Genomic DNA, 106,384 nt, shown 5'->3' on the forward strand with positions numbered 1-106,384 from the left:
CGCCTGCGTCGCTTCGCTCCGACTGCCCCGGCCGAATGGCCGTGGAACGGGTGGCCGAATGCCGGTGGAGTCGCCGGCCGGATAGTGGTGGAACAGGTGGCCGAATGGCGTGGAATGCGCAACCATTGGTTCCAATTCGGAAAAACCCCCCTTCCTGGCCCCGAACGACCTGAAACAGGCCGCTTCTCGGATTTATTGCAAATTGCAATAAATGTGGCGACGTCGCCCCGTGACTGTCACGTCACTGTGACGCAAAGCCGTTACGTTCCGACGTCGGAACACTTAACCGCCGGCGGTTAGGTCCGCACCGTCACAACTTCCCGCCGGCGGGAAGTTTCAACTGCGCGACGTCGCGCACCCTCCCAAGCTGACCGCAGCATCTGCAGTTAGCTCTTGACCGTGACTAACGTTAGTCACGGCCGCAACCTCCTTCAGGTTCGGATCTTGAGGAAAAACGAAAGCGCTTCCGAAATTCCTCAAGCCTGATGCAAAACGAAACCGCTTCCGTTTTGCATCAGGCTGCCTTCAGGTTCTGATCCGATTCCGACGTCGGAATCGGCCGCCGACCCGTGACCCTCCGCGGGTAAGTCTGCGGGTAACCACCGGGCGCCCCGGAGCGTTAAGCATTCCACATCAAGACGATGCGGACCCCGTTGGACACCTGTCGAGGAGATCGACCGCGGCATCGGCTGCGAAGGGGTTTGAGGCGTGCGAAGGAGTCCGCGAAGGGGTTGAACAGGCGTGGCGAATGAGTGCGAAGGAGTCGAAGGGGTTTGCGCTAACTTTAGTTTAAGCGCGAACAGCCAAAATGGCGCCCGTAGGCATAGATAGACTACGCGAAGCCGATTCGGCCGGATTCGCGCACAGTCCGAAAGGCGTCCGTAGGCATAGATAGACTACGCGAAGCCGATTCGGCCGGATCTTGCGTGGTCAAAAACGAAAGACTTCCGAAATTGACCAAGACCCGCCGACCAACCGCGCCTGATCCTGACGCGCCGTGAGCTGTGGCAAAGATGTAGCAAGACGAAAAACGGCTTAGATGATGCGTCAATTAAACCGTTGATTTTCTTGGTCTCAGCGAGAAGATTAGAGCCTCAGACTACCTGAGCACCAATCAGCTTCCAAAAACTCTCACGGAGCCACGGAGACACGGAGGGCCCGCAGGAAAGATCGCTGATTCTCCATGCTCTCCGGGTCTCCGTGAGAGGCATCTCGATGCTGGATCCAAGGTGCCAGCATCACCTGATCGGCGGCAAGGTCCATGGAAACGCCCGCATTGCGCTTCGGCCGACGCGAACCATCGCGTGCGAGCGACCGGCGCTCGATCCGCGATTCCGGTAAGATCCCCGCCGTCGGCATCGACACGATGTTGCCTTGATCGAATAGGGTTTTTTCCCTCGACCACGACGGAGAACGCAGCAGTGACATCCACGACACAAGCGCACGACGCCCCGAGGATCCTGATCGTCGGCGGTGTGGCGGGCGGCGCATCGGCGGCCGCGCGGGCTCGCCGTGTCAACGAGCATGCCCGGATCATTCTGTTCGAGCGCGACCCCTATGTGTCCTTCGCGAACTGCGGTCTGCCCTATTTCATCGGCGGCGAAATCGCCGATCGCGCCCAGCTTCTGGTGGCGACGCCGGAGCTGTTTCGCGATCGGTTCCTGATCGACGCACGCATCCGCCATGAGGTGATCGCGATTCATCGCGGGACCAAGCGGGTGCTGGTCAAGAATCTCGACACCGGCGAGCAATACGGGGAGGGCTACGACAAGCTCATCCTCTCGCCCGGTGCCGCGCCGATCGTGCCGCCCATCCCGGGTGCGACGGCGCAAGGTGTCTTCAGCCTGCGCAATCTCGGAGACATGGACCGGATCGTCGCCGGAATGGCGCACGCGAAAGAGGCCGTCGTGGTCGGTGCAGGCTACATCGGACTCGAAGTGGCGGAGCAGTTCGTCCGTCGGGGTCTGAAGGTCACGGTCGTGGAGCTGCAGAACCAGGTCATGCCCTTCTTCGATCGCGAGATCGCCGAGCCGCTCCACCGCGAGAGCGAGCGCCACGGGGTGCGACTCGAGCTCGGCCGTGGTGTCGCCGCGATCGAGCAGACCGACGGGGCCGTGACCGGCGTGACCCTCGCCGACGGGACCCGCCTGACGGCGGACCTGGTGCTGATGAGTATCGGCGTGCGTCCGAACGTGGCGCTCGCGTTGGATGCCGGGCTGACCATCGGGGCCAGCGGCGGCATCGCCACCGACGCCTACATGCGCACCTCTGACCCGGACATCTATGCGGTCGGGGATGCCGCCGAATACGGCTTCGGTCCGACCGGGGAGCGCATGCGGGTCCCGCTCGCCGGCATCGCCAATCGCACCGGTCGGCTGGCCGGCGAGCATGCCGTGACGGGTGCCTCGCGCCCGGCTCCCGCGGCCTGGAGCACCTCGGTCGTGCGCGTCTTCGGCTACGCCGCCGGGATCGCGGGTCTGTCGCTGCGCGCGGCACGGCAGGCCGGATTCGATGCGCGCGCGGTGCATATCGTCTCCTACCATCACGCGAGCTACTATCCGGGGGCGGCGCCGATCGCCATCAAGCTAGTCTACGAGACGGGCACGGGACGCGTGCTCGGCGCACAGGTCGTCGGAGCGGCCGGCGTGGACAAGCGTCTCGACGTCGTCGCGACCCTGATCCACTTCAAGGGGACGATCGAGGATCTCGGGGCGCTGGATCTCGCCTACGCACCGCCCTTCGGCTCGGCCAAGGACCCGCTGCACATGGCCGCCTTCGTCGCGCAAAACGATCTCGACGGACTCTCGCCGCTGATCCAGCCGGACGCGGATCTCTCCGAATTCCAGGTCGTGGATGTCCGCGAGGCGGCGGAGCTCGACGAGCTTCCGCTGTGCGACGCACCCCACGCGAAGCACATCCGGCTCGACGATCTGCGCGACCGCCTCGGGGAGCTCGATCCAGCCCTGCCCACGGTGGTTTCGTGCCGCGGCGGGCAGCGTGCTTATGCCGCCGTGCGCATCCTCGCGCAGTATGGTTTCAAGGATGTCTACAACCTCTCCGGCGCGGCCGCCATGCGGGACTTTGCACTGAACCGACGCTCCGGTGCGGAGCCCGCAACGCACGTCGACCTGCCGCGCCCCGAGCACCTCGTCGACGATGCCTGACCGGGCACCCTTACAGCGCCCCTCTTTTCGATCCAAAAGCCTGGGCCAACTGGACCGGCGTCGCACCAGGCGCTGACCACATCACCATCGGAGACACCACGCATGCTTTATCTCGATCTTCCCGCCGCCGACGAGCTCGCCGACCTGGCGGCCCAGCGTCACGACATCGCGGTGTCCATCATCCTGCCCACCACGCCCATCAGCACCGAAACGGACGCGGATCGCATCCTGCTCAAAAATCTGACCAAAGAGGCGTTGACTCAGTTGGAGGCGGCCGGGTCGGACAAGCGGCGCGTCAACGACCTGATCGAGGAGTTGGACGATCTCGTCGAGGACAACGAATTTTGGCGTTTTCAGGCCCACGGCCTGGTGGTCTTCGCCACCCCTGACAATCTGCGCACCTTCCGCGTCCCGAATGCACTGGAACCCCTGGTCAAGGTCTCCGACCGCTTTCACATGAAACCGCTGCTGCGCTCGGTCAATTTCTGCAATAGCGGCTACGTCCTGGCCCTGGCCGACGGGGGCGTACGGCTGATCGAGGTCTCGGCGGACCTGCCGGCGAGCGAGGTCAAGGTCGCGGGGATGCCGACGGACGCGGCCTCGTCGGTCGGCGAGGCGAGCATCGCCACCCGCTCCTACAGCGGTCGCATCGGTGGATCGGAGGGTAAGAAGGTCCGCCTGCGGCAATATGCGCGCAAGGTCGACGGTGCCCTGCGTGGACTCTTAGCCGGCAACTCGGCCCCTTTGATCCTGGCCTCGGTCGAGAGCCTCGGCGCTATCTATCGCTCGGTCAACACCTATCCGCACCTGGTCGCCGACGGGATCGAGGGCAATCCGGAGCGCCTGTCCGAGACCGAGCTGGCCGCCGCCGCGCGCCCCCTGCTCGACGGGCTCTATCAATCACAAATCGCCGACTGGAACGCGCTCTTCCAGCAACGTCTCAACGAGGATCGGGCCACCACCGACATCGCCCGCACCGCACGCGCGGCAACCTTCGGCGCCGTGCAGAGCCTGCTGGTCGACATGGATCAGGTGGTGAACGGCACGGTTGATGACGCGGACGGCACCGTCACCTTCGCCGACGCCGCGAGCGCCGACACCTACGGGGTCATCGACGAGATCGCTCGGCGGGTGCTCCTATCCGGCGGAGAGGTGCTGAGCGTGCGAGCGCAGGACATCCCCGAAGGCAGAGCGCTGGCGGCGATCCTGCGGTACGCCGTCTGAGAGCAACAGCCTCCAGCTCGGTCAATTGGAATCCGGGAGCCGGGGGCTCCCAAGACAGCTGGCAGAGACGATCGAGAGCGAAGTCCACCGAGCCCTGCGCCGGCGCTGGTGGACTTCGCTGCGCTTGTCCCTGCCGTCCCGATCAGCACTCTAACGGGGTACACGGGCAAGGCCGCCCAGGTCGATTCGGATGACGGGGAGATGTGGCACCGCCAACACTCCTCACTCCTCACTCCTCACTCCTCACTCGCCCTCAGCTCACCACCGTGACCGGACGATGCGCCGTACGGATGACCGCATCCGAGACGCTGCCGATGATCAATTTCTGCATCTTCCCGAGACCCCGGCGGCCCATCACGATCATGGCGTCGGCGGCCTCCGCCGCGGCAACGATCTCCTCGCGCGGCTCACCCCAGACACTCTTCTCTTCGATCGTCAGATCATCCGCTTTGCCGATCGCCTCCCGTGCCTTGGTGAAGGCGTTGTTGGCCGCTTCGTGACTGATCGAGTCGATCTGTGTGCGCGGGAGATGCGCCATGCCCATCAACTCGTTGCTGGTCGGGGAGAACACGTGCAGAAGCTGGATCGGAGAGCCGGTGGCACGCGCCAAATCGGCGGCGAACAAGGCAGCGCGCGCCGCGCCTTCCGAGCCGTCCACCGGGACGATGATCATGTTGTAGTGAGAAACCATGCGGTCAAAACCTCGTTTGCACTGAAAATCGAGCTGGGCTGCAAGGTCCGGATCGGACATGCGTACTTGTAATCGTCATGGGCCGACAGGCCGGACCGGCGCATGCTTTCACGGCGGCTCCGGACCGGCCGTTACCGCGATCCGATGCCTCCACCGGTTTGAGCACGGCCTACCGAGCCAAGTGCCATTATAGGAGATCATGCATGGCGAACGACCGGAATGCACCCGTCACGCAGCACCCCTTGTTCGGCGATTTGAGTTGTAGCTGGAGATGAATTCTCGCATTCGGTATCCTCTCCGTCTTCGTTTCGCTTGCCGCGCGTCGTGCAGGCCAGCTCGCCCGCTAACCCGTAGGTTGTGCTGACGGTAGTAAGCACAACTTCCGCCGATGGTCGTTTGTGCCTCGCACGGCTCGGCGTCCTCGTTCTCCGCGGAGAGAGCGCCACCCGACGGCGACTCCGCGCCCTGCCCCTCCGCCGCCACAGCGACGCTCATGAGAACCTCGAACGGTCATCCTGCGGGGCTCGACGGCCGGTCTCGGGGGAGCCCACGGCGGCGACGGAAACGCGCCCGGCGCCGATCCCGAGCCCGGCAGGCGACACCTCAGCGCATCCAACCCTGCGGCGGCGGATAGCCGATCGCCGGCGCCTCGGGGCGAACGTACGGGGTCGGCGGATAGGCTTGATAGGGGCCGGGAGCGAACCAGACCGGTGCGCCGGGTGCCTGCCGAGTCGCCTCGGGCGGCGCCTTATACTGCGGATAGACCGGGGCGTAACCCGGTGCGGGCATCGGCACGAAGCCCGGCGGAACCGGTGGGTAGGTCGGCGCCGGACTCGGCCGCTCGACCCTTACCGCGGGTCCGGTCGTCCCAGGCTCCCCGGACAGAACCGACGGCTCGGCTTCGGCCGCGACCATCCCATCCGCCTCGGTCGATGCGGACGGTGCCTCGATCGGATCCGCGGAAACAGCGGCCGGCCCTTCGGCCTGATCCGTCAAGAGCTCGGGTGGGAGCTTGGGCGGGAACTCGGGCAAGCGTTCGGGCGGCGCATCCAACGCCGCGGGCACATCGGTTGACCCCGCGTCGATCGACCCCGCATCGGATGCAGACGCTTCGGCGACGCCGCCCTCGGCGGACGATTCGGCCGGCACTGCCTCGACAGGCGGCGCGTCGGTCGCAGCGAGCGCGGTCTCTGCCGCGGGCACGGCAACAACAGGCTCGGCGAGGGTCACCCGTCCGATCGGCGCGACGCGGTCAGCGACCAGAGGATCAGCCGCGACAGCCTGATCCGGCGAGCCCGCAAAATAGAAGTCTACGAGGTACACATAGAGCGACCCCGTCAGTGTTGCAACCACGACCGAGGCGACGAAAATCCGCTCGTAATTCACCCGCCCCAATCTCTCAAACAGTGCTTCAAGCCGCCCAACGATCGCTTGCATCGACAACGTCCTCAATCGCGATTCTTGATGCCCCGCCACACTCGAGGCGGACGGAGACCGACCAGGCGCGGAGGATAACCGAAAGCCCCGCCCGGTTGGCGATCCATCCTGCCCTTAGCGTCATGTGAGGGTATGATGACTGGCTTGTTAGTCCTTGAGCCCTGGTCATTCGCCCCATGAGCCATGCCCTCCGATCCGGCGCTGCCATCTTCTTCGATGTCCTGACTGACCTTGGGGTCGCGTATCTGTTCGGCCATACCGGAGGTGCGGTCATCCCCTTGCATGTCGAGTTGAATCGGCGGATGCGCCGACGCGATCCGGCGCCCAAATTCATCCTCTGCCGTCAGGAGGGCGGCGCCGGACATGCCGCGGAAGGCTATGCGCGGACGAGCGGACGTGTCGGCGTAGCGATCGCCACCTCCGGGCCGGGCGCGACCAATCTGGCCACACCGATCGCAGACGCCTATAAGGACTCGATCCCGACGCTCTTCATCACCGGTCAGGTGCCGAGTGCGGCGATCGGCACCGATGCCTTCCAGGAGGTCGACACGGTCGGTTTTACGCGGCCGATCTCCAAGCACAACTATCTGATCAAGGACGTCCGCGATCTGGAGTGGGTGCTGCGCGAGGCCTATGCGCTGGCGACCCGCGGACGGCCCGGTCCGGTCGTGGTCGACATCTGCAAGGACGTGCAACTGGCCCAAACCAGCCGAGATCCGAGCGGGCAGAACCCCCCCCGCATCCGTCATCGCGAGCCGATCGCCTTCGACCCGGTGCGGGCCGACGCCATCCTCGCCGCACTGGCCGCCGCCGAGCGCCCGGTCGTGAAGGCCGGCGGCGGGGTCATCCATGCCAACGCGGCACCGGCTCTGCGGGCCTTCGCCGAGCGCTTTGCCGTCCCGGTCACCACCACCTTCAACGCGCTCGGCGCCCTGCCCTTCGAGCTGCCGCACAACCTCGGCATGCCGGGCATGCACGGCACCATCCCGGCCAACTATGCCCTGCGCGACGCGGACCTGATCCTCTCACTGGGCGGGCGGTTCGACGATCGAGTCGCGGTCAAGGGTTTCGCCACGGGCAAGCGCATTGCGCATGTCGACATCGACCCCTCGGAGATCGACAAGACCATTGCGACCGACCTACATCTGGTCGCGGAGCTCGGCGCCTTCTTCGAGCATGCCTTGAGCACCGGACAGGCCGCCGACCATGCCGACTGGCTCGCCACGATCGCGCAATGGCGCGAGCAGATGCCCAAGCCCTACGGGCATTCCGAGTACATCAAGCCGCAGGCTGTCGTCGAGCTCATCTCCGAGATGACTGCGGGCGACGCGACCCTGGTCACGGGTGTCGGCCAGCATCAGATGTGGTCTGCGCAGTATTATCGCTTCCGCCGGCCGCGCCAGTGGATCAGCTCGGGCGGGCTCGGAACCATGGGCTTCGGCCTGCCCGCGGCCATCGGCGCCTGGTTTGCCGACCCGATCCACCCGCTCGTCCTGATCGACGGCGACGGCAGCTTTCAGATGAACATCCAGGAGCTCGGCACCCTGGTCGCCAACCGGATCCCGCTCAAGATCTTCGTCCTGAACAACAGCTTTCTCGGGATGGTCCGCCAGTGGGAAGACATGATGGACGAGGGCCATCATTACGAGACCTGTCTCGCCCGCGACGCGAGCTGCGACCCGGACTGCATGGACCTGGACCAGACCTGTCGGCGTCAGATCCCGAACCTGACCGGCCTCAAGTATGTCTATCCGCGCCTCAAGACCCAGCGCATCAAGCATCCCAAGGATCTGCGCGAGGGTGTCGCCCAAGCGTTGGCCCAGCCCGGCCCAGTTCTGGTCGATGTCTGGGTCGACAAGGCCGAGAACGTCATCCCCATGGTGCGCCCAGGCCATCGCCTCGACCAGATGATCGAGTCCTGAGCCGGCGTCACTCAAGCCCTTAAACCGCGTCCAGAGTGAAATGCGTCATTTTCATGTTGTGTCGGGCTCGAGGATGTTTCCGAGCTTTATGGAGACGCGGTTTAGAATTTATTATTTTTAATACTTTAAACCGCGCCCATCCACCAAATACCGCATACCGCATACCGCATCGGGCGCGGTTTAAAATCCATTCGCATCAGTCAGAAGGAGACCGCGATGCCTACCCCACACTGGCGCTCCGTGCCGCGCACGGCCGCAACCGACACCATTTACGGACTCGCTCTGAGCCCCAACGGCCAGCGCCTGGCCACCGCGAGTTGGGACAGCCTGGTCAAGATCTGGGACGTCGCCGCGGGGCGTGTCGAGCATGCAATGCAGGGGCACGACGGGCGCGTCTACACGGTGCGCTTCCACCCCGGCGGCCACTGGGTCGCCTCGGGCGGCACCGATACCACCGTGCGGCTCTGGGACGTCGCCACCGGCACGGCTCTCTGGAGCCAAAGCGGTCACAGCAGCCTGGTCTACAGCGTCGACTTCCAGCCCGGCGGCGAGCTGCTGGCCTCCGGGAGCGAAGACGGCACCATCTGCATCTGGACCTCGGCCGACGGCGCCCTGGTGCGCACCATCGAGGGACATCCGCAATATGTGCAGGGCGTGGTCTTCTCGATCGACGGCACGCGCCTGGTCTCGGGCAGCCGCGACTGCACCATGGCGGTCTGGGATGTCGACTCGGGGGATGAGCTGCTGCGCCTCGACGTCATCAACAACGGCATCAACAGCACCCAGTTCAGCCCGGACGGCAGCCGGCTCCTGCTCAGCAACGTCGACGGCTCGATCGGGCTGTGGGACCTCGAGAAGGGCGGACTCATCATGGAGATGGAGGAGCACACCTATCCGGTGTGGAGTGCCGTCTTCAGCCCGGACGGCAAGACCATCGCCTCGGGTAGCGCGGACAAGACGATCGTGCTGTGGGACGCCGTTTCCGGCGCCGAGATGACGCGTCTGACCGGCCACGAAAAGGACGTCTACTGCGTCGCCTTCAGCCCCGACGGCAAGTGGCTCTACTCGGGCAGCGTCGACAAGCACATCCGTGCCTGGAGCTTGGACAGCAGCGACCCGCGCTGGGAGACGCTCAGCACCGCCTGGCAGACCGCAGAGGCCGAGGATGCGAAAGCCGCCGCCGAGGCCGCGCAAGCGCTGGCCGAGGCAGCTCCCGCAAAGGCACCGGCATCGGGACTCTTCGGACGGCTCTTCGGCGGCAAGCGCTGATGAGCAACGCCGGCACTCTGAATCCCGGAAAACAGCAATCCGGTGGAGATTATCGCCATGACCGAAAACATCGAGCACCTCATTCTCGAACAGTTCCGTGCTCTTCGGAACCAGATCACGGCGCTGCAGACCGAGATGCGCAATGAATTCAACGACGTCAAGCATCGCATCAATCGGGTCGAATCCGCGATCGCCGGGATTCGCCGCGACGAGGCCGGAACCGCCGAGGATATCGCTCGCCAGCAGGCAACCATAGACCGGCTCAAAGATCGTTTGGACCGAATCGAACGCCGCTTGGAGCTGGTCGACGACCGCTAAGTAAAAAAAGGGTCAGGTTCGTATGGCACTAAGGTAAGCGCAAGCGATTGAAAAAGACTGAGGAAGGCTGGCCAGGATGATACGGTGAAATCGCCAGATCACGCCGGCCACCTGAGGAGCCAGCCTTCATGCATGCTTAGGTGATTTCCGGGGTCTAAAAAGGGGTCTGGTTCAATTGATCCTGGTGGTCGCCTTTCGCGGCTCGCAGTCGCCGACAAGCCTCGACGGCGTCAACGCCCATTTGATCCCCAACTACCAAGCGCGTTTGCGCAGCTGAATCGCGTTTCAATCCGGGTCGATCTTGCGATCCACATCCTCTGGCGCATAGGCCCGCAACAGCACCTCTACCCCGCACTCGACCCGGCGGCGCAGCTCCTCGGCCTCCGGGCGCGGACAGCCGCCGCTCAAGAGCCCCGTGGTCTGGATGCCCTGCCACATGCCGAGCAGCTGCTCGGCGGCCAGGCGGCTGTCGTGCGCGCGGAGGTCGCCGCGGGCCGACGCCTCGGCCAGGCGTGCGGCGAGGCGATCGCGTGTCGCCTCCGCGCCGTCGCGGTAGACGAGCGCCCCGAGCCAGGTCTCCTGTCCGGCCAGGGTGGCGAGCATGCGTTGCAGGGCGACATAGTCGTCGCTGCTCAGGAATCCCATCAGCGCGCATCCCAGATCGATCAGCGCCTGTTTCAGCCCGCGCTGACCTGACGGCAGGTCGTCGAGTGCGGCCGTCATCTCGCTGCGCTGCAGCAGCACGACCGCGCGGATCAGACCCTGTAAATCACCGAAATGGCTGTAGACCGTGACCTTTGAAACCCCGGATGCGCGGGCAACGGCCTCCATATTGAGCGCCTGGATCGAGCCCGAGAAGAAGAGCCTCCGAGCGGCCGCGAGGATGGCCGCGTGCTTGGCGGGGTCCGGCGGTCGGCCGCGCCCGGCGGCTCGCGGCGGCCCCGGTGCCCCGGATGCCCCAGCGTCGGATGTCGGCATGACTGTTTCCTCCGTCATCGTCTGCCCCCCTATCAGTCTACGCAGGCGCCCTGATTCCAGCTCGAAACGCCTCCGTGAGAGATTTCAGAACCTGATCTCTGGCGGGCCATGATCATCATGGTCATTTACTAAACGCTATCGTACAGTAATAATGGTGCGGTCAATCACCAACCAACGCCGGCGCTTGCGGTGCAGGAGTGACCCTTGTCGACCAGGATAAACAAGATCGGAGCGCTGTTCATCGCAGCGCTCTTCGGCTCGGGATGCGGGCCGAGTCACGACGAGTCGACCGCGCCCGATGCGCTGCCCGATCGTGAATCGGTGCCTTGGGTGTTGTCGGCCGGGGTGGAGCCCGCACCGAACAGCGTCTGGACGCTCACGGGCACGGTGCGTGCCCGCCATGAGATCCCGCTGTCCTTCCGCATCGGCGGCGAGATTCAGGCGCGTCTGGTCGATGCCGGGGCACAGGTGGCGGCCGGGGACGTCCTGTTCCGGCTCGATCCGCGCGACGTGACGCAGCAACGTCTGGCGGCCGAGGCAACGGTGGCGAGCGCCCGGGCGGAGCATGAGAACGCCGAGCGCGAGCGCGAGCGCCTTGGCGATCTTCTGACCAAGCGGCTCGCGAGCGAGCAGGACCATGACCGGGCCGTGACCTCTGCGCGCGCCGCCGAGCAACGCTTGCTGGCCGCCGAGGCGAGCCTGGAGCAGGCGCGCAACGCCATCCTCTATGCCGATCTGGTCGCGCCCGCGACGGGTGTGATCCTGGATGTGGAGGGACAGGTCGGACAGGTCGTCTCGCCGAGTCAGGCGGTTGCGCGGCTGGCCGAGGACGGGCCGCGCGAGATCGAGGTCCAGGTGCCGGAATCACGGCGTGTCGGCCTGCCGGCAGAGGCGACGGCACGGCTCGAGAACGGCCCTGCGAGTGGCCCGGCGTCCGCCCGTACGTCCGCTCAGGTGACCCTGCGCGAGATCGCCGGCAGCGCGGATCCGCTCAGCCGGACCTGGCGTGCCCGCTATCGTCTGCCCGAGCTGCCGAGCGGGCCCGGGCTCGGCACGACCGTGACCCTGACCTTCGAGACGGTACGCGAGACGTCCAGGCCGATCGCCCGGGTGCCGCTCGGTGCCATCCTGGAGCGCGGCGAAGGACCCCTGATCTGGCGGATCGAGGAGGGGCGGGTCGAGCCCGAGCCGGTCGAGCTGATCGGCATCGTCGGCGAGCAGGCCGAGATCCGAACCGATCTGGCACCGGGGACGCCGGTGGTGGCACTGGGCGCGCATCTCTTGCTGCCAGGTCAGGTTGTGCGGGTGCTCGAGCGATGAGCCCGTCGGACGACAGGCCACCGGGCGGGCGCCTCAACCTCTCCGCGCTCGCCGTGCGCGAGCGCTCGGTGACGCTCTTCCTGATCCTGGTGACCGTGATCGCCGGTCTGACGGCCTTCCTGCAGCTCGGCCGCGCGGAAGACCCGGCCTTTACCGTGCGCGTGATGGTGGTCTCGGCGCTCTGGCCTGGCGCGAGCGCGCAACAGATGCAGGATCTGGTCGCCGATCCGCTGGAGAAACGCATCGGCGAGGTCGAGCTCTTCTACAGGCTCGAGACCACGGCCCGCCCCGGACGGGTCGACATGCTGATCGAGTTTCAGGACTACACGCCGTCCGAGCAGGTTCCCGAGCTCTTCTACCAAGTGCGCAAACGCATGTCGGATGCGGCGGCGAGTCTGCCGGCCGGGGTGCTCGGGCCCTTCGTCAACGACGACTTCTCGGATGTCTATTTCGCGCTCTATGCGCTGTCGGCACCGGACTTGCCGAACCGCCTGCTGGTGCGCGAGGCCGAGCGGATCCGCGATCGTCTCGCCCGCGTCGAGGGGGTTCAGAAGGCACGCATCCTCGGCGAGCGGCCGCAACGCTTCTTCGTGGAGCTCGATCAGGCGCGTCTCGCCAATCTCGGGGTGTCGCCCGCTGCAGTGCGCGAGGCCCTGGATGCCCAAAATCGGCTTGCCCCGGCGGGGCTGGTCGAGACCGACGGGCCGCGGCTCTATCTGCGTCCGGATGCCGAATTGCGCGAGCTTGAGGATATCCGCCATGTCCCGTTGCGCGTCGGCGAGCATCTCATCACGCTGGGCGAGATTGCCGAGGTCCGTCGAGGCTACGAGGATCCGCCTGAGTTTCTGATCCGCGCCGGCGGCGAGGATGCGGTCCTGCTCGGCGTGGTGATGCAACGCGGCGAGAACGGGTTGGCGCTCGGCGAGCGTCTGATCGCGCTGCAGGATGGGTTGGAGGCCAGTCTGCCGTTGGGCGTCGGCTTTACGCAGCTCACCAATCAGGCCGACGCCATCACGCATGCCGTCGATCTCTTTCAGATCAAGTTCCTGGTCGCGGTCGCGGTGGTCATGCTGGTCAGCTTCGTTGCGATCGGCTGGCGTGCCGGGCTGGTCGTCGGCATCACCATCCCGCTGACCCTGGGTCTGACCTTCCTGCTGATGCTGATCAAGGGCATCAACCTGGATCGCGTCAGTCTGGGTGCGCTCATCATCGCCCTGGGGCTGTTGGTCGACGACGCCATCATCGCCATCGAGATGATGCTGGTGAAGATGGCAGCGGGTTGGGACCGGCTGCGTGCCGCGGCGCATGCCTGGACGGTCACCGCAGCGCCCATGCTCAGCGGCACACTGGTGACCGTGATCGGCTTCGTGCCCATTGGCTTTGCGCGCTCGGGTGTGGGCGAGTATGCGGGCAACATCTTCTGGGTACTGGCGTTCGCGCTGCTCGCCTCCTGGGTGGTGGCGGTGACCTTTACGCCCTATCTGGGCACCTTGCTGCTGAAGGCGCCGCCTCCCGGTGGCGCGCACGGCTCGGAGAGCGCCTACTCGACGCCGCTCTACCGGAGGCTGCGCGGGCTGATCCGCGGCTGTGTCCGCTACAAGATCTGGATCGTGGCCGCGACCTTCGGGCTCTTGGTCCTATCGATCGTCGGGCTGGCCGGCAGCGTGCAGAAACAGTTCTTCCCGACCTCGGATCGCCCGGAGGTCCTGATCGACATCCGGCTCCCCGAGGGCAGCGCGATCCGCGCGACGGCGGTCGTGGTCGAGCGGGTCGAGGCGATCCTGGCGGACGCCACCGGCGTGCGTTCGAGTGCGGCCTATCTCGGCGCCGGGGCACCGCGATTCTTCCTGGCCCTGAATCCCGAGTTTCCGAATCCGGCCTTTGCCAAGCTCATCGTGGTGGCGGAAGGCGCGGCCCAGCGCGATGCGCTGATCGCGCAGATCCAATCGCATGTGGATGCCGGCGAGTTTCCCGAGGCGCGGGTGCGCGTGCACAAGCTGCTCTACGGGCCGCCGGTCATCTGGCCCGTGACCTTTCGTGTGCTGGGACCCGACCCGCTGGTGCTACGGCGCATCGCCGAGCAGGTGCGGGACGTGGTCGCGGCCAATCCGAATACGCTCGATCCGCATCTGGACTGGGGCGAGCGCGTCCCCGTGGTGCGGCTTGTACTCGACCCGGAGCGGTTGCGTCTGATCGGGCTCACCCCGCGGGAGCTTGCGGGTCAGCTGGAGTATCAGCTCTCCGGGTTGCCGGCGACCGAGATCCGCGAGGACATCCGCAATGTGCAGCTGATCCTTCGGGGCCTTGCCGACGATGGTCCAGCGAGCGCAGACGGCGCCGTGGCCGGATCCGGATCCGGATCCGGAGCAGGCGGCAGCGGCGCGGCGATCACGCCGACCAGCCTCGCCGGCATCAATCTCAAGACGCTCGACGGTCGGACCATCCCGCTCGAGCAGGCCGGCGAGCTGCTGATCGCCTTCGAGGATCCGGTGCTCAAGCGGTACAACCGCGAGCCCTTCATCGCGGTGCAATCCGAGGTCCGGGGCGCGCAGCCGCCGAGCGTGACGCAGGCCATTTGGGTCGAGCTGCAGGGGCTGATCTCGGAGCTGCCGCCCGAGTATCGGATCGACATCGGCGGTGCAGTGGAGCAATCGGGCAAGGCCGACGCATCGATTCAACGCGTCCAGCCGATCATGCTGGTCCTGATGCTGATCGTCATCATGCTGCAGATGCGCAGCTTCTCGGGCACCCTCATGGTGGTGGCGACGGCGCCGCTCGGCGTGATCGGGGCCACGCTGGCCTTGCTGATCGCCGATCGTCCGTTCGGTTTCGTCGCGTTGCTCGGGCTGATCGGGCTGGCCGGCATCCTGATGCGCAACACCCTGATCCTGGCCAAACAGATCGAGGACAATCTGCACCAGGGTCTGGAGCGCTCTGCCGCGGTCGTTGAGGCCACGGTGCAGCGCGCGCGTCCGGTAGTGCTGACCGCGGCGGCGGCGGTCTTCGCCTTCATTCCGTTGACCACGGATACCTTCTGGGGGCCGCTCGCCTTCGTGCTCATCGGCGGGGTCTTGGTCGGTACCCTGATCACGTTGCTGTTTCTGCCGGCGCTCTATGCACTGTGGTTTCGGGTGAGCCTGAGCTCGGCGGACCTGTCCTCGGCCCAGCGTGCCGTCCAGAATTCGGCCGGCTCGGGTCTGCCGTAGTAATAGCCCTGCAGGAGGTCGCAGCCGTGGGCTCGCAGGAAACGGCTCTGACCCTCCGTCTCGATGCCCTCGGCCACGACCCGCAGGCCGAGCTCATGGGCGAGTGCGAGGGTTGCGGCGCTGATCGCGGCATCGTTCTCGTCGGTTTCGATATCGCGCACGAACTCGCGGTCGAGCTTCAGCGTCTGGATCGGCAGACGCTTGAGGTAGGCGAGCGAGGAATGACCGGTCCCGAAGTCGTCGATCGCCAGTGCAACGCCGAGACCGCGCAGTGCCTGCAGCGTCTCGACCGCGCGCCCGGGATCGCGCATCGCAACCGTCTCGGTGACCTCGAGCTCCAGCTCGTTGTCCTTCATGCCGTAGCGTCGCAGCACGGCGGAGACGGTGTCGAGAAGGGCGGGATTGCGCAGTTGGTGGGCAGAGAGGTTGACGGCGATGCGCCTCGGTCCCATGTCCGCGAGCTTCCATTCGCTGAAACGGCGACAGGCCTCTTTCAAGACCCAGTCCCCGATCACGTGGATGAGTCCGGATTCCTCCGCGATCGGAATAAAATGGCCTGCCTCGAGCAAGCCGCGCCCTGGATGTTGCCAACGCACCAGAGCCTCCATGGCGTAGGGGCGAGCGAGCGGGTCCGCATCGGCCTCGAGCTGGGGCTGATAGTGCACGGCGAGCTGGCCCTCCTCGATCGCCACGCGCAGCTCGCGCTCGACCGTCAGGCGTTCGCCTGCCGCCACGTTGAGCGCTTCGGTGAAGTACTGGATGTTGTTTCGACCCTGCTCCTTGGCGTGATACATCGCCGTGTCGGCGTTCCTCATCAGGGTGTCGGGGTCCAGGCCGTCATCGGGATAAATGCTGATGCCGATGCTGGGGCTGGTGTGCAGCCGTTCGCCGTCGATGGCGTACGGCTCGCCGAGTGCGCTCAGGATCTTCGCGGCCACCGTCGCGGCCTCTTCGGCGCGCTGCAAGGCCGTGAGGACGACAACGAACTCGTCTCCGCCCTGACGCGCGACGATGTCGTTCTCGCGCACGTCCCGGCACAGCCGGCGTGCCACCTCGACCAACAGCCGGTCGCCGATATGATGGCCGAGCGTATCGTTGATGACCTTGAAGCGGTCAAGATCGATGAAGAGGACCGCGAGCCATCGCCCTTCCCGATGTGCCGAGTGCAGCGCCTGCCGCAACAGGATCTCGAGGTTGTGGCGATTCACGAGCCCGGTGAGGCCGTCGTGATGGGCGAGGTGCTCGATGCGTTCGTCCGCGTCCCTGCGCGCGGTGATGTCTTTGAGCACCGCGAGGATCTCGCCGCCCTCGAGACGGATCACGTCGCTCTCGAGCCACAGACGGGTCGAGCCCTTGTCGTACACCGCGGGGCTGATCGTTTCACGCCCGCCATGGCGATGAACGCGGCGAAAGGCGGCGTAGATGCCTGCAGCCTCCAAACCCGGGAAGGCGATCCGAGACGGCAGTCCCAGCACATCCTTGCGTGTCGCAACCCCGGCGATCCGTTGGGCGGCCGGATTGATGTCGATCAGGACGAACTCGCTCCCGTCCGGTCGCGGGCGGTACAGGGCAACGCCGTCGTTCATGCTGCCGAGCATGGCGCGGTAGCGGGCCTGTTGGGCGGCGATGGTGGTCTCGTCCCTGACCAAGCGGCGACCGAGCACCAGTGCCGCGCTGGCCGAGGCGAGCAGAAAGAGCGTGAACGTCCATGCTGTGGTCCGCTGCATCGCGTGCAGTGGTGCCATGGCCTCGGCGGCATCGATCTTCACCACCATGCCCCAACCCAGCGCCGGCAGATAACGCCAGCCCGCTGCGACCTCGATGCCGCTGTAGTCACTCACCAGGCCACGGCCCTGACTTCCGGCCAGCGCAAGACGCATCGGCTCTGCCGTGTGTACGAGCGGAACCCGATTGGTGAAGGGTGCTCCCGGCATGCGTTCGAGTGCGATGGTGTAGCGTGCGGCCTGCCCGTCCTGAACGGCGAGCACGGTTTCGCCGGTGGCCCCGAGCCCGGTGCGGTCGCTGACCACCGGCATCAGGGTGTCGAGGTTGACCTGAAGCGCCAGCGCGCCGATCGTATGCTGTCCCTTGAGAATCGGCGCGACGACAAAGGCTGCGATCGCGTTTCCGGATGGCCGATAGGGCGCGAAACGGGTCAGGTCGATATGCATGAAGGTCATGGCCTGGCGGAAGCCCGCAGCCAACTCGGTATCGCGGAACGGGCCCTGCAGCAGGTTGGTGCCCAGGTCGGCCTCCTCGCGAAGCGAAAAGACGACATCGCCTCCTTGGTCGATCAAGATGACGTCGTGGTAATCGGCGCGCTCGCCGAGCTTGGCGATCTCCGTGCGTTCGGTTGGGCTCGGATTCGGAATCGCGGCGCGGTTTGCGCGTTGATCGGTGGTGCCGATGAGCGCCGACAACGCCTCCCGAACTTGGGCCTGGCTCGCGAAGGAGCGGGCGTCGGCCAGCCGTTCGTTGATGTAGTCGTCGATCTGGTCGGCTTTCTTGTCGGCGATCGAGTTCATGTTCTGCAGAACGGTGGCGGTGAGTGCGCGCTCGAAGCTGTGCAGATAGAACCAGGCCAGACCTGCCAAGGGCAGCAGCGCGATGATCAGGAATCCGACCGCCAAACGCAGGACGAGGCGGCTTGGTTTTACTGCGCCCACTGTTGTGAATCCTCCGGCGGGCGCCGATCCGATTCGTCCGACAGCAGATCGACCAGCGCGCGCCACTGCGCGCGGCTGCGGTGGGCGGGAAACGGCGCCGGGCGGACCGGTGCTTCGGAGATCTCGACCGCATCGAATTGCCCGTCCGCGCGGGCATGACCCACGTAGACCCTGCGCCAAAGGTGTCGCGTGGCCGCATCCAGGGTGACGATCCCGGACGGCCCGTGCAGGCTCGCGCGTCCGATGGAGCGATTCACCTGTGCCGGATCGTCGGTGCCGGCCTCGCGAACCGCCTCGGCCCACAACTTGATGCCGTTGTAGCTCGAGACGATCGGGTCGCTGACGACGCGATCGGCGCCGAAGCGCTGCCGGAACGCGGCGACGAAGCGACGGTTGACGGCATCCGGTAGGCTTTGGAAGTAACCCCACACCGCGTAATGCTCGCGATGGAGCCGACCGCTGTGCATGGAACGCAGCTCGGGCTCGGCAACACTGAACGAGACCACCGGCATCGCATCGAGGTTGGCGGCCAGGAGCGAGGCGAACAGGTGCCGGTTGGCATTGCCGTTGAGTGTATTGAGCACCGCGTCCGGTGCCAGCCGTCGGATCTCGGCGGCGATCGCGTCGAGATCGGTCGCGTCCATGGGCACGTAGCGCTCCGCCAGAATCTCGCCGCCGGCTGCCGTGACCAGGTCGCGGATCAGTCGGTTGGCGGTGCGCGGGAAGACATAATCGGAGCCGACGAGATAGATCCGACTTCCGAATCGGTCCATCGTCCAACGGGCTCCGGGGATGATCTGCTGGTTGGGTGCGGAGCCCATGTAGACGAGGTGGGACGATTGCTCCATGCCTTCGTACTGCAGCGCGTAGAGCATCAGGTGACGGTGTTCTTCCACAACCGGCTTGACGGCCTTGCGACAGGCCGATGTCCAGCAGGCAAGCACGACGCTGACGCGCTCCTCGAGAATCAGTCGCTCGACCTCGGCGGCTGCGGTAGCCCAATCCGAATCGTTTTCGGCGACGACGAGGTCCACGCGACGCCCGAGCAGTCCACCCTCGGCATTGATCTCCTCCACGGCGAGTCGTGCCGCATCGACGAGCCCTTTCTCGCTCTCGGCCATCGGGCCGGACGCGGCATGAAAAACCCCGATCCGGATCGGCTCCGTGACCGAGGTGCGAAGCGAGCCCGGGATCAGTGCCACCGCGGCGAGTGTCGCCGAGATCAGCAGGACCGTCAGGAGTGAACGCGGCATGGGCATCAGGGTGCAGCCGAGACCAGCTTCGCGAACGACGGCCGACCATTTCGCTGACGCTCGAGGCATGGAACGCACTCGGTCATGTCGGCTTCCTCGCGGTAGAGTGAACGCTCTAATCGATTGGTCTGACCATCATCGGCCATCGACGCCGCGTCTGCTGTGATGCGTGTCGATCTGTACGCGGCTGCGTTGCGACAAGAGTGAAGGGCATGAGGGACGCTGCTTAAACCACGTCCGGAGCGACATGCGTCATTTTCATCTTGCGTTTGGCCTTGGAGATGTCCTTGATCTCGGTGAGACGCGGGTTAAAATTTAATATTTTTTAATACTTTAAACCGCGCCACCTCCGACAGCCGTCGGAGCTGGCGCGGTCAATCCACTCCAACAAATGACGCATACCGCACCGGGCGCGGTTTAACCCCAATCGAACCGATCGGCGTCCGACCCGGCGGCGCCTTCGAGGACCTTACGCTTGCCGTCGAGCAGGAAGGCGATGGCGCGTTTCAGGTCGGCGAGCATGACTACCTGCTCGGCTCCCTGTCGCATCGAGGCGTAAGAGGCCGCGAGCAGGACGGCGTTCTGGATATCGCCTCCCGCGGCACCCTCCGAGTAAAGGGCCAGGGTCTCGAAATCGACATCCTCCGCCAGCGGTAATTGGGGCGGGATGTGGCATCGCCAGATCTTCTCGCGCTGCTCGGTGGCGGGGAGCCTGAACTCGACATGGGCGAGCATACGCCGCAGGAAGGCGATGTCGTAGTTCCCGACCAGATTCGAGGCGAAGATGACCGCGCCGTCGAAGTTGTCGAGCTCGATCAGGGTCGTGCTGCGCGCGACATTGATGCTGTTGTCTGCCGATTGGGAGACGTTGACCAGACGTTTGCCGAGGATGGAGTCGGCCTCGTCGAAGAAAAGCAGGGCGCTGGTCTCGGACGCCTTGGCGAAGGCCGCCTTGATGTTCTTGGGGGTCTCGCCGACATATTTGGACTCCAGCTCGGCATAGCTGATACGCAGGATCTTTTTGGCGAGCAGGTCGGCGATGGCGTCGGCGGCCAGGGTCTTGCCGGTCCCGGGCGGACCGTAGAAGTTCAGCGCGACGCGTCGTCCGGTACGCGCGACCGAGCACAGCCCCCAGGTCACGTAGATCAAGTCCTGAGAGACCAGGACATTGGTGGCCTCGCGGATGCGCTCCAAGGTGTCCTGATCGAGGATGAGTTGATTGAGGGTGTGGCGCGGCTCGACCGGCTCGATGCCTTCAAGGCGCGTCTCTTCGGGCTCCTCGGACGGCGGTACTGCGCCGCCGGGTTGCACCATCGCAGCAAGACTGGTTGTGACGCCTTGGGCGTAGGGGTGCTCCAAGGTCGTCTTGGTCGGATTGAAGTCGACCCGGATCTTCGGCTTGTTCAGCAGCCCCGGAAACTCCGAGGTCTTGAGTACCTGGACCAGCCGTTTCAGGAAGGCGTTGGACGCCGCCGGCTCGACCTCCACCGAGGTGTCCTGACCCTTCTCCAAGCACTGCGGGCAATACAGGAGCGGCGCGCCGACCACCTCGACGAAGTAATGCCCGAGATTGCTCTTCTTGCCGTGATGCGAGAGCACCAGCTCACAGCCATGCACCGGACAGCTCGGCGTCTTACGAAGCAGCGACATCAATCGGGTTCCCTAGTACCACTGCGTCCCGAATGATACGCACCGTCTCCATTCGAATCTCGCCCTCGTATAAACTCGCACTCGCCGCCGCGGACGCGATTTTGGAATCATTGAATAAAAAATCCTGAACCGCGTCTCACCGGACTCATTGACTGGGCCGAGGCCGCGTTTGACGCCGCCAATGCATGTCGCTGCGGACGCGGTTCAGCGGTTCAGCCAAAGACCAGATTGAGCATGGTCAGCGCCACCACCAAAAAGAGAATCGTCATGATCCCGCCGGCGCGCATGAAGTCGACAACCCGATAATTGCCTGGCCCCATGAGGAGCGCGTTGACCTGATGGGTCGGAATCAGAAAGGAGTTCGAGGTGGCGATGGCGACGGTCAGGGCGAACACGGCCGGGTTCGCGCCGACACCGAGCGCCATATTCACCGCTAAGGGCACCAACAGAACCGTCGCGCCGACATTGGACATCACCAATGTGAAGAAGGTGGCAAGCACCGCCAATGCGGCCTGGACCACCCAGATCGGCACGTCGCCGAGCGCGGAGAGCGTCTGCTGAGCGATCCAAGCGGCCGTGCCGCTGGCCTCCACGGCGAGCCCGAGCGGGATCAGCGAGGCCAACAGAAAGACCGTCTTCCAGCTCACGGCCTCGTACGCCTCGTCGATCGAGAGCACGCCGGCGAGGACCATGCCCACGGCGCCGGTGAGCAGGGCCACCGAGAGCCGCAGATCGGTCAGGAGCACCAAGGCGAGCGTGATCACGAAGAAGAAGAGCGCGACGCGGACCTTGTGAGGACGCAGCTCCTCGTGCGGATACTCGGTCGTGACGACGACGAAGTTGCGGTCCTTGGTCAGGCGCGTCAGGTCTGCCCAGGTCGTGTGGACGACCAAGGCATCGCCTGCGAGCAGGGGCGTATTGCGCACGCCGCCGGTGTTGAAGGTGATCTGGGTCCCGCCGCGATTGATGGCGAGCAACGAGAGCCCGTAGGTCTTGCGCATCCAGACATCACGTGCGGTCTTGCCGATCAGGTTCGACCCGGGCGGGATGACGATCTCGGCGACACCGGCCTTGGTGTTGGACATGACCTCGGAGAAGAGCTCCAAATCCGGTTTGACATCGACCGCGTTCTCCTCGGCAAAGTGCTCGAGCTTCTCCTCGGTCCCGAGCACACCGAGCGTTGTGCCGGCCTCGATGCCGAGCGAGCGGTCCACCCCGTCGGCACCCAGACGCAGCCCGTCGCCCTTCTCGACCGCGATGATCCGTATACGCCAGGTCTGTTCCAGGTCGTCGACACTCATGCCGACCAGCGCGCTGTCCGGACGGAGTCTGACCTCGCGGATCTCGAAGGAGGAGAGTCCGTAGGTTTCTGCGAAGTAGCTGCTGGTATCGCTGCCGGTCAGCATCTCGTTCCCGCGCGAGGGCAGGACGAAACGCCCGGCAAGCACGAAATAGAGGATGCCGGCGACCAGCAGGGCGATCCCGATCGGGGTGACATCGAAAAGGTTAAAGGTCTCCATCGGCGTCGTGCCGGCCGGGAGCGCCTTGTTCGACGTCAGGATCAGGTCGTTCAAGAGAATCAGCGGGCTGGAGCCGACCATGGTGATGGTGCCGCCCAAGATGGCGCAGAAGCCCATCGGCATCAGCAGCCGCGACATCGGCAACCCGGTGCGCGCGGAGATACGGCTGACCACTGGCAGGAAAAGGGCCGCGGCACCGACGTTCTGCATGAAGCTCGAGATGCCCCCGACCGTCCCGGAGATCAGCGGGATGATGCGCGACTCGGTTTTTCCGCCGATGCGCATGATGAAGCCCGCCACCTTCGACATGATTCCGGTCTTGTCGAGTCCGGCTCCGATGATCATCACCGCGATGATGGAGATCACCGCGTTGCTCGCGAAACCGTCGAACAGATGCTCGACCGGCACCAAACCCTGCTCGAGTCCCATCCATGGCGCAAAGAGTCCGGTCAGCCCGAGCAGGACCATGATGCTGATCGCGGCGACATCGACGGTGACGACCTCGAAGGCGAACAAGAAGATGGTCAAGAGAAGAAATCCGACGACCCAGCCGATCTCTACGGACGGGGCGATTGCGGCGAGGTAGAACCCGACGACTGCAAAGACGACCGCGGCGAGATCGGTCTTGGTCAGGGCGCGAAAAGCGGCGAGCATGCTTGAGTGTCCTCTCTGTGTTCGGGTCCGTCTAACGGCTTCGGCGCCGCGCCTTCCACAGCGCGCCGATCGGACCAGTTGATTTGACGTCCGGAGTCCGGCGGCGACGGCTCATTCAATGATTGCTGCAGATGCTTCCATATGTGGGGTCCGGCTCGGAGCTTGAACGGCCATCGTCTCAGTACGCTGAAGGACCACCGAAAGACCCGTGATCATAAAGACCCGTGATCATAAAGAAATGGATCCGGTTTTTCCCGGTTTTCTTCGCGGTCTTGCGTTTACACCCGACCCGCCGGGCTCGACTCGGTGGCCCCGAGCTTGGCGTCGGACTGGGTTCCGAATGGATGCGAGCAGTAGCCCCGAGCCGGGCTCGCTGCTAGTCTCTGTTTCGTCTATCGTCCATTCTGATCCTTCACATTGATCGCGTCCGGAGTCCGGAGTCATGAAGCACCTCGTTCGTCGGAGCCTGATCAACCTCGGTTGGAGCTGCGCCATTCTCGCTCGCCTCGCCGATGCAGCACCGCTGGTGAACGTCGCGGAGGAGCTGGAACGGCTGATGGCCCAGCACGGGTTCGAGGTGCGCGGCATCGAGCAAACGGCTGAAATGGAGGGGCGCGCCGAGGGTGCCGAGCTGGTGCCGCGCCTTCGGTTGTTGCTGGATAGTTTCGATCATGTGATCGTTCAGACCGACAACGGCGGGGTCGATCGGATCATCATCCTCGGCGAGAAGGTCGCCGTAGTCGCACCGCCCTTGATCATCGACAGCGGGGGATCGGGTTTTCCGTCTGACGACGCGGCACAGGGCGAGGGCGGCCAACCCGGGGACTCGATTGTGTTGCCGACACAGCGTCAGGGAACCTCGCACGTCGTGAGCCTGACCCTCGAGGGGCCGAACGGCCAGCGCATCCAGCGGGTGTTGCTGATCGATACGGGTTCGGATCATGTGGTTCTGCCGGCCTCCTTGATCGGCCCGCTCGGGATCACGCCGGCCGATCTAAGGATGCAGACGGTTCAGACCGCCAACGGGACCGTAGAGGCGCGGCTCGGCACCTTAAGCGGCGTGTGGCTCGGAGAGAAGCGTGTCGAAGGGGTCTCAGCGGCCTTTATCGACGACACCCGGCTCGGCGGAAATGCCCTCTTGGGGATGAGTCTGCTCGGGCGATTCCGCGTTACCATCGACGACGAGCAGAATCAGCTGACCTTGGCGGCCCGGTAGGGGGGAGAGAGCTGTCAGCTATCAGCTATCAGCTATCAGCTGTCAGCTATCAGCTATCAGCTATCAGCTATCAGCTATCAGACGTGAGCACTGTACGTTGGTGCTTCCTATCGTCAGCACAACCTACGAGGCGCGAGCTTTTCGGACATCGCCTAAAGTACGGCCGACACACTCTGGCGCCGATGCTCGGCCTGGTGCTCTACTGGCTCTTTGGGATCAACCGTATTACCCGCAAGGCCCATCGGCTGCGTTCGCAGACCTCCGAGGCCCGTGATCGCGCGGAGCTCGCCGCGGAGCGTCGCGCCCTATTTCCTTCCCGACCAGACATTGACGACCGCACTGAACGTGAGGAACCGTTCAATATCAAGTGATCCATCTTAGCCCCTCTCCCCTTGTGGGAGAGGGGTTGGGGAGAGGGGGAGAATGAACAAGAATGGCTCATTTGTTTCTGAACCGTTACTGACGGCCTTGCGCGGCGTCGAGGTCGAGATCCTGATGCCCGAGCAGAACAATCTGATGCTCGTGCAATGGGCCGCGCAAGCCCAGGCCGATCAGCTCTTGGAGGGGTGCTGCCGCATCCAGCTCTCCCCGCCGCCTTTCGATCACACAAAATTGATGCTGATCGACGACGCCTGGGCGTTTCTCGGCTCGGCAAATTGGGATGCCCGCAGCCTGCGGCTGAATTTCGAGTACAACCTCGAATGCTACGATCGCAATCTGTCCCGCCGGCTCCATGATCTGGTCGATGCCAAGACCGCGGCGAGCCGTGAGTTGGCGCTCGGCGAGCTTGCAGACCGCTCGCTGTCGGTGAAGCTGCGGGACGGATTCGCGCGGTTGTTTTCGCCGTACCTCTGAGCGGCGAAGCCGCGTAGATCGGGGCGGTGAAGCCTCCGGCCGCCAGGCCGTAGCTTGTGCCGAGCCCCGCGAGGCACAACCAACCGTCGGCGGAAGTTGTGCTTCCTATCGTCAGCACAACCGGGTATCGCGTTCTCCGGAAATCGCCTAAAGCCGCGCCAACAGCTCGGCCTTCTTGGCGTTGAACTCGTCGTTCGTGAGGATGCCCTTTGCCCTGAGATCGCCGAGCCGTTCGATGGCGGCGAAGATGTCGCCCTCGCTGACTCCCGGGCTCGGTGCGGGCCGGTACTGTCCGGAGTGATCCGATGCAGAGGCCGGTGCACGCGTCTCCACGGGTTGGCCGTTGCGCGATACGATCGGGAGGCGTCCGAGATCGATCGTGCCGTATTGGCTGCCGAAGCTGATCGAGCCACCGGTGCCTTGTTGCTGGGAGAAGCCGCCGATCTGGTGGTCCAGGGTGTCGTACACCCAGACGTCCCCGCCGGTGTTCACGGCCAGACGCCGTGCGTCGGCGAAGTAGGCGTACTTGACGTTGTTCTGGCTCCCGGTCGCGTTGGGTACGCCGAGCGCGTGTGGCCACCAGTGATCGGCCGGGTCCGGCACGAAGAGATCGGATTGCCCGCGGAATCCCCCGCTGGTTTGGTTCTGAAAGGATCCGCCGCCTTGGCTCTGGGACTGGAAGCTTCCGCTCTGAAGGAGGCCGGGCTGATTGACGAGTAGGTTGGAGAGCTCGTAGCAGAGTGCGTCGACCCGCCCTTTGAGGGATGAGTTGAACATGTCGCCGAGCATCAGCATGCCGCCCTGCATCCACTGGCCCGAGCCGCCGAACTCCGGGTGGCTGAACTGGGCCATGCCGCCGTTGCCGTTAAGCACGGCAATCAGCATGTGCGTCACTGCATCCTGGCTGAATCCGTGACGCCTCGCGATATCGTCGACAATCTGTTGGCCCTGCGGTGTGAGGTGTTGCATCGTTGGCTTCCGGGCTGGTTGTTCGATGCCCGGCACGCTATCACAAGGCGATCCCGGGTGTCGGCTCGACCGCTGGTCGGTTGTCGCGCCGGGGCTTATGAACAACGCCCGATGAGAGCTGATGACAGCACTGCGGTTCAGGTACGGTTCAGCGTGGAGGCTCTATGATGAGAGGCATGACGGGCTATCGGTTTCCCGTCGCTTCGCTGGAGACGATCCATGAGCATCAGGCGCCGGAGGCTATTGATCCTGTCCGCTGTCGCTTTCGCGACCCTCGTTGTCGCGCCGGCGATCTCCCCCGCGCGGGAGCCTCCGGTGTGCGAGGGCCGCGACTGTCGGGAATGGCGCTGCGAACGCGGCCGGCCCTGTCAGCCCTACTCCCGCCGTTATCGCGCCGAGCGCGGCACCACAACCATCACGGCCCCGGAGTACGGCGGCCATGCCATTCGCGGCTATGTCCCTCCACGCTCGGTCATCCTGAGTCCGTCCGAGCCCGGCTACCGGAGCTACCGAAACCCGAGATAGTGCGTCGCGGCGCACGGATGCCTTTCGGCCCGACGGGCCGTCTGTGCTAGATTCACCCGCACCTGGAACGGATCCCGGAGCCACATAATCATGCGCCAGACCAGACTCGTCCTTGTCGCGTTGTTCCTCGTCGCCGGCGTCGCGATGACGGGGGCGGCGTGGGGCCGCGGCGACAAGTCGAGCCAAGGCCAGATGACCCCGTCCCAAGCGGAAGAGGCGGCACGTCGCCAGACCGGAGGCGGACGTGTCCTCTCCGTCAAACCCTCGGACGGCGGCTATCAGGTCAAGGTTCTGACCTCGTCGGGAGAGGTCAAATATGTCTTCGTTGCGGGCCGCTGAAGGGGGGAGCCTATGCATGTCTTGGTGATCGAGGACGAGGCGGAGCTGCGGCGCCAAATCATCGAGCGTCTCGCTCGCGAGGGCGCCATTGCGCAGGGCACCGGCGACGGTCGCGAAGGCTTGTACCTGGCGACCGAATACCCTTTCGACGCGGCCGTGATCGATCTCGGTCTGCCCGGGATGAGCGGGCTGGAGATCATCCGCAGCCTGCGTGCCGCCGAGAGTCTTCTGCCGATCCTGATCCTCACCGCCCGCGATCGCTGGCAGGACAAGGTGGAAGGTCTCGAGGCAGGCGCGGACGATTATCTCGCCAAGCCATTTCGAACCGAGGAGCTGTTGGCCCGACTGCGCGCCCTGATCCGCCGAACCAACGGGACGGCGTCTCGCGAGCTGCGCATCGGCCCGTTGCGCATGGATCTGGTCGCCCAGTCGGTCTGGATCCAGGAGCGCCCGACCGAGCTGACCGCCTACGAATACCGTCTCTTGGAGCAACTGGCGAGCGCCCGCGGCGGCGTCCTCTCCAAGCAAGCCTTGGCGGACCGGCTCTATCCACACGACGAGGATCGCGACAGCAACGTGATCGAGGTGCTGCTGGGCCGCCTGCGGCGCAAGCTCGACCCCGACGGCTCGCTCGCGCCGATCGAGACCTTGCGCGGTCGCGGCTACCGCCTTGCACTCGCAAGCGAGGACGGGCACCCGGGTTTCACCTGATGTCGCTTCGTGTGCGCGTCGTCGCCTCCGCCGCCGCGGTGCTCGCGGTTTTCATTCTGCTCACCAGCCTCGCCCTGGAGCGGGCCTTCCGAGACACCGCCGAATCCTCGCGCGAGGAGCGTCTCCTCGCGCAGATCTTCCTGCTCATGGCCGCAGCGGAGGCCGAGAACGACGGACTGGTCTTTCCCGACGCGCTCGCCGAGGCCCGCTTCAGACTGCCCGGATCAGGTCTCTATGCCCGTGTCTTCGACGGCGCCGACCGTCTGATTTGGGAATCCGACTCCGCGATCGGCATCCCCGAGCCCGGCCCCATGGCGCTTATGCCCGGCGAGAGACGTCTTGAGCTCCGGACCGACAGCAGAGGACAGGACTATCTGGTGGAAGGATTCGGCGTGTCCTGGGAAACCGGGGAGCTGCCTCGCCAATATGTGTTCGTGGTCGCCGAGGACATGGCCGCATTCAACGAGGAGGTCGGACGCTTTCGCGCAAGCCTCGCGGTCTGGCTCGGGGTGATGGCCCTGCTCATGTTGACGGCGCTCGTCCTGATCCTCGCCTGGGGGCTGGCCCCCTTGAGGCGCGTCAGTGCCGAGGTCGCCGCGATCGAGTCGGGTCAGCAGCACAAGATCCTCGGCCGCTATCCGACCGAGATCAGCGCCCTGACCGACAATCTGAACGGCTTGTTGGCCCATGAGCAGGCACGCCAGTTGCGCCTCGACAACGCACTCGGGGACCTCGCACACAGCCTCAAGACACCGCTCGCCGTGATGCGGGGCGCCGTCGGCGAAACCTTATCCGGACAGGACACGCGCGCGCTCATGGAGGAGCAGCTCGGGCGGATGGACAACATCGTTGCCCACCAACTGCAACGCGCCCGCACAGGTGCTGCGCCGGCGTCCAGACTCGCGCCGCCGGTGCCGATCGGGCGCGTCGCGGAACGTCTCCTGGCCTCGCTCGGAAAGGTCTATCGCGACAAGGGGGTCGAGGTCACGCTTGCGGTGTCGCATGAGTTGCAGATCAACGGCGTCGAAGGGGATCTGATGGAGATGCTCGGCAACCTGCTCGACAATGCCTTCAAGTGGTGTCGCCGCCGGGTCCACGTCGTCGCCATCATCGAGAAGCGGATGCTGGTGCTCGCCATCGAGGACGACGGGCCCGGCATCCGGCCGCAGGATGCGCAACGCCTCCTCGCGCGCGGGGCGCGCGCCGACGAGGCCGTGCCGGGCCACGGCATCGGCCTCGCCGTCGCCCGAGAGATCTGCGAGGCGTACGGGGGACGGCTCGACGTCGAATCATCGGCCCTCGGCGGGGCGAGGATCCGGCTGAATCTCCCGACGTGACCGACGTCAATCAGTCGCCGAATCCCTGCGGATTCTCGGACTGCCACCGCCAACTGTCCCGGACCATCTCGTCGATCCCGAGCTGCGCCTCCCAACCCAGCTCGGCCTTGGCGAGCGCCGGATCGGCATAGCAGGCGGCGATATCGCCGGGACGACGCACGACAATCTCGAAGGGAATCGGGCGGCCGCTCGCACGCGCGAAGGCATCGACCATCTCGAGCACGCTGTAGCCTCGCCCGGTCCCCAGGTTATAGGTCACCACTCCCGGCGCCGTCTCAAGCCGACGCAGCGCCGCGAGGTGGCCGCGCGCCAGGTCGACCACATGGATGTAATCGCGCACTCCGGTCCCGTCCGGGGTCGGATAGTCGTTGCCGAAGACACGCAGCCGCGGCAACTTGCCGATTGCGACCTGGGCGACATAGGGCATCAGGTTGTTCGGAATCCCGTTGGGGTCCTCGCCGATCCGCCCGCTCGGATGCGCGCCGACCGGATTGAAGTAGCGCAGCAGGGCGATGTTCCAGGCCCCGTCCGAGACGTGAAGATCGCGCAGGATCTCCTCGATGAAGAGCTTGGAGCGGCCGTAGGGATTGGTCGCCGAGAGCGGAAAACCTTCCCGGATCGGCACCGTCGCCGGATCCCCGTAGACGGTGGCCGATGAGCTGAAGACCAGGTTCTTCACCCCGGCCGACGCCATCGCCCGACAGAGGGTGATGGTCCCGCCGACGTTGTTCTCGTAGTAGTCAAGCGGGATCTCGACCGACTCCCCGACCGCCTTGAGTCCGGCAAAATGGATGACGGCATCGAAGGCGTCGTCCCGAAAGATCGCATCGAGCGCCTCGCGATCGCGCAGATCCGCCTTGATGAAGGTCGGCGTCCGGCCCGTGATCTCGCCGACCCGCCGCAGCGACTCCTCCTTGCTGTTGCAGAGATTGTCCACCACCACGACGTCCATGCCAGCGGTCAGCATCTCTAAGCAAGTATGGCTACCGATGTACCCCGCCCCGCCCGTTACTAGCACGCGCATCGTTATCACTCCATTGTCTGCTGTTGTTTGTTTGCTGTACTCGTTCGTCGTCCCCACGCGCCGGCCTCGAGTGTCGGAACACTCCGCGGCCTGCCGCGACGGAGTCGCGTCTTGCGCCTGGATCGGACCCTCACATGGTTGCCCAGCGAAGGTCAAGTGCTCCGAGCAACCCGCCCCAAGCTCCGCCTGGCCGTTTCTTGTATACCCGGTCGGTGCTTGCTCCGACCCGCCGATCTCGGGCGCCGCCGCCTGAGCCGCACCACGAAGGTGCGAATGAATTCGCACCTACGCGCCGGTCGTGCCTTTTCCGGAAACGGCCTTGAACGCCCCGCCGACGTTCGTCGCCGCACGGCGAGCACCCCGGGATCGTCGAGTTGCCGTCGACCTCTTCCCCCGGCCTGACGGCCAGCGGGCCCCGTCCAGCTCGACGATCCCGGTGCTTGTGCTCGGCGGCTGTCGGCCGGGGTCAGACTCCAACGCCGCGGCATCAATGGGGACTTGTTTGAAATCCGACACCCGATGCACGTAGGCGCCATCGGACAAGGGGTGCCCCACGTGGCGCCATTTGTGCTTAACTCTTGTGTAGAGTTCCGCCTCGCACGCTTTTCGCAACGACGAGCGCCTCGCCCGCGCGGCAGGCCCCGCCCAACAAAGGTCACCGACATGATCGATCCCATTCGCGAGCTTGGTCTCCATACCGGCGCGTCCGCCGCTCTGCCCGACGGGCCCTACGCATCGCTGTCGGCCGACGACCGTCAGAAGCTGCATCTCTACATCAACTTCAAGCTGATCTCCTCCGGTCAACCCTCCTGCGGGACACCGGCGACGGAGGACTTCATCGAGATCGCCCACGATCTGCTGCTGAGCTATCGCGAGAAGAACCGGCTCCTGTCGACCTACCACTGCCCGGTGGATCGACGGATCCAGGATTTCCTGGGGCGCTATTTCGAGGATCTGGAGCTGGATCGAATCCCGACCCTACCTTTTCAATCCTTCATCCTGGATCGCCACGGCCTGGCCCGCGAGCTTTCCGTCCCCGTCGACAGCGACGTCTTCACCTCGGACATCATCTCGAGCTATCGCGTCGCACAAGGCGTGCTGCACAACCCGGCGAGCGATCGGCGCACCACCGAGGGGTCTTTCCACGTCGCCGAGGGCGGATTGCCCATCCCGGGCGACAAGAAGGCGGTGCCCAAGGCGGTCTTCGCAAAGCTGCTCGAGGCCGCACTCGATCCGCCCGAGGACCTGCTGACCATCCCCTTCACGGCCAACCACAGCGAGCCGGCACGGATGTTCGTCTCGCTGCTGCTGCGCCCCTTGGTCTGCCCGGAGGTGCCCGGATTTCAGCCCGAGAAGAAGATGGAGATCCGCTTCTTCGCGCCGGGCAATCTGGTCTCCAACCTGGATTTTGTCGAGAGCATCTTCGGCAACGGCGGCAACCCCTATCTTGCCGACTTCGATGCCGCCTTGGACGTGGATCACTGGACCGGCCACACCGGCTGCGTCCTGCTCGCCCCGCACCTGACGCAACTCACCAAGCAGGCGCTTGGGCTGCCGCACCGTGACCATGCAACCGACCGCCAGCGTGCGGAGGGCATGTGTTGGAGCAATCCGGAGGAACGCTACAACGACGGCAATGCCTTCAAGATCACCGCTCGCGACGCCTCCGGGGTCATCGTCACCATCCTTGCGGACAACTATTTCGGCTATTGCAAGAAGGAAGTGAAGACCCAGGTCAGCTTCGCGGCGAACCTCTTCGGCCTGGCCGAGGAGGAGCACTCTGGCGGTGCTCTCGCGTTCCCGCGCTTCAACCACGGCGAGGAGTTCGGCGTGGACCAGTCCACGCGCGAGCCCGGCTATTCCTTTGCCGATGTGGCTGCGCGTTACGGCGCGATCATGGACCTGCAGCCGGAGGGCTACGGGATCGACAAACGCTTCCCGCAGGTCGTCTATGTCCCCCAGAAACTGCGCATGGATCTTCTCGCCCAGCGCATCACCTGGGATTACGAGGGCACGACCCGTACCATCCGGCTGCAGCCGGACAAGATCTACATCCAGCCCAACGGCTACAAGATCGAGATGCAGAAGCATCCTGGCGCTCCCTCCTGGCGTCTCATCGGCACGAAGGCGGAAGGGACCTTCTGTCACAAACCCTGCACCGTCTCGGGCGGCGGCAAGTCCGAAATCTCCAAGTCGCTCGAGGACGCAGTGCTCTACGGCCCCATCTTCGTCGACGATCTGAATCAGGATCTGGACCGGGTACAGGAGATCTTCGACCGCGATTACCGCGACCGCTTCCGTCCCGGTTTCGAGCACGAGGACCACGACGCCGGGCGCAAACCCTTGTCGCCGGAGCGCAGTCTGGGCTCGGTGATCAAGCTGCTGACCCCCTCGCCCAGTCACACGCGCGAGTACAACACCTGGCTAAAGATGATCCCCCCGCGCTTGCTGGCCCTGACCTTCATGATCAAGCGTCTCTACCGTCCGAGCTGGGGCGAGGCGTGGCGCGACCGCTTCTCGGTCGACGAGGTCGACGGTGCACCCGGGCACGAGCTCAAGGCATTCGGGCGGCGCATCGTGGCGACCTACCTGCGCGTCGGGTTCGATCTCGACAGCAAGTGGCGGACCTTCAAGCTGCGCCAAGACTTTATCGCTGCCGAGAAGATCCAGATGGAAGACGACATCACCGCTTCGGTCGTGGTCCCGCCGGGTGCGGTCAACGGATGCCGAGCCGCGGCTCGCGAGGGCGAGTACAGCCTCAAGCTCGCCCGAAACTGCGAGCACCGTCTGTTCCAGCGCCCCGACGATGCCATCATCCCGGGCTTCGACAAGCAGACCGAGCTCGAGATGGCGCAGAATGGCAACTTCATGGCCAACTACGAGCCGCTGGTCGGGCCGACGCTGGATGCGGTCATCGGCGACGTTCTGACCCTCTCGACCTTCACCGCACCCATGCGCGAGCGTCTCGAGCAGGCGGCGCGGGATGGCCTCGCCGTCGTCTCCTCCGCCCACCCGCGCCTGGTCGACGGCAAGCCGTCGAAGAACCCGCGCTACCTTCAGGTTCGCCCCGACCTCGTCAATCCGGTGCGCAGCTATGTCGCCGCGATGGGCGCGCGCTTCCACCGCAAGCTCCCCCTGGACATCCCGGTCTGCCACCCGGTCGACGCGGTCTTGACCGGACGGCGCAACAATCCGCCGGAGCCCGGTATCCGTGCGCTCGCGGTCTACAACCCGATCCACTACCAAGAGTTGCCCGAGCTCTTCATGGACTTCATCTGCTCGCTCACCGGCAAGTCCCCCTCCACGACCGGTGCCGGCAGCGAAGGGGCGCTGACCAAGGCGCCCTTCAATGCCGTGCGCCCGACGGTGGATCTCAATAACGCACTGGTGTCTTACATCCTCACCGGCTACGCCGGGTTCTCGAGCTCCGCCGGACACATCGGCCCGGACGTGAAGGTCTCGCACGACGTATCCCTGTTGATCCCGGAGATCTGGGCCCGTCTCACCGAGCAGGAGCGCGATCCGCAATACCTGATCGCAAACGACTATCTGGAGCCCCTTGAAGACTTCGAGTACCAGGGTCGTACCGTGCTGGCGAGTCGGCTCGGCTACCGCATCACCGAGCGCTTTGTCGCGCACTTCATGGGCAAGATCTTCGACAACCCACGCGCGGTCTTCACCTCGGCGATCCTGCGCCCGGAATCGCAAAGCCTGGAGGTCTTCGTGGACGGCATCGAGAACATCTGCGAGGCACAAGAACGCGTCGCCCGGCGCTATCTCGAGGACGGCAGCATCGAGGATGCCTGTCCGCCGCTCGCGGCCCTGCTCCACATCATGGCGGAGGGCCACTATCAGGGGCGAAAGGTCCACGACCCCGTGATTCGCAACCTCTTTAACCGCGCGTCCCTCTTGAGATCGGAATGGTATCGCGAACGTCTGCAGATCAAGCAACAGCGCGACATTCAGCTTGCTCGGAGGATGGTGTTGAACCTGCAGCAGTTCATGGATCTGCGCCACTACGCCGACGAGGCCGACCGTCTCGATGCCGCCGCGCGCCTGGAGCGCGCCAAGGCCGATCTGGCTCGGGTGCAGGGGCCCGCCTACCGCGATGCCTTGGTCGGCACCATCGGTGCGGATCCACTTGGGCCGGCTCGGGAGATCATGGTCGAGGCCGAGCGACAGGCCGCCTAGGGCGGGCATTCGGTCGCCGGAACCTGAATGCCGCAACGGGGACGCGTGTACCGATTCAATCCGATCGGCGACGTGGCCGGTCTGATCCGCGTGGCCGATCGCATGTCCCCCCCGGGGCAGTTGAAGGTGATTTCCGAGAAAGAATCCAACGACCAGTAGGGGCGAGCGACTTTAGTCGCCCCCTGCAGCCCCGACAGGTCTTGCAGACGTGCGCATTTAGAACGTTTATCCCCGGCGATCGCCTAATGCCCCTTGAGACGCCGGCGCATCGCGTGCAGGGTCGGCTCCGTATAGCCGTTCGGCGCCTCGCGACCCTTGAAGATCAGGTCCGAGGCGGCCTCGAATGCGATGCCTTCGAAGCCCGGAGCCATCGGGCGATACAGAGGATCACCGGCGTTCTGCGCATCGACGACGGCCGCCATCCGCTTGAGCGTCTCCATGACCTGCTCGCGCGAAACGATCCCGTGATGCAGCCAGTTGGCGACATGCTGGCTCGAGATCCGTAGGGTCGCGCGATCCTCCATCAAGCCGACGTTGGCGATATCGGGCACCTTCGAGCAGCCGACACCCTGATCCACCCAGCGCACCACATAGCCCAGGATGCCCTGACAGTTGTTGTCGAGCTCTTGCTGGATCTCCTCCGAGCTCCATGCGCACGCCGGGTCGAGTGGGATCTGCAGGATGGTATCCAGGCTGGCCCTTGGTCCGCTGGCGGCCAGCTCGGCTTGGATGGCGACCACATCGACCTGGTGGTAGTGCATCGCATGTAGGGTCGCGGCGGTCGGAGAGGGCACCCAGGCGCAGTTGGCGCCGGCCTTGGGGTGACCGGACTTGGTCTCGACCATGGCGCGCATCTCGTCGGGCATGGTCCACATCCCTTTGCCGATCTGGGCATGACCGCGCAGGCCGCAGGCGAGACCGACATCGACGTTCCAGTTCTCGTAGGCCAGCAGCCAGGGCGCGGTCTTCATGTCGCCTTTGCGCAGCACCGCGCCGGCCTCCATGTCGGTGTGGATCTCGTCGCCCGTGCGGTCCAGGAAGCCGGTGTTGATGAAGATGACCCGTTCGGAGGCCACCCGGATGCACTCCTTGAGGTTCAGGGTCGTGCGGCGCTCCTCGTCCATGATCCCGATCTTGATCGTATTGCGGGCGAGCCCGAGTGTATCTTCCACCCCCGCAAAGATGTCCACCGCGAGCTGAACCTCCTCGGGTCCGTGCATCTTCGGCTTGACGATATAGACGCTGCCCGTGCGCGAGTTGCGACGGGCCCCATAATTGGGATGGATGTCGTGCATGGCGCAGGCCACCGTGACCAGGGCGTCGAGCATGCCCTCCGGGATCTCATTGCCGTCGGCATCCAGCACGGCATCCGTGGTCATCAGATGTCCGACGTTTCGCACCAGCATAAGCGAGCGGCCGGGCAGGGTCAGCGTGCCGCCGAGCGGGGTGCGGTAGGTCCGGTCATCTTCCAGGGCGCGATCGACAGGCTTGCCGCCCTTCTGGAAACGGGCGGTGAGGTCGCCCTTCATGAGGCCCAGCCAGTTGCGATAGACCGCGACCTTGTCTTCGGTATCGACGGCGGCGACCGAGTCCTCGCAATCCTGGATGCTGGTGATGGCCGATTCCAGCAAAAGATCGGCCACGCCGGCTGGGCTGTCGCGGCCGACCTGATGCCCGTGATCGATCCGGATCTCGATGTGCAGTCCATGGTTGACCAGCAGGACGGCATCCGGCTTCTCCGGGGTGCCCAGATAGCCGACGAACTGACCGGGCTCCGCCAGCATGGTTTGGCTATTGTCCGGCAAGAAGACGACCAGCTTGCCGTCCTCGATCCGATAGCCGCAGGACTCCCCGTGCGAACCGCGGTTCAGCGGTGCGGCCTCGTCGAGGAAGGCGGCGGCGCGGGCGATGACCTCGGAGCCGCGCTTGGGGTTATAGGTCTTGCCGCGCTCCATCCCGTCGGCGTCCGGGATCACATCCGTCCCGTAGAGCGCGTCGTAGAGACTGCCCCAGCGGGCATTCGCGGCGTTGAGTGCGTAACGCGCGTTGCTCACCGGCACCACGAGCTGCGGACCGGCGATCTCGGCGATCTCGGGGTCGACGTTCGCCGTGGTGACGCCGAAACTCGGCCCCACGGGGACGAGGTAGCCGATGTCGGACAGGAAGGCACGGTAGGCGCCCTGATCCGGCGTCCGGCCGCGATGCTCGAGATGCCAGGCATCAATGCGCGACTGCAAGGCGTCGCGTTGATCCAGCAGCTCGCGGTTGCGCGGCGCGAGCTTACGCACCATTGACGCGAAGGCGCCCCAGAGTTGATTCGGGTCGATCCCGGTGCCCGCGAGCACCTCGCCTCCGACCAGCTCGTAGAGCGGTTTGGCGATCTTTAAGCCGCCCACGTCCACGTGTTCCGTCCTAGTCATCTGCATCTTGGGTCTCCATCCCTCGTTTCGAGAGGGCCGTCTCAGTGGTGTTGGGATTCTGCGGATCGTAAGAGGGCGCCGCATCCACGCCGGCCATCGTTACCATCCGATCTCGAGTCATCGACCGGAATGCCTTGATCGCAAGGATGTCGCAGCTCGGATGCAGGGTCGGGGTCGGATGCGGGGCTCAGTACTGATCGTTGAAAGATTCTCACGGAGTCGCTTGACGCATGGAGGATCAGAGTTCTGTCCAGCATCCGTTCCATGTCTCCGTGTGAGGCTTTCCAAGCTGGAACCGATGTGCCAGCCTTGACGTACTGATAAGCCGAGAGGGTATGGGTCATGCGACTGGAGCCTCACTTGCAACTACACTAAGATGGCGTGCTTGCTCCAACGCGGCAAGTTTAATCTGATGAATTTTGTCAAGTGAGAGCATTTGTCCCGGCAATGCTTGTTTCGTGACCTATGCGGCAAACGCTCGGGCCTAGGGATCAGGTCGGGGAGCGCCCGGACGCCCGCCACAGGGCGGCCATGAGCCGAGGAAACCGATGAAACAGCTCTTTCGGTGGTCGCCAGCCCTGCGTATCACCCTCACCTATGTAGGCTTTTCGCTGGTCTGGATCGTCGTCTCGGATTGGCTGTTGTCGCGGGGTGCGGCCGACTCCAGGGTTCAGCTTTGGCTAAGCATGTTCAAAGGATGGCTGTTCATTGCCGTGACGGCCGGCCTGCTATACCTGCTGCTGCAGCGTCGGACCGACCGGCCTGACGACACGGCCGAAGAGCCGGTCAAGCCCGGTCGTCTACTGTTGACCTTCGTCGGTCTCGTCTGTCTGGTACCTCTGCTCAGCTTCGGCATTGGCCTCATCCATGGTCCGCAACTCAAGCACCAGGCCTACGAGAACCTGGAGGCGATCGCCGCGCTCAAGGCCAATCAACTGGAGCAGTGGATGGCCGTTCGTGTTGCGGACGGGAACCTGCTCGCATCCGATGCCGCCTTCGCCCGGCGTCTCGACGCACTGCTGCGCGAGCGCGAAGCCGATCCACTGCTGGCCAATGACATCTCGGGCCGACTCGCCGCGCTGGCGGCTGCTCGCGACTACGAAGGCATCCTGATTCTCGATGCGGAGGGGCGGCGATTCTTGACCCTCGGCGAGACGCACGCGCCGCACGAGGCGTTTCCGGAGCTGATCGCTCGTGCGGGGGCCGAAGGACGGATCGTGCACAGCGGTCTACACCGCGGCGAGGACGGTGCCTATCATCTCGATTGGGCGGTGCCGATCTCGGTCATCGAGAACGGGACACGCCGAGCCGTCGCGACCCTTGTGCTGCACACGGATCCCGCGGCATTCTTCTTTCCGCTCTTTCGCATTTGGCCGACCTCCAGCATGAGCGCAGAGACCCTTTTGGTCGCGAGGGTCGGTGAGGATGCCGAGTTTCTGACCGCCGCCAGGCATGACGACTGGTCGCCGCTCGGTCATCGGGTGCCCTTGTCTGCGGCGTTGCCGGCAACCGATGCGCTTGCACGGACCGCGATCACCGGACAGGTCCCCGGGGTCGACTATCGGGGCGTGCCCGTGCTGGCCGTTTACCGCCAGATCGCGGGGACCGAGTGGCGTCTCATCGCCAAGATCGATCGTGACGAGGTGATGGCCCCGCTGACGATCCTGGTTTTTTGGATCGGCCTGCTTGCCTTCTTCGCGCTTGTGGTGCTCGGTATTGTCTGGGGTCTGACCCGGCGTCTGCAGCAGCGCGCCCATCGCCTGGAGATGGCGGCGCAGGCCGCGCTGAAGGACCGGCTGTTGATGAAGTTCTTCGAACTGCCGTTCGTGGGTATGGCGATCACCTCGCCGCAGACCAAACGTTGGACTCGCTTCAATGATCGGCTCTGCGAGATCTTCGGTTACGCGCGCGAAGAGTTGGCCGATATAACCTGGCTCGATTTGACTTATCCGCCGGATCGCGAGTCGGATCTGGCTGCGATCGAGCGGGTATTGGCCGGGCAGTCGGACGGCTACGCGATGGAAAAGCGCTTCGTGCGCAAGGACGGGCGGATCGTCCAGACCAAAATCGATGTCCGCGCCGTGCGGCACGACGACGGGACCGTCGACCATTTCGTCGCCACCATCGACGACATCACCGAGCGCAAACGCCAGGAAGAACGCCTGCGACTGGCCGCGGTGCTCTTCGAGAATACGCGCGAGGGTGTCGTAGTGACGGATCGCGACACGCACATCCTCCAGGTCAACAAGGCGTTCGTCGATCTGACGGGCTATCGTGAAGACGAGGCGATCGGACGGACCCCGGCCCTTCTTCGATCGGATCGTCACGACGCCGCATTTTTCGACGCCATGTGGCGGCGTATCCAGACAACCGACCACTGGCAGGGCGAGCTCTGGAACCGGCGCAAGAACGGCGAGCTCTATCCGGTGTTGCTCAACATCAGCGCGGTCAAGGACGACGCGGGGCGGGTCGTTCAATATGTCGGCGCCTTCTCGGATCTGTCGCGGCTGAAAGAGTCCGAGTCGCGGTTGGATTTTCTGGTCCATCACGATTCTCTGACCGAGCTGCCTAATCGTCTTCTGCTCGTCTCGCGCCTGGATCATGCGATCGAGGTGGCGGCACGTGAAGGCCAGTTCGTGGCACTGCTGCTGCTGGATCTCGACCGCTTCAAGGATGTCAACGACAGCTTCGGTCATCCCGCAGGCGATGATTTGCTGCGACAGGCGGCGCGGCGTCTCGGCGGTTGTCTGGCTCCCGCCGATACCTTGGCGCGGCTCGGCGGGGACGAGTTCGGGATTTTGCTCGAAGACATCGTCGATCCGCAGGACGCCGCCCGCGTCGCCGAGCGGCTGCTTGCGGCCCTCGGCGAAACCGCCGGACTGCCCGACGGCAGCGAGGTGCATATCGGCGCCAGCATCGGCATCAGCATCTTCGAGGGGCACAACGAGGACGCCGGGGAGATGCTGCGTCAAGCCGATGCAGCCCTCTATCGGGCGAAGGCGGGCGGACGCAGTCGCTTTGATTTCTATACCGAGGATCTGACCCGCAGTGCGCGGCTGCGCGTTGAGACCGAGCGGCGGCTGCGCTGTGCTTTGGCCGAGGGCCAACTGGTCGCGCATTATCAACCTCAGGTCGAGATCGCCACCGGACGCGTGATCGGTGTGGAGGCGTTGGTGCGCTGGCGCGATCCCGAGCGCGGCCTGATCCCGCCCGGTGAGTTCATCCCGCTCGCCGAAGAGACGGGTCTAATCGGAGCCCTCGGCGAGTGGGTGCTGCACGAGGCTTGCCGCCAAGGCGTCCTCTGGATCGAGGCCGGCATCGCCCCCTTGGTCGTCGCGGTCAACCTCTCGGCGCATCAGCTGCGTCAAGGCGACATCGTCGAGTCTGTTGCGCGCGTGCTTCGCCAAACCGGTTTTCCGGCCGAGCGGCTTGAGCTCGAGCTCACCGAGAGCGCCCTGATGGAGCGCGAGGGCGATACGGCAGGTGTCCTCGACCGTCTGCGCGTGCAGGGCATCCGCATGGCGGTCGACGACTTCGGAACCGGCTATTCCTCCTTCGCCTATCTGCGCCGATTCCATCTGGACGTGCTCAAGATCGACAAGCGCTTCATCGACGAGATCGACCAACAGCCGGACGCCCGCACCATCGTCGATGCCATCATCGCCATGGGGCACGCGCTTGGTCTGAAGGTCTTGGCCGAGGGCGTCGAAACCCAAACCCAGCTCGACATCCTGCGCATCCAAGGCTGCGATCTCTTCCAAGGCTACCTCAAGAGTCGCCCGTTGGAGGCGGATACCGTCACCGCGCTGCTACGCACCGATGCGGGTTGATCCTGGGCTCTGCGGGGCGCGACCCGACGGCCGACCCGTCCGATGACGGATAAGCTCACCCCTGCCGAGCGCTCGTGCCTCATGGCTCGGGTCGTCGGCAAGGACACCAAGCCCGAATGGATCCTGCGCTCCGCGCTACACCGGCTCGGGTTTCGCTATCGACTGGGCGGCGGCGGCCTGCCGGGCCGTCCGGACCTGATCCTGCCCAAATATCGCGCCGTCGTCTTCGTGCACGGCTGTTTCTGGCATCGCCATGCCGACTGCAAACGCGCGACCTTGCCGCGGACCAACGCCGCCTTCTGGAAAGAGAAGCTCGATCGCAACGTCGCGCGCGACGCCGAAGCCGTCGCTGCACTCGAGGCATCGGGCTGGAAGGTCATCGTGGTCTGGGAATGTGAGCTGTATCGCGATCCGGTGGCGGTTGCCTCTCGCGTGGTTGCAGCATTGACCGAGGGAGCTGCCGAGCTGGAGGATTTCGGGTACGACCTCGGAACGCTCGATGCCCGCCGGTTACTCCGGGTCGCCGAAGAGAAGCGACGCTATCGGATCGGCCCCAAGCACCTCGACGAGGATACGGATCAAGAAGGGTAAATGCGTCGAGCCATGCGACTTGATTGAGATTGACCATCGTCGTGCCTACTGAAGAGTCCTCGATGGCTGAGAAGACCCGTGGACTCGAAAGTACGCGCTGCAAAATTCCAAATCGGTATGCAGCGGTCGAACGATCATTGATCCCGTTCCGCACAACCATCCCAATTGAAACTCTTGAACGACGGCACACCTCCCCATTTCTCCCCGACGACCAATGACAATCTCGCAGGGCTTCAATCGAAAGTCGGAAAGGTTTTTCGCTGCTTGCTCCGTGATGGTCATCGTTCGAGTTGGTTCAATCTTGCCATCGACGACGTGCATCGGATTGACGATCGGAATGCCATCGTTGGTATAGCCGGATTTATTGAGTGCGCTCCCGAATGGCCCTGTGCGAAACGCCGCAATCTCCCCCAACCGCTTCACGTCCCAATCCTCCGGAATCACCCCCACCTGACTCGGCTTGTACCCCGGCGGGATTGCTGCTGTGCCGCTCATGCCGAAAGTCCCTGCTGCATGATCAGCCGGAGAATCCCGCCGAGCGTCTCCTGATCGCTCTGAATCAGAGCGCCCAGTCGTCGTCGGATAAGGGATTGCTCCGCTGTGAAAATGAGCGGCTTGAACAAGGATGGCTTCAGTAATCCAGCCGTTTTCCAGCCATCGATCAGCGCTTCGCCATAGCCCAGCGGGGCGCGCATCTGACTGGTGATCGCCAGCAAGATGCAATCGGGATGCGCCTGCTGTAGGCAGCCGGACTGACGATCACGGCGGGGCGTTGCTTGCTCTCCGTCAGGTTGCTGAAAGGAAACGGCACTAGCACGACATCGCCAAACCTATAACTGGTCATAGGCGGCATCGTCTGCGTTGTTCCAGATCTTCTCTAGTGCCGGCTCCGAAAGACGCGAGATGGCGCTGGTTTCGCTCTCATCGGGCAGTAACAGCAATAGACGCGCTGTCTTCACGGTAGGCGTTGATGTAGCTCGCGGTTGCAATGGGATTGAGCCGTTCCCCCTGCGGCAGGCGGCGGCTTCCGTCATCCTTAGAGGCGCTGGAATTTCTTGATCAGGTTGTTGAGGCGTTTGCTTATGGCTGAAACCCCATCGTCTTCAAATGCTCATCCACCCGCGCCCCCAGCGTCGCCACCTCGTCGGTAGGCCGAGGCAGCGGCGTGGCCTAGCGTTCGGCCAGTTCGCGGATGCGGGAGGTCAAGGTCTGCGAGACGCGATCAAGCTCGCCCTGCATTGCGGCTTCGATGCGGGTCATCCATTTGTCGACCACCACCAGGGTCTTGATTTCGGAATCGGTGAGCTTGGAATAGTGCCCGTAGGCCAGCGCGTCGAGCGCGGTCTCCTGTTCCCTGACGGCGCGCTTCAGCGCCGTCTCGCGCTCGGCGAGCTCCAACCAGCGTTTGAGCACGGCCATTTCGTCCTTCGCCTCCCTGTCGGCCTTGATCTCCTTGAGTCGGGCGTTGACCTCGGCCTTGGCGATCAGCGGATCTCCTCCAGACGCGCGTCTTCGCGTCCGGCCTTGCGGGCAGCGGCGGTGCGGTCGCGCCAGCGGCTCAGGAGCTCGGCCATGACGGTCATCTGCTCGCGGTCGCGTCCGGGGGCGTGGGCGAGCTTGTCGAGACGCTGCTCGGCGGCCTTGAGATACCGCGGGTACTGCTTGAGCCGGACGAAGGGGATCTGTTGGAAGAAGCCCCGGAAGATCAGTGCATCGAGCTGATCACGCAAGTCCTGCGTCGTCGGCTGCCAGTTGACCTGGGTGATGGCGGCGAGGCGTTGGCGCAGGGACTGAAAGGCGGCGAGGATCTCGGTGAGCCCCTGCGCCAAGGGTCGAACCACCGGGGACGAGCCTCTCGCGAGCGCGGCAATGACCCCTTGTGCCAGGCGCGCGGCGGTACCGGGGACTGGACCAAGCAAATGCAATGATCGGTGACTTTAAAATCATCCCTAAACACCCAACCCGCCTATTACTTACAGCAACCCCCGCTGGCAAACGAATCGTCTGGGAAGTCACACTGCGGTCAGGAATAACTCTTGTAAAACGCCTCGGCTGTAAACTTGACAAACTCTTCGGTCTTCTCGGGACTGCGCGCAATGACCTGCCAAGGTTCCAGTCGAGAAATCTCAGTCTGAAGATCCTTCGCCGTCTTGCTGCTGCAACCAAGAATGTCCTGCACCGACCCGGCGGCCACGCCATCGCACTGGAAGATATAGGCGAACTCCAGCAACTCCTGGAAGTTGAAGAATTTCTGCTGGTAGTCGTTGGGCGACTGGCTGGCGAAGAAGACCACGACACCCTTCGAGCGCCCTTCGCGAATGATTCGCTGTAGAAAAATGTTCTTCTGGCCGAGATAGTTGTGCGCCTCGTCGATCACCAGGATGGACCGGATGGTCCTTCGACCCTCGGTCACCGGGCTGTCGGGCAGGGTCGTCATCTCCTTGTAAAGCCGCTCGATGACGAGATAGCCGACCAACTCCTTCAGTACCGGCATGGCATGCAGATCGATCAACATCGTACGGTTCGACACCCGGTCCATCGGTGCGCCTTCGCTGCCATGACGCCAGAACAGCTCGAAATCGGACAGATCGCGCAAGACCTCGATGAGGCTGTCGTCTTTCTTGCCGTCGGCCTCATAGGCGAGCGCCGCAAGTTCGAGGACATCCGGAAAATCCGGGTACGGCGCGGCCGACCCGGCGCGCTTGGCGTAAGCCGCTCGGATGGCATCCGTCAGCGCCCCTTTCTGCACGACACCGAGCTTGCTGTTGATCGACGCGAAGCTCTCGGCCTTCTCGCGCGCCGAGACATTGATCGTCTGCTCGTCATAGGCAGGCAGGATGAAGGGATTGATCGGCAGACTTTGCCCGCCTTGCAGCAGGCGGAAAGGCTGCACCCGCGCCAGTTCCAGGAACCGGGCGTTGTCGACCACGTCGCCCTTGTAGTCGAAATAGATGAAGTTCGTCTGATAGTTGGACTGGACGCGGATATCCGTCAGCAGCTTCAGCAGGAACTGCGTCTTGCCGACGCCGGGTTTTCCCATGATGGCCAAGTGCGAGTTGGCGTGCTTGGCCGTATTGTTGAGCTCCATGACGAGCTCGTTGCGCTGCAACAGGGTGCGGCCAATGAAGATGTCGAGCCCACTGCCGAGTTGCTCGCGCCGACCGGCGAATTCCACCTCGTCGACAAGGCTACGAATCAACCCCTCGCCACTGCGCCCGGTCTCCTGGAAGATCCGCGCCAAGAGCACGGCACCGCTGTCGATATGGTTCTTGATGACGGAACGGTTCGAGAAAAACTCATCCTCGCTGAAATCCCGCCGGCCGTAGGTGTAGGCGATCAACGACCGGATGAATGCCTCATCCTCACCGACAAAGGTCGGCCGTTTCATCTCGCCGCCGCTGAAGCTGACGCTGGGCACGACGCCCGTGCCTTCTTTCACCAGCGACAGCGTGAAGGCGATGCGCGCCAGGGTGGCCTTTTCGAGCTTGGTCTCCAAACGCAGCGCGCTCAAGACCTCATCGGCGTCGCTCGATGTGTAGAGGCGGTCAGCCATGACCTTTCTCCCAGAAGTAACCCTGTCGGATGGTCGTCAATTCCTGCCTTTGGTCGTATTCCAGGCTCGCCGCGCCACTCAGTCGCGGTTTAAGGGACCGGTAATAGTTGCTGTCGACTTCGGTGTCGGTCGAGAGAATGATCACCTGCTCGCCAGCATTGGGGAAATAGTTGTTCACAATGTTGTCGCGGTGCGTGCTGTCCAGGCGCGAGAGCGGCGTATCGATGATGATCGGCAGCTTCAGCTCGCTGGTTTGCGCCAGGCCCCACAGGAGCGACACGGCGAATACCTCCTTTTCCCCCGCCGAGAGGGCCGACTTGCGGATCTCATGACCATTGCGGTCGTTGATCCTGATCTCGTAGGTCTTGTCGTCGATGGTGATGTCCTTGATCAATCCGCTCCGGCTGGAAAGTAGCCGGTACATCTCGAAGGTCTTTTCCTGAAGCAGATGCACCTTGTTCTTGCGAAGGCGCACGACGAACTGATTCAGGACGCTGGCAATGTTGTCGCATTCCTCGATGAAGTCCGCCTTCTCCTTCGAGACATGGTGCTTTTCATAAAGCTTCTCGATCTCCAACTCAATCTCGCGGATTCGCTTGTCGAGCCCGAGGATATCCTCCTCGACCAGCCGAAGCTGCTCGGTCTTACGCCCGATCTGGGTCGAGCCGCTTTCCATCGTGCTCTGTAGCTCATCGAACAGATCCCGCTCGGTCGGCGTCAGACCACCGACCTGGGTCGTGCCTTCGAGCTGTTGGATCTGGGTCTTCAGGCCCATTGCCTCGTCGAGCAGCGGCTTGATCAGGAAGACATCACTGCTCTCCAGCGACTCCATGCGGTTCAGGACCCGCGCCGCCTCGCGGTCCGACAGATCCAGGATCTTGACGACATCCGTCGCCGGATCGCCTTCTTTGAGCAGACGGTAGATGCGTCGCTCCAGCTCGGTCATCCGCTCGGGCGAGAGCGTTTCGCTGAAGATCGGCTCCGGCTCCTCGACCACGCGCACGATGCGTTTGGCCAAATCGGCCGCATGCTCGCGGATTGCCTCGCCGCTGGCCGATTCCCGCTCCGTCTCGATTTGACGCCGGATGCCGTCGAACAGCTTCCCCGCGAGACTGAAGGGCAGCGCCTTCTCGGAGAGCGCGCGAATCTCGCTTTCCACCTGCGCCAACCGATTGGCGACATAGACGCGCTTCTTCTCCTGCTCACGCAGTGCCTCGCGCGACTCCGGAGCAACTTGGAAGGCCGCTTCGAAGCGCTTCTTGGCATCGTCCAGCTGTGTCTTGAAGCCGTCCAGCTCCACCTTCAGGTCGTCGCGTTCCTTGTGCTTGCGCGCCAGCTTGCTCTTCTCGCGCTTTAGCTCACTCTGTTTGAAGTCCAGATCCTCATCGGAGATCTCGACAAAACCCTTCCGTTCGTCCTGCTTGATGTAGATGATGTCGCTCGCCAGACGGTTGATGTACTGGATTCCCAGCGCCGCCTCCAGCGAGGTCTTCAGCCGCACCTCGGAATGGTCATCCGCCGCGATCTCCTGGATCTTTTCGCCGTCGAAGAAGAAGAACTGGGTGATCCCCGGCGGGATCGCCGCGCGGATGAAATCCTGCCACAGCTCCTGGTTCTGCACCGATACTCGCTTGCCGTCGCGCACCACCACGAGCCGCTCGGTCAGATCACGCGGACGCGGTTCGCTCACCGCGCCGGCCGTCCAGGAGCGCTTGACTACCAGCTCCGAGCCGTCATCCATCTCTATGACCAGCTCGAAGGCCACGTTGGCGTTGCCCTTGGCCTTCTCGCGCCGGTTGATATTGCGATGGATATCCTCCGCCTTGCCGCCATAGAGGCAGTAGGTTACCGCCTCCATGATCGAGGTCTTGCCCGCCCCGTTCATGCCGCCGATCAGGAAGATGCTGCGACCGTCCCCGCCGACCGGGAACTCAAGCTCGGTCGGGAACTGGAAGGATTTGTAGTTCTCGATGGTGAGCTTGCGAAATTTCATCTCTTATCCTCTCCGAGCTCCCATGTTCCTCTCGGCGAATCAGCACGCAGCGTTCCGTCCTGAACCATCCGATAACGCTCCCACTTGGCGTTGTTCTGCCAGGCATATTCACGCGTGGAATCACGCCATTCCAGGTCGCCCGGCAACAGTTTCCCATCCAATTGTCGCCCCATTTCCTCGACGAAGCGGTCAATCTCGTCGGGCTCGCTCATCTCGCGCTATCCATGCCATCCGAAAGACTGCTCTTGAGAATCTCACGCAATGCGTCATAAACCCCGGTGCGGCGGTCCTTCAGCTCGTACTCCCGCACGGTCTCCAGCAGCTTCAACACCTTATCCAGACTCACCCCGTGCTGTTCGCACAGCTCCCGGAGCAGTTGCTGATCGTCATCGGCCAGTGTCATGAAGGCTTCTCCTTGTTTCCGGCGGGGAGACGCTCGATCAATCTGTCGAAGTCGCTCCCGGCGCGATCCTGCTCGGCGATCCGCCGTTGGTGGAACCTCTCGTACTCGTCTTCCGCCCGCTGCTGCGCCATCTGGTGCGAGATCTTGCCTGCATGGGTCAGGATCTCACGGTCGTTGATGTTCAGGAAAGCGTCGAGCTTGCTGATCCAGTCGCCCATGTGCATCGGGATGCGGCGCATCGCCTGGCCCTCGGCGAAGATCAGGTATTGCTCGACCAGGTTGTTCAGGGCCGCCAGCTCGTCTTCGTTCAGATAGTTCTTGGCGATGCTCACGTCCTGCTTACCCACCTTGGCCCCGCGATAGTTGGTCAGGCCCATGTTGGGCTGGTCGGCATCGGCGCGGCTGTGGACGATCTCGGCGGCGGTCTGGCCGGTGATGGCCCAGTGCATCTTGTTCTGCACCGTCTGAAAGAAGCGGATGCTGATGTCCAGCGTCGGGTCGTAGTCGATGCTGGTGGCGTAGACGTCGGTGATCTTCTGGTAGAAGCGCCGCTCCGAGGTGCGGATATCCTGGATGCGGCGGGTCAGTTCATCGAAATAGTCGAAGGGTTGATCCGGATTCTTCAGGCGCTCGTCGTCGAGCGTGAAGCCCTTGATGATGTACTCCTTCAGGCGCTGGGTGGCCCAGATCCGGAACCGGCTGGCCACATGGCTCTTCACCCGATAGCCGACCGAGATGATCATGTCGAGGTTGTAGTGGTCGAGGTTGCGCTGCACCTCGCGCCCCCCCTCCTGGCGAACCGACAAGAATTTCTTGTTGGTTGCCTCCGGGGCCAACTCTCCCTCGTCGTAGACGTTGCGGATGTGCTGGCTGATGTTCTGCTGTGTCGTCTGAAACAAATCAGCCATCAGCGGCTGCGTCAGCCAAACGGTCTCATCCGCCAACCGCACATCGATCTTGATGCGCCCGTCCTCGGCCGTGTAGACCAGGAACTGGCCCCTGGCATCTTCGGGGACTCGCTGGTGGTCCTTGGCCAACGTCAATCCTCCCCCAGTTCGGTCAAGAGATCCTGCACGGTGCTACCCAAGGTCGGCAGGGCCGTCTGGATCGTCGCCCACACCCGTTCATGCGCAATCGCCGCGTAACCGTGGATCAACTGGTTCCGGAAGGCGACGATCTCGGGCAGACGCGGGATGCGCGCGGCCAGCATCGGGTCGAGTTTCGCGAGCTGGTTGAGAGCCTCGCCGATGATCTCGAATTTGCGCTCCACGGCGGAATGCACCAGGGCGCTTGCGACATAGGCCGACAGATCCAGACCGGCGACGAAACCCTGAATGTCCGTGACGGCTTCGCGGACATCCCACAGATAGGCGCGCGGGTCACGCGGCATAGACCAGCTCCCGTGTCCGTTCGATGTCGGCGCGCACGTAGGGGTTGCGCACGGCCGGGTATTCCACCAGATCGACGCCTCGCCCGAGCAGGCGTTCCAATTCGGTTCGGACGCTGAACCAGCCGCCCAGATCGGCCTGGGCATCGGGGGCAAACTCCACGAGGAAGTCGGCATCGCTGCGCTCTGGATCGAAATCCGCGCCGCGCGCGGCGGAGCCGAAGACCTCCAGCCTTCGCACCTGGTAGCGCCGGCAGATGTTGGCGATGGCGGGGCGCTGGGCGGCAATCACGGGGTGCATCGTGACGTTTCCGGCACCTGACCGACTCGCCCATCCCGCACGGCGTCGACCTCCGCGGCGATCTCGGCATCCGTGAGCGTCGCGGCTCCCGGCAGCGACTGAGTGTCCTTGAACAGATCCCGGAACCGTGCAGCGAGCACGGCTCCTTCCTCGTCCTCGCAAATCCGCGCCACCTCCCCCGATGCTGGAATGGTGAGACCGCCTTTATGTCGAAGCATGCTCGTCTCTCGATTCATTCGTCGTTGGCGGATACTCGTACTTGATGACCCCATCCTCGGAGTAGAGCTTGACCCGTTAGCCCATTTCGCGCCACTTGGGGATGTGGCGGGGATAACGCCGACCGCTGAGGGTGGTTTCAACGGCGACGTTGTCGCCGCGTCGCGCATGCCGTGCGATCTCGGCGAGCATCGTAGCGCCAACGTTTTTGATCCGGAGAGGTCCTGCATTCTTAAACCGCGCCAAGCGCGGTATGCGTAGTTTGTTTGGATTGGCTTGGCCGCGCCAGCTCCGACGATCGACGGAACCGGCGCGGCTTAAGATTCTGAAAAATATTAAATTTTAAACCGCGCCTCACCGAGATCGAGGACATCTCCGAAGCCAAACGCAACATGAAAATGACGCATGTCGCTCTGGACGCGGTTTAACCTCCAAGCAGCTTGAGCATGCGGGCCGACCCGCGCGCGTCCGGCTATCCTGCCCTACAACCCCAACTCCCGCCAACGCGCCTCGATGCGCTTGACCGACACCGGACCCGCGGTGCCGAGGGTCTGGGCGAAGAGCGAGACGCGCAGCTCTTCGAGCAGCCAACGGATCTCATCCAGGCGTGCGTCTTCGCGGCCGGCCTTGCGGGCAGCGGCGGTGCGCTCGCGCCAGCGGGTCAGCAGCTCGGCCATGAGGGTCATCTGATCGCGGTCGCGTCCGGGGGTGTGGGCGAGCTTGTCGAGACGCTGCTCGGCGGCCTTGAGATAGCGCGGGTACTGCTTGAGCCGGGCGAAGGGGATCTGTTGGAAGAAGCCCCGGAAGACCAGTGCGTCGAGCTGGTCGCGCAGGTCCTGCGTGGTCGGCTGCCAATTGACCTGGGTGATGGCGGCGAGACGTCGGCGCAGTGATTGGTAGGCGGTGAGGATCTCCGCGGCGAGCCGGGTGACCTCGGTGGCCGTCGGCTGGAGCCGGCCGTGGGATTCGGCGAGACGGGCCTCGAAGTCGGTCTGCGTTCGGATGGGCGGACGGTCGTCGAGGAAGGTCCGATCCAGAATGAGGGCCAGCAGCTCGTCGGAGAGGTCGGGTGGGCGGGGCTCGGATCCGCTCGGCGGGCGCGACGGCTGTCCGCTGGAGGTCGATGCGCCGGGGTGCTTGGTCTCGGGGGATTCCGGGGCGGGACGCCCCGGCTCCGTTGCGGGGGCCTTGGCGTAGAGCAGACGCAGCCGGTCCAGATCCTTGAGCGATTGGCGGATCGGGCGCAGGGTCGCGCCGAGCGTCAGGGTCAGAAGCCGGCGCAGGCCCGCACGGTGTGCGCGCGCGGCAGCCTCGGGCGCATCCAGAACCCGCACCGCCACGTTCTGGCCTTCGTCGACCAGGGCCGGGAAGCCGCGCATTCGGATCCCGCCGCGGGTGATCTCGACCTGCTCGGGGAGGTCGCCGAAGTCCCAGCGCGTGATGCCCTCGCGCTCCAGATCGGCATCAGGGATGCGGGCGAACCGCGCATGCCCGGCTTGGCCGAAACGCTGTTTGAGCCGTTGCGGATCCTCGTCGAGCGCAAGCGCCCTGCCCGCCTCGTCGACGAGTCGGACCTTCATCCGCAGATGCGCCGGGATGGCGTCACGGTCCCAGGCGTCTTCGGGGATGCGCAGGCCAAGCTCGGCCGCGATCCGCTCGGCGAGGACCTGTGTCAGCGGCCGATCGACCGGCGCCTTGGCCTCGGCGAGCGCTGCCTTGAGTCCGCCGGCCAAACGCGCAGCGGTGTCCGGCACCGGGACCAGCGCCGTACGCAACCCTTTCGGCAGACCGCGCAATAGGGCCGTGATGCGCGCCTCCAAGAGACCCGGCACCAGCCAATCCAGCCGCTCGGCGGTCACCTGATTGATGAGCGGCAAGGGCACGGTCAGGGTCAAGCCGTCGGCCGACTCGCCGGGCTCGAAGCGGTATTCGAGCGGCAGCGCGGTGGCGCCGACCTGGAGCCGATCGGGGAAATGGTCCGGCGTGATCCCCTCGGCCTCGTGCTGCATCAGATCGGCCGGGCGTAGATGCAGGAGCTTGGGATCCGCACGGGTCGCTTTGCGCAGCCACTGCTCGAGCTGAGGCGTGGAATAGATTCCCGCGGGGATACGTTGGTCGTAGAAGGCATAGAGCGCCTCCTCGTCGACCAGGATATCGCGGCGGCGCGATTTGGCTTCGAGGTGATGGATCGAGGCGATCAGCTCCTGGTTGTGACGCCAGAAGGGTGCGCGGGTGCTGAAGTCGCCTTCCACCAGTGCGAAGCGGATGAAGATCTCGCGCGACTCGGCCGGGTTGATGGGTCCGTAGTTGACGCGCCGCTTGGGCACCAGGGTGACGCCGAACAGGGTCACCTTCTCGTAGGCCGCAACCTGCCCGGTCTTCGCCTGCCAGTGCGGCTCGAAATAGCTGCGTTGCAGCAGATGCTGCCCCGCGGCTTCGATCCAGGCCGGCTGCACGCGCGCCACGATGCGCCCGTAGGCGCGTGTGGTCTCGACCCGCTCGGCCGCCAGGATCCATTTGGGCGACGTCTTGAAGAGTGCCGAGCTGGGATGGATGCGATAGCGGCTGTTGCGCGCGCCCATGTACTCGTGATTCGTATCGAGCGCGCCGATGTGGTTCAGCAGTCCCGTCAGCAACGCCCGGTGGATCTGCTCCTCGGTGCCGGCGGTCTGATTCTCCTTAAAGCCCATCTCCAGGATCTGCTCGCGCAGTTGGGTCTCGATGTCGCGCCATTCCTGCACCCGGTTGTAGGAGAGGAAGTGACGTTGACAGAGCTGGCGAAACTGGTTGCGTGAAAGCGCCTTGCGCTCCTTCTCCAGAAAGCGCCAAAGGTTGAGGAAGCTCAGGAAGTCCGAATCCGGATGGGCAAAGGTGGCATGGATCTGATCGGCGGCGGCGCGCTGCTCGTGCGGACGCTCGCGCGGATCCTGGACGCTCAACGCGGCGGCAATCACCAGCACCTCGGCCAGACACTGCTGCTCCGCGGCGGCGAGCAGGATGCGTCCGATCCGCGGGTCGACCGGCAGACGCGCAAGCCGGCGACCCAGCTCGGTCAGCTCGCCGCGGGCATCGAGCGCGGCCAGCTCCTCGAGTGTGCGCTCGCCGTCGGCGACCAGACGCGGGTCGGGCGGATCCAGGAAGGGAAAGTCGGCCACATCGCCGAAGCCGAGCAGCTTCATGCGCAGGATGACGGCGGCGAGGTTGGTGCGCTGGATCTCCGGCTCGGTGAAGGCCGCACGGGCGGCGAGGTTGTCCTCGCTGTAGAGCCGGATGCAGATGCCGGACGCGACCCGCCCGCAGCGTCCCTTGCGCTGATCGGCCGAGGCGCGCGAGATGCGCTCGACAGGCAGGCGTTGGAGCTGGCGGCGGTGGCTGTAGCGGCTGATCCGCGCGAAGCCCGGATCGATGACGTAATGGATGCCGGGTACGGTCAGCGAGGTCTCGGCGACATTGGTCGCCAGCACCACGCGGCGGGTGCCGTGCGACTGGAAGATCCGCGCCTGCTCCTGCGGTCCTTGGCGGGCGTAGAGCGGCAAGATCTCGGTGGCGGGCGGATGATGCTTACGCAGGGTCTCGGCGGTCTCGCGGATCTCGCGCTCGCCGGAGAGGAAGACCAGCACGTCGCCGCGTCCGACGCGCGCCAGCTCGCCGACCGCGTCCGAGATCGCCTGCTGCATCGTCTCGTCGCGCTCGCCGACCGATTCGTCCTCGGGCGGGCGATAGCGGACCTCGACCGGATAGGTCCGACCCGAGATCTCGAGGATGGGCGCCGGGCGGCCTTGCCCATCGGCGAAATGCGCGGCGAAGCGCTGCGGATCGATGGTCGCGGAGGTGACGATCAGCTTCAGGTCCGGTCGGCGCGGCAGCAGACCCTTCAGATAGCCGAGCAGGACATCGATGTTGAGGCTGCGCTCGTGGGCCTCGTCGATGATCAGGGTGTCGTACTCGTTGAGCAGCCGATCCTGCTGGATCTCGGCGAGCAGGATGCCGTCGGTCATCAACTTGATCGCGGTCTCCTGGCGCACCCGGTCATGAAAACGCACCTTGTCCCCGACCAGGGCGCCGGGCACCCCGCCCAGCTCCTGCGCGATGCGATTGGCGAGACTGCGCGCGGCGATCCGGCGTGGCTGAGTGTGGCCGATCCGCCCAAAAAGCCCGCGCCCCAGATCCAGACAGAGCTTAGGCAACTGGGTCGATTTGCCCGAGCCGGTCTCTCCGCAGAGCACGATGACCTGATGGGCGGCGATCTGCTCGGCGATCTCGGCGCGGCGCTCGCTGACCGGAAGCTCCGGCGGGTAGGGAATCAACGCCGGCACACCGGCTCGACGACGCTCGACAAGCGCCTGGGATTCGCGCAGCGTCTGCCCGACGGCAAGCAGACCGCGCTCGAACGGCTCGCCCGCACGCGCGCGACGGCGCAAGCCGCGCAGACGTTGGCGCAGCCGGTGGCGGTCCTGAATCAGGCAGGTGCCGAGGTCGTCGTCGGTGGGGAACTGGTGGTCGGTCAAGGATGCTTAAACCGCGCCCGATGCGATATGCGTCGTTTGTTGGATGGGATTGGCCGTCCCAGCTCCGTTAACTGTCGGAGCTGGCGCGGTTTAAGGTATTAAAAGCGCTTGATTTCAAACCGCGTCCCGACAAAGGCCGGAAAAATCCTTAATCACCGCAAGGTGCGCGTTCCGGGTCCAGCGCCCGGCCGGTCACGACCGAGCATCCAGCCGGACGGCGCCCGCTCGCGCGATGCGCTGAAAGGGTGTGGGCTCCGCATCGCGTGCCTGGGAGATGACATCGACCGGCAGCCCCAACCCATCCTCCAGTTCCACCTTGAGACGGGCGCGTTCGAGGAGCGTCAGGCCCTGCGGGGTCTCGATCAGCAGGTCGACATCGCCGCCTCTGGCCCGGTCGTCGAGCCGCGAGCCGAAGAGATAGACCACGGCATCCTCTCCCGAGAAGCGCGATGCCGTGCCGAGGATGGTGAGTACCTGATCGGATGTGAGTCGCATGGATGAGGTCGCTCGATAAACACGAATCCGGGCGAAGCTCGCGCGCCCGGCAGTCGACAGCCTAACGCCTAACCGAATCTTGCGCTATGGCGTCCGGGCACTCGTGCCCCGTCCGAGATGGGCTATTCTCCTGCGGGCTGGTCGAATCTGGCCGAATCTGGCCGGTCGCGCGAATCTCGCAGCCGATCAGCACAAAAGACCTGCGTGAGTCCTGTCGAAACCCTGACACATGCACTGCATCGGTTGTCGATCCAGGCCGCCTGGTTTCATACTGCTTACCCTTGTCGGTGGCCATCCCAGCCTCGCTCCGGCGGCAGTCCGAGGGACCGCGCCGGTTTCAGCCCCAGTCCGACCTCTGGATTCAAGGCGCCAGTCCCCGGCATCATCGGGGCGCGACAGATACCATCAGCGCAGGACTTTTTGTGAGAGACCATGAGTGTGCGAGGATCAGCTATCGATGACAGAGGCCCGCCACACAGAGCCGGCCGACGCGGCATGGTATCGAGCGTCCCGTACTCGTCAAGAATCATCAAGGCCGGGGCCTTGATCGCGGACACGAGGACACTCCTTGCACACTGGGATTTGACGGCGTCAATGGAAGCAAACATCGACCGCGCGCGGCGGGACAACGTCTTCGGAAAGGCGTCGCGCTCACGCGTGGAAGATATTCTGGCGATCTTCCGGCAGCGCTACCTCATGGACGATTCGATCACCAAAGCGCTTGTGACGCTGGTTCGCGGGCAGTTCCCCGCCGCCGCACTGGCGAAGATCCTGTATTTTCACACCGCCCGTGCGGACCCGTTGATTCATGATGCCGTAACCGAGATCCTGATCCCGATGCGCGAGCAGGGATTAGTGGACATCAATATGTCGAGTTTCCAACGGTCGTTGACCCGGTGGGTCGATCAAGGAAAGACGAGCGGACACTGGTCGGAGCCGACCATCGTGCGCATTTCGCAGGGTTTGGTGTCGGCCCTTCGGGACTTCGGTGTACTCCAAGGACGTGTCAACAAACGCATCGCCCCGGTGTTTCTCGCCCATGAGGCGTTCGCCTACATCGTCTTTTACCTGAAGCAGCACCAACCCTCGGGCGCCAAACTGCTTGAGCTTGCCGACTGGAAGCTCTTTTTTCTCACCAGAGACGACGTCGAGCGATTACTCTTTGAGGCCCATCAACGGGATCTCCTGGAGTATCACGTTGCCGGCAGTGTCAGCCGATTGACCTTTCCCGCGAGCACACTCGAGGAGTACGCGCATGTCCTCGCTCAAAGATAGCATCGCTCAGATCGAGAGCGATCTGAAGGCCGTGCCGCCCCGGATCAACGTCTATCATGATCTGCCTTTTGCGATCATGCGCTACGACACAGCCGAGGAATGGAATCTTCGTCGGGAGATCAAACTGCTCGCGACACGCCTGGAAGGGATGGGTAAAGCGGTTCACTTCGTCTCCATGTCGGATCTGCTCTGGTCTGCCCTGGATCTGGTGCGGAAAAAAGACGATGAAGAGGGCTTGGACGCCATCATCGCGCTGGAAAAATCCCGTGGCTATACCGAGGCCCAGCAACAATTGACCACCTATTTGTCCAGCAAGGTCTGGGTGCCCTTATGGGATCTGCTTGCCGCGCGACTCGCCTCCATCGACCCGGATGGCTCGATCGTCTTTCTGACGCGCGTGGCGGCGATGTCGCCGGGAATATTCCACATGTCGATGCTTCTGGATAAGATGCACGGCAAGACGATGGTCACGACGATCCTCTGTTATCCCGGTTCCATTGAAGGCACGACAGGTCTGCGTTTCATGGATTTGAAAGACCGAGACGCACTGGGCAACTACCGCGTCAAAATTTACGGCTGAAGCAAGGATCCGGACACATGACGAGCATTGGCGAGCTTCTGGTACGCGACCTCGCCCGCAAGATCGAAGAGATCGTGCAGGTCGATCAGACGGACGAGCAGTCGGTCTACGCGGAAATCACCGAATACGTCGCCACCGACAGTATTCGCGAGCAATATCACGATCTGCTGAAAGCAATCGCCGAAGCCCCGTCCGACCCGCACGAAAGCATCGGCATTTGGATATCTGGCTTCTTTGGCTCGGGAAAGAGCTTCTTTGCCAAGAATCTGGCCTATGCACTGGTCAACGCACCACTCTTCGGCGTCGGATTCTCGCAGCTGTTCAAGGAACAGCTTGCCGATCAGCGCGTCGGCGCATTACTCGACCTGATCAATACCCAGACACCTACGGGAGTCATTCTCTTTGAAGTTGCCAAAGAGGCGGATACGCGCAAGGTCACTCAGCGTATTGCCGAGCTGATGTACAGCGTGCTGTTGCGTGAGCTTGGTTATGCGGAAGACTTCGATATTGCAGAGCTCGAGATCGAGCTTGAAACCGAAGAGAAGCTCACGCTCTTCATGTCCACCTGCAAGACGCTATTCGACAAGGATTGGGAGATCGTCCGCGCCGGTGCGCAGAAGGTCTCCCGGGCCAGCGCCATTCTGCATGCGCTTGATCCAGCTACCTACCCGACGGCAGATTCCTGGTCGCATGCCCTGCGTCACCGGGACACTGCCATGTCCGTGAGCAAGGTTGTCGAGCGTACCTTCGAGCTCTGGGGACGGCGTCGACCGGGCATGGCACTGGTGTTCATTATTGATGAGGTCGGCCAGCACGTCGCGCGTAGCGGAGACAAGATCGAGGACTTACGGGCCACCATCGAAGAATTCGGAAAGGTCGGCAAGAATCTCGTCAAGGCCCGCAAGATCATCGCGCCCTGTTGGATTGTCGTCACGTCCCAGGAAAAGCTCGATGAAGTCGTCGCCGCCATCGACTCCAAGCGGGTCGAGTTAGCCAAGCTCCAGGATCGTTTCCACTATCGGGTGGATCTCGCGCCATCGGATATCCGCGAGGTCGCAACCAAGCGCGTCCTCGGGAAGAAACCCGAAGCGGATGCGCTATTGCGCAAGCACTTCTCGGAGAATGAAGGCGTCTTGAATTTGGCCTTGCGACTGGAACGCAGCGCGCGTCGGACGGACATCAATGCGGATGATTTCGTCCACTTTTACCCCTATCCACCGCACTATATCGACCTCTGTATCGGGATCATGTCGGGCATTCGCTTGCAGCCCGGCGCGCCACGGCACTATGGCGGCAGCAACCGCACCATCATCAAGCAAGCCTATGAGATGCTGGTGTCGGAACGCACCGCCTTCGCCAGAAAGCCCGTCGGCGCTTTGGTCACGATGGACAAGGTTTACGAATTGGTCGAAGGAAACCTGTCGAGCGAGAAGCGCACGGATGTCCATCAGATCGCGGAGCGATTCAAGGACGATGCCGAAGATCAAGGCTGGTCGCTGCGCGTGGCCAAGGCCATCTGCCTGCTCGAGTTCATTCGCGATCTACCGCGCACCGAGGCCAATCTTGCGGCGATGCTCGTCGACGCGGTTGGCAAGCAGGCCCCGATCAACGAGGTCCAGGCCGCAGTCAAGCGCTTGTGGACGGCCCAATTCATCCGCAACACCGAGGAAGGCTGGAAACTCCAAACCGCCCAGGAAAAAAACTGGGAAACCGAACGTCGCGCGCATCTGGAGCCAAAACCCCGCGAGCGAAACGAGCTGATTCGCACGGCGCTTCAGCAGATCTTCGATGAACCGGCGCTCAAGACCTTCCGCTACCAGAACCGCTCCTTCCGCGTCGGGATCAGCGTGGACGGCACGGGCATCGGCGACGACGGCGAGCTGCCATTGATGTTGTGCGTCGCCGAGGATGCCGGGGAGCTTGCCAAGCGCATCGAGGAGATGCGCACGGAAAGCCAACAGGCATCAAATGAGGCCGACCTCTACTGGTTGTTCTGCGTGACGCCCGAGATCGACGAGCTCGTCGGCCAACTCCACGCCTCGCGACGGATGGTCGACAAATACAACCAACTCAGCGCCCAGCAGAAAATCAGCCCCGACGAGGCAAGCTGCCTCCAGGACGAAAAGAACGCAAAGAATGTCTACGGCGGCCGCCTGCAAGACAAGCTGACCGAGGCCATGGCAGCCGGCACCGGCATGTTCCGTGGCGTGCAGAAGGACGCGTCCGGTCTGGGCAAGGGATTAAGCGACATCCTGAAGAAGCTCTTCGGTCAGGTCGTGCCCGATCTGTACCCCAAATTGCAGATGGGCTCGCGACCGCTCAAGGGCGACGAGGCCGAGCAGATCCTCAAGGCTGCCGATCTGAAGGCCCTCCCCAACGTCTTCTACAGCGGCGATCAGGGCCTCGGTCTGGTCGTCAAAGACGGCTCCAAGACCGTCGTGAACAGGCATGCCGATGTCGCCAAAGAGGTGTTGGACTATCTCAAGACGGAGCATGACTACGGCAACAAGGACAGCCGCATGGGCAAGGCTTTGGAAAAGCGTTTTGGCGGCACGCCCTATGGCTGGGAGCGCGACATGCTTCGCCTCATCCTCGCGGCGCTGTTCCGTGCGGGCGAGATCCAGGTCACCTACCAGGGCAACCTGTTCCACAACTACCAGGACCCGGCCGCTCGAACCCCCTTCACCAGCAATCCGGCCTTCCGGTCCTCGCTGTTCTCGCCTCGACTCTCGGTCGGCCTCAAGACACTCACGCAGGCAGTGCTGCAGCTCGAAGACCTGATCGGCGAAGAGGTGGATGTCGAGGAAGGCGCCATCGCCGCGGCGTTCAAGGCGGTTGCCGCGGATGAGCTGGAGAAGCTCTACCCGCTAAAGACCACTGTCGAGGCCAATCAACTTCCACTTCTCGACATGGTCCTCGAGTATCAGCAGACCCTGACGGGTATCCAATCATCCGCCTCCGACGACTGCGTGCGCATGCTCGCGGAGAACGGCGCCGACTTCCGGGAGACCAGGGATCAGGTGCGCAGGCTGCGCGAGTTCCTCGACGCCGCAGCCATCGAGCTGCTCCGACAGGCGAAACAGGCGACCGATCAAGTCTGGCAGCGCCTCGCCGCCCACAAGGCGTCGCCCGAGCTGAGCGAAACGGTGGCAGCACTCAAAGGCCACCTCGCCTCCGAGTCATTCATCGACGCGTGGCCCAGCATTGCGGCCGACACCAAGATGATCCTGGCAGCCTACCGCACGGCCTATATGGATCTCTTTGATCGCCGCAGGGAGGCCTACGAGTCCGCGATCGGGGACATCCAGAATCGATCCGAATGGGAGCCCCTGGAATCATCCAACCCCGGCATGGCTTCTTCTCTAATGGCGCCGCTGCAGGCCCGGGTTGGCACCGACGAGGAACGGACCAGCGTAGCGGAAGGCCGAGCGCTCGGCGCGGCCAGCTTGACCGAGATGGAATCCGATCTCGCCGCGGTCCAGGGGTTGAAGTCGTCCGTCCTGGTCAAGTTGCAGGAGATTTCGATCGGGAGCGAGACCCCTTCCCCGGTGCGCAAGATCCGAGTCTCGGCGTTTTTCAACAAGCCGATTCAAACCCAGACCGAGCTCGACAACGCCCTGACCCTGATTCGGGATTCGCTTCAGAAGTGCATCGACGAAGGCGCTATCATCATTCTGGAGTGAGTCATGCTCAGCCCGCGTCCAGTTTTTGAGGACAAGATTCGACCGGCGGACCTGTTCCTGAAGGTCTATCGGCTGCTTCTACTCCACGCAGACCGCGGACGGGACACTAGTTCTTTTGGCGGACATCCATCCCGTCGATCCGGCAACGTTTCTGCAAGTGCCCGGTTCGCCCTTCGCCGATTGGGTCAGCGAGCGCATCCGGCGACTGTCTCGGGAGTTGCCGCCGTTCGAGGGCGAGTGGCGGACGGTCGGGCAAGGGCTGGCGACCGCCGACGACTTTCGTTGCTCGAACGCCAGTATCCGCGCACCAAGAACGATCTCTATGCCGCCTTTGTCGAACGTGGCATCGGGGTGCTCGGCGCGGACGGAATGATCGGCGCCAACACCTCGCGCACCGGGTTTTTACTCCTCGCTCCAGAAATGGCGGGAGGAATTATTGCTCAAGCAGGCGAAGCCAACCGTCTTTGCTGCTCTCGGTTACGGAGTGCTGGACACGGCGATGGTCGAAACGGCAGCCTACTGCCTGATGAAAGCCGAAGCGTGACGGTGCATCACACTTCAGTCCTGCTCGCTGACCAAAGAGCATCAGTCCACGATGATCCAGGGAGTTTACACCATGAACGTACATGCTGAATATATCTTAGATGAGAATCTGAATAAGAAGGCGGTGATCATTCCTTATTCTGAATGGAAAGGAATCGTTGAAGACATGGAAGAGCTAGATGACATTCGGGCTTATGATTCGGCTCAGCATATTGCTGAAGATGAAGTGATGGATTTTGATCAAGCGGTTGAGGAGATCAAGACAGGAAATAGCTGAGTGAGCTACTCCATACGAATCAAGAAATCAGCGCAGAAATCCTTGGCAAGAATTTCTCGGCCGTACCAGGAAAGAATCATAGGAGCAATACGTGATTTAGGGACTGATCCGAGGCCGCCAGGTGTTAAGAAGTTATCTGGAAGAGAAGCGTGGCGCATCAGGGTAGCCGATTATCGAATCATTTATGAGATCCAAGACACCGAGTTGGTTGTTGTCGTCGTCCTTGTGGGACATCGTGGCGAAATCTATCAGTCAAAGAGTTGTAGGGGAATTCAATGACGTATCCGGAGGAGACAGACTGACATGGATCAAGCCATTCGCACTAAGCTCAGAACAGTCGTCACCCAATGTCGCAAGCTGCTCGAAGACGCGATTTCACAGGAGCTTGAAGGGAAGTACGGGATCTTTGCGAAAAAGGATCAGGTCACTGCCGATCCGCATGCCGCAACGCCGCACCTGAACGAGGAGGAGCAGGCCGCCCGGAGGGACATCCTTGACCACTTCGGACACATCAAGGCAGGCGCCTTCAAGCCGAAGGACGCGCTGGACCAGTTGATTCGCGAGATCGCCTTCACCCATCTCAACCGGCTCTGCGCCTATAAGATGATGGAGGCTCGGGAGGTCTATGTCGGTGGACAGAAGTTCCGGGAAGCGGTCAGCCGGGGGGTCAACTCCAACGGAGTGAAGTTCTATCTTGCCGAACACCCGGATGACGAGCGGCTCTTCAACAGCGGGCATCAGGATCTGGCCTACCGCCACTTTCTGGACTGGCTCGGCGGGCTGCTTTCCGACGAGATCGGCGTGCTGTTCAGTCCAAACGACCCAGCCAACCGCCTGCATCCTCGCCAGAAGACGCTCGACGAGGTGCTCGCTCTTCTCAATCACGGCGGGATCAAACCGGATGAGGCCGAGCTGCGCGAGGCATGGTCGCAGATCTGGTCGCAGGACGAGACGATCGGCTGGGTGTACCAATACTTCACGCCGAAGGAGCTCCGGGAAAAGGCGCGCAAGGAGAGCCAGGCACCCCGAAATTCCTATGAGCTGGCATTTCGTAACCAGTTATTCACACCCCGCTACGTGGTCGAATTCCTGACCGATAACACTCTGGGCCGCATCTGGTACGAGATGCGCCGGGGAGAGACCCGGCTCAAGGACCAGTGCCGCTACCTGGTCCGTCGCCCGACCGAGATTTTCCTGAATGAAGGCGAACAGCCTCCGAAAGACGCTGCCGAGGGACGGGATGACCTCTCACAGGCGGACTTGCTCCAACTCCCGGTCCAGATCCCTCACCGCCCGAAGAAAGACCCGCGGGAGCTGAGGATTCTCGACCCGGCGTGCGGGAGCGGGCACTTCCTGCTGTACTGTTTTGACCTGCTGCTGACGATCTACGAGGAAGCCTATTCCGACCCTGACCTCGGCCCTGCGCTTCAGAGGGATTACCCGACGCTGGACGACCTGCGGCGGGATGTTCCTCGGTTGATCCTCGCCAACAATCTGCACGGCATCGACATCGATCTGCGGGCCAGTCAGATCGCCGCGCTCGCGCTCTGGCTGCGCTGCCAGCGCGCCTACCAGGACATGGGACTGAAGCAGGACCGGCCCAGGATCACCCGCTCGAACGTCGTCTGTGCCGAACCGATGCCTGGTGAGACGCAGATGCTCAAGGAATTCGTCGATCAGCTCGAACCGCGGGTGCTTGGTCAGGTCGTCGAAGTCGTTTTCGACAAGATGAAGCTCGCCGGTGAGGCCGGTTCGTTGCTCAAGATCGAGGAGGAGATTCGGGATACTTTGGCCGCCGCTCGGAAACAATGGGATCGTGAGACGGCCCCGGCCACGGATCGCCGAGGTCAACCGCTGTTGTTCGCCCAAGCGGAGCTGGATCGGCTGGATGGAGGACCGGTACAGGGATCGCTATTCGATGTGTCTGATATTACGGACGCACAGTTTTTCGAGCAGGCCGAATTCAAAGTGATCGACGCACTGCGTCGGTATGCTGAAGGGGCTCAGAACGGGCAGCGGTTGCAGCGACGGCTTTTTGCCGAGGATGCGGTACGGGGATTCGCTTTTGTTGATCTGTGCCAAAAGCGGTATGACGTTGTGCTCATGAATCCACCTTTTGGTGCTTTTTCGAAACATTATAAGCAGCTGGCGGAAGAGATATATCCTAACTCACACAACGACCTGCTTTGCGCGTTCACCGAGCGATATTTAGAAAAATTAGAACCCAATGGGTATTTGGGAGCCATCACGAGTAGAACTCCATTCTTTATCAGCAGCGCATCAACCTGGCGCAATTCATTTCTGCTCGCCCGTTCTTGTGTTGCCGGAATGACGGATCTTGGTTCTGGGGTGATGGACGAGGCAATGGTTGAATCCTGCGCTTTCATACTAAGTGATGCGCCAATCTCTTCAGAGATACCTTTTTTTCGAATGTTAGGCGTTTCTGGGCGCAGTAAGTCACTGCTATGTGAAATTTCAGCAATGATGACCGGAGCACTTAGTCCGAAGACCTTTCTTCGCAAAGTGTCTTCTTTCACCAAGGTGCCGGATAGTCCATTTGTTTATTGGGTGACAAGTCAGTTGACATCGGCACTTTGTGAGCTTCATCCGTTTGAACCATCTATTGCTCAGATTCGTGTCGGGCTTACGACTCTCGACAATCCGAGGTTCGTCCGTACTTTATGGGAAGTCTCGCCGCGTCATCTTGGTGTCGATGGGAATTTTTCGCAAGAATCTTCAAACACATGGGCGCCGCTCGTTATCGGAGGTAAGTCACAGCCATGGTTTTCCCCGATACAAGTTTGTGTATTATGGGGGAACAACGGAAGTGTCCTGCGGGAGTATATTCGGACAAGAGGGTCTGAAAGCAGATGGATTAGAAGTCCGGATTTTTATTTCCGTCCCGGTTTCAGTTGGACTCGGCGAGCTGTTCGCTTTATTCCTTACGCTATTCCAAGGGGGTGCATTCCTACCGCCAGTCGATACATGGCATACCCCAAGCAAGGATTCGAGGTATCAGCGATTGGAGTGTCTGCTTCAAACGTGGCATCTGCATTCCTTCGTTTCTATGGGGAGAAATTCGAGTTCCCAAATTTCTTAGTTGACAATGTAAAGTCATTGCCATGGCCAAATCTTGCCCCATCAACTCAAGAACGGATCAAGGTGGTTGTTGAAGAAGAGGCCGAAAGGCGTCGGCGCGCTTACCGAAATCATGAGCCATTTCAGGACTTCGTGATGCCTTCCTTGATTAAGGAATACTCCGATCGCGGAGCGCTTACATGCGATCTGTCGTCTTTTCTTAGCCATGACCTTGAGTTGGAAATTGCATCGGCTTACGGGTTAACAGTCGATGACTACTCGGCAGCAATCAAGGATCTCCGCGAAGCGATTGACGCAAACGCCATCTCAGCTTCCGAACTTAAAGAGGACGATGAAGATGAAAATGGTGGGCAACTAGATGTCTCTGATGACATTTTGGTTGAAACAAATGCGTCCCGCCATGAGGCTTTATTATCCTATTGCATCGGAGTTACCTTTGGACGTTGGGACGTGCGGATGGCAGCGGACACCTCGCTTGTTCCCGCTCTTTCTGGTCCCTTTGATTGCCTTCCGCGTTGTCCGCCTGGAACATTGGTCGGCGTGGATTTTCTCCCCGCATCTAGCCGCGGTATCGTCTCGAAGGAATGGTTAGCCAGTCGCGCACGCGCGGAATTTTTACCAGATTCCATCTCTGAGCATGCGGTTATCGACGATGACGAGTATCCGATCAGCATCGCTTGGGAAGGCATTCTGGTCGATGATCCAAGTCATCGATACGATCATGTTCTCAGTTTGCGCGAAGTGTTCGAGGTCATTTGGGAAGGCCAAGGCGCGCAGATCGAGAAGGACACTTGCGAAATCCTCGGCATCAAGGATCTACGCGATTACTTTCGCAAACCCGGCAAAAGCGGCTTCTGGGACGATCACATCGCCCGCTACTCCAAGAGCCGCCGCAAGGCCCCGATCTACTGGCTGCTCCAGTCCTCAAAGAAAAACTACGCCATTTGGCTCTACTACCACCGCCTCGACAAAGACATCCTCTCTAAGGCGCTGGTGAACTACGTCGAGCCGAAGATCCGCCTGGAAACCACTCGTCTCGAAACCCTTCTCAGCGACAAGGCCGCCGCCGGCGAATCGAGCAAGGACGCCAAGCGACTCGCCAAGGACGCCGAACGGCAGGACGACTTTCTGTCCGAACTGCGGGACTTCGAGGACAAGCTGCGTCGTGCGGCCAACCTGCATCTGGAACCCGATCTCAACGATGGCGTGGTGCTGAACATCGCCCCGCTGCATGAACTCGTCCCCTGGAAAGAAGCCAAAAAATACTGGGGCGAGCTCCTCGCCGGGAAATACGAGTGGTCCTCCATCGGAAAGCAGTTGCGCGAGAAGGGACTGGTGGGCTGATCGAACGCACATGGCAACATCTGAAATCGAGGTCGATGAGATGCGCAAAGAGACAATAACGTTTGAATCACCGCTGGAAGCCCTGGTGGCTGTCGAAAAACGCCTGAGCCGATGCGAAACGGAAGCGGGCATGGATTCGGCGGACTTCTTTGCTCGCTACGAAAAAGGCGAATCCGATGATGACGCTCGGTCGGTCGATTGGGCGAACGATTACCGCCATTTTTTGGCGTTACACCATTATCTCGAAGAGCGCTTGCATGAAGCTGCATGATCGACTGGCGGACTATTTGCGATGTGGAGTGTAGCCCCATGAACTGGCAAGACCATATCAGCGTTGATCCCGATATCTGCCATGGTCAGGTGTGCATCAAAGGCACCCGGATTATGGTCTCGGTGATTCTCGACAATCTGGCATCGGGTGAAGCAGCCGAGCGGATCCTCAAGAGCTACCCCTCGCTTCGCGAAGACGACATTCGAGCGGCACTGGGCTATGCATCGGAGATGGTGCGCGAGCGCGTCGTGAGGCTGCCCGAGAGCGCCGCATGAGGTTCAAGACCGACGAGAATCTGCCCATCGAAGTCGCCGAGCTGCTGCGTCGGCACGGGCACGACGCCTTGAGCGTCATCGACCAGCAGTTGGCGGGTCACCCCGATCCTGATGTGGCCCGGGTGTGTCATGCCGAGAAGAGGGCGCTCGTGACCCTGGACCTGGATTTTGCCGATATGCGGGCCTACCCGCCGAGTCTTTATTCGGGACTCGTCGTCTTGCGTCCCGGCATCCAGGCCATCCCGGTGATCCTGCGATTGGTGGAGCAGATGATTCAGTTGCTTGCGTCCGAGCCCTTGGACGGGCATTTGTGGATCGTCGAGGAGCAACGCGTCCGGATCAGGGGCACCATTCAATGAAGGAACCCGTTCTGAGTGGTCCCGTGACCAAGCATCTGGCGCAGCTCATCGCCAAGCAGGTCGAGGACAAGGGCCTGGTCGTCTGGTACGACCCCGAGCGCGCCTATGCTGCGGCGGCGGCTGAGCTGGGTTTGCCGGACACGACCTTCGCTCGGTACGACGGCAGTTTTATCGCGCTGCGTAAAGCCATCGACGATCGACTTAACGACACGCATCCGCCCCGTCTGGTGGTCTATGTGCCCATGGATCGAACCGAGACCCACAGCGCTTTGATCGAGCTCGATTGTGCCGGCGTCGTCATGCAGCCCCGACAGCAGCCCCCGGCTTGCAATACCCGCCTGTCGGTCGTGGCCCGCAATGCACTCAAGCCGATCCTGGGCGAGGAGCAGGTCGGTGAGATCGAGCGGCAGGTCGAGTCGGGCAAGCTGTCGTTGGCCGACCTGAACGCGCTGGCCGAGCAGGGCATCGACATCTCCACCGGAGTCCTGAAGCTCATCTTCGGCTCGGCCAATCCGCAGGATGTCGCCCTGGCGTTCCTGCACACCGACCGGCACGATAACGAGGTCGACAAGAAGTCGGCGCAAAAAGAGCTGCGTCACCTGCTGCATCTGGGCTTCGACATCGCGCTTCCCGCCGCCGAGCCCCTCTCGAATCTCCGCGTCAGGTTCGCTCGACACCTGTTGCTCACCGACCTGTTCGCCGCGCTCAAGACGCAGATCCCGGATGCGCTCGCCTCCGTGTCCGTCGCCGAGAGTCCGGGGGGCATCGATGCCTGTGTGCGTTTGGCGCACACCTGGCGAAACAGCCGAGAACATCGCGACAGCTACGTGGACCTGGCCAATCGGGTCGAGGAGGAGCTTGGGCTTGGCCAGATGGTTTGGCCACCCGAGCTGCTCGAAAGAAACGAAACCTTCCTGTGCGTGGAGCGGACACTACTCGCGCAGGTCGAATCCGGGCTGTTCAAGACCGCGAGCCCGGTATGGCGTGCGCTCGCCACGTCTCGACTCTCGTGTTTCTGGGCCGACGTGGTTCCGGCGATCCAGGCGCGGTGGGCACTCGTTGCCTCTGCAGCGGACGTCTTGCTCGCCGCGGACCGGGTCGCCGGCGCGCTCAAGACCGCGCCGGACGGAGTTGCGAATTTGGTCAAAGCCTATACCGAGGGCGATGACCCCTGGTGCTTGCTCGACACGCATCATCGCCACTTGGAAAGTCGCAAATACAACTTCGAGTTCGCCGTATCGGGCGATCACCAAGGTCTGGAAAAGCTCATCATCAGGGCAGAGCAGCGTTACACCGCCGTCGGCTCGGAGTTGGCAAGGCAGTTCATCAGCCAGTTTCATAAGGCCCAGCATCCCATCAAAGGTGTGCTGAGACAGCGCGACTGCTTCGAGACACAGGTCAAACCGCATCTGGGTACCGGCAAGCTGGCCTACCTGTGGGTCGATGCCCTGCGATTCGAGATGGCTCGGGAGTTGGCCCGACTTCTGACGGACGACTTCGAGCTCGAGCTGCGGCCCGCCATCGGCACGCTGCCCACGATCACCGAGACCGGCATGGCGGCACTGCTGCCCAAGGCGCACGAATCGGCCAAGGTCGTGAGCGTGGGAGGCGGGAAACTGGCGCTTGAGATTGCGGGCACCGTTATCAAGAACCGCAAGGACCGGGTCGCCTTCCTGAAGGAACACGCCTGCGTGTCGGTCTTCGATGCGAAGTTGGACGATTTACTGCCCAAGCCGAGCAAGAAGATCAAGGAGGGCATCCAAAACGCCCACTTGATCCTGATCACCTCGCAGGAGATCGATGACTTGGGCGAAGCAGACAACATGACGCAAGCGCGGCTGCAAATCGACGGCATCTTGAGCCATTTGCGACGCGGTGTGCGGGTCCTGGCCGACCACGGCATCGAGACCATCGTGATGGCCGCCGATCACGGGCATCTCTTTGCCGACGAGATCGGGGACGACATGAAGATCGAGTCGCCCGGAGGCAATATCCATGACCTGCATCGCCGGGTCTGGGTGGGCATCGGGGGCACCTCCGAGCCCTCGTATCTGCGCACCTCGCTGACCTCGCTGGGCGTGGAGAGCGAATTCGACATCGCGATCCCCTGGACCTTCGCCGTCTTCAAAGCGAAAGGCGGCGGGCGCGCCTATTTCCATGGCGGCCTCTCGCCCCAGGAGGTCATCGTGCCGGTGGCCGTGATGAAACCAAGGGCGAAGGCGGCGGCATCCAGCACCGGGATGGACTGGACCTTGACGCCCGGCACCACGAAGTTGACGACCCGCTTTTTCTCGGTCCAGATCACCGGGGCGCAGGGGCAGGCGAGCCTGTTCGGATTCGAGCCGCCGAAGGTGCGGATCGAGCTGCGCGCCAATAAGAAGTGCGTGTCGCTTGCGGTGAGCGCCTCCTATGGGTTCCAGGACGCGACCGGCGAGGTGACGCTGAAGGTTGCCGACAACGACACGAAGCAAACCGAGCCCAATACCGTCACCCTGATGCTGACCGAAGAGATTGCTCAGAAAACGGTGAGTCTCTACCTGCTCGACGCCATCACCGGGGCTGAGCTGACGCCTCCCATGACGATTGATGTCGCGATCTCGATATGAGGATGATCCATGCCTGAACTCGACCGCAAGGCGGCATCGGTGTTTGCCGGGAAAGTGGTTCGCAAGGATCTGGTCCGCAAGGTGAAAGTCGGGGCGAACGTCCCGGTCTTCGTCCTGGAGTATCTGCTGGGTAAATATTGCGCGACCGATGATCCCAACGCCATCGAGGCGGGCCTGAAGGTGGTGCACAACACCCTGTCCTCGAACTTCGTCAGACCCGACGAGGCCAATAAGGCCCAGTCGATGGTCAAGGACAAGGGCAAGCAGACCTTCATCGACAAGGTGCAGGTCCGCTATCTCTCGGACGATGACAAACATTGGGCCGAGCTGAAGAATTTCGGCCACAAATTCGTCCATGTCCCGGAGCATTATCTGCGGCAGTTCGACCGCTTGCTGATGGGCGGGATCTGGGCGCAGGTCGACATCCGTCATCAGTACGACGAGGAAGCATCGGGCAAGCGAAGCCCATTCTGGATCGACAGTCTCAAGCCGATTCAGATCGCCTCGTTCGATCTCGACGAATACCGGACCTGCCGGGAGGCGTTTTCAACCGACGAGTGGATCGACCTCTTGTTGCGGACCATCGGCATGGAGCCGGCGCACTTCGAGCGTCGGCTCAAGCTGCTCTTCCTGGCGCGTCTCCTACCGCTGTGCGAGAGCAACTACAACCTGGTGGAGCTTGGGCCGCGCGGGACCGGTAAGACCTATGCCTATCAGGAGTTGTCGCCCTACACGATCCTCCTGACCGGTCCGACCACGGTTGCCAACCTCTTTTACAACATGGCCTCCAACAAGATGGGGCTGGTCGGGATCTGGGATGCGATCGGTTTCGACGAAGTGGCCGATCTCCAGAAGATGCCCAAGGAGGTCGTGACCACGCTCAAGACCTACTGCGAATCGGGCACCTTTGCGCGGGGCAAGGATTCGCTCTCCGGGATGGCTTCCCTCGCGATGTTCGGCAATACCAATCAACCCGTCGAGGTGATGGTGCGCTCGTCGCATCTCTTCATGCCGATGCCGGATGTCATTCGTGAAGACATGGCATTCTTGGACCGTATCCACTTCTACCTTCCCGGCTGGGAAGTCCCCAAGATGCGGGTCGAGTTCTTCACCGATCATTACGGGTTCGTCGTCGACTATCTGGCCGAGGCGTTGCGCGAGCTGCGCAAACACAACTTCACCGAAACCATCGACCGATCCTTTTCACTGGGCTCGCATCTCAATGCACGCGACGTCAAGGCGGTGCGCAAGACCGTGTCCGGACTGGTAAAGCTGGTCTATCCTCATGGTGCATTCACCAAGGACGAGCTCGCCGAGCTGGTCGAGTTGGCATTGGAAGGCCGCCGTCGCGTGAAGGAGCAACTCAAGAAGATGGGCTCCTTCGAGTACCACCAGACCTCCTTCTCCTTCATCGACAGCGAGACGCGCGAGGAACGATTCGTCGGGGTGCCCGAGCAAGGCGGTCGGGACATGATCGCGATCGACCCGCTCGCGCCCGGCTCCGTCTATACCGCCTCGGTCGATGACCAGGGCAAGGTCGGGCTCTATCGGTTGGAAGTCGGCTGCTCACCGGGCACCGGCAAGCTCAAGATCGCCGGCGGCGTTGAAGGCGTGATGAAGGAATCCTTTCAGCGGGCGTTCGCCTACCTGATGGGACACAAGGTGAAGATGGGCGTCGGACAGCCATTGGACACCACCGATTTTCACGTCGAGGCCATCGATCTGCTCAGCAACCGCGTCGCCTGCGACGCCGGGATCGCCTTGGTGGCCGCGGTCTATTCCGCGCTGAAAAGGCAGTCGGTCCAGGCCGGATTGGTGATCCTCGGCGACCTGAGCATCCAAGGCAACATCAAGGCGGTGCGCTCGCTTGCCGAACCGCTGCAGGTCGCGATGGATAACGGGGCACGACGCGCGCTGGTGCCGTTGGAGAACAAGCGCAGTTTCCTCGAAGTCTCCGGCGAGATCGTCGAGCGGGTCGATCCAGTCTTTTACTCAGACCCCATGACGGCGGCGGTCAAGGCGCTTGGGATGACGTGACGCTGTAGTCACTCGTTGTCGTTGACCCAGGCAAACACGACGATCCGCGCCTTGGAGTCGAAGCGAAAGAACAGGCGGAAGCGGCGGCCGATCTTGGCGCGACGCCAGTGCTTGAAGGCGTCCCCCATGGTCGTTCCCAAGCGGTATTCGTCACGGGAGGGATCGCTCGGTACCTTGTCCAGGATCAAGCACGACAGGGCGCTGAAGAGTTTCACGTTCGCATTGCCCGCGGCGCCCCGGGGATCCGCCGCCCTCGCCCGCCCGGCCGCGGCCTCCAGTCTTCGGAGCTGATCAACGAGGCATTGGTGAAAGAGTAGGGTCCATCCGTGGCGTTCGCCATCCATTCAAGAGCGGATCACCTCGACGGGGCGCTCAAATTGCGTCCACCCCGCTGAAGTCGTAGTCCATAACAGCGCTCGGAGGTTGGACGAAGGGGCCTTGGAGAAGATCGACACCGGCGCAGCAGAGACGCGCGATGGTCTCGGGGGCATCGACTCCGCCGGCAATCACGGCAAGACCCCGTTCGCGCAGACGTTGAACCAGCTCGGCCAGCGGATCGGGGTCGAGCGACTGGACCAGGGTGCGCGCAAGGCGCGCGAAGGCACCCGGGACGCTTGCGAGCACGCGCTCCGATGCGTCGTCGGTATCGACACCGTTCAAACAGACCGGGACGCCGAGCCGGGCCAAGCGAGCCACGCGGTCGGCTGCGAGAGCCGGGTTGGCCGCCGCCTCTTGGACCTGGAACTGAATGACCGGCCGCAAGCGAAAGAGATCGCGCCGGTTGATCTCGTCGCGAACCTGGCCGACCCAGTCATCGCGGGCCGCGCCGGCGAGTGATTGGTAGAGGAAAAGTTGTGCCGGCCGGCCGGCGTCTCGGCAGGCCAGGATGGCGTCCAGACCCTTGGCCAAGAGCCAAGCGTCCAGTCGCTCGGCCAGTCCTGAGCGCTGTGCGATCGGCATGAAGGCGACCGGCGACAGCAGCTCGCCGTCCGGGGTGGCCAAGCGCGGCGACACCTCGTAGCGCGCACTCGGTGCCGGGGTCAGGGGCACCATGGGCTCGAAGAGCAGTTGCAGCCGCTCGGTCAGGATCGCCGTCGACACGGCGTCCCGCTCCGACATGCGGCCGGACGCAGGGCCGCAACCGTACTCGACGGGCAGACCATCGCCGGCTTTGCGGGCCGAGCGCGCCGCCTTGGCCGCCCGCGACATCAAGGTGACGGCGTCCCCGCCGCTGTTCGCCAATGTGCACCACCCGATTCCCACGGCGAGACCGGGCGCCGAGGCGAAGCCGTCCCGAGCCAGTCCCTCCGCGAAGTGCCCGCAGACTCCTGCAAGGCTTGTGGCGTCGTCGCGTCGCATCAGGACGGCCAAACTGCGCTCGCCGACGCGCGCGGCCAGATCGGAGGCGCCGCACGCCGCGGCAACCGCAACCGCAAGACGCATCAGCGCGGTCTCGTCGCCGTCGAGATCCAGCACGACCAGCGCGCGGCGACCCGCGTCCGCCCCGCCCCGGCCGATCAACTGGCCGAGCCGTCCCAAGAGGCGCCCGAGGCTCGCGAGACCGGTAGGCGCATCGACAGCATTCGGACCGCTTTGGCGACGTGCGCGCTCGCGCGCGCGTGCCAGACGCTGTCTTACGCAGGCGACGAGATGATCCGGGGCAACCGGCTTGGCGAGGAAATCATCGCCCCCGACACGCAGTGCCGCCATCTGTTGCTCGGCGTCCAATTCGGCGGAGAGAAAGACGATCGGCAGGTCGGCGAAACGGTCTTGCTCACGGATGATGCGGGTCAGCTCGATGCCGGACGCGCCGGGCATGTGCAGGTCCATCAGCACCAGATCCGGAACGAAGGCGTCGAGCGCATCCAGCACCGCCAGTGGATCGCCGACGCGTTCGGTCAGCATGCCGGCCGATTCCAGCACACGGGCGGCGAAGAGCGCGGCCACCGGCTGATCGTCGACCACGAGCACACGATCGGGAGAGGCCACCTGGGTACCAGCCAGATCCAGAAGCCGGTCGGTCAACTCTTCGACCTCCATCGGCAACTGCAGATAGGCCCTGGCGCCTGCACGCATCGCGGCGAGACGGGAGCGGATGTCGTTCCCGGACGCCAGGCAGACCAGCGGGATCGGCTGCCCGTCGCGCGGCTGCGCCTGTGCGTAGATAACGCCGAGCGTGTCTGCATCGGGGAGCGCATCGAGATCGACGAGCAAGAGCGCACCCGGGCTCGGCTGGGCGCCAAGGAGCCGATCAGGGGTTTCGAAGGTTTCGAGCATGAAACCCTGCGCGAGCAAAAGCGCACGAAGCGGCGTCGTCAACTCGACGTTGCGGGTCAGCAAATGGATGGCGGGCGCGGATCCGGCATCGGCAATCGTCTGATTCATGGTCGTCGGTCTCGTCCAGGGTGGGCCGAGACCTCGAACCCACACGCCGACGCGGCGCGCTCGGCCCGAGGTCATCGACGCCTAGGATAAACCGAACACGACATGTGAACAACTCGCGAATCCACTCGCGAGCTTGAGAGCCCGACGTCAATAGCTGATACGCGGGGCTCCCCCGCCGAGCGCATCGACCAGTCCCGCCCCGAAACTCGCACCGATGCGTCGCGAGAGGCTCTCAAAAAGATCGCGCTTCTTGGTGTAATCGACTAGCGTCTCCGCGCCGATCACATCGCGTGCGACCGAGCTGGAGCTTCCGAGGTCGTCGACCAAGCCCAGCGCGACCGCCTCTTGGCCGCTCCAGAAGAGTCCGCTGAAGACCTCCTCGCCGCCCTTCAGGCGGTCACCGCGGCCGGCTTGGACCTCGGCGATGAACTGGGTGTGCAGGTCATCGAGAACGGTCTGGATAAAGGCACGTTGATCCGGCGGCAGCGGCGAGAAGGGGTCGAGGATCCCCTTGTTGTCCCCGGCGGTCAGCAGACGCCGCTCGATCCCGAGCTCCTTGATCGCCTCGTCCAGGCCGAAACTGCCGATCCGCACGCCGATGGAGCCGACCAGGCTGGCCTTGTCGGCATAGATTGAATCTGCGGCAACGGCGATGTAGTAGCCGCCCGAGGCGCAGATGTCGGTCGCCACGGCGTAGACGGGCATCTCTTTGTCCTTGTCTTCCTTGTACTTGGCCTTCAGTCGCTTGATCTCGTCGTTGATGTAACCGGCCTGGACCGGGCTACCGCCGGGGCTGTTGATGCGCAAGATGATGCCCTTCACCCGGTCGGCCTCGAAGGCCTCACGCAGGGCCGTGATGACCCGGTCGGCGCTCGCGTCGGCCTCGGACGCGATCACGCCCTTGATGTCGATCAGGGCCGTGTGCTCTTCGCTCGGGGAGATTCGCTCGAGCAGGTCTTGGGAATAGGCGGCGATCAGCAGTCCGATCAGATAGACCAGGATCAGCGCCTTGAAGAAGACGCCCCAGCGGCGGCCACGCCGCTGTTCGCGCAGATGCTCCAGCGCGAGCTTGTTGATGAGCGCATGCTCCCAATCGGGTGCATCGGGCGACGGCATCTCGTCGCGGCGCTTGGTCCAAAACTTCCAATTCATGGGTCACTCCCGGGATTAAACCGCGCCCGGCGCGGTATGCACTGTTTGTGGATGGGGTCGGCCTCGGCAGGCTTGACGACCGCTGGAGTCTGCGCGGTTTAAGAGAATAAAATAATAGACCGTTTTAGACCGCGTCCCCGCTAAGGGCTGTGGTTGCACCAAGCGTCGAGCTCACTCGAAAATGAGCATCTCGCTTTAAACCGCGCCGGCTCCGTCAGTTGTCGGAGCCGACGCGGCCAAGCCAATCCAACAGACTACGCATATCGCACCGGGCGCGGATTAGACGCGGTTCAGGTGTGCGGTCTCGGCTCAGCGCAGGCCGTAATCGGTCAGCCAGGTGGGCAGCGCCGAGATGTCGTGGATACAGTCCAGCGGGGCGTGCGGTAAAAGACGCTCGACCGGGTGGACACCGTAGGAGACGGCGAGTGCCTTGGTGCGGGCATTCACGGCCATCTGCATGTCGTACTCGGTGTCGCCGATCATCAGGGTCGCGGAGGCATCGGCACCGAGCTCGTCCATCAGCTCGAGCAGCATCAGCGGGTTCGGCTTGGAGAAGGTCTCGTCGGCGCAGCGCGTCGCGTGAAACAGCGCGGCCAGACCGGTATCGGCGAGCGCCTTGTCGAGTCCGACGCGACCCTTGCCGGTGGCGACGGCCAAGCGGTAGCCCTCGTCAGCCAGATGAGTCAAGGTCTCGCGTGCCCCGGCGAAGAGCACGGAGGGCGTCGGGTCGATCTCGAGAAAATAGCGGCGGTAGCCGGTAACCAGATCCCGGAGGGTCTGCGGATCCGCTCCGGGATGCAGCCGCAAGAGTGCCTCGTCCAGACCCAGGCCGATCACGTCGCGCGCCGCTTCACGGGCCGGCGGCGGCAGGCCGAGATCGCCGAAGGCCGCCTGAAGACAATTGACGATGCGTGCCTCGGAATCCATCAGGGTTCCGTCCCAGTCGAACACGATCAAGTCGAAGGTCACGCGGCGGGCTCCAATCCAGACAGAAAGCGCTCGAGGTCATCGGGCAGGGGCGCCTCGACCCGGAGTGGTCGTTCTGCCGCTTCGAGCTGAAAGCTCAAGGCGGAGGCGTGCAAAAACAAGCGCGACAATCCCCGTGCCTTGAGTGCGCGATTCGCGGTCTCGTCGCCGTACTTGGGATCGCCCGCCAAGGGTGTTCCCAGATGAGCGGCATGGACGCGGATCTGATGGGTGCGTCCGGTGATCAGCTCGGCTTCGACCAGGGTGAGCACGCCAACATCCGAGCGGAATCGTCCCAGACATCGAAACACCGTGCGCGCCGGCTTTCCCTCGTCCGGATCGACCTGAACCATCCGCTCGCCGCCCTGCAGCACGTTTTTCTTCAGCGGCGCATCCACACCGACCTTTGCGCGCTCCAGCTCCCCAACGATCAGCGCGAGATAGCGCTTGTCCATCCCGCCTTCACGGATCAGCTCGTGGAGCTCGCGCAGCGCGCTGCGTCGCTTGCTGATGAGGATGCAGCCGGAGGTGTCGCGATCCAGACGGTGGACCAGCTCCAGCTCGCGGCCGGGCCGCAGCTCGCGCAGCGACTCGATCAACCCGTAGCTCAAACCGCTGCCGCCATGCACGGCCAGCCCGGCGGGCTTGTCGATGACCAGAAGGCGCTCGTCCTCGTAGAGCACGGCCTCCGCAAGCGGCGCGAGCCGCGACGCGGGCACCCGGACCGGCGTTTCGGCGAGGGCCGTACGCACCGGCGGGATGCGCACCAGATCGCCCGTGCGCAGCCGATGACTGGCCTTGACCCGACCCTTATTGACGCGGACCTCGCCACGGCGCATCACCCGATAGAGGTGGCTGCGCGGCACGCCCTTGAGATGGCGCAGGAGAAAGTTGTCGATACGTTGCCCGTCGGACTCGGCATCCACACAGAGCACGCGTACTGCCGAATCGTCCCGGAGCATAGACTCGGGCGGCGGACGCTCGGCAACCGCGGGCTTCGGGCCGAAGCGCTTAGGCTCCGTGCGTCCGGGTCCGGCACCCTTGGACCCGGTTGGCTTGGGGCCGACGCGCCCGGAAACCTTCCGGCCGGTAGACGCGTCCCGCCCCCCTGATGCGCGGGCGGCGGAAGGCTTGCTCTGGCGGCGATCGGCACTGGGATAAGGTCGGTTCACGAAGGATAGCGCCTGCCTGGGTGGCTTAATTGATGCTAAATAAGGTTTACTGATACACTTGGACGCTTGCGCTGGCCAGCGGAAACGCGATTTTCCCGGAGCGGCGAGCGCAGCCAAGGGTCGGTTACGATGCCGGAGCGAGCGGAGCCAGATCCGCTCGGAAGGCCCCGACCCTCATGCCGGCATCCGATGTCCGAGCAGGGCGATGTGCGGGATCTCGAGTGGTGTCGCGGACTCGTTTCATCGAGTGACCGCGCATTCTACACCCTGTGAGCGCCGCGCGCCCTGAACGACGGCACACAGCGCAGCCGGCGCCGACCTCGCCGCTCCCGAGATCGGCCCCTCCAATCGGGCGGGCCGATCAGGTGCGAGTGCCCGAATGGGCGCTCGTCGACGACAAAACACTACTGATCACGCGCGTGCCCGTCCGGGTCGGCCCAAGAGTCCGCCTGAACGGACGCTGCCGACGCCGTCGGGCCGATTCGTCGGCCCGCCGTCGACACGCCTTGCGCCCGCAGGTTTGCCGGGGCGCACGGCGAGCAGTCCCTGAAACGGGAGACGCGTCGTGGCGCGGAACACAACCCTATGAAACGCATGCTGATCAACGCAACTCAGCCCGAAGAGTTGCGTGTTGCGACCGTCGACGGTCAACAGCTTTACAACCTCGATATCGAGTCACCCGGCCGAGAGCAGAAAAAGGCCAACATCTACAAAGGCATCATCACCCGCGTGGAGCCCAGCCTCGAGGCCGCCTTCATCGATTACGGTGCCGATCGGCACGGTTTCCTCCCCCTCAAAGAGATCGCGCGGGCCTACTTCGAACCCGACAGCGTCAAACCCGGATCGCGCGTCAGCATCAAGGAATCCGTCCGCGAGGGCCGCGAGGTCGTCGTTCAGATCGACAAGGAAGAGCGTGGCAACAAGGGCGCGGCGCTCACCACCTTCATCTCGCTGGCCGGCCGTTATTTGGTGCTGATGCCCAACAACCCGCGCGCCGGCGGGGTCTCGCGACGCATCGAGGGCCAGGATCGCAGCGAGCTGCGCGACGCCATGAGCCAGCTCGAGATCCCGGAGGACATGGGCCTGATCGTGCGTACCGCGGGCGTGGGCAAGAACGTCGAGGAGCTCCAGTGGGATCTGGACTATCTGCTCCAGCTCTGGAAGGCGATCGAGACCTCGGCGCAGGACCGCAAGGCGCCCTTCCTGATCTATCAAGAGAGCGACGTCATCATCCGCTCGATCCGCGACTATCTGCGCGTGGACATCGGCGAGATCCTGATCGACAACAAGGCCGTCTTCGAGCGAGCCGAGAGCTTTATCCGCCAAGTGATGCCGAGCAACCTGAAGAAGCTCAAGCTCTACCAAGACGAGGTTCCGCTCTTCACGCGCTATCAGATCGAGAGCCAGATCGAGTCGGCCTTCCAGCGCGAGGTGCGCCTGCCCTCGGGGGGCTCGATCGTGATCGACCACACCGAGGCGCTCACCTCGGTGGACATCAACTCGGCGCGTGCCACCAAGGGCGCCGACATCGAGGAGACCGCGCTCAACACCAACCTGGAGGCCGCCGACGAGATCGCGCGCCAACTGCGTCTGCGTGACTTGGGCGGACTCTTCGTCATCGACTTCATCGATATGACACCGCCGAAGAACCAGCGCGAGGTCGAGAATCGGCTGCGCGACGCCCTCAAGCACGACCGTGCGCGGGTGCAGGTTGCCCGCATCTCGCGCTTCGGTCTGCTGGAGATGTCGCGCCAGCGCCTGCGCCCCTCGCTCGGGGAATCGAGCCAGCAGGTCTGCCCGCGCTGCAAGGGTCAGGGGACCGTCCGCGGGGTCGAATCGCTCGCACTCTCGATCCTGCGCATCGTCGAAGAAGAGGCGATGAAGGAGAGCACCCACCGCATCGTCGCTCAGCTGCCGGTGAGCGTCGCAACCTTCCTGCTCAACGAGAAACGACGCGGCATTCTGGAGATCGAGCAGCGCCAAGGCGTTGAAGTCCTGTTGCTGCCCAACGAGGCCCTGGAAACACCGGAATACCAGATCGAGCGCGTCCGGACTCAGGACGCCGGCAAGCTCGTCCCGGATCAGTCGAGCTACGAGCTGACCGCACCCTCCGAGGCCAAGGTCGCGCCCTTCTACGCCAAGCTCGGTCAACCCGTGCAGTCCGAGGAGCCGGCGGTCAAGCAGGTCTCGCCCGCGACCCCGGTCCCCCAACGCTGGACGCCGACACCCCAGCCCGAAACACCCGTGCGACGCGAGTCGGAGCGCGGCGAGCCCGAGAGCCTGCTCAAACGCATCTGGACCGGGCTCTTCGCGCCGCGCCAGCCCGAAGCGGAGGCCCCCGCAACCCGCAAGCCGCCCGCAGACGAGCGCGCGGCGCCCGAGACCGCGCCGCGAACGCAGGAAACGCGACACGCCGCCGATTCGGGCGAGCGCCGCAGCCAGGGCAGACCCCCGCAGGGCCGTCGCGACGAATCGCCGAGGGAGCGCGGGCGTCATGACCAAGGTCGGCACAGCCGACCCGCACCCGAGCAGCAGACGCGTTCGGAGCCGAACCGCGGCCGGACCGAGGGCGGCCAGGGCAGCGAGACCATCACGGCAGCAGATCCGACGCGATCCGAGACCGAGGAGCAGACCCAGGCCCGCCGCGAAGGCGAGACACGCTCGCGCCGCAGCGGCTCGCGCGGTCGCGGTCGGCGTAACTCCGGATCGAGCGAGGGCGGCCGTCCGACGGACGAGGCATCGCGCGATCAGGATGCCCGCGGCGACGATGGGTCCGGCGAGCGCAGCGAGGGTCGACAACAAACCAAACGCCAAGTCGAAGACACGCCGGCGACAAGCGGCGATCGAGCAGCCGCGTCGTCGCGCGGCAGCCGGCCGGAGGATCATCCGCTGATGATCGCACCCGTCGGCGAGACCGTCGCGCGGAACGGCGGAGCCGGCGCAGCCTCGACGGATTCGATCGACCGCAGACGCACGACGGAGCGTGCCCAAGAAGCGCGCCTCGACGAACAACCCGAGGGTGCGGACAAGGCCTTGGACGAAACCTCCGAGACCGGTGCCGAGCAGGCGCAAGACGGCAGCGCAGCGCCGGCCGGCGAGCGGCCGCGGTCCTCGCGTCGACGTCGCGGCGGTCGCAATCGCCGACGCTCTTCGGCCGGCACAGAGACGAAGGAGGGCACAGGAGACGAGGGCGGCAGCACCGAAGGCGCTTCGGATCCGACCGCAGACCAAGTGCCGCCGCAGCCGAACGATCGGCAGCCGGCGCACGAGGGATCGATCGAGCCGGTCTCGCCCCCCCCCGAGCACCGACCCGACCCGCGGGTCCGGGAAGGCGCAGTCGTCGTGCAGGGCGAAAGCAACCGCTCGGAGCCACGACCGGACGGTTCGAGCGTCGAGGCATCGATGCCGAGCGAGTCGACCGCGCCGATCCGGCATGAGACGCCGGCGAGCGAGTCGACCGCGCCGATCCAGCATGAGACGCCGGCGAGCGAGCCGACCGCGCCGATCCGGCATGAGACGCCAGCGAGCGAGCCGACCGCGCCGATCCGGCATGAGACGCCGGCGAGCGAGTCGACCGCGCCGATCCGGCATGAGACGCCAGCGAGCGAGCCAACGGTCAGGATGCCGCGCCCGGCGCCCGTCGACGAGACTGTTCAGCCTCGGACGCCGGCCGAGGAATCGGCCGGGGCCGGCGCCCAGCGGCATGGGCTCGAAGCCGTCCAGCGCGACAGCGACGCGTTGACGGTCACCGACGATCGGTCGCCGCCGAGGCCCGAGCCTGTCGCGCCGGAAGCCGCCTTAGCAGTAGGCCCGGTGTCCGATCCAATCGAGCCGAAGAGCGGCGCCTAACCGCGCAGCAGCGGTTGATCCGCGTCGTCGCGCGACGCGAATCAACCGACCGTAATCGCCTGAATTCGTCAACGCAGGACCCGGCTTTTCGGGATCGCCATGCTCAGACTGTTTTTCGAGAGCCTGACCGACTTACTCCGTCTGACCTATCGGACATACGTGCCGGGTCCGGGCCGTCCCCGACCGAGTGCCAAACGCATACTGGTGATGAGCGGATTCATCCCGCTCTTCGCCATTGTCCAAGGGATCCACTGGATCGGCTTCCTGCTCGACGAGATCTTTTACCGCGGCTATCGCCGTGTCGAGATCCGCGAGCCGCTGTTCGTGCTCGGGGTACCCCGCAGCGGAACCACCTATCTGCATCGCTGCATCGCCGACGACACCGCACTCACGACCTTCTCGACCTGGGAATGTCTCTTCGCGCCATCGGTTGCCCAACGGCGCTTCTGGCTTGGCCTCGGACGGTTCGATGCGCACGTCGGTCGTCCGCTCGGCCGCATGCTCGACTGGCTCGAGCGACGCGCCTTCAAGGGTCTCGATGCGGTCCACGCCATGCGCCTGAGTGACCCGGAGGAAGACTACTTCGCGCTCATGCCGGTGCTGGCGTGCTTCATCCTCATTCTGCCCTTCCCGCATTCGGATCTGCTGTGGCACATGGGAGGATTCGACCGGGACATGCCGGAGGCCCGGCGCGCGCGGCTGATGGATTTCTATCATCGGTGCCTGCAGCGACATCTCTACGTCCAGGGTCCCGAGAAGCGGCTCTTATCGAAGAACGCTGCCTTCGCCCCGCTCGCCGGCAGTCTGGCGGCGCGCTTCCCGGACGCTCGCTTCATCGTCTGTCTGCGCGAGCCGCACGCCACGCTCCCGTCACAGCTGAGCTCGCTCGCAGCAGGTATCGACTTCTTCGATGTCCTGTCGGCGGCCCCCGACTTCCGCGAGCGCTTGACCGATCAACTAGGCTTCTATTACAAGAATCTGGAGATGGCGCTGGGAGAACTTCCCGAAGAGCGCTGCGCATGGGTTACCATGCGTGCGTTGCAGTCCGATCCGGCATGCCGGATACCGGACATCTACGCACAGCTTGGGCTACCTGCGAGCTCGAAGTTGCACGCCGCAATCGCTCGCCGCGCGACCGAGGCCGCAACTTACCAGAGTGCTCACGGCTATAGCTTGGAGCAGTTCGGACTCTCTCGGGGGGACATCGATCGCAATCTGGGACCCGTCTTCGCTGGGCTTGCCGCTCGGTCGGCACGAACCGCGGCCGATGCATCGTCGATGCAGCCCAGGGCAAAGCCCGGCGACGATCCCATGGGCTCATCCTCAACCAGGACACCCGTGCGCCATGCTGAACCTATCCACTGCGGGGACCAGTGTTAGGACGCCCGTGCAACCCTGCGCCGCCGAGCTGCGTGTTGCCATCGTATCCGACGCCGCACCCGAGCGTAACGGCGTCGGTGCCTATTACCGCGACCTCGCCGACCATCTCAGGTCCGCAGGCGTTCGAGTCGATTTGGTCGCCCCGCGTTGTCGCGCGGGATCCTGGTACGGCGGCCTGACACTCCCGCTGCCCGGCGACCCCACCCAGAAGATCGTCCTGCCCTCGCCCTGGCTCGTGAGCAGGCGCCTGGATCGCCTCCGCCCGAGCGTCGTCATCGTCCCGACTCCCGGCCCGTTCGGCATGCTTGGGATGCATCTGGCCGAGCGCAGCGGGGCAGCACTTGTGGTCGGATTCCATACTCATTTCGAGGCCCTGACGACGCTTTTCCAGAACTGGGGTATCGGCGCCCGCATCGCCAACGGGTACCTCCGCGCCTGTCATCGACTGCTCTTCGGCAGGAGTGATCTGGTCTTGGCGAACTCGGCAGAGATGATGGCGATTGCTCGATCGATCGGTGCGCGCCGCGTCAGCCTCATGGCCACCCCGATCCCGCGCCGCTTTCTCGATCTACCGCCCGTTCCGGCGCGCCGGCATGTCGCTCGCGTTCTTTTCGCCGGTCGTCTTGCACCGGAAAAGAACCTGGACGCCATCGTTGCCGCAGCGCATCGACTCCCGGACATCGAGTTCCTGATCGTCGGCGACGGTCCCATGCGGACGTGGGTCGAGGAGCAGTGCCGAGGGTTGCCCAACCTCAGACATTCAGGCTGGGTCCGCCGCAGTCGGATCATGGCGCTGATCGACGAGATGGACGCCTTGATCCTACCCTCGACGGTCGAGTCGTTCGGAACCATTGCGCTCGAGGCGATGGCACGGGCGCGCCCGGTACTGGTGTCCTCCGCCTGCGGCATCCTGAGCTGGGATCTACTGAGCCGGGGAATCTTCCGGATCCACGAGGGCGAGCACCTCGCCGACGCCTTGGCGCGGCTGCGCGACCTGGACCCGGCAATCCGCGAACGCAAGGCGCGTCTGGGACGCGAAGGCGCTCGGGAGATCAACCACCGCAACCTGGAGCATTGGCTCGCCGTCTTGTCGGGCGACTATACCGATTCGGTCGATGTCAAACGCTGAGTCCACAACCCGATCGGACGCCGGACACATCCGCGCACTGGTCTCGGTGCACGACGTCATGCCCGAGACCTTGCCGCAGGTCGAGCGCATCCTGACTCTGCTCGACGAGGAAGGGATCGCACCTGTCACTCTGCTGGTGGTTCCCGGCGTCGGCTGGAGCAGCGAGGGTATCGAGCGGCTGCGCGGATTCCAGGCCAGGGGCTGCGAGCTTGCCGGCCACGGCTGGATCCACCATGTCGAGCCCATCACCGGCTTGAGGCACCGAATCCATTCGCGTTTCATCTCGCGCAACGTCGCCGAGCACCTCGCGCTCGATCACGCCGGCATCCAAGAGCTGATCGCGCGCTGCCATGCCTGGTTCGTCGACCAGGGCCTCGGTGCCCCGGCGCTCTATTGCCCGCCGGCCTGGGCGATGGGACCCATCCCGCGCTCGACACTCGCAAGCCTGCCGTTCACAGGCTATGAATTATTCAGCGGTGTTCTGTCGGCCCAAACCGGACGGATGCATCCGGTCCCGCTCACCGGCTACGAGGCGGATACTGCCCTGCGCACGGTCGTCATCCGGGCCTGGAACCGGCTCAATCGACGGCGCGCCGCTCGGGCGGGCTGGATCCGCATCGGGATCCACCCCTACGACCTCGACCTGCGCCTCGCGGAGGATCTAAGGCGGGATCTTCGCCGCTTTCGGTCGTATGCCGGTTACTCCGAGGTCGGCGCCCCTTAGGCGATTTCCGAGATTAGGCATCCCGACTGCACATGCCTGGAAGGCATCGGGTTCCTTACGCCATCAGTCGTGAGCAAACCGTCACAGAATTTGTCGTTGTCGTTGTCGTTGTCGTCCGGAATCCGATTACGACAACGAGTAGAGCCTTCGACCACTTTTCCTGGTTACGGATCTGCCGGGAGATCCTGTTCCGGAAATCACCTTGAACCGCGTTCGGTAGGACCTGCCAATGTCTTCGCATCGACTCGAAGGCCATTGCGACCCGGACATCGCGGGCTGCGATCACGCATCGGTGTTCCACGGACGCGGTTACCGAAGCCGCTGCAGCAGGTCATCCAAGAGCCCTTGGGATGCAGCCTCGACCAGATCGAAGACCTGATCGAAACCGCGCGCCCCGCCATAGTAGGGATCGGGCACATCCCGGACCCCAAGATCGGGCGCAAACTCCATAAAGAGCCGCAGCTTGGACTCCATCCCTGTCGGGCAAAGGCTCGCCAGAATGCGGTAGTTGTCCTGATCCATCGCAAGCACATAGTCGAAGGAGTCGAAATCGGCGCGCTCGGCGAGACGAGCACGCAGATCGCCGATATCGATCCCGCGCTCGAGCGCGGTAGCGCGCGCTCGCCGGTCGGGCGGCTCGCCGACGTGGTAGGCATGGGTGCCGGCGGAATCGATCTCGACGCGATGCGACAAGCCCCGCTTGACGACCAACTGTCGAAAGACGCCGTGTGCCGTGGGAGAACGACAGATATTGCCCATGCACACGAACAGCACTCTGACCTTCTGCGATTCTGCCCGTTTCGGTTCACTCATGTTGGTCTTGCCCCGACGAAGTCGATCATGGCTGGTATGATATACCGGCCTCACACGAATATTTCGGTGCGTTGCCCATCCTGCGCAAGGTGCCGCCGCGACCGGATCCCGGCGGCGGGATGTCGAGGCCGCAGGTCGACTCGAACATCGGTTTAACCAAAGGACGCGGCTCCCATGGAGAACACGCCAGACACGGCCGCTTTGGCCGATCAGATCGTCTCGCTGTCCGACGACTTGGCGCGCCACCGGCTTGAGTTTCAAGCGGCCGAGAGCTCGCTCGTGACGCGAATCGCGGACGTCGACGACGACCGACGGCTGACGACCAATCGTCTGCAGCGCGCCTGGCAGACACATCGCGAAGAGATCGACTCCAGACTCAAGCATCAGGCATCGGTCTTTGTCGGAGCACTCCTGATGGTCGCCGCCCTGCTCGGCGGCGCCTTATTCTTCGCCTACGGCCAGCTGGATACCGCACGGCGCATACTGCTCGAAGACGTTGTCCGGTTGCGTGCCGACTACGAGCAGCTTGCCGCCGTCACGAGCTATGATGCGGCCTTACAGGAGAGCTTGGCCGGACTGCGTGCCTCGGTTGCAGCCATGTCGGAGTCCTTACCCCCGCGTGCCGAGGCGAAGGAACCGCAGGCGGCGACCGCGGGGTCGGCATCGACCGATCAAGGGCCGGCAGGGCTCGCCCCCGAGCCAACCGATGAGACCGAGCCAACCGAGCCGACAGAACCGACCCCCGACAACATCGCGAGCACCGCCGAGGAGATTCCAAGCACGCCGCTCGAAGACGCGTCGGCGCCGATTGCGCAAGCGCTACCCGAGGTCGCGGCATCCCCGTCTGCGACCACGATCCGTGACGAGATCACCCCGACGCTACCGAAGACAGCGGAGAACCTTGCCGGTCATGACGCAGAGCCAGCGCCCGACCCAGCGCCGACCGACGATCCGTACCCAGCCATTGAGAACGCCCCGCCGCGGAGCATCGAGCCGGCCGCTCGGACCCTTGAGACGGATATCGAGCCGATGCAGGCGGTGTCGGCCCGTATCCTCGACGAACCCCTGACCGTCGGGGATACGCCATTCGCACTGCAACTGATCGGCTTTTATTCGCTCGACGATCTGCTTGATTTCGCGCGCCGCGAAGCGCTGCCTTCCCGCGTCTATTTCCGCGAAGAGAGCTATCAAGGCCGGCCTTGGTTCGTCCTGATTCACGGTCTGCACGCGCGCTATTCCGATGCATCCGCGGCCATCGAGAGTCTGCCGAAGGAGCTGGCGATACTCGACACTTGGATACGAAACTTTCCGCCCGAGACCAAGCTCGGAATTCTCGACATCGAGCGGTAGCCGCTTCCGGCACGACCGTTCCCGACGGATGGTACGCATGTATGTGTTGTTGCTCAGTATCCATGGCCTGATTCGCGGACACGACCTCGAGCTCGGTCGCGACGCCGACACCGGCGGCCAAACCAAGTACGTGGTCGATCTCGCCCGTGCGCTCGCCGAGCGCGAGGACATCTCCCGAGTCGATCTGGTCACCCGCCGGGTGGCCGACCCTGCCGTCAGCCCGGATTATGCCGAGCCCATCGAGGCACTGTGCGAGAAGGCGCGCATCGTCAGGATCGATGCCGGACCCGAAGGCTACATCCCGAAAGAGCAGCTTTGGGACCACCTCGACGGCTTCGTGGACAATCTGACCGCCTTCCTGCACGACGAAGGCCGTTGGCCGGGGGTCATCCATAGCCATTACGCGGACGCCGGTTACGTTGGCGTGCGGCTCTCCAACCTGGCCGGCATCCCCTTGGTCCACACGGGTCATTCATTGGGGCGCGACAAACGCCAGCGGCTCCTGGCCGCGGGACTCGACGGCGAGCAGATCGATGCACGCTACAACATGGTGCGTCGTATCGAGGCCGAGGAGAGCGTCCTGGGCACGGCGGATCTGGTCATCACCAGTACCTACAACGAGATCGAAGAGCAGTACGCCCTCTACGACTACTACCAGCCCGAGCGCATGGTCGTCATTCCGCCGGGGACCGACCTGGTCCAGTTTCATCCGCCGACCGAGAATGACCCGCCGATCGGTTTGACGGCGGACGTGCACCGCTTCCTGGACGAACCCGACAAGCCTCTGATCTTGGCGCTTTCACGTGCCGATCACCGCAAGAACATCGTCGCGCTGCTCGAAGCCTACGGCGAATCGCCCGAGCTTCAGGCACTCGCCAATCTGCTGATCATCGCAGGCAACCGGGACGATATCCGCGACCTCGACGAGGGCGCCCGGACCGTTCTGACCGACGTCCTGCTGACCATCGACGCCTACGACCTCTACGGCAAGATCGCGGCACCCAAACATCATCGCTCGGAGGAGGTGCCCGAGATCTATCGGCTCGTCGCCCGTTCCCGCGGCGTCTTCATCAACCCGGCCCTGACCGAGCCCTTCGGACTGACCCTCTTGGAGGCCGCAGCAAGCGGACTGCCGCTGGTCGCCACCGAGAACGGCGGCCCGATCGACATCATCGGCAACTGCAAGAACGGTCTCTTGGTCGACCCCTTGGATCGCCGGGCCATGGCCGACGCCCTGATTCGCATCCTGAGCGACGAAGACTTCCGGCGCGAGCTGATCAGCAACGGCCTAACCGCGGTGAGCGACCGCTACTCCTGGCAGGCCCACGCAGAAACCTATCGCGAACGCGTTGCCCCGCTCACCAAACGGGCCGAGCCGATTCCGGCCACACCGCCGTTACGCCGCCGGCTCATCTACCGCGACCGCGCACTCGTCACCGACCTGGATCAGAGCCTGCTCGGCAATTCCGAGGGGGTGCGGTTGTTCATCGAGATGATGCGGACCAACAAACGCTGCGCGAATTTCGGGATTGCGACCGGCCGCCGACTCGACACACTCCTCGTCGAGCTCAAACGGCACGGCATCCCGATCCCCGACGTGATGATCACCAGCCTGGGGACCGAGATTCATTATAGCGCCACCCTCGTCGTGGATGACTTCTGGAGCGAGCATGTCGACCACCTCTGGAATCCGCGGGGGGTTCGCCGCGCACTGGAGAACGTGGCGGGTCTCGTGCCCCAACGCAGGACCGAGCAAAGTCGCTTCAAGATCGCCTACCACTACGACCCCAATGTCGCCCCGCCGGTCGAGGAGATCACCACCCTGCTGCGCACCCGCGAGCTGACGGTGAACGTCATTCACGCCTTCGGGCAGTTCCTCGACGTCGTGCCGATCCGTGCGAGCAAGGGCCAAGCGCTGCGCTATGTGGCCCATCGCTTCGGGATCCCGCTCGAGCACATCCTAGTCGCCGGCGGCTCGGGCGCAGACGAGGACATGATGCGCGGCAACACGCTGGCAGTCGTGGTCGCGAACCGTCACCACGAGGAACTGTCGCAGCTCGTGGAGATGGACAACATCTATTTCGCCCGCGAGGCGCACGCACTCGGTATCTTGGAAGCGATCGAGCACTACGACTTCTTCGGGACCTGCAGCGTCCCCGGTCGGGTTCATGACCTCCCCGGAACGGCATCATGAGGCCACTGTTGCTCTGCACGGATCTCGACCGCACCCTCGTTCCCAATGGTGCGGAACCCGAGTCGCCCGACGCACGCCCGCGCTTTCGGCGCTTCGTATCGCGACCGGAGGTCACGCTGGCTTACGTGTCGGGCCGCCACCAAGGATTGGTGCGCGAGGCGATCGCCGAATACGACCTGCCCGTTCCCGATGTGGTCATCGGCGACGTCGGGACCAGCATCTTCAGGGTCACGGCGAGTGATTGGGAGCCGCTCGCGGACTGGCAGGAGGAGATCGGTCGCAACTGGGCCGGCGTCGGTCACGATCGGCTCGCCGAGCGCTTGGCTGATCTCGAGATCCTGCGTCTTCAAGAGCCCGAGAAGCAGGCGCCCTTCAAGCTCAGCTACTATGCCCCCGTCGATAGCGACAGCGGCTCGCTCAAGTCCGAGGTAGAGGCTCGCCTAGCCCTTTTGGGGGTAAACGCCAGTCTGATCTGGAGCATCGACGAGGCAGCGAACATCGGGTTGCTGGACGTACTGCCCGCAGGAGCAACCAAGTATCATGCCGTGGATTTTCTGATGCGCCGCCTCGGTCACGACGAGACGACGACCGTCTTTGCCGGCGACAGCGGCAACGATCTCGAGGTCTTGGTCAGCCCGATCCCCTCCGTGCTGGTCGCCAACGGTCATCCCGAGGTCCGCGAGCAAGCACTGCGTCTCGCTGCAGCCAATGGACACGCGGAGCGTCTCTACTGCGCACAGGGCGGCTGGTCGGGGATGAACGGGAATTACAGCGCAGGTATCCTCGAGGGTATCGCCCATTTCCGGCCGGATCTCGCCACCGAACCGGGAATCGTCGCCGGATAAGTGACGGTTCAAAGAAAGTGTACAGATCGATGCGTAAACGCCGTCAGCCGTAGGTTGGGCAAAGCGCAGCGTGCCCAACCCGCGCCGGCATCACAGAGAACCGTTGGACACGCTGCGCTTTGCCCAACCGACCTGTTCCGACGGCCGAGAGCCGAGAGCTTGCCCCTGATGGCTCCCCGGGATCGTCCCGATGAGCGCTAAACCGACGAGACAGAAGCCAGCCCATGTCCAATTCCTCAACCGAGCAACCGATCGTCGACATCTTCGGCGAGGTCCTCTTCGACTGCTTCCCCGGAGGGCGACGTGTCCTCGGCGGGGCGCCATTCAACGTCGCCTGGCATCTGCGTGCCTTCGGGGCTGCGCCGCGACTGATCAGCGCCGTCGGCGACGATCCGCAGGGCGAGCAGGTGCGCCGTGCTATGCAGGACTGGGGCATGGACACGAACAGCCTGCAAACCGATCCGGATCATGCGACGGGCGAGGTCCGGGTCACACTCGATGACGGCGAGCCGACCTACGAGATCATCCCGGATCGCGCCTTCGACCATATCCGCGCGGACGACCTACCACCCGCCGGGGAGCTGCTCTATCACGGCACCTTGGCCCTGCGCCGCCCCGTGTCGGCAGCAACGCTGAGCGCGCTCAAGGACCGCGGTCACGCTATACGCTTCCTCGACGTAAATCTTCGCGATCCCTGGTGGTCTGCCGACGTGACCCGCGGACTGCTGCAGGATGCCGACTGGGCGAAGCTCAACCGCAGCGAGCTTACCCTTCTGGCTGACGGCTCCGGCTCGAACGCCGACGCCAGCGACGAGGCGGAGCTCACCGCGCTGGCGTCGTCATTCCTTGCCCGACACGACCTGACCGGGCTCGTCGTCACGCTCGGCGGCGAGGGTGCCCTTGCACTCGGCCGCGATGCGTCGCCGGTGCGTGTCGCACCGGCGCCCGCTCTTGCAGTCAAGGACACGGTCGGCGCGGGCGACGCCTTCGCCTCCGTGCTCATCCTCGGCATTCTTCGACACTGGCCGCTCGCGGCAACCCTGGAGCGGGCACAGTCCTTCGCCTCCCGAATCGTCGAGCAGCATGGTGCGACGGCCGCCGATCCTGCACTCTATCGGCCATTCCTTGATCAATGGGGTATTTGAACCGCGTTCGGCGGTTCGTGCGAGGATCGGCGCCCCTCGTCGAGCGGTGCGGAGATTCCGAGACCGTCCGAGATCAATTTCGTCGATCATCGTTTCGGCCACCTCGGCAGTGTCCAGGTCGCCGCCCGCGACCGCTTGGGTACGCCGGATTCATCCGGCTCCGGGGCGGGCGACTTCAGTCGCCCGAGCGCGCCTGCGCGGCGGACTGAAGTCCGCCTCCCCGGGGTGCCGACTGAAGTCGGCGTACCCGGGGCGTGCGGCCGGAGTTTCGTGTCCGGTTGGGGGACCCAAGAGGCCTGGACGAAACGATGATCAAAGCCCAACGAACGGTCTCGACACATCTGCCGTGCTGCACTAGAGACCGGTCAGACCCTTGCGAGGATCGGCACCACGCGGTTCAAAGATTTCAATTCGGAAAGGATCTTGAACTGCGTCTCCGCCGAGACGACGGGTGGCCTCCAGGCCCAGAAACCACGATAGACATCACTCACACACTCCGGACGCAGTTCAAATGTACGAACAGGTTTCTCATGCCCTCCTCAACGACATTCTCGATGAGTTCGATCGCGAGATCTGTCGCGAGGATCTTCGCCACTTCTACACACGCCTCGGCGCCAACTTCTACGCCATCCATTCGCTGTTTTTCCACCTCTACGGTCATCGCGAAGACTTCAAGACCCAGATGGTCCACCTCACGGAGCGTCTGGCTCGGGCCTACATCGACCGCCCGACCGAGCTCAAACAGCTCGACATGGCGCGCGAGGAGGACCACAACTGGTTCCTGAGCCAACAATGGGTTGGGATGGCGCTGTATTCGGACGGATTCGCCGGCAACCTGCAGGGACTCAACGACCACCTGCCCTACCTACAGGAGCTCGGGGTCAACATCGTCCATGTGATGCCGATTCTCAAATGCCCGCAAGGTGCGAGCGACGGCGGCTATGCGGTCAGCGACTTCCGCGACATCGACCCGCGAGCCGGGACGGTCGAGGACGTGCGCACCCTCGCCGATTCCATGCGTCGACGCGACATGCTGCTCACGCTCGACGTGGTCGTCAACCACACCTCGAACGAGCACGAATGGGCGCAGCGCGCCCGGGAAGGCGATCCGGACTACCAGAACTTCTATTACTGCTTCCCCAACCGCGACGTCCCGGACATGTTCGAGGCGACCATGCCCGAGATCTTCCCCGAGACCGCCCCCGGCAACTTCACCCGGGACGAAGCGATGGGCAAGTGGGTGATGACGGTCTTCAACACCTATCAATGGGACCTGAACTATTCCAACCCCGCCGTCTTCATCGAGATGCTCGACATCATCCTCTTCTGGGCCAACCAGGGAGCGGACATCGTTCGGTTGGACGCGGTCGCCTTCCTCTGGAAGAAGATCGGCACGACCTCGCAGAACGAGCGCGAGGCGCACCTGATCCTGCAGTTGATGAAGGACTGCTGCCAGGTGACGGCGCCCGGCGTGCTCTTCATTGCCGAGGCGATCGTGGCCCCGTCGGAGATCATCAAATACTTCGGCGAAGATGCCGTCATCGCCAAAGAGTGCGAGATCGCCTACAACGCCACCTTCATGGCCCTGCTCTGGGACGCCGTCGCGACCAAGAACGCCAAACTGCTGAATCAAGGCATCAAGAGCCTGCCGAACAAGCTCGACCGCGCGACCTGGTTGAATTATCTGCGTTGTCACGACGATATCGGCCTGGGTTTCGACGATGCCGACATCCGCGCCTGCGACTACGACCCCTACTCGCACCGTCGTTTTCTGGTGGACTGGTACACCGGCGCCTTCGAGGGCTCTCCGGCGCGCGGACGGCCGTTCGGCGTCAATCTCAAGACCGGAGACGCCCGCATCGCCGGCGCGCTCGCCTCGCTCGCGGGTCTGGAATCCGCGCTCGAGGCCGAGGATCAACATGCCATCGATCAGGTCGTGGATCTCATCCTGATGCTGCACGCCATGATCCTCTCCTTCGGCGGCATCCCGCTGCTCTGGTACGGAGACGAGATCGGCACGCTCAACGATAACTCATTCCTCAACGACACCTACAAGGCGAGCGACGCGCGCTGGGTCCATCGCCCACGCATCGACTGGACCCGCGCCGATCGACGTCACCTCAGCGGTACCGTCGAACGCCGTCTTTTCGATGGCCTGAAACGGCTCATCGCCGTGCGCAAGGACACGCCGGCCTTCGCCGACTTCAACAACCGCGAGCTGATCGATGTGGAGAACCCGCACCTCTTCGTCTTCCTGCGCACCCATCCGAGCCTGGCCGCCAACGCGGTCCTGGTCGCGGCCAACTTCGACTCCAAACCTCAGTATCTGGACCTCGACACCTTGAACCGGCGCGGTCTCTTTCGCTACGGACAGATCATCGACCTAGCTTCCGGCGACACACCCGCCGTCTTCAACAACCGAGTGGTGGTTCCGCCCTACCATTTTTACTGGCTGGCCAACCAACGCCCAGGGGCCCTCCTTAATGACCCCTTCGGTGTCAGCCGGCACACTGGACATGCCTGAGCCTCGACCTGTCCACCGGATGCCAGGCGCGCAACGGACGTGAACCGAATCGACAATCGTCGGATCGTTCTCCGCGCGCCGGTGCGCAGCGCGAATCGTCGCGCTAGACTCCCCGGATCATCCGCCTGGCCCCGGACGTCGTGATCGAGCTGGCCTCGCCCACCGACGACAGCGACAGCCTACACGCCAAGATGCGCGAATGGCGCGACAACGGCGTACGTCTCGGCTGGCTGATCCTGCCCGAGCAGCGCCAGGTCTGGCGCTACACCCCCGTTGGCGAGCCGGTCTGTCTCGACAACCCGGCACAGATCGGCGATGACATCCTGCTGCCCGGTCTTGAACTCTCGCTCGTGCGCATCTGGGAGCCGGGGTTCTGATCAGGATGCGCTCTTTCTATTTTTCGGAGGATAGGCTGCGCCGATCATGTACGACTCCCTGAAGATCCTGCGTTTTCGAGCATTCGACGCGTTCGAGATTCATCATCTGAGCCGTGTCAATCTCATCGTCGGCAAAAACAATGCGGGTAAGACATCCCTTCTCGATGCGGTAGAGATGATGGCTCTGGGCGGACGCGTCGTCTCATTGTTGAGAAGCCCCCGGCGGCGTGGAGAGATCTCCTTGGCGCCGGCGGATGAGAAGATGCGACGTGTATTGAATATCCGCCACATCTTTTGGGGTCACCAAATCCAGGCCGGGACATGTTTTGAAATAACTGGTATTGCCGACTCTCAAGAGATCAAGGTTTCCTGCGAAGTACGCCTCGGTCAGTCGGACCAGACTCAGTTCGGACAGCTTTCCGAGCAAGCCGAGCTGGAGACGCCCCTGGAAATCATCATGACGGGGCCGGACAACCCTGATGGCGAGCCGATCCTTCCTGTCTCCGCAAGCGGATCTCTCTTGGAATTTGCCCGTAGCAGGCTGTCTTCGGGGCCTACAGGCGGACTGGCGACAGTCTGGTTCCTCGGCACCGAATTCGGTGCGCACCCGACTTCTCTCCGACAAAGCTGGGAACAACTGGTGCTGACACCCGAAGAGGATATGGCGATATCCGCCATGAAGATGATCGAGCCCGCAATCGAGCGGCTCGTCTTCATAAGCTCCGCAACGATGGCGGAAAGTACTCCTGTCGTGAAATTAACAGGTGTAGAAGGACGGATACCCCTCGGTACTCTGGGCGACGGGATCAAGCGGCTGCTTGCCCAGGCGATCTACATGGCGCGCGCGGCGGGCGGGGTGCTGTTGATCGACGAGATCGATACCGGACTGCACTACACCACGCTGGAATCCATGTGGCGATTCGTGATCGAGAGCGCCCGTCGACTAGATGTTCAGGTCTTTGCGACATCGCACAGCGGCGACTGCATACGCGCCTTGGCCTGGCTTCAGACCGACGCCCCCGATCTTGCGGCGGACATCTCGGTACACCGCATCGACCGGGCCGCGCCCGCCGCAGTCCGCTATTCGGCGGCGGACATCGAGATCGCCGCGCGTCACCATATCGAGGTGCGGGGATGACTGCGGCCAAGGTGAAAGACAGCGCGCCACATCGGCTGATCGTCGAGGGGCGTGACGACCAATGGTCGATCATCGAGCTCACCGCCAAACACGGCTGGAACTGGGAGCATCCCGATCCCGGTTACCCCTACATCGAAGACGCCAAAGGGAGCACCCTCGCCTTGGAGGCCCTTCCCGTGACATTGCGCTCCTACCGACGGGTCGGGATTGTCCTGGATGCGGACATCGCGCCGGGGGATCGGTGGCAGTCGCTCGGCGATCGCCTCTCCGGTACGGGTTTTCCGTTGCCGGCCCGGCCCGCTCCGGCCGGTACGGTATCGGAAGCACCGGACGGCAAACACCTGGGTATCTGGCTCATGCCCGACAATCAGAACCCGGGCAAGCTGGAAGACTTTCTTGCCCTCCTCGTCCCCCAAGCCGACCCATGCTGGGACTGGTCGGCGGAGAGCACCGCACGCGCGAGTCAACTCGGCGCCGGATTCACGCAGCCCGATTTCATCAAGGCGCGCATCCACACCTGGCTCGCCTGGCAGAAAGAGCCGGCCCTACCCTTCGGCACAGCGATCCGTGCAGCGACATTCGCACATGACACCGACGCGGCTCGACGATTCGTGACTTGGATGGAGCGACTTTTCATCCGGTAAGCTTGCGAAACGCAACAGGTGCACGAGGAGCGAGCCCAAAGGCAAGCAGCGTGGTCTTGCAACCGTTAAACACGCAATGCTAGATTACAAGACTTGACCCCGCCGTCCCTCAAGAATCCTGGATTTGATCAGGATCCGCACTGGTCTCCAGATGGCAGCCGCATCACTTTCGTGAGCAACCGCAGCGGTAATGAAGAGATCTATGTTATGAACGCCGACGGAAGCGAACTGGCGATGTTGACGAGCGACATTGCCGACGACGTTCAACCTCGTTGGAAGCCTATAATGACGGACTAGGGAACATCTGCGGGTCTGTCCGAGGTTTTGGTCGATATCGGACGGTACAGCCCTAGCTTGGCATCGCTTAATCGAACGCGTCCGACACAGTCGCTCCGAGTATTTCTCAGCCGATTCGCTAGGGGCGTAACTGGCCAAAACATGCTCAGGTGCTTCCGATGTTCCCGATACTGCGTCGTCCCGCAACAGAGCGGCAATTGAGTCAACGTACAGTTTGTGGGAGACTCCTTGCCGTGAATCGCTGAACCGATGTCCATCTTGAAACTGATCGACGCGGACGCGTAGCCTCATCGCCCACGCTCAAGTTTAAAGAATAAGGAGGACTTCTCATGCTTGAAAAGCGCTTTGGACGGCTTTTTTGGAGGGACGTGCTGGCGATCCTGGTCTTGGGATCCATCAGCGTTCCGTGTGTCGCCGATCAGTCTGAAACGGTCTCCGAGGAGGTCTTCCGGGCCCTCGAAACAAGCCAACGGGCTATCGTGGTCGTTGCATTGCAAAGACACCAGTCCGGCGGAATCTCCGCTGCAGATCGAGCGGATGAGATCTTCCAGACTCAAGATGACGTGCTCCGTTCGCTTGGCGCGCAGGGCTACCGCGTTTTGCACCGCTATCGATCCGTATTCGGGCTGACCTTGCTCGTCGAGTCTCGGTTGGTGCTAGAACGGCTCGCCATTCATCCGCTCGTTCGCAGAGTCGATCTCGATGTCGGTGGGACTGGCCATTTGGACCAAAGTCGCGTCTGGATAGGCGCCGATGTGGCGCACGGCCTGGGCATCACGGGTCAAGATACCATCGTCGCCGTACTCGACACTGGAATCGACACGAATCATCCCGACTTGTCGGACGATCTGGTACGCGAGCACTGTATTTGCAACACGGGCACCAATTGCTGTCCGACCGGCGGAAACTTTGGCGACGGTCCCGGGAGTGCCGAGGACGATCAAGGGCACGGGACTCATGTGGCGGGCATCGTGACCAGCAGCGGTACGGTCGCGCCGATGGGCGTGGCCCCCGACTCAGCGATTGTTGCGGTCAAAGTCATGGACGCAAACAACGGTTTCTGTTGTAGCTCGGACATTGTTGCGGCCCTCGATTGGGTGCTGAACAGCGGACTGGATGTCGATGTCGTCAACATGAGTCTTGGTACGTTCGCGCGCTTCTCGGGTGACTGCGACTCGGCCGCAGCTTGGACCACCGTCTGGGGAGAAGCGATCGACGCCTTGCGTTCCAGAGGCATCCTTAGCGTCGTCTCGAGCGGCAATGAAAGCGACAAGGGTGCGATCAGTGCTCCAGCTTGCCTCTCCGGTGCCGTTGCAGTGGGAGCGACCTTCGATAACGCCGATGTCGTAGCGGGTTTTTCGAACAGCAGCACAAGCCTTGATCTTCTGGCTCCGGGTGTCTCCATCACCTCGTCGATAGTTGGAGGCTCCACAGCAACATGGAACGGGACATCAATGGCCGCACCTCATGTCGCCGGTGGTGTGGCGCTGATGCGCGACCGAACCCCGGGAGCGACCGCGCAACAGTTGCTGGATTGTTCTAGCGACTCACCGGTGAATGTCACCGACACCAACGGGGTTACTCGTGCGCGAATTGATATCCCTTCTGCTCTCGACTGCATCGCGAGCGGCCCCGCTTGCAGCGCATCGAGCGTTGTAGCCGGGCTGCGCGACGAGGATTCGTGGCTCGACCTCCTCCACGGCTTCCGTGATGTTGCCCTGAGCAACAGCCGGGACGGACGCTGGTTGATCGAGGCCTACTATCGACACGATGATGAGGTGGTTGGACTACTCACCGCTCATCCACGTCTCGGGCTCCGCGCGCTCAGAGTACTCAAAGCGGTCCGCCCGCAATTACACGCGGCTGCTTTGGGTAATACCCCGATGCTGAGTGAAACCAGTATCCATGCGATCCATGCATTCGCGAGAGCCTTGCAAGAGCAGGCTAGCCCCGAACTCTACGCAGACCTCGAGCGCTTCCTGCTGATCGATCTAAACCGCGTCCAGAGCGAGGTACTCGCTTTCGAGTGAGTTCGACGGTTGGTGGGTCCACGGCCCTTAGCGGGGACGCGGTTTAAAGTGGTCTAATTTAAACCTCGCCGGCTAAAGCGGCGTCAAGTCGGCCGGAGCCGATCCCGTCTTAGATCACCGTATTCCGCGCTTGGCGGCGTTCAGGTCAGGTGACCCTTGCACCAGACCAGATCCGCTGATATGGATCGGTCAGGTGGGTCGGGCTTCGGCCCGATCCACCATGACGATTCCGAGTTCCGGGGACAGTTGACTTAATTCCCTAGACGAGCTGCTTCGGATCGGTTAGAACACGACGTGACGTCTCCGTGGCGAGGGATTGGGCGACCGATGGCCAGACTTCCGAGGGTGGTTGTCCCGGGGCTTCCACATCATGTGACCCAGCGCGGTAATCGTCGCCAGCGAACTTTTTTTGGGGATGAGGACTACGCCGAGTATCGGCGATTGCTGTCGACGTCCTGTCGGGCGTGTGGCACGCAGGTTCTGGTCTACTGCCTCATGCCGAATCATGTACACCTGATCCTGGTGCCGGGCGATGAGCTCGGTTTGCATGACACGCTGGGCGAGGCGCATCGTCGCTACAGGCGCATGATCAATTTCCGGGAAGGCTGGCGAGGGCATCTTTGGCAGGAGCGTTTTCACTCGTTCGTGATGGACGAGCGGCACCTCATCGCCGCTGCCAGGTCTGTGGAGCTGAACCCCGTCCGTGCGCGGCTCTGTGCACGGCCGGAGGACTGGCCGTGGTCGAGCGCCCGGGCCCATTTGGCCTGAGTGGACGATGAGCTCGTCAGCGTGCGTCCGCTGTTGGAGCTGATCTCCGACTGGGATCGCTTCATCGGCGAGCCTGACGCCCCGGACATCGCCGACGTACTAAACGCGCATGCCGGCAACGGCCGCCCGCTCGGTCCGGATTCCTTTGTCGAAGATCTGGAGCAACGCCTCCGGCGTCCGCTCAAGCGAAAAAAGCCTGGTCTGAAGGCAGCGCGACGGGAGTCTCATACCCAGGACCTCTTGGAGCTGCTGGAACGGGATTAGGTAAACGGAGAGTAAGCCGGGTTCTTGCCGTCGGTTAGGCTGATGTTTGTGTTCTCTGTTTGCCGCCTGGTTTCCCGGCGGTGCCACATGATCTCGGCCATACGACGGTTCGTTCCCGGCTCCTCGCAGAACCGGACTTGGAGTGTTACACCATCCGGCTCCCAGCCCGAGTCTTTCGCAGAGGAACAGGGGCAATCCGGCGCCCTGCCGACTCCTCACACGCGACACCCGTCGCGGCGGGGAGCTTTCCGCGCTCCGCCCGGAGGGCGGGGCACGCTATCTGCGTGAAACGCACGAGCATGGTTGGCACGGACAGAATCCTCACGGTGTAGGGCCGTGTTTCACCCGCGCGTTATCTCGGGCCGCCACCCCTTTGCTCGACCCGCATGACCAGGCGTCAACGCTCGTATGGATGGCTCCGACTTCCACGCAACGCCGCCCACGTCCTCGCTTTTAACTTGTTCGCGGGTGCCCGCCTCCAGCGGACCGATGCGTGGATCTCCCTGGTTACCGCATGCTCTCGATGTCAGGCTCGATACGGCCTCGGACCCCGGGGAGTATCCGTACCGCTCGCCATCGCGCGACACGGATTGTTGCCTGCCGGAGGGACAAACCCGTCGGCACTCCCGACTGTTCTTTACGGGGCTCAACACCTTCAAGGTCGGCTCCACCCGTGACCTTTGCACCTCGCCTGCTGTCGTGCCTACGCATCGACGTGTCCGTTGCCGTCCACGCCGCAAGGCTCAATACTGGGCTCGCGGCGCACGATTACCCAGGCGGGATTCCCACCCGCTAGTTCACGCGGCCTTGCCAGGCCGCACTGTCCCCGGAATTCAAGCCGTGACCTCTTTGAGCTGCTGAAGCGGGATTAGGTAAACTGTTCCCGGAATTCAATTGCCCGGAATTGCGGACGATCCTTGGTGGTCCACGCACAGCGCTCCTCACGGATGGGGCTGCAAATGCTGGATCGAGGGGGTCTCCGAGCGCGAACTCATGCGCCTGGGCAAGTCCGGCCCGGACCGCGCTCAGAGCGCACCAGACGACCTGACGGGGATCGACGAGGGGTGGAACTATGCCCCCGGGGCAAGCGTAGCGGACGAGATCAATCGGTTGCTGGCGGCCAAGCGCGCGAAGCTGCCGTGGCAGATCGCGACCGATCTACTGGAGGCGGTGGCGGCGAGTCCTGGTGGGCCGACGTTGCCGACGCGCAAGACGGCGCGGCGGGCAGGCGCTCAGCGATCCGCTATACTTAGCGTCGTGGCGCCATCCGCTTACGCGATCGCGATGTCCGGGGGGCGGCATGCCGGGCTCCTGCAAGACTATGCGAACAAATCGGATGGCGAGATCAGCCGGGCGATCCGGTCGCTCCGGCGTCAAGTCGCCATCCATCGGCAGAAGATCGCGAAGCCTATGGACTGGGTCGAGCCAGGTATCGACACGCGCCACTTGTCCGCGCTGGTCAGCTCCTACTGGCCGAAGGAAATCGCCAACTTTCAGCAGCAGATCGCTATCCTCGAACGCATTGTGGAGGAACGCCAACCATGAGCACGCAACAAGACGCGCTGGTCGTCCTGGAAGAGGTCGCGCAGTCGCTGAAGGCGTCTGCGGAGGCCGTAGACGGCCGCTCGGACTACGACCGCGGGCGCCTGATGGGGTATTACGAGGCGCTGTCGACATTGTTGTCGCAGTGCGCGGTCGCCGGCATTGCCCCGGACGCACTGCACCTTGGAGCCGAGTTCAGGCCGGAAGCCGTGCTCGGGGCGCGCAAGGCTGCCTGAGCGCTTGTCGCTGACATCGCATGGCCGGCACCTGCCACACCATCGCCCTGGACAACGCCGCCCTCCAGGCCACGCTCAACAAGCTCGCCGCCTCCGTCGCCGATCCCTCTCCCGCACTGACCGAAATCGGCGAGCACCTGCTCACGACCACCAAAGCCCGCTTCGGCCCAAGCGCCAAACGTGCCCCGGACGGCACCTCGAGGGCACGCAACACCGAAACCACCATCGCGCGCAAGGGGCGGGACAATCCGCTCTACATATCCAGCATGCTCCAGGGCCAGATGCGTGAAAAACGGGGACGTACTACCAAAATCGTCTAACGGTGTGCTGCCGAAGCCGGTTTCGCTATCGCTCAACCGGCTCGGCTGAGGATGGCGTTTGCCCAAGCAAGTAAGACACATGTTGTTCTATCTGCTGCCAGAAGAATAAGGAAAACCGGGACAGACCCTGAGGTATCCACACTAAAAAATATTATAAAACAATCATTTATTGTCACACATTCAGTTAGAATGGAACATGCAGGGGGTTTGATGGTCCAGAACGGGCGACCAAACCTGCCGAGGACCGCCCATGCATGCCCTGACGATTCTACAGCGTTGTGTTGCCCCACTGCTGGTCGGCGGTCGTAGCCTGACGTTGTACGAGGAGGTCCACCCCCAGGCCAAGCTGGGCAATCGGCAGGTGCAGCATCGGTTCCTGCAGCAGATCAAGGCCCTGCTGCCGGGGAGCGCGGAACCGATCATCGTGGTGCGCAAGCCCAAGCAGGGACGCCGGGACAAGACGGCCTCGGGCCGGCGCGCGCGCTCGAAGAAGAGTCTGCAAGCCGCCCGCAATGCCCGTGAGCCGTGGCTGCTGGTGGCCTCGACGCGCCTCGCCGACTGGCCGGCGAAGCGCCTGGTGAAGGTCTATCGTCAGCGCATGCAAATTGAGCTGAGCTTCCGGGACATGAAGAGCCAGCATGTCGGCGAGGGGCTGGAGTGCAGTGCCTCGCGCGGCACAGGCCGGTACACGGTGCTGGTGCTGATCGCCTCCTTGGCGGCGATCCTGCTGTGGCTGATCGGGACGGCTGCGGAGCGCGCAGGCGTGCATGAGCGCATGCGACCGGGCAGCCGCAAGCGCCGCGCCTACTCGCGACTGTTCCTGGCCCGGTTGTTGCCGACGCTGGAGGGCTGCCGCACGACCATCGCCGAGCTGGTCGATGCCATCGGACCGCTCGATCAATGGATATCGACTGACCATGACGCGCTGCTCGCGGCGTGACCGTAGGGTGGCCGGACTTGTGGGGATACTTCAGGGTCAGACCCCTTTGATACTTAATATCCATCTTCGCGGTAATTGCAGTTTCCATACTCATCACAAGGGCAATATTCTGTCGTGGTGTCGATCTGGGCATAGGGATCACCGACAGGGAAGCCGTTGTCGTCGAGATAGCCGTATTTGGGTGCGTTGAATCCATATGGTATCGGGTTTCCATCGACGTCCACCGTGCCTGGCGGTGGCTGATAGGTTGCGACATTTCCGATTTCCGGGACCACGCCTTTTTTCTCGACGATCTGCTCCGGCGTGACCGAGATCACCATGAGGTCGAAGGACCAGGTAATCCGAGGAAGGCTCTTGTGTCGTCTTTGTTTTCCGTTATCGAGTGGAGCCTCGAACATCCAGCGAGGGTCATTGCCCTGCACAACATCCACATGCTGCCGAACGCTCTTCATCGCGCAGGCCACGGTGTCATCTGATGTCGGGAAGTGCGTCGCCACCGTCAAACGTGGCAAGGGGCTGATTTGACTGAGGACATATCCGAACGCGCCCTGCGGGCTATGGGAGCTGTTCTGGACCATGAGCATTTGCTGGACCACAGCGCTGTTCTCATCGGGTAAGGTCCTGGCATTGGTGTTCTTCATGGCCCAGATCTGGGCCGCCGCACCCATTTCGTGGATGAAGACGTCGACGCCGTCACCGTTGTTGGACGCAGCATCGACACTGAGCTTCTCTGGCTTGGTATCGCCCGTGAAGATCATGCTCAGGGTCTCGCCACTCGGCGTTAGCCATTCCAGCTTGTAGCCGATAGATCCCTTGCGGGCGTGAATCACCGGAAAGTAGGTGATCTTCACCCCGGTCTCGCTGTTGTTGTAGGCCACATTGTTGTTCGGATCATAGTCCAGCACCGTCAGCTCGATCGGGATCATGGCATAGGTGTCGTTATCCGGATCGTCGTGTTCGGGATTGCCGTCGCCGACAGGGACCGGGTCACAGGGCAGTCCCCAACGCTCCTTGGTTGGAGGAACATAGTCTCTGTAACTGGTGGTTTGAAAGCTGAAGCTTTCCGAATGCCACCGGCAGGCGGCTCTGAGATGCTGACAGAACGTGTTGGTGCCATCGTCGTAGAGAATCTCCGAGCTCGGTGGGCTTTTAATACCCGAAGGTCCAGGCCCCCAGACGAACAATGGCGACTTGCGATCGGATGCTGAGCCGAAGCAATAGATATGGGTCAAGTCACTCATGTGGTCGCCGTGCAGGTGTGTGAGGAACACCTTGTTCATCCGCCCGAGGCCCACGTTCATCGTGTTGTAGTTGGTGCAGACGCCGGAGCCACAGTCAAAAACGAACTGGTCTTTCGGCAGTTGCGTGTCGGGGTCCCAGCCAATCTCGACGAAGATGCTCATCATCTGCTGTGCCTTTCGCAGATTCAGCGGGATCGACGACCCCATGAAGGTGATCCGCATCTCGTTTTCATGAAGAGGCTGGATCGTCGTTGCGGTCTTGGAACTGAACGGGAAGAATCGCGGTAATTGCTCGAAGTACCGATACCGGCGCGCCTTTAAGGGATTCCCCCAGTCGCAGGGTGGCTTATCTTCGCAGTCCGAGGGATCACACACCGGGCAGGTATTGCCCTGCTCCATTTCATCGGCAAACAATTTGAGCGCCGTCCCTCCGAACACCAAGCTGCCCAAGGCCAATCCCGAGAGCCTCAATGCCTCGCGTCTCGTCAATCCGGTCTGCGTGCTGTCGAGATCCTCGGCGCAGTCGTCGCTCTGATCACCGTGGGGAATGGTGGAATCGGTCTTGGTCATGCCTAGCTCCATCAGCTACAGTGAGTTGAGATTGTGCACGGTCTGCCCGCGGCCTGGCATCTGTGGCGCCGAGCCCGTCAGTCGGCGCAGATCCCGATCGGATGACCGCTGCTCGGAGCCTAGAACGACTGCGAATCCGTGACCATGCCACCAAAGGGCCAATCAAGAGCGAAATTGACGCAGGACAAACTCCTGGCGCCTGGGCACATCCGGGGGCACCTCGGGGTGTACCTCGGGGTCGTGGTGGCGCTCAGCATTCGACCTGCCCCGCCCGGTGGCGAGGCGGAGCGATGATCTTCGATGCCGGCACGGGCTTCCTGTTCGTCGGTGCTCTCAACTTTTTCATCTCCATCGCGCTCTGGGCGGTGCTGTTTCGCCAGCGCACCCTCGCGCTTGATCTTTGGTGCGGGGCCGGTCTGGTTCTCACGGTGGCCTTCCTGCTGCTGGCGCTGCGACCCATGCTGCCGAGCATGCTGGGCTATACCTTGGCCAGTCTGCTTGCAATCACGGCAGCGATGATGAGGCTGCATGCGATCCGTCTGGAGCTTGGGGAGCCCGAGCGGGTTCAGCGAACGCTTCTCTTCCTACTCGGCTTTCTCATCCTGTACGAATGGCTGCGCGTAGGTGACAGCGAGCAGCTGCGCTTCTATGTCCTGATGAGCGTGTTGATTCTGATCAGCGCCCAGATCGCCTGGTGGGCCTGGCGGCTCGGCCGGATTCAGCGGCAGCGCAGCGCATACTGGATCGCGGGGGTCCATCTGGTCATAGCTGCAATCCATGCTCTGCGTATGGTCAATGTGGCCTTGGGCAACTTTCCGCCGCAACTGATGACGCAGGGCTACGATGCCCTGATGCTCGCGCTGATCCTGCTGATCGCGGCGATTTTGCTGAATATCGCCTGGCTGGGTCTCGCGCTGGAGCGTCTGATCCAGGAGCAGGTCGCGGCGGCGGCGGCCCAGGCCCGCGGCGAGGAGAATCGCGTGCTTGGCGATCGCATCGCGCACCTGGAGCGCCAGCGCAGCCTGGGACTGTTGTCGGCGTCCCTGGGACATGAACTCAAGCAGCCGTTGACTGCGGTCCTGACCAATGCCCAGGTCGTGCGACGCATGCTCGGCAGCGGCCGCGTCGACTCTGCCCAAACGCTCGACTATCTCGACAAGATCGTCTACAACACCAAGCGCGCAAGCCGGATCATTGAGCGGATTCGTAGCCTTCTTCGCCCTGGCGAGTCGGGTCGCGAGGCCGTCGATCTGGCCCAGGTGGCTCAGGAGGTCGCCGAGCTCGTGGCAGCGGAGGCCCGTGCCCGGCGGGTTCCACTGCGCCTCGGTCTTCCTTCGCAGCCGCTGAGGGTCATTGGCGATCCACTCCAGCTCTCTCAAATCGTGCTCAATCTGCTGCGTAATGCGCTGGAGGCCGCAGGCGATTGCCATCAAGGGGTCGCAGTCCGCTTGCGGGAACTCAGGGGGCAGGCCGTTCTCGAGGTCGAGGACTGCGGTCCTGGGCTGACGCCTGAGGCGCAGCGCCTGGCGGGTCAGCCGTTCTTCACCACCAAGCCGGAGGGATTGGGATTGGGCCTTTCGATCTCACGCACAATCGCCGAGCAGCATGGCGGCGAGCTGCGTCTGTCCAATGCACCAAACGGCGGGGCCTTGGCCGAGCTGAGGCTGCCGTTGGCCGCCCCCGGTCCGCCGACGCTTGACCGACCATGAATGAAGTCAGTGTTCGCCCGCTGATGACCCTGGACGAGCGACGGCGCGCCGTGCGCCACGACCGCGGACGCATCGTCGTGATCGACGACGACCCCGAGATCCTCGCTGCCCTGCGGGCGCTCTTCGAACTCGAGGACTATAGGTGCGAGACCTACGACTCGGCGCTCGTGTATCTGCAAGGGCTGACCGACCAGCCTGACCTCTGTCCGGGCCCCTGCTGCATACTCTGCGATGTCAGGCTACCGCAGGTCGACGGCTTGGAACTCCAACAACGCCTGGCGAGGTATGACGAGATCCCGATACTGCTCATGAGCGGTGCCAGCGGCGCACCAGAGGCGGTGAGCGCATTTCGTGCCGGCGCAGTGGACTTTCTGATCAAGCCGCTGGACGACAAGACCCTGCTCGATGCAGTAGCCAAGGCGCTGGCGGTCAGTGCCGAGCGGCACCACCAACGTGCCCGCCGCTGCGAGCTCGCCGCGCGCCTGGCTACACTCACCAGGCGGGAGCACGAGGTTGCGCGCCGGGTGGCTCAAGGCGTACGCAACCTTCAGATCGCCGAGGCGCTCGGGATCGGGCTGCGCACGGTCAAGCGGCATCGACACAACGCGATGGAGAAGCTTGAGGTCGAGACCGTCGTGGATCTCGTCCGTCTCTTCGACGCGTCGAGCGACTTCGGATCCGGGGACGAATGAGCTTGGTTTCGGAGCATGCTCGAGCAAAGTGATAAACAGGGCGGCATCCGCCAGTTCTGGTCGGGCATGTCCGACATACAGACCGATCGAGGACAACACCCCTACTGGTCGCTGCCGTAGGCGCGTGAATTGAGCGCTCCAAAGACCTCGCAGCCTGCGCATGCAAGCCCGCGCCGACAAGCCCGTTCGACCGAGCAGCGCAGTACCACGCGAGGCCGCGGCGATACGTCGGTTTCGGTCACATCCGCCCGAGTCGCGCGCCTGGGATTCCGAATCGGCCGGAACGCATCCACCCCGTCAAGACGCACTCTCCTCCTCGTCTGTCTCAACCGTCTTGGCCATCCGTTTGGCAAAATAATAGATCCGCTTGAGCTTCTCGATGATGTCGATCTCGATCGTGTAGGCCGGGATGCGATTCGGCTCTACGGCGGCGAGGCGTTGTGCCTGGTGAATGGCTGCCGAATCGGCGATGCGCTGGATTTCCTGCTTCATGCAGGTCACCGATCGCGCGGCCAGCTCGTTGTTCTGCGCGACGGCCTGGACTGCAGCGGCAACGGATCGCGTCACGACCCGATGGAAGCCGACCTTAATTCCGGGGACAGTTTACCTAATTCACCATGAGACCGATCCCAATTGAGTAAACTGTCCCCGGAAACCCCTCGTGCGCATCCGGGAGCCGCAGTTTGAACGCGCTGGCTCGCAGTCCAATCAAATCGGTGAGACGATGCAGACCCTTCAGCTCCTGACCCTTCCGAATCGAACCTGTCGTTCAAGGCCATGAAGAAGAGACTGCGAAAGAAGAAACACCTCGGCGAGTTCACCGAGTGGGGACGACAGCTCCTTGCCACCCGCAACACGAAGGCATGCGCGGACGAATTTCAGGATGCGTTCATTCTCGAAGCGATCGAAGGGAATGGGTGCTTCTGCGGCGGAAGCATGTCGGAAAGTCACATCAACGTCGTTGTCGTGCTCGGCAAGTCCTCCGACAATCCGGAAGAGAGGTTCGCCAAGGTCACTGATTGGCTCGATGCCCGCCCGGATGTCCAAGGATGGATGGCAGGCCCGCTGTTTGACCTGTGGCACGGAGATTTTGAAGACATACAAGCGGAGAACGAGCGGGGCTCAATTATGAAGAGCAGCGAACCGACCAGTTCGCCCAACCAGCGGCTCGGCTTCGAGTGCCCGTTGCCGCGCCAGCCTTGACCTTGGGCGCTCGTAGTGCTAAAGCTTTGCAACATGCTTGTCTCGATCAACCAGAGGGATGCTTAGGGACAGACTACGGTTATTTCACTCGTTCGTTCGATTGAACGTGATCCGTCCCTGGTTATTCGCAGATTGTTTAGATCTCATCGCCTGGCGAGGTATTGGTCGGCTAGCTTTTAAGTAACTGTTCAGGTCAGCTTGCCAAACAACCCCTTGGGGCGGTAAGTTTGCAACATGCCTAAGCCGCCATCGACAACCGACAGCCCCGACAGCAAAGATGCCGAACTGGCGCGGTTGCGG

The 106,384-nt window shown here is 63.3% G+C and carries 83 protein-coding genes and 1 pseudogene; 52 read left to right on the plus strand and 32 right to left on the minus strand.

The window, feature by feature from the left end; all coding sequences use genetic code 11:
* From AADX97_RS16640 to AADX97_RS16650, 3 genes are all read left to right on the plus strand, one after another.
* Positions 1–300 (plus strand): hypothetical protein (locus AADX97_RS16640; RefSeq protein ID WP_374234852.1); only part of this gene is annotated, 300 nt, incomplete at its 5' end.
* A gap of 1,121 nt (positions 301–1,421) precedes the next feature.
* Positions 1,422–3,164, plus strand: a complete 1,743-nt coding sequence (locus AADX97_RS16645) for an FAD-dependent oxidoreductase (RefSeq protein ID WP_374234851.1) — start codon at positions 1,422–1,424, stop codon at positions 3,162–3,164.
* A 102-nt stretch (positions 3,165–3,266) separates the two neighbouring features.
* Positions 3,267–4,388 (plus strand): hypothetical protein, encoded by a 1,122-nt coding sequence (locus AADX97_RS16650; protein WP_374234850.1) that lies wholly within the window; start codon positions 3,267–3,269, stop codon positions 4,386–4,388.
* 253 nt (positions 4,389–4,641) lie between these two features.
* Here the strand turns inward: AADX97_RS16650 and AADX97_RS16655 are convergent, their stop codons facing one another.
* The gene (locus AADX97_RS16655; protein ID WP_374234849.1) at positions 4,642–5,139 is read right to left on the minus strand and encodes a universal stress protein; all 498 of its coding nucleotides are present in this window, start codon (positions 5,137–5,139) and stop codon (positions 4,642–4,644) included.
* A gap of 543 nt (positions 5,140–5,682) precedes the next feature.
* Positions 5,683–6,516 (minus strand): hypothetical protein, encoded by an 834-nt coding sequence (locus tag AADX97_RS16660; RefSeq protein ID WP_374234848.1) that lies wholly within the window; start codon positions 6,514–6,516, stop codon positions 5,683–5,685.
* A 176-nt stretch (positions 6,517–6,692) separates the two neighbouring features.
* Between AADX97_RS16660 and ilvB the strand changes: the two genes are divergently transcribed.
* From ilvB to AADX97_RS16675, 3 genes are all read left to right on the plus strand, one after another.
* Positions 6,693–8,438, plus strand: a complete 1,746-nt coding sequence (gene ilvB / locus AADX97_RS16665) for a biosynthetic-type acetolactate synthase large subunit (RefSeq protein WP_374234847.1) — start codon at positions 6,693–6,695, stop codon at positions 8,436–8,438.
* 216 nt (positions 8,439–8,654) lie between these two features.
* Positions 8,655–9,707 carry a WD40 repeat domain-containing protein gene (locus AADX97_RS16670; RefSeq protein WP_374234846.1) on the plus strand — a complete coding sequence of 351 codons (1,053 nt, stop codon included), beginning with the start codon at positions 8,655–8,657 and terminating at the stop codon, positions 9,705–9,707.
* Between the two features lie 57 nt (positions 9,708–9,764).
* Positions 9,765–10,025 carry a hypothetical protein gene (locus AADX97_RS16675; RefSeq protein ID WP_374234845.1) on the plus strand — a complete coding sequence of 87 codons (261 nt, stop codon included), beginning with the start codon at positions 9,765–9,767 and terminating at the stop codon, positions 10,023–10,025.
* A 285-nt stretch (positions 10,026–10,310) separates the two neighbouring features.
* On the opposite strand, the gene AADX97_RS16680 is transcribed toward AADX97_RS16675, so the two are convergent.
* Positions 10,311–11,003: a TetR/AcrR family transcriptional regulator C-terminal domain-containing protein gene (locus AADX97_RS16680; RefSeq protein ID WP_374234844.1), complete on the minus strand. Its 693-nt coding sequence runs from the start codon at positions 11,001–11,003 to the stop codon at positions 10,311–10,313.
* 204 nt (positions 11,004–11,207) lie between these two features.
* On the opposite strand from AADX97_RS16680, the gene AADX97_RS16685 reads away from it, so the two are divergent.
* Both AADX97_RS16685 and AADX97_RS16690 read left to right on the plus strand, forming a co-directional pair.
* A complete protein-coding gene (locus tag AADX97_RS16685; RefSeq protein ID WP_374234843.1) occupies positions 11,208–12,323 on the plus strand; it encodes an efflux RND transporter periplasmic adaptor subunit in 1,116 nt (371 codons plus the stop codon).
* Positions 12,320–15,529 (plus strand): efflux RND transporter permease subunit, encoded by a 3,210-nt coding sequence (locus tag AADX97_RS16690; protein WP_374234842.1) that lies wholly within the window; start codon positions 12,320–12,322, stop codon positions 15,527–15,529. The genes AADX97_RS16685 and AADX97_RS16690 overlap by 4 nt, the downstream gene beginning before the upstream one ends.
* On the opposite strand, the gene AADX97_RS16695 is transcribed toward AADX97_RS16690, so the two are convergent.
* The 4 genes from AADX97_RS16695 to AADX97_RS16710 form a co-directional block, all read right to left on the minus strand.
* A complete protein-coding gene (locus AADX97_RS16695) occupies positions 15,436–18,195 on the minus strand; it encodes an EAL domain-containing protein (RefSeq protein WP_374234841.1) in 2,760 nt (919 codons plus the stop codon). The genes AADX97_RS16690 and AADX97_RS16695 overlap by 94 nt on opposite strands.
* Entirely contained in the window at positions 18,183–19,517 is a 1,335-nt protein-coding gene (locus tag AADX97_RS16700; protein WP_374234840.1) for an urea ABC transporter substrate-binding protein, read from the minus strand. The genes AADX97_RS16695 and AADX97_RS16700 overlap by 13 nt, the downstream gene beginning before the upstream one ends.
* Positions 19,518–19,865: 348 nt before the next feature.
* The gene (locus AADX97_RS16705) at positions 19,866–21,098 is read right to left on the minus strand and encodes an ATP-binding protein (RefSeq protein WP_374234839.1); all 1,233 of its coding nucleotides are present in this window, start codon (positions 21,096–21,098) and stop codon (positions 19,866–19,868) included.
* Between the two features lie 212 nt (positions 21,099–21,310).
* Entirely contained in the window at positions 21,311–23,272 is a 1,962-nt protein-coding gene (locus AADX97_RS16710; protein WP_374234838.1) for an SLC13 family permease, read from the minus strand.
* 442 nt (positions 23,273–23,714) lie between these two features.
* On the opposite strand from AADX97_RS16710, the gene AADX97_RS16715 reads away from it, so the two are divergent.
* The 3 genes from AADX97_RS16715 (at position 23,715) to AADX97_RS16725 (ending at position 25,343) form a co-directional block, all read left to right on the plus strand.
* On the plus strand, positions 23,715–24,488 hold the full coding sequence (locus AADX97_RS16715; RefSeq protein WP_374234837.1) for a TIGR02281 family clan AA aspartic protease: 774 nt from the start codon (positions 23,715–23,717) through the stop codon (positions 24,486–24,488).
* A gap of 194 nt (positions 24,489–24,682) precedes the next feature.
* A complete protein-coding gene (locus AADX97_RS16720) occupies positions 24,683–24,859 on the plus strand; it encodes a hypothetical protein (protein ID WP_374239308.1) in 177 nt (58 codons plus the stop codon).
* A gap of 52 nt (positions 24,860–24,911) precedes the next feature.
* Positions 24,912–25,343 (plus strand): phospholipase D-like domain-containing protein, encoded by a 432-nt coding sequence (locus AADX97_RS16725; RefSeq protein WP_374234835.1) that lies wholly within the window; start codon positions 24,912–24,914, stop codon positions 25,341–25,343.
* A gap of 147 nt (positions 25,344–25,490) precedes the next feature.
* On the opposite strand, the gene AADX97_RS16730 is transcribed toward AADX97_RS16725, so the two are convergent.
* Positions 25,491–26,312 (minus strand): SHOCT domain-containing protein, encoded by an 822-nt coding sequence (locus tag AADX97_RS16730; RefSeq protein ID WP_374234834.1) that lies wholly within the window; start codon positions 26,310–26,312, stop codon positions 25,491–25,493.
* 219 nt (positions 26,313–26,531) lie between these two features.
* Here AADX97_RS16730 and AADX97_RS16735 point away from each other — a divergent pair, with 219 nt between their 5' ends.
* The 4 genes from AADX97_RS16735 (at position 26,532) to AADX97_RS16750 (ending at position 29,224) form a co-directional block, all read left to right on the plus strand.
* Positions 26,532–26,837 carry a hypothetical protein gene (locus AADX97_RS16735; RefSeq protein WP_374234833.1) on the plus strand — a complete coding sequence of 102 codons (306 nt, stop codon included), beginning with the start codon at positions 26,532–26,534 and terminating at the stop codon, positions 26,835–26,837.
* 90 nt (positions 26,838–26,927) lie between these two features.
* Positions 26,928–27,176, plus strand: coding sequence for a hypothetical protein (locus tag AADX97_RS16740; protein WP_374234832.1), 249 nt, complete (start codon positions 26,928–26,930; stop codon positions 27,174–27,176).
* 12 nt (positions 27,177–27,188) lie between these two features.
* Positions 27,189–27,887 (plus strand): response regulator transcription factor, encoded by a 699-nt coding sequence (locus tag AADX97_RS16745; protein WP_374234831.1) that lies wholly within the window; start codon positions 27,189–27,191, stop codon positions 27,885–27,887.
* Positions 27,887–29,224: an ATP-binding protein gene (locus AADX97_RS16750; RefSeq protein WP_374234830.1), complete on the plus strand. Its 1,338-nt coding sequence runs from the start codon at positions 27,887–27,889 to the stop codon at positions 29,222–29,224. Before AADX97_RS16745 ends, AADX97_RS16750 begins: the two co-directional genes overlap by 1 nt.
* Before the next feature lie 10 nt (positions 29,225–29,234).
* On the opposite strand, the gene galE is transcribed toward AADX97_RS16750, so the two are convergent.
* On the minus strand, positions 29,235–30,248 hold the full coding sequence (gene galE, locus AADX97_RS16755; protein ID WP_374234829.1) for a UDP-glucose 4-epimerase GalE: 1,014 nt from the start codon (positions 30,246–30,248) through the stop codon (positions 29,235–29,237).
* A gap of 663 nt (positions 30,249–30,911) precedes the next feature.
* Between galE and AADX97_RS16760 the strand changes: the two genes are divergently transcribed.
* Positions 30,912–34,439, plus strand: coding sequence for a hypothetical protein (locus AADX97_RS16760; RefSeq protein ID WP_374234828.1), 3,528 nt, complete (start codon positions 30,912–30,914; stop codon positions 34,437–34,439).
* A gap of 242 nt (positions 34,440–34,681) precedes the next feature.
* Here AADX97_RS16760 and AADX97_RS16765 read toward each other — a convergent pair whose 3' ends face one another.
* Positions 34,682–36,859, minus strand: a complete 2,178-nt coding sequence (locus tag AADX97_RS16765) for a malate synthase G (RefSeq protein ID WP_374234827.1) — start codon at positions 36,857–36,859, stop codon at positions 34,682–34,684.
* A gap of 548 nt (positions 36,860–37,407) precedes the next feature.
* Between AADX97_RS16765 and AADX97_RS16770 the strand changes: the two genes are divergently transcribed.
* Both AADX97_RS16770 and AADX97_RS16775 read left to right on the plus strand, forming a co-directional pair.
* Positions 37,408–40,689 (plus strand): EAL domain-containing protein, encoded by a 3,282-nt coding sequence (locus AADX97_RS16770; RefSeq protein WP_374234826.1) that lies wholly within the window; start codon positions 37,408–37,410, stop codon positions 40,687–40,689.
* A gap of 42 nt (positions 40,690–40,731) precedes the next feature.
* On the plus strand, positions 40,732–41,280 hold the full coding sequence (locus AADX97_RS16775; protein ID WP_374234825.1) for a very short patch repair endonuclease: 549 nt from the start codon (positions 40,732–40,734) through the stop codon (positions 41,278–41,280).
* A gap of 45 nt (positions 41,281–41,325) precedes the next feature.
* On the opposite strand, the gene AADX97_RS16780 is transcribed toward AADX97_RS16775, so the two are convergent.
* The 14 genes from AADX97_RS16780 to AADX97_RS16845 form a co-directional block, all read right to left on the minus strand.
* A complete protein-coding gene (locus tag AADX97_RS16780) occupies positions 41,326–41,775 on the minus strand; it encodes a restriction endonuclease subunit S (protein WP_374234824.1) in 450 nt (149 codons plus the stop codon).
* Positions 41,772–41,996: a hypothetical protein gene (locus AADX97_RS16785; RefSeq protein ID WP_374234823.1), complete on the minus strand. Its 225-nt coding sequence runs from the start codon at positions 41,994–41,996 to the stop codon at positions 41,772–41,774. Before AADX97_RS16785 ends, AADX97_RS16780 begins: the two co-directional genes overlap by 4 nt.
* A gap of 454 nt (positions 41,997–42,450) precedes the next feature.
* Positions 42,451–42,699 carry a hypothetical protein gene (locus AADX97_RS16790; protein ID WP_374234822.1) on the minus strand — a complete coding sequence of 83 codons (249 nt, stop codon included), beginning with the start codon at positions 42,697–42,699 and terminating at the stop codon, positions 42,451–42,453.
* Positions 42,700–42,764: 65 nt separating this feature from the next.
* Complete coding sequence (locus AADX97_RS16795) at positions 42,765–43,205, minus strand: DUF3418 domain-containing protein (protein ID WP_374238786.1); 441 nt, start codon at positions 43,203–43,205, stop codon at positions 42,765–42,767.
* A gap of 98 nt (positions 43,206–43,303) precedes the next feature.
* Positions 43,304–44,833, minus strand: coding sequence for a DndE family protein (locus tag AADX97_RS16800; protein WP_374234820.1), 1,530 nt, complete (start codon positions 44,831–44,833; stop codon positions 43,304–43,306).
* A complete protein-coding gene (gene dndD / locus AADX97_RS16805; RefSeq protein WP_374234819.1) occupies positions 44,826–46,826 on the minus strand; it encodes a DNA sulfur modification protein DndD in 2,001 nt (666 codons plus the stop codon). Before dndD ends, AADX97_RS16800 begins: the two co-directional genes overlap by 8 nt.
* Positions 46,823–47,038 (minus strand): hypothetical protein, encoded by a 216-nt coding sequence (locus tag AADX97_RS16810; protein ID WP_374234818.1) that lies wholly within the window; start codon positions 47,036–47,038, stop codon positions 46,823–46,825. The genes dndD and AADX97_RS16810 overlap by 4 nt, the downstream gene beginning before the upstream one ends.
* Positions 47,035–47,229 carry a DNA modification system-associated small protein gene (locus tag AADX97_RS16815; protein ID WP_325291757.1) on the minus strand — a complete coding sequence of 65 codons (195 nt, stop codon included), beginning with the start codon at positions 47,227–47,229 and terminating at the stop codon, positions 47,035–47,037. The genes AADX97_RS16810 and AADX97_RS16815 overlap by 4 nt, the downstream gene beginning before the upstream one ends.
* Positions 47,226–48,266, minus strand: coding sequence for a virulence RhuM family protein (locus AADX97_RS16820; protein WP_374234817.1), 1,041 nt, complete (start codon positions 48,264–48,266; stop codon positions 47,226–47,228). The genes AADX97_RS16815 and AADX97_RS16820 overlap by 4 nt, the downstream gene beginning before the upstream one ends.
* A 2-nt stretch (positions 48,267–48,268) precedes the next feature.
* The gene (locus tag AADX97_RS16825; protein ID WP_374234816.1) at positions 48,269–48,619 is read right to left on the minus strand and encodes a DUF86 domain-containing protein; all 351 of its coding nucleotides are present in this window, start codon (positions 48,617–48,619) and stop codon (positions 48,269–48,271) included.
* Positions 48,609–48,917 carry a nucleotidyltransferase family protein gene (locus AADX97_RS16830; protein WP_374234815.1) on the minus strand — a complete coding sequence of 103 codons (309 nt, stop codon included), beginning with the start codon at positions 48,915–48,917 and terminating at the stop codon, positions 48,609–48,611. The genes AADX97_RS16825 and AADX97_RS16830 overlap by 11 nt, the downstream gene beginning before the upstream one ends.
* The gene (locus tag AADX97_RS16835) at positions 48,905–49,135 is read right to left on the minus strand and encodes a hypothetical protein (protein WP_374234814.1); all 231 of its coding nucleotides are present in this window, start codon (positions 49,133–49,135) and stop codon (positions 48,905–48,907) included. The genes AADX97_RS16830 and AADX97_RS16835 overlap by 13 nt, the downstream gene beginning before the upstream one ends.
* A 480-nt stretch (positions 49,136–49,615) precedes the next feature.
* On the minus strand, positions 49,616–53,641 hold the full coding sequence (hrpA, locus tag AADX97_RS16840; RefSeq protein WP_374234813.1) for an ATP-dependent RNA helicase HrpA: 4,026 nt from the start codon (positions 53,639–53,641) through the stop codon (positions 49,616–49,618).
* Positions 53,642–53,833: 192 nt separating this feature from the next.
* Positions 53,834–54,136: a nucleotidyltransferase family protein gene (locus AADX97_RS16845; protein WP_374234812.1), complete on the minus strand. Its 303-nt coding sequence runs from the start codon at positions 54,134–54,136 to the stop codon at positions 53,834–53,836.
* 495 nt (positions 54,137–54,631) lie between these two features.
* Here AADX97_RS16845 and AADX97_RS16850 point away from each other — a divergent pair, with 495 nt between their 5' ends.
* From AADX97_RS16850 to brxL, 12 genes are all read left to right on the plus strand, one after another.
* On the plus strand, positions 54,632–55,411 hold the full coding sequence (locus AADX97_RS16850) for a BrxA family protein (RefSeq protein ID WP_374238787.1): 780 nt from the start codon (positions 54,632–54,634) through the stop codon (positions 55,409–55,411).
* Positions 55,392–55,991, plus strand: a complete 600-nt coding sequence (locus tag AADX97_RS16855) for a BREX protein BrxB domain-containing protein (RefSeq protein ID WP_374234810.1) — start codon at positions 55,392–55,394, stop codon at positions 55,989–55,991. Before AADX97_RS16850 ends, AADX97_RS16855 begins: the two co-directional genes overlap by 20 nt.
* Positions 55,992–56,008: 17 nt before the next feature.
* Complete coding sequence (gene brxC / locus AADX97_RS16860) at positions 56,009–59,674, plus strand: BREX system P-loop protein BrxC (protein ID WP_374234809.1); 3,666 nt, start codon at positions 56,009–56,011, stop codon at positions 59,672–59,674.
* A 282-nt stretch (positions 59,675–59,956) separates the two neighbouring features.
* Positions 59,957–60,307: a hypothetical protein gene (locus AADX97_RS16865; protein ID WP_374234808.1), complete on the plus strand. Its 351-nt coding sequence runs from the start codon at positions 59,957–59,959 to the stop codon at positions 60,305–60,307.
* Positions 60,291–60,494: a hypothetical protein gene (locus tag AADX97_RS16870; protein WP_374234807.1), complete on the plus strand. Its 204-nt coding sequence runs from the start codon at positions 60,291–60,293 to the stop codon at positions 60,492–60,494. Before AADX97_RS16865 ends, AADX97_RS16870 begins: the two co-directional genes overlap by 17 nt.
* On the plus strand, positions 60,495–60,773 hold the full coding sequence (locus AADX97_RS16875) for a type II toxin-antitoxin system RelE/ParE family toxin (RefSeq protein ID WP_374234806.1): 279 nt from the start codon (positions 60,495–60,497) through the stop codon (positions 60,771–60,773).
* 24 nt (positions 60,774–60,797) lie between these two features.
* Positions 60,798–64,937 (plus strand): BREX-1 system adenine-specific DNA-methyltransferase PglX, encoded by a 4,140-nt coding sequence (gene pglX, locus AADX97_RS16880; RefSeq protein WP_374234805.1) that lies wholly within the window; start codon positions 60,798–60,800, stop codon positions 64,935–64,937.
* A gap of 10 nt (positions 64,938–64,947) precedes the next feature.
* Complete coding sequence (gene tumA / locus AADX97_RS16885) at positions 64,948–65,208, plus strand: antitoxin TumA (RefSeq protein ID WP_374234804.1); 261 nt, start codon at positions 64,948–64,950, stop codon at positions 65,206–65,208.
* A gap of 38 nt (positions 65,209–65,246) precedes the next feature.
* The gene (locus AADX97_RS16890; RefSeq protein ID WP_374234803.1) at positions 65,247–65,483 is read left to right on the plus strand and encodes a DUF433 domain-containing protein; all 237 of its coding nucleotides are present in this window, start codon (positions 65,247–65,249) and stop codon (positions 65,481–65,483) included.
* The gene (locus AADX97_RS16895) at positions 65,480–65,842 is read left to right on the plus strand and encodes a DUF5615 family PIN-like protein (protein ID WP_374234802.1); all 363 of its coding nucleotides are present in this window, start codon (positions 65,480–65,482) and stop codon (positions 65,840–65,842) included. The genes AADX97_RS16890 and AADX97_RS16895 overlap by 4 nt, the downstream gene beginning before the upstream one ends.
* Positions 65,839–68,448: a PglZ domain-containing protein gene (locus tag AADX97_RS16900; protein ID WP_374234801.1), complete on the plus strand. Its 2,610-nt coding sequence runs from the start codon at positions 65,839–65,841 to the stop codon at positions 68,446–68,448. Before AADX97_RS16895 ends, AADX97_RS16900 begins: the two co-directional genes overlap by 4 nt.
* Before the next feature lie 9 nt (positions 68,449–68,457).
* Complete coding sequence (brxL, locus tag AADX97_RS16905) at positions 68,458–70,485, plus strand: protease Lon-related BREX system protein BrxL (protein ID WP_374234800.1); 2,028 nt, start codon at positions 68,458–68,460, stop codon at positions 70,483–70,485.
* An 11-nt stretch (positions 70,486–70,496) separates the two neighbouring features.
* On the opposite strand, the pseudogene AADX97_RS16910 reads toward brxL, so the two are convergent.
* The 5 genes and pseudogenes from AADX97_RS16910 to AADX97_RS16930 all read right to left on the minus strand — a co-directional run.
* Positions 70,497–70,829: pseudogene (locus AADX97_RS16910) on the minus strand (type II toxin-antitoxin system YhaV family toxin); the annotation flags it as partial.
* Positions 70,830–70,857: 28 nt separating this feature from the next.
* Positions 70,858–72,870, minus strand: coding sequence for a response regulator (locus tag AADX97_RS16915; protein ID WP_374234799.1), 2,013 nt, complete (start codon positions 72,868–72,870; stop codon positions 70,858–70,860).
* 147 nt (positions 72,871–73,017) lie between these two features.
* On the minus strand, positions 73,018–74,022 hold the full coding sequence (locus AADX97_RS16920) for a S49 family peptidase (protein ID WP_374234798.1): 1,005 nt from the start codon (positions 74,020–74,022) through the stop codon (positions 73,018–73,020).
* A gap of 309 nt (positions 74,023–74,331) precedes the next feature.
* Positions 74,332–74,991: an HAD-IA family hydrolase gene (locus tag AADX97_RS16925; protein WP_374234797.1), complete on the minus strand. Its 660-nt coding sequence runs from the start codon at positions 74,989–74,991 to the stop codon at positions 74,332–74,334.
* On the minus strand, positions 74,988–75,950 hold the full coding sequence (locus AADX97_RS16930) for an RluA family pseudouridine synthase (RefSeq protein WP_374234796.1): 963 nt from the start codon (positions 75,948–75,950) through the stop codon (positions 74,988–74,990). The genes AADX97_RS16925 and AADX97_RS16930 overlap by 4 nt, the downstream gene beginning before the upstream one ends.
* 795 nt (positions 75,951–76,745) lie before the next feature.
* Here AADX97_RS16930 and rne point away from each other — a divergent pair.
* From rne to AADX97_RS16950, 4 genes are all read left to right on the plus strand, one after another.
* Positions 76,746–80,009 (plus strand): ribonuclease E, encoded by a 3,264-nt coding sequence (rne, locus tag AADX97_RS16935; protein ID WP_374234795.1) that lies wholly within the window; start codon positions 76,746–76,748, stop codon positions 80,007–80,009.
* A gap of 99 nt (positions 80,010–80,108) precedes the next feature.
* Entirely contained in the window at positions 80,109–81,389 is a 1,281-nt protein-coding gene (locus AADX97_RS16940) for a sulfotransferase (RefSeq protein WP_374234794.1), read from the plus strand.
* A gap of 7 nt (positions 81,390–81,396) precedes the next feature.
* Positions 81,397–82,518 carry a glycosyltransferase gene (locus AADX97_RS16945; RefSeq protein ID WP_374238788.1) on the plus strand — a complete coding sequence of 374 codons (1,122 nt, stop codon included), beginning with the start codon at positions 81,397–81,399 and terminating at the stop codon, positions 82,516–82,518.
* Complete coding sequence (locus AADX97_RS16950; protein ID WP_374234792.1) at positions 82,505–83,242, plus strand: polysaccharide deacetylase family protein; 738 nt, start codon at positions 82,505–82,507, stop codon at positions 83,240–83,242. Before AADX97_RS16945 ends, AADX97_RS16950 begins: the two co-directional genes overlap by 14 nt.
* A gap of 309 nt (positions 83,243–83,551) precedes the next feature.
* Here the strand turns inward: AADX97_RS16950 and AADX97_RS16955 are convergent, their stop codons facing one another.
* The gene (locus tag AADX97_RS16955; protein WP_374234791.1) at positions 83,552–84,055 is read right to left on the minus strand and encodes a low molecular weight protein-tyrosine-phosphatase; all 504 of its coding nucleotides are present in this window, start codon (positions 84,053–84,055) and stop codon (positions 83,552–83,554) included.
* Between the two features lie 174 nt (positions 84,056–84,229).
* Between AADX97_RS16955 and AADX97_RS16960 the strand changes: the two genes are divergently transcribed.
* From AADX97_RS16960 to AADX97_RS17030, 15 genes are all read left to right on the plus strand, one after another.
* The gene (locus tag AADX97_RS16960) at positions 84,230–85,405 is read left to right on the plus strand and encodes an SPOR domain-containing protein (protein WP_374234790.1); all 1,176 of its coding nucleotides are present in this window, start codon (positions 84,230–84,232) and stop codon (positions 85,403–85,405) included.
* Between the two features lie 37 nt (positions 85,406–85,442).
* Positions 85,443–87,599 (plus strand): HAD-IIB family hydrolase, encoded by a 2,157-nt coding sequence (locus AADX97_RS16965; RefSeq protein WP_374234789.1) that lies wholly within the window; start codon positions 85,443–85,445, stop codon positions 87,597–87,599.
* The gene (locus AADX97_RS16970; RefSeq protein ID WP_374234788.1) at positions 87,596–88,444 is read left to right on the plus strand and encodes an HAD-IIB family hydrolase; all 849 of its coding nucleotides are present in this window, start codon (positions 87,596–87,598) and stop codon (positions 88,442–88,444) included. The genes AADX97_RS16965 and AADX97_RS16970 overlap by 4 nt, the downstream gene beginning before the upstream one ends.
* Before the next feature lie 224 nt (positions 88,445–88,668).
* Positions 88,669–89,589, plus strand: coding sequence for a PfkB family carbohydrate kinase (locus AADX97_RS16975; RefSeq protein ID WP_374234787.1), 921 nt, complete (start codon positions 88,669–88,671; stop codon positions 89,587–89,589).
* A gap of 511 nt (positions 89,590–90,100) precedes the next feature.
* The gene (locus AADX97_RS16980; protein ID WP_374234786.1) at positions 90,101–92,113 is read left to right on the plus strand and encodes an alpha-amylase family protein; all 2,013 of its coding nucleotides are present in this window, start codon (positions 90,101–90,103) and stop codon (positions 92,111–92,113) included.
* A 125-nt stretch (positions 92,114–92,238) separates the two neighbouring features.
* On the plus strand, positions 92,239–92,490 hold the full coding sequence (locus AADX97_RS16985) for a Uma2 family endonuclease (RefSeq protein WP_374238794.1): 252 nt from the start codon (positions 92,239–92,241) through the stop codon (positions 92,488–92,490).
* Between the two features lie 46 nt (positions 92,491–92,536).
* Positions 92,537–93,628, plus strand: a complete 1,092-nt coding sequence (locus AADX97_RS16990; protein ID WP_374234785.1) for an ATP/GTP-binding protein — start codon at positions 92,537–92,539, stop codon at positions 93,626–93,628.
* On the plus strand, positions 93,625–94,272 hold the full coding sequence (locus AADX97_RS16995) for a DUF3226 domain-containing protein (protein WP_374234784.1): 648 nt from the start codon (positions 93,625–93,627) through the stop codon (positions 94,270–94,272). Before AADX97_RS16990 ends, AADX97_RS16995 begins: the two co-directional genes overlap by 4 nt.
* Positions 94,273–94,898: 626 nt before the next feature.
* Positions 94,899–96,599, plus strand: a complete 1,701-nt coding sequence (locus tag AADX97_RS17000) for a S8 family serine peptidase (protein WP_374234783.1) — start codon at positions 94,899–94,901, stop codon at positions 96,597–96,599.
* Between the two features lie 327 nt (positions 96,600–96,926).
* A complete protein-coding gene (locus AADX97_RS17005; RefSeq protein WP_374234782.1) occupies positions 96,927–97,367 on the plus strand; it encodes a transposase in 441 nt (146 codons plus the stop codon).
* Positions 97,368–97,631 (plus strand): hypothetical protein, encoded by a 264-nt coding sequence (locus AADX97_RS17010; RefSeq protein WP_374234781.1) that lies wholly within the window; start codon positions 97,368–97,370, stop codon positions 97,629–97,631.
* Between the two features lie 993 nt (positions 97,632–98,624).
* Positions 98,625–99,176, plus strand: coding sequence for a hypothetical protein (locus AADX97_RS17015; protein WP_374234780.1), 552 nt, complete (start codon positions 98,625–98,627; stop codon positions 99,174–99,176).
* Positions 99,173–99,409, plus strand: a complete 237-nt coding sequence (locus tag AADX97_RS17020; protein WP_374234779.1) for a hypothetical protein — start codon at positions 99,173–99,175, stop codon at positions 99,407–99,409. The genes AADX97_RS17015 and AADX97_RS17020 overlap by 4 nt, the downstream gene beginning before the upstream one ends.
* A gap of 20 nt (positions 99,410–99,429) precedes the next feature.
* The gene (locus AADX97_RS17025; RefSeq protein ID WP_374234778.1) at positions 99,430–99,729 is read left to right on the plus strand and encodes a phage virion morphogenesis protein; all 300 of its coding nucleotides are present in this window, start codon (positions 99,430–99,432) and stop codon (positions 99,727–99,729) included.
* A gap of 250 nt (positions 99,730–99,979) precedes the next feature.
* A complete protein-coding gene (locus AADX97_RS17030) occupies positions 99,980–100,669 on the plus strand; it encodes a transposase (protein ID WP_374234777.1) in 690 nt (229 codons plus the stop codon).
* Between the two features lie 53 nt (positions 100,670–100,722).
* Here the strand turns inward: AADX97_RS17030 and AADX97_RS17035 are convergent, their stop codons facing one another.
* Complete coding sequence (locus AADX97_RS17035) at positions 100,723–102,480, minus strand: hypothetical protein (RefSeq protein ID WP_374234776.1); 1,758 nt, start codon at positions 102,478–102,480, stop codon at positions 100,723–100,725.
* A gap of 290 nt (positions 102,481–102,770) precedes the next feature.
* Here AADX97_RS17035 and AADX97_RS17040 point away from each other — a divergent pair, with 290 nt between their 5' ends.
* Positions 102,771–104,189 carry a sensor histidine kinase gene (locus AADX97_RS17040; RefSeq protein ID WP_374234775.1) on the plus strand — a complete coding sequence of 473 codons (1,419 nt, stop codon included), beginning with the start codon at positions 102,771–102,773 and terminating at the stop codon, positions 104,187–104,189.
* Positions 104,186–104,881 (plus strand): response regulator transcription factor, encoded by a 696-nt coding sequence (locus tag AADX97_RS17045; RefSeq protein WP_374234774.1) that lies wholly within the window; start codon positions 104,186–104,188, stop codon positions 104,879–104,881. The genes AADX97_RS17040 and AADX97_RS17045 overlap by 4 nt, the downstream gene beginning before the upstream one ends.
* Before the next feature lie 297 nt (positions 104,882–105,178).
* Here AADX97_RS17045 and AADX97_RS17050 read toward each other — a convergent pair whose 3' ends face one another.
* Positions 105,179–105,448, minus strand: a complete 270-nt coding sequence (locus tag AADX97_RS17050; RefSeq protein WP_374234773.1) for a hypothetical protein — start codon at positions 105,446–105,448, stop codon at positions 105,179–105,181.
* Positions 105,449–105,658: 210 nt separating this feature from the next.
* On the opposite strand from AADX97_RS17050, the gene AADX97_RS17055 reads away from it, so the two are divergent.
* Positions 105,659–106,084: a 50S ribosome-binding protein YggL gene (locus tag AADX97_RS17055; protein ID WP_374234772.1), complete on the plus strand. Its 426-nt coding sequence runs from the start codon at positions 105,659–105,661 to the stop codon at positions 106,082–106,084.
* Positions 106,085–106,384: the final 300 nt, after the last annotated feature.

The organism is Thiocapsa sp. C2-2m, assembly GCF_041903745.1.
GTDB lineage: Bacteria > Pseudomonadota > Gammaproteobacteria > Chromatiales > Chromatiaceae > Thiocapsa > Thiocapsa roseilacustris.

Coding starts and splice junctions, on each gene's coding strand:
- AADX97_RS17015 (WP_374234780.1), top strand. CDS start 98,625: ATGCGCCTGGGCAAGTCCGGCCCGGACCGCGCTCAGAGCGCACCAGAC.
- AADX97_RS16870 (WP_374234807.1), top strand. CDS start 60,291: ATGAACGTACATGCTGAATATATCTTAGATGAGAATCTGAATAAGAAG.
- AADX97_RS16810 (WP_374234818.1), bottom strand. CDS start 47,038: ATGAGCGAGCCCGACGAGATTGACCGCTTCGTCGAGGAAATGGGGCGA.
- AADX97_RS16715 (WP_374234837.1), top strand. CDS start 23,715: ATGAAGCACCTCGTTCGTCGGAGCCTGATCAACCTCGGTTGGAGCTGC.
- AADX97_RS16675 (WP_374234845.1), top strand. CDS start 9,765: ATGACCGAAAACATCGAGCACCTCATTCTCGAACAGTTCCGTGCTCTT.
- AADX97_RS16930 (WP_374234796.1), bottom strand. CDS start 75,950: ATGCTCCGGGACGATTCGGCAGTACGCGTGCTCTGTGTGGATGCCGAG.
- AADX97_RS16745 (WP_374234831.1), top strand. CDS start 27,189: ATGCATGTCTTGGTGATCGAGGACGAGGCGGAGCTGCGGCGCCAAATC.
- AADX97_RS16760 (WP_374234828.1), top strand. CDS start 30,912: ATGATCGATCCCATTCGCGAGCTTGGTCTCCATACCGGCGCGTCCGCC.
- AADX97_RS17040 (WP_374234775.1), top strand. CDS start 102,771: ATGATCTTCGATGCCGGCACGGGCTTCCTGTTCGTCGGTGCTCTCAAC.
- AADX97_RS16900 (WP_374234801.1), top strand. CDS start 65,839: ATGAAGGAACCCGTTCTGAGTGGTCCCGTGACCAAGCATCTGGCGCAG.
- AADX97_RS16915 (WP_374234799.1), bottom strand. CDS start 72,870: ATGAATCAGACGATTGCCGATGCCGGATCCGCGCCCGCCATCCATTTG.
- AADX97_RS16845 (WP_374234812.1), bottom strand. CDS start 54,136: ATGCGACTCACATCCGATCAGGTACTCACCATCCTCGGCACGGCATCG.
- AADX97_RS16955 (WP_374234791.1), bottom strand. CDS start 84,055: ATGAGTGAACCGAAACGGGCAGAATCGCAGAAGGTCAGAGTGCTGTTC.
- AADX97_RS17030 (WP_374234777.1), top strand. CDS start 99,980: ATGCATGCCCTGACGATTCTACAGCGTTGTGTTGCCCCACTGCTGGTC.
- AADX97_RS16895 (WP_374234802.1), top strand. CDS start 65,480: ATGAGGTTCAAGACCGACGAGAATCTGCCCATCGAAGTCGCCGAGCTG.
- AADX97_RS16700 (WP_374234840.1), bottom strand. CDS start 19,517: ATGCCTCGAGCGTCAGCGAAATGGTCGGCCGTCGTTCGCGAAGCTGGT.
- brxC (WP_374234809.1), top strand. CDS start 56,009: ATGACGAGCATTGGCGAGCTTCTGGTACGCGACCTCGCCCGCAAGATC.
- AADX97_RS16995 (WP_374234784.1), top strand. CDS start 93,625: ATGACTGCGGCCAAGGTGAAAGACAGCGCGCCACATCGGCTGATCGTC.
- AADX97_RS17045 (WP_374234774.1), top strand. CDS start 104,186: ATGAATGAAGTCAGTGTTCGCCCGCTGATGACCCTGGACGAGCGACGG.
- pglX (WP_374234805.1), top strand. CDS start 60,798: ATGGATCAAGCCATTCGCACTAAGCTCAGAACAGTCGTCACCCAATGT.
- rne (WP_374234795.1), top strand. CDS start 76,746: ATGAAACGCATGCTGATCAACGCAACTCAGCCCGAAGAGTTGCGTGTT.
- AADX97_RS17000 (WP_374234783.1), top strand. CDS start 94,899: ATGCTTGAAAAGCGCTTTGGACGGCTTTTTTGGAGGGACGTGCTGGCG.
- AADX97_RS16965 (WP_374234789.1), top strand. CDS start 85,443: ATGTATGTGTTGTTGCTCAGTATCCATGGCCTGATTCGCGGACACGAC.
- AADX97_RS16735 (WP_374234833.1), top strand. CDS start 26,532: ATGAGCATCAGGCGCCGGAGGCTATTGATCCTGTCCGCTGTCGCTTTC.
- AADX97_RS16780 (WP_374234824.1), bottom strand. CDS start 41,775: ATGAGCGGCACAGCAGCAATCCCGCCGGGGTACAAGCCGAGTCAGGTG.
- AADX97_RS16980 (WP_374234786.1), top strand. CDS start 90,101: ATGTACGAACAGGTTTCTCATGCCCTCCTCAACGACATTCTCGATGAG.
- AADX97_RS16830 (WP_374234815.1), bottom strand. CDS start 48,917: ATGCACCCCGTGATTGCCGCCCAGCGCCCCGCCATCGCCAACATCTGC.
- AADX97_RS17055 (WP_374234772.1), top strand. CDS start 105,659: ATGAAGAAGAGACTGCGAAAGAAGAAACACCTCGGCGAGTTCACCGAG.
- AADX97_RS16940 (WP_374234794.1), top strand. CDS start 80,109: ATGCTCAGACTGTTTTTCGAGAGCCTGACCGACTTACTCCGTCTGACC.
- AADX97_RS17005 (WP_374234782.1), top strand. CDS start 96,927: ATGGCCAGACTTCCGAGGGTGGTTGTCCCGGGGCTTCCACATCATGTG.
- AADX97_RS16660 (WP_374234848.1), bottom strand. CDS start 6,516: ATGCAAGCGATCGTTGGGCGGCTTGAAGCACTGTTTGAGAGATTGGGG.
- AADX97_RS16920 (WP_374234798.1), bottom strand. CDS start 74,022: ATGAATTGGAAGTTTTGGACCAAGCGCCGCGACGAGATGCCGTCGCCC.
- AADX97_RS16775 (WP_374234825.1), top strand. CDS start 40,732: ATGACGGATAAGCTCACCCCTGCCGAGCGCTCGTGCCTCATGGCTCGG.
- AADX97_RS16960 (WP_374234790.1), top strand. CDS start 84,230: ATGGAGAACACGCCAGACACGGCCGCTTTGGCCGATCAGATCGTCTCG.
- AADX97_RS16710 (WP_374234838.1), bottom strand. CDS start 23,272: ATGCTCGCCGCTTTTCGCGCCCTGACCAAGACCGATCTCGCCGCGGTC.
- AADX97_RS16670 (WP_374234846.1), top strand. CDS start 8,655: ATGCCTACCCCACACTGGCGCTCCGTGCCGCGCACGGCCGCAACCGAC.
- AADX97_RS16740 (WP_374234832.1), top strand. CDS start 26,928: ATGCGCCAGACCAGACTCGTCCTTGTCGCGTTGTTCCTCGTCGCCGGC.
- AADX97_RS16650 (WP_374234850.1), top strand. CDS start 3,267: ATGCTTTATCTCGATCTTCCCGCCGCCGACGAGCTCGCCGACCTGGCG.
- AADX97_RS16890 (WP_374234803.1), top strand. CDS start 65,247: ATGAACTGGCAAGACCATATCAGCGTTGATCCCGATATCTGCCATGGT.
- AADX97_RS16730 (WP_374234834.1), bottom strand. CDS start 26,312: ATGCAACACCTCACACCGCAGGGCCAACAGATTGTCGACGATATCGCG.
- brxL (WP_374234800.1), top strand. CDS start 68,458: ATGCCTGAACTCGACCGCAAGGCGGCATCGGTGTTTGCCGGGAAAGTG.
- AADX97_RS17035 (WP_374234776.1), bottom strand. CDS start 102,480: ATGACCAAGACCGATTCCACCATTCCCCACGGTGATCAGAGCGACGAC.
- AADX97_RS16725 (WP_374234835.1), top strand. CDS start 24,912: ATGAACAAGAATGGCTCATTTGTTTCTGAACCGTTACTGACGGCCTTG.
- AADX97_RS16855 (WP_374234810.1), top strand. CDS start 55,392: ATGTCCTCGCTCAAAGATAGCATCGCTCAGATCGAGAGCGATCTGAAG.
- AADX97_RS16815 (WP_325291757.1), bottom strand. CDS start 47,229: ATGACACTGGCCGATGACGATCAGCAACTGCTCCGGGAGCTGTGCGAA.
- AADX97_RS16765 (WP_374234827.1), bottom strand. CDS start 36,859: ATGACTAGGACGGAACACGTGGACGTGGGCGGCTTAAAGATCGCCAAA.
- AADX97_RS16655 (WP_374234849.1), bottom strand. CDS start 5,139: ATGTCCGATCCGGACCTTGCAGCCCAGCTCGATTTTCAGTGCAAACGA.
- galE (WP_374234829.1), bottom strand. CDS start 30,248: ATGCGCGTGCTAGTAACGGGCGGGGCGGGGTACATCGGTAGCCATACT.
- AADX97_RS16750 (WP_374234830.1), top strand. CDS start 27,887: ATGTCGCTTCGTGTGCGCGTCGTCGCCTCCGCCGCCGCGGTGCTCGCG.
- AADX97_RS16770 (WP_374234826.1), top strand. CDS start 37,408: ATGAAACAGCTCTTTCGGTGGTCGCCAGCCCTGCGTATCACCCTCACC.
- AADX97_RS16990 (WP_374234785.1), top strand. CDS start 92,537: ATGTACGACTCCCTGAAGATCCTGCGTTTTCGAGCATTCGACGCGTTC.
- AADX97_RS16825 (WP_374234816.1), bottom strand. CDS start 48,619: ATGCCGCGTGACCCGCGCGCCTATCTGTGGGATGTCCGCGAAGCCGTC.
- AADX97_RS17020 (WP_374234779.1), top strand. CDS start 99,173: ATGAGCACGCAACAAGACGCGCTGGTCGTCCTGGAAGAGGTCGCGCAG.
- AADX97_RS17025 (WP_374234778.1), top strand. CDS start 99,430: ATGGCCGGCACCTGCCACACCATCGCCCTGGACAACGCCGCCCTCCAG.
- AADX97_RS16705 (WP_374234839.1), bottom strand. CDS start 21,098: ATGTCGCTGCTTCGTAAGACGCCGAGCTGTCCGGTGCATGGCTGTGAG.
- AADX97_RS16970 (WP_374234788.1), top strand. CDS start 87,596: ATGAGGCCACTGTTGCTCTGCACGGATCTCGACCGCACCCTCGTTCCC.
- AADX97_RS16950 (WP_374234792.1), top strand. CDS start 82,505: ATGTCAAACGCTGAGTCCACAACCCGATCGGACGCCGGACACATCCGC.
- tumA (WP_374234804.1), top strand. CDS start 64,948: ATGGCAACATCTGAAATCGAGGTCGATGAGATGCGCAAAGAGACAATA.
- AADX97_RS16800 (WP_374234820.1), bottom strand. CDS start 44,833: ATGGCTGACCGCCTCTACACATCGAGCGACGCCGATGAGGTCTTGAGC.
- AADX97_RS16850 (WP_374238787.1), top strand. CDS start 54,632: ATGGTATCGAGCGTCCCGTACTCGTCAAGAATCATCAAGGCCGGGGCC.
- ilvB (WP_374234847.1), top strand. CDS start 6,693: ATGAGCCATGCCCTCCGATCCGGCGCTGCCATCTTCTTCGATGTCCTG.
- AADX97_RS16975 (WP_374234787.1), top strand. CDS start 88,669: ATGTCCAATTCCTCAACCGAGCAACCGATCGTCGACATCTTCGGCGAG.
- AADX97_RS16680 (WP_374234844.1), bottom strand. CDS start 11,003: ATGCCGACATCCGACGCTGGGGCATCCGGGGCACCGGGGCCGCCGCGA.
- AADX97_RS16835 (WP_374234814.1), bottom strand. CDS start 49,135: ATGCTTCGACATAAAGGCGGTCTCACCATTCCAGCATCGGGGGAGGTG.
- AADX97_RS16690 (WP_374234842.1), top strand. CDS start 12,320: ATGAGCCCGTCGGACGACAGGCCACCGGGCGGGCGCCTCAACCTCTCC.
- dndD (WP_374234819.1), bottom strand. CDS start 46,826: ATGAAATTTCGCAAGCTCACCATCGAGAACTACAAATCCTTCCAGTTC.
- AADX97_RS16790 (WP_374234822.1), bottom strand. CDS start 42,699: ATGGCCGTGCTCAAACGCTGGTTGGAGCTCGCCGAGCGCGAGACGGCG.